102 protein-coding genes, 3 rRNA genes, 5 pseudogenes and 2 riboswitches (2 of these 112 cut by a window edge) are annotated in these 115,343 nt (G+C 56.7%); of the genes and pseudogenes, 80 read left to right on the plus strand and 30 right to left on the minus strand.

Annotated features, from left to right (window positions below):
- Nucleotides 1-225 carry the end of an MFS transporter gene (locus AXE86_RS09235; RefSeq protein ID WP_198145258.1) on the plus strand. The gene continues 939 nt to the left of window position 1, outside the view, so the window shows 225 of its 1,164 coding nt (coding positions 940-1,164); its start codon lies beyond the left edge, outside the window; its stop codon occupies nucleotides 223-225.
- A 48-nt stretch (nucleotides 226-273) separates the two neighbouring features.
- Here the strand turns inward: AXE86_RS09235 and rpsT are convergent, their stop codons facing one another.
- Both rpsT and AXE86_RS09245 read right to left on the minus strand, forming a co-directional pair.
- Nucleotides 274-540, minus strand: a complete 267-nt coding sequence (gene rpsT / locus AXE86_RS09240; RefSeq protein WP_040572641.1) for a 30S ribosomal protein S20 — start codon at nucleotides 538-540, stop codon at nucleotides 274-276.
- A gap of 141 nt (nucleotides 541-681) precedes the next feature.
- A pseudogene (locus AXE86_RS09245) lies at nucleotides 682-1,753 on the minus strand (IS30 family transposase).
- A gap of 478 nt (nucleotides 1,754-2,231) precedes the next feature.
- Here AXE86_RS09245 and AXE86_RS09250 point away from each other — a divergent pair.
- The 7 genes from AXE86_RS09250 (at nucleotide 2,232) to AXE86_RS09280 (ending at nucleotide 16,994) form a co-directional block, all read left to right on the plus strand.
- Nucleotides 2,232-3,386, plus strand: coding sequence for a glucose-1-phosphate adenylyltransferase (locus AXE86_RS09250; protein ID WP_061946455.1), 1,155 nt, complete (start codon nucleotides 2,232-2,234; stop codon nucleotides 3,384-3,386).
- A gap of 26 nt (nucleotides 3,387-3,412) precedes the next feature.
- The gene (glgD, locus tag AXE86_RS09255) at nucleotides 3,413-4,519 is read left to right on the plus strand and encodes a glucose-1-phosphate adenylyltransferase subunit GlgD (RefSeq protein WP_061946457.1); all 1,107 of its coding nucleotides are present in this window, start codon (nucleotides 3,413-3,415) and stop codon (nucleotides 4,517-4,519) included.
- Nucleotides 4,520-4,653: 134 nt separating this feature from the next.
- Nucleotides 4,654-7,098 (plus strand): glycogen/starch/alpha-glucan phosphorylase, encoded by a 2,445-nt coding sequence (locus AXE86_RS09260; protein WP_232294948.1) that lies wholly within the window; start codon nucleotides 4,654-4,656, stop codon nucleotides 7,096-7,098.
- Nucleotides 7,099-7,130: 32 nt separating this feature from the next.
- The gene (gene glgB / locus AXE86_RS09265; RefSeq protein WP_061946461.1) at nucleotides 7,131-9,578 is read left to right on the plus strand and encodes a 1,4-alpha-glucan branching protein GlgB; all 2,448 of its coding nucleotides are present in this window, start codon (nucleotides 7,131-7,133) and stop codon (nucleotides 9,576-9,578) included.
- Nucleotides 9,579-9,667: 89 nt separating this feature from the next.
- Complete coding sequence (glgA, locus tag AXE86_RS09270; protein ID WP_061946463.1) at nucleotides 9,668-11,113, plus strand: glycogen synthase GlgA; 1,446 nt, start codon at nucleotides 9,668-9,670, stop codon at nucleotides 11,111-11,113.
- A 117-nt stretch (nucleotides 11,114-11,230) separates the two neighbouring features.
- Nucleotides 11,231-14,680 (plus strand): 4-alpha-glucanotransferase, encoded by a 3,450-nt coding sequence (gene malQ / locus AXE86_RS09275; protein ID WP_061946465.1) that lies wholly within the window; start codon nucleotides 11,231-11,233, stop codon nucleotides 14,678-14,680.
- Nucleotides 14,681-14,743: 63 nt separating this feature from the next.
- A riboswitch (molybdenum cofactor riboswitch) is annotated at nucleotides 14,744-14,893 on the plus strand.
- An 88-nt stretch (nucleotides 14,894-14,981) separates the two neighbouring features.
- The gene (locus AXE86_RS09280; RefSeq protein ID WP_061946467.1) at nucleotides 14,982-16,994 is read left to right on the plus strand and encodes a TonB-dependent receptor; all 2,013 of its coding nucleotides are present in this window, start codon (nucleotides 14,982-14,984) and stop codon (nucleotides 16,992-16,994) included.
- 81 nt (nucleotides 16,995-17,075) lie between these two features.
- Here the strand turns inward: AXE86_RS09280 and AXE86_RS09285 are convergent, their stop codons facing one another.
- Nucleotides 17,076-17,861, minus strand: a complete 786-nt coding sequence (locus AXE86_RS09285; protein ID WP_061946469.1) for a Rossmann-like domain-containing protein — start codon at nucleotides 17,859-17,861, stop codon at nucleotides 17,076-17,078.
- A 79-nt stretch (nucleotides 17,862-17,940) separates the two neighbouring features.
- On the opposite strand from AXE86_RS09285, the gene AXE86_RS09290 reads away from it, so the two are divergent.
- The 10 genes and pseudogenes from AXE86_RS09290 to AXE86_RS09335 all read left to right on the plus strand — a co-directional run bounded on the left by AXE86_RS09290 (nucleotide 17,941) and on the right by AXE86_RS09335 (nucleotide 29,131).
- Nucleotides 17,941-19,002, plus strand: a complete 1,062-nt coding sequence (locus AXE86_RS09290; RefSeq protein ID WP_232294871.1) for an ABC transporter substrate-binding protein — start codon at nucleotides 17,941-17,943, stop codon at nucleotides 19,000-19,002.
- Nucleotides 18,999-20,012, plus strand: coding sequence for a FecCD family ABC transporter permease (locus AXE86_RS09295; RefSeq protein WP_061946473.1), 1,014 nt, complete (start codon nucleotides 18,999-19,001; stop codon nucleotides 20,010-20,012). The genes AXE86_RS09290 and AXE86_RS09295 overlap by 4 nt, the downstream gene beginning before the upstream one ends.
- Before the next feature lie 11 nt (nucleotides 20,013-20,023).
- Nucleotides 20,024-20,839, plus strand: a complete 816-nt coding sequence (locus AXE86_RS09300) for an ABC transporter ATP-binding protein (protein WP_061946475.1) — start codon at nucleotides 20,024-20,026, stop codon at nucleotides 20,837-20,839.
- 135 nt (nucleotides 20,840-20,974) lie between these two features.
- Nucleotides 20,975-21,670, plus strand: coding sequence for a DUF2225 domain-containing protein (locus tag AXE86_RS09305; RefSeq protein WP_061946477.1), 696 nt, complete (start codon nucleotides 20,975-20,977; stop codon nucleotides 21,668-21,670).
- Nucleotides 21,671-22,399, plus strand: coding sequence for a hypothetical protein (locus AXE86_RS09310; protein WP_009754148.1), 729 nt, complete (start codon nucleotides 21,671-21,673; stop codon nucleotides 22,397-22,399).
- A complete protein-coding gene (locus tag AXE86_RS09315) occupies nucleotides 22,399-24,036 on the plus strand; it encodes a DUF4127 family protein (RefSeq protein WP_061946479.1) in 1,638 nt (545 codons plus the stop codon). Before AXE86_RS09310 ends, AXE86_RS09315 begins: the two co-directional genes overlap by 1 nt.
- Nucleotide 24,037: 1 nt before the next feature.
- Nucleotides 24,038-24,526 carry a flavodoxin gene (locus AXE86_RS09320; RefSeq protein ID WP_061946481.1) on the plus strand — a complete coding sequence of 163 codons (489 nt, stop codon included), beginning with the start codon at nucleotides 24,038-24,040 and terminating at the stop codon, nucleotides 24,524-24,526.
- Between the two features lie 243 nt (nucleotides 24,527-24,769).
- A complete protein-coding gene (locus tag AXE86_RS09325) occupies nucleotides 24,770-27,568 on the plus strand; it encodes a DNA methyltransferase (RefSeq protein WP_061946484.1) in 2,799 nt (932 codons plus the stop codon).
- Nucleotides 27,565-28,196: pseudogene (locus AXE86_RS09330) on the plus strand (hypothetical protein). Before AXE86_RS09325 ends, AXE86_RS09330 begins: the two are co-directional and overlap by 4 nt.
- Before the next feature lie 284 nt (nucleotides 28,197-28,480).
- Nucleotides 28,481-29,131 carry a class I SAM-dependent methyltransferase gene (locus AXE86_RS09335; RefSeq protein ID WP_061946486.1) on the plus strand — a complete coding sequence of 217 codons (651 nt, stop codon included), beginning with the start codon at nucleotides 28,481-28,483 and terminating at the stop codon, nucleotides 29,129-29,131.
- A 60-nt stretch (nucleotides 29,132-29,191) separates the two neighbouring features.
- On the opposite strand, the gene AXE86_RS09340 is transcribed toward AXE86_RS09335, so the two are convergent.
- From AXE86_RS09340 to AXE86_RS09355, 4 genes are all read right to left on the minus strand, one after another.
- On the minus strand, nucleotides 29,192-29,434 hold the full coding sequence (locus tag AXE86_RS09340) for a DUF2442 domain-containing protein (protein WP_061946488.1): 243 nt from the start codon (nucleotides 29,432-29,434) through the stop codon (nucleotides 29,192-29,194).
- Nucleotides 29,435-29,500: 66 nt separating this feature from the next.
- Complete coding sequence (locus AXE86_RS09345) at nucleotides 29,501-30,283, minus strand: amino acid ABC transporter ATP-binding protein (protein ID WP_061946490.1); 783 nt, start codon at nucleotides 30,281-30,283, stop codon at nucleotides 29,501-29,503.
- Complete coding sequence (locus tag AXE86_RS09350; RefSeq protein ID WP_061946492.1) at nucleotides 30,264-30,908, minus strand: amino acid ABC transporter permease; 645 nt, start codon at nucleotides 30,906-30,908, stop codon at nucleotides 30,264-30,266. Before AXE86_RS09350 ends, AXE86_RS09345 begins: the two co-directional genes overlap by 20 nt.
- Nucleotides 30,909-31,011: 103 nt before the next feature.
- Nucleotides 31,012-31,818, minus strand: a complete 807-nt coding sequence (locus tag AXE86_RS09355) for an amino acid ABC transporter substrate-binding protein (RefSeq protein ID WP_061946494.1) — start codon at nucleotides 31,816-31,818, stop codon at nucleotides 31,012-31,014.
- Between the two features lie 225 nt (nucleotides 31,819-32,043).
- Here AXE86_RS09355 and AXE86_RS09360 point away from each other — a divergent pair, with 225 nt between their 5' ends.
- Nucleotides 32,044-33,063, plus strand: coding sequence for an HD-GYP domain-containing protein (locus AXE86_RS09360; RefSeq protein WP_009754159.1), 1,020 nt, complete (start codon nucleotides 32,044-32,046; stop codon nucleotides 33,061-33,063).
- A 57-nt stretch (nucleotides 33,064-33,120) separates the two neighbouring features.
- Here the strand turns inward: AXE86_RS09360 and AXE86_RS09365 are convergent, their stop codons facing one another.
- A complete protein-coding gene (locus AXE86_RS09365) occupies nucleotides 33,121-34,344 on the minus strand; it encodes an EAL and HDOD domain-containing protein (RefSeq protein ID WP_061946495.1) in 1,224 nt (407 codons plus the stop codon).
- Nucleotides 34,345-34,514: 170 nt separating this feature from the next.
- On the opposite strand from AXE86_RS09365, the gene AXE86_RS09370 reads away from it, so the two are divergent.
- The 5 genes from AXE86_RS09370 to AXE86_RS09390 are packed head-to-tail and all read left to right on the plus strand — an operon-like array spanning nucleotide 34,515 to nucleotide 39,571.
- The gene (locus AXE86_RS09370; protein ID WP_039981456.1) at nucleotides 34,515-35,330 is read left to right on the plus strand and encodes an energy-coupling factor transporter transmembrane component T family protein; all 816 of its coding nucleotides are present in this window, start codon (nucleotides 34,515-34,517) and stop codon (nucleotides 35,328-35,330) included.
- Between the two features lie 13 nt (nucleotides 35,331-35,343).
- A complete protein-coding gene (gene truA, locus AXE86_RS09375; RefSeq protein WP_061946983.1) occupies nucleotides 35,344-36,168 on the plus strand; it encodes a tRNA pseudouridine(38-40) synthase TruA in 825 nt (274 codons plus the stop codon).
- Nucleotides 36,122-37,363 (plus strand): GspE/PulE family protein, encoded by a 1,242-nt coding sequence (locus AXE86_RS09380; RefSeq protein WP_061946496.1) that lies wholly within the window; start codon nucleotides 36,122-36,124, stop codon nucleotides 37,361-37,363. The genes truA and AXE86_RS09380 overlap by 47 nt, the downstream gene beginning before the upstream one ends.
- Nucleotides 37,356-38,351: a type IV pilus twitching motility protein PilT gene (locus AXE86_RS09385; protein ID WP_061946497.1), complete on the plus strand. Its 996-nt coding sequence runs from the start codon at nucleotides 37,356-37,358 to the stop codon at nucleotides 38,349-38,351. The genes AXE86_RS09380 and AXE86_RS09385 overlap by 8 nt, the downstream gene beginning before the upstream one ends.
- The gene (locus AXE86_RS09390) at nucleotides 38,348-39,571 is read left to right on the plus strand and encodes a type II secretion system F family protein (RefSeq protein WP_061946498.1); all 1,224 of its coding nucleotides are present in this window, start codon (nucleotides 38,348-38,350) and stop codon (nucleotides 39,569-39,571) included. The genes AXE86_RS09385 and AXE86_RS09390 overlap by 4 nt, the downstream gene beginning before the upstream one ends.
- Before the next feature lie 131 nt (nucleotides 39,572-39,702).
- Here the strand turns inward: AXE86_RS09390 and AXE86_RS13400 are convergent.
- From AXE86_RS13400 to AXE86_RS09405, 4 genes and pseudogenes are all read right to left on the minus strand, one after another.
- A pseudogene (locus AXE86_RS13400) lies at nucleotides 39,703-39,792 on the minus strand (secretion protein HlyD); the annotation flags it as partial.
- Nucleotides 39,793-39,808: 16 nt separating this feature from the next.
- On the minus strand, nucleotides 39,809-40,447 hold the full coding sequence (locus AXE86_RS09395; protein ID WP_061946499.1) for a hypothetical protein: 639 nt from the start codon (nucleotides 40,445-40,447) through the stop codon (nucleotides 39,809-39,811).
- Complete coding sequence (locus AXE86_RS09400; RefSeq protein WP_061946500.1) at nucleotides 40,447-41,124, minus strand: flavodoxin; 678 nt, start codon at nucleotides 41,122-41,124, stop codon at nucleotides 40,447-40,449. Before AXE86_RS09400 ends, AXE86_RS09395 begins: the two co-directional genes overlap by 1 nt.
- A gap of 79 nt (nucleotides 41,125-41,203) precedes the next feature.
- Complete coding sequence (locus tag AXE86_RS09405; RefSeq protein ID WP_061946501.1) at nucleotides 41,204-41,566, minus strand: PTS glucitol/sorbitol transporter subunit IIA; 363 nt, start codon at nucleotides 41,564-41,566, stop codon at nucleotides 41,204-41,206.
- 220 nt (nucleotides 41,567-41,786) lie between these two features.
- Here AXE86_RS09405 and AXE86_RS09410 point away from each other — a divergent pair, with 220 nt between their 5' ends.
- Entirely contained in the window at nucleotides 41,787-43,652 is a 1,866-nt protein-coding gene (locus AXE86_RS09410; RefSeq protein ID WP_061946503.1) for a glucose PTS transporter subunit IIA, read from the plus strand.
- A 5-nt stretch (nucleotides 43,653-43,657) separates the two neighbouring features.
- Nucleotides 43,658-45,109 carry a sucrose-6-phosphate hydrolase gene (locus AXE86_RS09415; RefSeq protein WP_061946505.1) on the plus strand — a complete coding sequence of 484 codons (1,452 nt, stop codon included), beginning with the start codon at nucleotides 43,658-43,660 and terminating at the stop codon, nucleotides 45,107-45,109.
- Between the two features lie 71 nt (nucleotides 45,110-45,180).
- Here AXE86_RS09415 and AXE86_RS09420 read toward each other — a convergent pair whose 3' ends face one another.
- The 5 genes from AXE86_RS09420 to AXE86_RS09440 form a co-directional block, all read right to left on the minus strand.
- Entirely contained in the window at nucleotides 45,181-45,453 is a 273-nt protein-coding gene (locus AXE86_RS09420; RefSeq protein WP_083501181.1) for a CZB domain-containing protein, read from the minus strand.
- 6 nt (nucleotides 45,454-45,459) lie between these two features.
- Nucleotides 45,460-45,747: a hypothetical protein gene (locus AXE86_RS09425; RefSeq protein WP_061946509.1), complete on the minus strand. Its 288-nt coding sequence runs from the start codon at nucleotides 45,745-45,747 to the stop codon at nucleotides 45,460-45,462.
- A 39-nt stretch (nucleotides 45,748-45,786) separates the two neighbouring features.
- Entirely contained in the window at nucleotides 45,787-46,266 is a 480-nt protein-coding gene (locus AXE86_RS09430; RefSeq protein ID WP_061946511.1) for a hypothetical protein, read from the minus strand.
- A gap of 230 nt (nucleotides 46,267-46,496) precedes the next feature.
- On the minus strand, nucleotides 46,497-46,697 hold the full coding sequence (locus AXE86_RS09435) for a hypothetical protein (RefSeq protein ID WP_009754175.1): 201 nt from the start codon (nucleotides 46,695-46,697) through the stop codon (nucleotides 46,497-46,499).
- A 513-nt stretch (nucleotides 46,698-47,210) separates the two neighbouring features.
- Complete coding sequence (locus tag AXE86_RS09440; RefSeq protein ID WP_061946512.1) at nucleotides 47,211-48,050, minus strand: polysaccharide deacetylase family protein; 840 nt, start codon at nucleotides 48,048-48,050, stop codon at nucleotides 47,211-47,213.
- Between the two features lie 205 nt (nucleotides 48,051-48,255).
- Between AXE86_RS09440 and murI the strand changes: the two genes are divergently transcribed.
- The 12 genes from murI (at nucleotide 48,256) to sdhB (ending at nucleotide 57,969) form a co-directional block, all read left to right on the plus strand.
- Nucleotides 48,256-49,044 carry a glutamate racemase gene (gene murI, locus AXE86_RS09445; RefSeq protein WP_061946514.1) on the plus strand — a complete coding sequence of 263 codons (789 nt, stop codon included), beginning with the start codon at nucleotides 48,256-48,258 and terminating at the stop codon, nucleotides 49,042-49,044.
- Nucleotides 49,045-49,055: 11 nt separating this feature from the next.
- Nucleotides 49,056-49,490, plus strand: a complete 435-nt coding sequence (locus AXE86_RS09450) for an acyl-CoA thioesterase (RefSeq protein WP_006690900.1) — start codon at nucleotides 49,056-49,058, stop codon at nucleotides 49,488-49,490.
- 43 nt (nucleotides 49,491-49,533) lie between these two features.
- Nucleotides 49,534-50,052, plus strand: a complete 519-nt coding sequence (locus tag AXE86_RS09455) for a hypothetical protein (protein WP_232294951.1) — start codon at nucleotides 49,534-49,536, stop codon at nucleotides 50,050-50,052.
- Complete coding sequence (locus tag AXE86_RS09460; RefSeq protein ID WP_061946516.1) at nucleotides 50,045-50,707, plus strand: F420-0:Gamma-glutamyl ligase; 663 nt, start codon at nucleotides 50,045-50,047, stop codon at nucleotides 50,705-50,707. The genes AXE86_RS09455 and AXE86_RS09460 overlap by 8 nt, the downstream gene beginning before the upstream one ends.
- A 148-nt stretch (nucleotides 50,708-50,855) precedes the next feature.
- Complete coding sequence (rph, locus tag AXE86_RS09465) at nucleotides 50,856-51,602, plus strand: ribonuclease PH (protein ID WP_061946518.1); 747 nt, start codon at nucleotides 50,856-50,858, stop codon at nucleotides 51,600-51,602.
- Between the two features lies 1 nt (nucleotide 51,603).
- Nucleotides 51,604-52,230, plus strand: coding sequence for an RdgB/HAM1 family non-canonical purine NTP pyrophosphatase (gene rdgB, locus AXE86_RS09470; protein WP_061946520.1), 627 nt, complete (start codon nucleotides 51,604-51,606; stop codon nucleotides 52,228-52,230).
- Nucleotides 52,231-52,325: 95 nt separating this feature from the next.
- Nucleotides 52,326-52,814: a metallophosphoesterase family protein gene (locus AXE86_RS09475; RefSeq protein ID WP_061946522.1), complete on the plus strand. Its 489-nt coding sequence runs from the start codon at nucleotides 52,326-52,328 to the stop codon at nucleotides 52,812-52,814.
- A gap of 302 nt (nucleotides 52,815-53,116) precedes the next feature.
- Nucleotides 53,117-53,959, plus strand: coding sequence for a fumarate hydratase (locus tag AXE86_RS09480; protein ID WP_006690893.1), 843 nt, complete (start codon nucleotides 53,117-53,119; stop codon nucleotides 53,957-53,959).
- Between the two features lie 39 nt (nucleotides 53,960-53,998).
- Nucleotides 53,999-54,556 (plus strand): Fe-S-containing hydro-lyase, encoded by a 558-nt coding sequence (locus AXE86_RS09485; RefSeq protein WP_006690892.1) that lies wholly within the window; start codon nucleotides 53,999-54,001, stop codon nucleotides 54,554-54,556.
- Nucleotides 54,557-54,731: 175 nt separating this feature from the next.
- Nucleotides 54,732-55,364 carry a succinate dehydrogenase gene (locus tag AXE86_RS09490; RefSeq protein ID WP_006690890.1) on the plus strand — a complete coding sequence of 211 codons (633 nt, stop codon included), beginning with the start codon at nucleotides 54,732-54,734 and terminating at the stop codon, nucleotides 55,362-55,364.
- Nucleotides 55,365-55,389: 25 nt separating this feature from the next.
- Nucleotides 55,390-57,201, plus strand: a complete 1,812-nt coding sequence (sdhA, locus tag AXE86_RS09495) for a succinate dehydrogenase flavoprotein subunit (RefSeq protein ID WP_061946524.1) — start codon at nucleotides 55,390-55,392, stop codon at nucleotides 57,199-57,201.
- A gap of 15 nt (nucleotides 57,202-57,216) precedes the next feature.
- Complete coding sequence (gene sdhB / locus AXE86_RS09500) at nucleotides 57,217-57,969, plus strand: succinate dehydrogenase iron-sulfur subunit (RefSeq protein ID WP_061946526.1); 753 nt, start codon at nucleotides 57,217-57,219, stop codon at nucleotides 57,967-57,969.
- A gap of 169 nt (nucleotides 57,970-58,138) precedes the next feature.
- On the opposite strand, the gene AXE86_RS09505 is transcribed toward sdhB, so the two are convergent.
- The 3 genes from AXE86_RS09505 to trpD all read right to left on the minus strand — a co-directional run bounded on the left by AXE86_RS09505 (nucleotide 58,139) and on the right by trpD (nucleotide 62,239).
- Nucleotides 58,139-60,109: a methyl-accepting chemotaxis protein gene (locus tag AXE86_RS09505; protein WP_061946527.1), complete on the minus strand. Its 1,971-nt coding sequence runs from the start codon at nucleotides 60,107-60,109 to the stop codon at nucleotides 58,139-58,141.
- Nucleotides 60,110-60,255: 146 nt separating this feature from the next.
- The gene (locus AXE86_RS09510) at nucleotides 60,256-61,191 is read right to left on the minus strand and encodes a bile acid:sodium symporter family protein (RefSeq protein ID WP_061946528.1); all 936 of its coding nucleotides are present in this window, start codon (nucleotides 61,189-61,191) and stop codon (nucleotides 60,256-60,258) included.
- A gap of 31 nt (nucleotides 61,192-61,222) precedes the next feature.
- Nucleotides 61,223-62,239, minus strand: coding sequence for an anthranilate phosphoribosyltransferase (trpD, locus tag AXE86_RS09515; protein WP_061946529.1), 1,017 nt, complete (start codon nucleotides 62,237-62,239; stop codon nucleotides 61,223-61,225).
- A gap of 298 nt (nucleotides 62,240-62,537) precedes the next feature.
- Between trpD and AXE86_RS09520 the strand changes: the two genes are divergently transcribed.
- The 3 genes from AXE86_RS09520 to AXE86_RS09530 are packed head-to-tail and all read left to right on the plus strand — an operon-like array spanning nucleotide 62,538 to nucleotide 67,430.
- Nucleotides 62,538-63,224, plus strand: coding sequence for a vitamin B12 dependent-methionine synthase activation domain-containing protein (locus AXE86_RS09520; RefSeq protein ID WP_039981753.1), 687 nt, complete (start codon nucleotides 62,538-62,540; stop codon nucleotides 63,222-63,224).
- Between the two features lie 18 nt (nucleotides 63,225-63,242).
- Nucleotides 63,243-65,651 carry a homocysteine S-methyltransferase family protein gene (locus tag AXE86_RS09525; RefSeq protein WP_061946531.1) on the plus strand — a complete coding sequence of 803 codons (2,409 nt, stop codon included), beginning with the start codon at nucleotides 63,243-63,245 and terminating at the stop codon, nucleotides 65,649-65,651.
- Between the two features lie 12 nt (nucleotides 65,652-65,663).
- On the plus strand, nucleotides 65,664-67,430 hold the full coding sequence (locus AXE86_RS09530) for a bifunctional homocysteine S-methyltransferase/methylenetetrahydrofolate reductase (RefSeq protein ID WP_061946533.1): 1,767 nt from the start codon (nucleotides 65,664-65,666) through the stop codon (nucleotides 67,428-67,430).
- 109 nt (nucleotides 67,431-67,539) lie between these two features.
- Here the strand turns inward: AXE86_RS09530 and AXE86_RS09535 are convergent, their stop codons facing one another.
- Together AXE86_RS09535 and AXE86_RS09540 are read right to left on the minus strand one after the other, a co-directional pair.
- Entirely contained in the window at nucleotides 67,540-68,100 is a 561-nt protein-coding gene (locus AXE86_RS09535) for a hypothetical protein (RefSeq protein ID WP_061946535.1), read from the minus strand.
- 9 nt (nucleotides 68,101-68,109) lie between these two features.
- Nucleotides 68,110-69,198 carry a dipeptide epimerase gene (locus tag AXE86_RS09540; protein WP_050341130.1) on the minus strand — a complete coding sequence of 363 codons (1,089 nt, stop codon included), beginning with the start codon at nucleotides 69,196-69,198 and terminating at the stop codon, nucleotides 68,110-68,112.
- A 144-nt stretch (nucleotides 69,199-69,342) separates the two neighbouring features.
- On the opposite strand from AXE86_RS09540, the gene AXE86_RS09545 reads away from it, so the two are divergent.
- From AXE86_RS09545 to AXE86_RS09635, 19 genes are all read left to right on the plus strand, one after another.
- Entirely contained in the window at nucleotides 69,343-70,509 is a 1,167-nt protein-coding gene (locus AXE86_RS09545) for a DUF819 family protein (RefSeq protein ID WP_061946537.1), read from the plus strand.
- Nucleotides 70,510-70,633: 124 nt separating this feature from the next.
- Nucleotides 70,634-71,509 carry a glucose-1-phosphate thymidylyltransferase RfbA gene (gene rfbA / locus AXE86_RS09550; protein WP_061946540.1) on the plus strand — a complete coding sequence of 292 codons (876 nt, stop codon included), beginning with the start codon at nucleotides 70,634-70,636 and terminating at the stop codon, nucleotides 71,507-71,509.
- An 8-nt stretch (nucleotides 71,510-71,517) separates the two neighbouring features.
- Nucleotides 71,518-72,078, plus strand: coding sequence for a dTDP-4-dehydrorhamnose 3,5-epimerase (gene rfbC, locus AXE86_RS09555; RefSeq protein WP_061946542.1), 561 nt, complete (start codon nucleotides 71,518-71,520; stop codon nucleotides 72,076-72,078).
- Between the two features lie 45 nt (nucleotides 72,079-72,123).
- A riboswitch (TPP riboswitch) is annotated at nucleotides 72,124-72,222 on the plus strand.
- 129 nt (nucleotides 72,223-72,351) lie between these two features.
- Nucleotides 72,352-73,173, plus strand: coding sequence for a hydroxyethylthiazole kinase (thiM, locus tag AXE86_RS09560; protein ID WP_061946544.1), 822 nt, complete (start codon nucleotides 72,352-72,354; stop codon nucleotides 73,171-73,173).
- Nucleotides 73,174-73,233: 60 nt separating this feature from the next.
- Nucleotides 73,234-73,893, plus strand: coding sequence for a thiamine phosphate synthase (thiE, locus tag AXE86_RS09565; RefSeq protein WP_198145260.1), 660 nt, complete (start codon nucleotides 73,234-73,236; stop codon nucleotides 73,891-73,893).
- A gap of 13 nt (nucleotides 73,894-73,906) precedes the next feature.
- Nucleotides 73,907-74,710 (plus strand): bifunctional hydroxymethylpyrimidine kinase/phosphomethylpyrimidine kinase, encoded by an 804-nt coding sequence (gene thiD / locus AXE86_RS09570; protein WP_061946546.1) that lies wholly within the window; start codon nucleotides 73,907-73,909, stop codon nucleotides 74,708-74,710.
- Between the two features lie 3 nt (nucleotides 74,711-74,713).
- Nucleotides 74,714-75,901: a putative hydroxymethylpyrimidine transporter CytX gene (gene cytX / locus AXE86_RS09575; protein ID WP_009754198.1), complete on the plus strand. Its 1,188-nt coding sequence runs from the start codon at nucleotides 74,714-74,716 to the stop codon at nucleotides 75,899-75,901.
- 464 nt (nucleotides 75,902-76,365) lie between these two features.
- Nucleotides 76,366-78,003 (plus strand): 16S ribosomal RNA (locus AXE86_RS09580).
- 306 nt (nucleotides 78,004-78,309) lie between these two features.
- Nucleotides 78,310-81,407, plus strand: a 23S ribosomal RNA gene (locus AXE86_RS09585).
- A 63-nt stretch (nucleotides 81,408-81,470) separates the two neighbouring features.
- A 5S ribosomal RNA gene (gene rrf / locus AXE86_RS09590) occupies nucleotides 81,471-81,587 on the plus strand.
- The 16S, 23S and 5S rRNA genes sit together here, the layout of an rRNA operon.
- Before the next feature lie 213 nt (nucleotides 81,588-81,800).
- On the plus strand, nucleotides 81,801-82,559 hold the full coding sequence (sufC, locus tag AXE86_RS09595; RefSeq protein WP_061946548.1) for a Fe-S cluster assembly ATPase SufC: 759 nt from the start codon (nucleotides 81,801-81,803) through the stop codon (nucleotides 82,557-82,559).
- Between the two features lie 6 nt (nucleotides 82,560-82,565).
- Complete coding sequence (gene sufB, locus AXE86_RS09600; RefSeq protein WP_061946550.1) at nucleotides 82,566-83,984, plus strand: Fe-S cluster assembly protein SufB; 1,419 nt, start codon at nucleotides 82,566-82,568, stop codon at nucleotides 83,982-83,984.
- On the plus strand, nucleotides 83,981-84,832 hold the full coding sequence (locus tag AXE86_RS09605) for a SufD family Fe-S cluster assembly protein (RefSeq protein WP_061946552.1): 852 nt from the start codon (nucleotides 83,981-83,983) through the stop codon (nucleotides 84,830-84,832). The genes sufB and AXE86_RS09605 overlap by 4 nt, the downstream gene beginning before the upstream one ends.
- Nucleotides 84,813-86,051 carry a cysteine desulfurase gene (locus AXE86_RS09610; RefSeq protein ID WP_061946554.1) on the plus strand — a complete coding sequence of 413 codons (1,239 nt, stop codon included), beginning with the start codon at nucleotides 84,813-84,815 and terminating at the stop codon, nucleotides 86,049-86,051. The genes AXE86_RS09605 and AXE86_RS09610 overlap by 20 nt, the downstream gene beginning before the upstream one ends.
- On the plus strand, nucleotides 86,041-86,487 hold the full coding sequence (gene sufU, locus AXE86_RS09615; protein WP_061946556.1) for a Fe-S cluster assembly sulfur transfer protein SufU: 447 nt from the start codon (nucleotides 86,041-86,043) through the stop codon (nucleotides 86,485-86,487). The genes AXE86_RS09610 and sufU overlap by 11 nt, the downstream gene beginning before the upstream one ends.
- A 215-nt stretch (nucleotides 86,488-86,702) precedes the next feature.
- Nucleotides 86,703-86,996: a 30S ribosomal protein S6 gene (gene rpsF / locus AXE86_RS09620; RefSeq protein ID WP_050341109.1), complete on the plus strand. Its 294-nt coding sequence runs from the start codon at nucleotides 86,703-86,705 to the stop codon at nucleotides 86,994-86,996.
- A 65-nt stretch (nucleotides 86,997-87,061) separates the two neighbouring features.
- A complete protein-coding gene (locus AXE86_RS09625; RefSeq protein ID WP_061946559.1) occupies nucleotides 87,062-87,511 on the plus strand; it encodes a single-stranded DNA-binding protein in 450 nt (149 codons plus the stop codon).
- A gap of 46 nt (nucleotides 87,512-87,557) precedes the next feature.
- Nucleotides 87,558-87,791 carry a 30S ribosomal protein S18 gene (gene rpsR, locus AXE86_RS09630; RefSeq protein ID WP_006306231.1) on the plus strand — a complete coding sequence of 78 codons (234 nt, stop codon included), beginning with the start codon at nucleotides 87,558-87,560 and terminating at the stop codon, nucleotides 87,789-87,791.
- Nucleotides 87,792-88,065: 274 nt separating this feature from the next.
- Nucleotides 88,066-88,383, plus strand: coding sequence for a hypothetical protein (locus AXE86_RS09635; protein WP_061946561.1), 318 nt, complete (start codon nucleotides 88,066-88,068; stop codon nucleotides 88,381-88,383).
- Nucleotides 88,384-88,427: 44 nt separating this feature from the next.
- On the opposite strand, the gene AXE86_RS09640 is transcribed toward AXE86_RS09635, so the two are convergent.
- The 5 genes from AXE86_RS09640 to AXE86_RS09660 are packed head-to-tail and all read right to left on the minus strand — an operon-like array spanning nucleotide 88,428 to nucleotide 93,397.
- A complete protein-coding gene (locus AXE86_RS09640; RefSeq protein ID WP_061946563.1) occupies nucleotides 88,428-89,675 on the minus strand; it encodes a metallophosphoesterase family protein in 1,248 nt (415 codons plus the stop codon).
- Nucleotides 89,672-90,397: a TVP38/TMEM64 family protein gene (locus tag AXE86_RS09645; RefSeq protein WP_061946565.1), complete on the minus strand. Its 726-nt coding sequence runs from the start codon at nucleotides 90,395-90,397 to the stop codon at nucleotides 89,672-89,674. Before AXE86_RS09645 ends, AXE86_RS09640 begins: the two co-directional genes overlap by 4 nt.
- A 24-nt stretch (nucleotides 90,398-90,421) precedes the next feature.
- Entirely contained in the window at nucleotides 90,422-90,769 is a 348-nt protein-coding gene (locus AXE86_RS09650; RefSeq protein WP_061946567.1) for a hypothetical protein, read from the minus strand.
- Nucleotides 90,770-90,798: 29 nt separating this feature from the next.
- On the minus strand, nucleotides 90,799-91,644 hold the full coding sequence (locus AXE86_RS09655; RefSeq protein WP_061946569.1) for a peptidoglycan recognition protein family protein: 846 nt from the start codon (nucleotides 91,642-91,644) through the stop codon (nucleotides 90,799-90,801).
- Nucleotides 91,634-93,397 (minus strand): ABC transporter ATP-binding protein/permease, encoded by a 1,764-nt coding sequence (locus AXE86_RS09660; protein ID WP_442983623.1) that lies wholly within the window; start codon nucleotides 93,395-93,397, stop codon nucleotides 91,634-91,636. The genes AXE86_RS09655 and AXE86_RS09660 overlap by 11 nt, the downstream gene beginning before the upstream one ends.
- 116 nt (nucleotides 93,398-93,513) lie before the next feature.
- On the opposite strand from AXE86_RS09660, the gene AXE86_RS09665 reads away from it, so the two are divergent.
- Nucleotides 93,514-94,179 carry a MotA/TolQ/ExbB proton channel family protein gene (locus tag AXE86_RS09665; protein WP_061946573.1) on the plus strand — a complete coding sequence of 222 codons (666 nt, stop codon included), beginning with the start codon at nucleotides 93,514-93,516 and terminating at the stop codon, nucleotides 94,177-94,179.
- Nucleotides 94,176-94,577: an ExbD/TolR family protein gene (locus AXE86_RS09670; RefSeq protein WP_061946575.1), complete on the plus strand. Its 402-nt coding sequence runs from the start codon at nucleotides 94,176-94,178 to the stop codon at nucleotides 94,575-94,577. Before AXE86_RS09665 ends, AXE86_RS09670 begins: the two co-directional genes overlap by 4 nt.
- Before the next feature lie 57 nt (nucleotides 94,578-94,634).
- On the opposite strand, the pseudogene AXE86_RS09675 reads toward AXE86_RS09670, so the two are convergent.
- Nucleotides 94,635-96,328, minus strand: a pseudogene (locus AXE86_RS09675) (DUF4127 family protein).
- A gap of 127 nt (nucleotides 96,329-96,455) precedes the next feature.
- Nucleotides 96,456-96,578: pseudogene (locus AXE86_RS13405) on the minus strand (secretion protein HlyD); the annotation flags it as partial.
- Nucleotides 96,579-96,722: 144 nt separating this feature from the next.
- Here AXE86_RS13405 and AXE86_RS09680 point away from each other — a divergent pair.
- The 10 genes from AXE86_RS09680 to AXE86_RS09725 all read left to right on the plus strand — a co-directional run bounded on the left by AXE86_RS09680 (nucleotide 96,723) and on the right by AXE86_RS09725 (nucleotide 109,455).
- Nucleotides 96,723-98,573, plus strand: a complete 1,851-nt coding sequence (locus tag AXE86_RS09680) for a TM1812 family CRISPR-associated protein (RefSeq protein WP_061946577.1) — start codon at nucleotides 96,723-96,725, stop codon at nucleotides 98,571-98,573.
- Nucleotide 98,574: 1 nt separating this feature from the next.
- Nucleotides 98,575-100,311 carry a TM1812 family CRISPR-associated protein gene (locus AXE86_RS09685; RefSeq protein WP_061946579.1) on the plus strand — a complete coding sequence of 579 codons (1,737 nt, stop codon included), beginning with the start codon at nucleotides 98,575-98,577 and terminating at the stop codon, nucleotides 100,309-100,311.
- Nucleotides 100,312-100,313: 2 nt separating this feature from the next.
- A complete protein-coding gene (locus AXE86_RS09690) occupies nucleotides 100,314-100,679 on the plus strand; it encodes a hypothetical protein (RefSeq protein ID WP_061946581.1) in 366 nt (121 codons plus the stop codon).
- A gap of 49 nt (nucleotides 100,680-100,728) precedes the next feature.
- Nucleotides 100,729-101,550 (plus strand): CRISPR system precrRNA processing endoribonuclease RAMP protein Cas6, encoded by an 822-nt coding sequence (cas6, locus tag AXE86_RS09695; protein WP_061946583.1) that lies wholly within the window; start codon nucleotides 100,729-100,731, stop codon nucleotides 101,548-101,550.
- Between the two features lie 96 nt (nucleotides 101,551-101,646).
- On the plus strand, nucleotides 101,647-103,236 hold the full coding sequence (locus tag AXE86_RS09700; RefSeq protein WP_061946585.1) for a Cas10/Cmr2 second palm domain-containing protein: 1,590 nt from the start codon (nucleotides 101,647-101,649) through the stop codon (nucleotides 103,234-103,236).
- Nucleotides 103,237-103,238: 2 nt separating this feature from the next.
- Nucleotides 103,239-104,096, plus strand: a complete 858-nt coding sequence (locus tag AXE86_RS09705; RefSeq protein WP_061946993.1) for an RAMP superfamily CRISPR-associated protein — start codon at nucleotides 103,239-103,241, stop codon at nucleotides 104,094-104,096.
- Nucleotides 104,096-105,700 carry a hypothetical protein gene (locus AXE86_RS09710; protein ID WP_232294872.1) on the plus strand — a complete coding sequence of 535 codons (1,605 nt, stop codon included), beginning with the start codon at nucleotides 104,096-104,098 and terminating at the stop codon, nucleotides 105,698-105,700. The genes AXE86_RS09705 and AXE86_RS09710 overlap by 1 nt, the downstream gene beginning before the upstream one ends.
- Complete coding sequence (locus AXE86_RS09715; protein WP_061946587.1) at nucleotides 105,697-107,073, plus strand: RAMP superfamily CRISPR-associated protein; 1,377 nt, start codon at nucleotides 105,697-105,699, stop codon at nucleotides 107,071-107,073. Before AXE86_RS09710 ends, AXE86_RS09715 begins: the two co-directional genes overlap by 4 nt.
- Nucleotides 107,070-107,669, plus strand: a complete 600-nt coding sequence (gene csx19, locus AXE86_RS09720) for a type III-D CRISPR-associated protein Csx19 (RefSeq protein WP_061946589.1) — start codon at nucleotides 107,070-107,072, stop codon at nucleotides 107,667-107,669. The genes AXE86_RS09715 and csx19 overlap by 4 nt, the downstream gene beginning before the upstream one ends.
- Complete coding sequence (locus AXE86_RS09725; protein WP_061946591.1) at nucleotides 107,662-109,455, plus strand: TIGR03986 family type III CRISPR-associated RAMP protein; 1,794 nt, start codon at nucleotides 107,662-107,664, stop codon at nucleotides 109,453-109,455. Before csx19 ends, AXE86_RS09725 begins: the two co-directional genes overlap by 8 nt.
- 489 nt (nucleotides 109,456-109,944) lie before the next feature.
- Here AXE86_RS09725 and AXE86_RS13600 read toward each other — a convergent pair whose 3' ends face one another.
- The gene (locus AXE86_RS13600) at nucleotides 109,945-110,325 is read right to left on the minus strand and encodes a hypothetical protein (protein WP_442983624.1); all 381 of its coding nucleotides are present in this window, start codon (nucleotides 110,323-110,325) and stop codon (nucleotides 109,945-109,947) included.
- Here AXE86_RS13600 and rsmD point away from each other — a divergent pair.
- From rsmD to AXE86_RS09760, 8 genes are all read left to right on the plus strand, one after another.
- Entirely contained in the window at nucleotides 110,312-110,866 is a 555-nt protein-coding gene (gene rsmD / locus AXE86_RS09730) for a 16S rRNA (guanine(966)-N(2))-methyltransferase RsmD (protein WP_061946592.1), read from the plus strand. The two genes, AXE86_RS13600 and rsmD, sit on opposite strands and share 14 nt — an antisense overlap.
- Nucleotides 110,863-111,354, plus strand: coding sequence for a pantetheine-phosphate adenylyltransferase (gene coaD / locus AXE86_RS09735; RefSeq protein ID WP_061946593.1), 492 nt, complete (start codon nucleotides 110,863-110,865; stop codon nucleotides 111,352-111,354). Before rsmD ends, coaD begins: the two co-directional genes overlap by 4 nt.
- 36 nt (nucleotides 111,355-111,390) lie before the next feature.
- Nucleotides 111,391-111,930 (plus strand): hypothetical protein, encoded by a 540-nt coding sequence (locus AXE86_RS09740; protein WP_009442443.1) that lies wholly within the window; start codon nucleotides 111,391-111,393, stop codon nucleotides 111,928-111,930.
- A gap of 64 nt (nucleotides 111,931-111,994) precedes the next feature.
- Complete coding sequence (locus AXE86_RS09745; RefSeq protein ID WP_061946597.1) at nucleotides 111,995-112,495, plus strand: YceD family protein; 501 nt, start codon at nucleotides 111,995-111,997, stop codon at nucleotides 112,493-112,495.
- Nucleotides 112,496-112,510: 15 nt separating this feature from the next.
- Nucleotides 112,511-112,690: a 50S ribosomal protein L32 gene (rpmF, locus tag AXE86_RS12350; protein WP_006306287.1), complete on the plus strand. Its 180-nt coding sequence runs from the start codon at nucleotides 112,511-112,513 to the stop codon at nucleotides 112,688-112,690.
- Nucleotides 112,691-112,845: 155 nt separating this feature from the next.
- Nucleotides 112,846-113,400 carry a transcription factor FapR gene (fapR, locus tag AXE86_RS09750; protein ID WP_009442439.1) on the plus strand — a complete coding sequence of 185 codons (555 nt, stop codon included), beginning with the start codon at nucleotides 112,846-112,848 and terminating at the stop codon, nucleotides 113,398-113,400.
- Between the two features lie 27 nt (nucleotides 113,401-113,427).
- Nucleotides 113,428-114,444, plus strand: a complete 1,017-nt coding sequence (gene plsX / locus AXE86_RS09755) for a phosphate acyltransferase PlsX (protein ID WP_061946599.1) — start codon at nucleotides 113,428-113,430, stop codon at nucleotides 114,442-114,444.
- Nucleotides 114,437-115,343 carry the 5' portion of a beta-ketoacyl-ACP synthase III gene (locus AXE86_RS09760; protein ID WP_061946601.1) on the plus strand. The gene runs 98 nt beyond the window's last position, so the window shows 907 of its 1,005 coding nt (coding positions 1-907); the start codon lies at nucleotides 114,437-114,439; its stop codon lies off the right edge, out of view. The genes plsX and AXE86_RS09760 overlap by 8 nt, the downstream gene beginning before the upstream one ends.

Raw genomic sequence — 115,343 nt, forward strand, 5'->3', positions numbered from 1 at the left:
ATCGTGCCCGTCTTCTTCTCTCTAATGGGGCGGCAGAACGTCATGCCGGTCAGTGCGGCGGTCTCCGCCGTCAGCACCATGGGATATCTCGGCATCCTCGCTGGACCTGCCGCCATCGGATTCGTCTCCTCACTCACGACGCTGCAGACGGCATTTGCCATGCTCGCTGCGCTCAGTATTCTGCAGGCAGCGATCGGGTTCTATGTATTCAAACGCATCAAATAAATGGATACAAAAAAACGCCATTTCGCACGGAATGGCGTTTTTCTATCCTTACTGTGCCAGCGCGTTGACCTTCTTGGCAAGGCGTGACTTCTTGCGTGCTGCAGCGTTCTTGTGGTAGACGTTGTTTGCAGCAGCCTGGTCGATGGACTTGTATGCTGCGACGAGGAGGGTTTTCGCCTCATCTGCGTTGCCGGCAGCAACAGCATCGTTGACGCTGCGGATGGCACGGCGGACGCGCGTCTTTTCCGCAACATTGCGTGCATGGCGCTTGGCGTCAGATTTTACACTCAGAATGGATGCCTTAATGTTTGGCAAATTGTTCACCTCCTCAATGAAAAATGTACTGCGTCATTCTATCACACGGACAAATAAAATGCAATATTTTTTTGGGACGACTAGGAGGCGGGGCAAATTGCAAGTTTAATTGTCGCAAGGTCTCGTTAAACTTTTAGCGAGTTATATCATCGCAGCATACATATCATTTGCTGACTTATATCCGAAAATTTTGCGCGGATAGTTGTTAACCCAATCTTCGATCCGCTGCAGTTCCTTCGGCTTCAATTTGCTGAAGTCCGTTCCCTTGGGAAGAAACCTGCGCAGCATCCGATTTCCGTTTTCGTTGCTTCCACGCTCCCAGCTGCTGTACGGATGCGCGTAATATACCTCGCCGCATTTGGCGGCACGCTTCATTCCTTCGCCATCCAAAAACTCTGACCCGTTGTCCGCCGTGATACTCTTGAATACGTGCGTAAAGTCTCCTTTGACGCGCTGCTGCAACCGACGAAGTGCTTGCAGCACCTCTTTTGGGCTCTTGTTCTTTATCAGAACATAGAGTGATTTCCTCGTCTGCCGCTCGACCAATGTTAAAATTACCGGCTTTGTCCCTTTGCGACCGACAAACCAAGTCAATCTCCCAATATCCGAACTCCTCTCTCCGATTCACCGGCTCAGGGCGCTCGTCGATGCTTTTCCCGTCCCGGTTATTCCACGCAACGCCGTGCCTGCTGTTTTCTGTCTGTTTGTCTCGATTCTTTTTGTAGAGGAGGTCGTCGTTTGTGAGTTCGAGAAACAGCTGCTGATCGATATAGTTATACAGGGGCTTGACACAAATGCGGACATCATAGCTCCAGCCGCGTTGACAGAGCTCACCGATAACTGCCGCAGGAGACCATTTTTCTGTTTTGATCTTATGTTCAATGTGTCGAGCAAGCGCGTGGTCTTTATCGATTTTCAGCCCCCGCCCTTTACGAGCAGCGTTTTCCTCGTGTCGTCTTTGTGCTGCATCGGCAAGATACACCCACTGCACCTGCAGGTCTCCGCAGGTCTTGATATTCTTTGTCGCAGGTTTGAGCTGTGCTGTCATTCCAAGACGCCGCTCCCGCTCAATCGTACGCTTGGAGCAGCCAATGTACGCGGCGATTTCCTGCGGCTTCAACCCGGCCTGGAAATAGGCTTCGATTTTGTACCGATCCCGCTCCGTCAGCTGTTTCCATTTCCCTGTTTTTGTAGTACAATGATTCTGTTCCATTTTGCAGTCTCACTTTCAGTTTCTTTTTGTGTTGTGACTAAAAGTTTAACTGAACCGTTTGCAAAATGGAACTTTTTGCGTCAATTTATTTTACAACTTACGGGATGCTATAGGGAGGTTCGCCCTGAGCACTGTATTCAATTTATTATTGTTTCTGCGCTTGCCATTACGACAACCATATATTATAATCATGCTACGATAAATAATGTAGAGACGCACAATATCACAGATTTTCAAAAATTTTTTTGAAAATTGAAAGAAAAAGGCAGGAAAATTCTTTTCGTGTATCGAATACCTACCTAATGAAACAATAAGCAGGGGGAGAGAATACGAAAAGAAATGCGTGGAAAAGAAGCTGAAATGCGTTTCAAATCGGCAGAAACATGGCGTGTCGAACAAGTGCACCATAGACTTCGTCGATCAGCCATTGCATACATGGTGGGGATACCGCCCGGTATCCGTGAGGGGAGAATGTCCTATGAGAAAGATTGAATGCTTGGCAATGATTCTGGCAGGCGGGCAAGGCAGCCGCCTCGGCGCACTGACGAAGCGCGTCGCAAAGCCCGCCGTTCCGTTTGGCGGGAAGTACCGCATTATTGATTTTCCACTGAGCAACTGCGTGAATTCCGGCATTGAACGCGTCGGCGTGCTGACGCAGTACCGTCCGCTTGAGCTGAACCAGTACCTCGGCTCGGGCAGCGCATGGGACCTCGACAAGCGCGACGGAGGGCTCTTCGTCCTGCCGCCGTATGCACGCGAGAAGGGTGCGGACTGGTATCGCGGTACGGCGGATGCCATCTATCAGAACCTTAACTTCATTGATATGTCGGATCCCGACTACGTGCTCATCCTCTCGGGCGATCACATCTATACAATGGACTATGCGTGGATGCTCGAGCAGCACAAGAAGACGAAGGCCGAGGCAACCATCGGTGTCTTTGAGGTACCGTGGGATGAGGCGCCGCGCTTCGGTATCATGAACACGGACGAGACCGGGCGCATTATCGAGTTCGAGGAAAAGCCCGCGAAACCGAAGAGCAATCTTGCGTCGATGGGCATCTATGTCTTCAACCGTGACTATTTGGAGAAATATCTCACGGCGGATGCGAAGAGCGAGACATCCAGCCACGACTTTGGCAAGGACATCATTCCAAAGATGCTGACGGATGGCGGACGCCTGTATTCGTACGCATTCAACGGCTACTGGAAGGATGTCGGTACGATTGAGAGCCTCTGGCAGGCGAACATGGATCTCCTGCAGGACGAGCCTCCGTTTGAGCTGTCGGGCAAGTGGCGCATCTACTCGTTCAATCCGTCGATGCCGCCCCAGTTCGTCGGCAAGGAAGCACGGATCGTGCGCTCGATGATCAGTGAGGGCTCGATGATCCTCGGAACCGTCGAGAACTCTGTGATCTTCCCGGGTGTACGCGTTGCCAAGGGGGCCGTGGTACGCAACTCCGTTCTCCTGCCCTCGGCGCGCGTCGGTGCGGATGCTGTGGTGGACTACGCCATCCTGGCACAGAACGTCACGGTCGACGCAGGTGCACAGGTCGCTGGTGAGCAGTCACAGATCGCCGTGATCCCCGAGGGGGAGACGGTGACAGCTGCCGAGAGTGAACAACAGGTCGGCTGAACTGCGGGGAATGGAAAGGTGAAACGATGAATACTATCATGGGATTGATCAATCTGCAGGAGGACGGCTCGCTGATTCGTGAGCTTGCCGACCGCCGTGCGGTGGAATCCATTCCCTTTGCCGGACGATATCGCCTGATTGACTTTGCCCTGTCGAGCATGGTCAATTCCGGCATACACAAGGTGGGCGTGATGCTCCCCGATGAGCCGCGCTCTGTCCTCGATCATCTGCGTTCCGGCAAGGATTGGGATCTGGCACGCCGCCACGATGGGCTCTTCTACCTTCCTGCAGTGCCTGATGATACGCAGCAGCGCAAGGGCGATCTCAAGAATTTCTATCATAACCTCGACTTTATCGAGCATGCTTCGGCAGACTATATTCTGCTCGCAAACGGCAGTTTCGTCTACAATGTAGACTTTGACGAGGTGCTGCGCTTCCATCAGAACACGGGCGCGGACATCACACTCGTCTCGCATACGACTGAGGATGAGAACACGGGCAGCAATGTGGTCCTTGAGACGGCGGAGAACGGGCTCATTCTCGATATCACTGAAAAGCCCGTCGCCTACGAGGGGATGAAGGTTTCCATGGGTGTCTACCTGATGGAGAAGGATGTCTTCGTCGAGTGCGTCCGCTATGCCTACGAGCATGGCGGGCAGAGGTTCCTGCTCGACGGCATCATCCGCCGCGCTGCGAACTACACGATGTTTGCCTATGCGCACGACGGCTATATGGCGCATGTGGACTCGATGTCTACGTACTATCGTGCAAACATGGAGATCCTTGACCCGTCGGTCTGGGAGGAGCTCTTCATGGGCGAGCGCCCGATCTATACGAAGGTCAAGGACGGCGTCCCCGTCCAGTACAAGGACACGGCGAAGGTGGAGAACTCTCTCATCGCAAACGGCTGCATCATACGCGGCGAGGTGGAGAACAGCATCCTGTTTCGCGGTGTGACCGTCGGGCGCGGGGTGAAGATCCGCAACTCGATCATCATGCAGAAATGCGACATCCAGAATGGCGCGCTCGTCGAGAACGTCATCTGCGATAAGAATGTCGTCATCACGGCGGACAAGTGGTTGAAGGGAGCCATGGAATACCCGCTCGTGATACGCAAAAATGCGACGATATAGACGTATAGGACTTGTCAGAAGCCGCTTGCGGCTTCTGGTTTGCTTTTAGGGATGCCTGCCGCCGGCAGGAAGCGGAATAAGGGAACTCTCGGGGCTTTGGAAAAGGAGTGGACGTTTTGGCGCATAAGGAAAAGATGGTAAGACCCGCAGGGAAGTCTTACGAAACGATGAAGAAGATCCTGAAGAGCCGCTTTATCACAACGGCACACGTTCTCTTTGGGCGGGATCTCGATGAGCTGACCGAAGCCGAAATCTACAAGACGATTGCGGCGACGGCGAAGCAGTCCATCTCGGACAACTGGATCAAGACGAATCGGCAGTATACGCAGAAGCGCGTCAAGCAGATCTACTATTTTTCCATTGAGTTTCTGCTCGGCCGTCTCCTGCGCGCCAATCTCATCAATCTCGGCATTGAGGAGGCGATGAAGGAAGTCCTGCAGGAGTTCGATCTGAAGCTCTCGGATGCCTACGAGGAGGAGCCGGATGCAGGGCTCGGCAACGGCGGACTCGGACGCCTCGCCGCGTGCTTTATCGACTCGCTCGCCGCACACCGTCTGCCGGGGCATGGATGCACCATCCGTTATCAGTACGGGCTCTTTGAGCAGAAGATTGTCGGCGGCAATCAGGTCGAGCTGCCCGACAACTGGCTGCGCGACGGCTTTGCATGGGAGTACCGCAAACCCGACAAGTCCGTCGATGTGAAGTTCTACGGAAATGCCTACATGCGTGAGGTAGACGGCAAGCTGGAGCTTGTCCATGAGGATCCGATGATTGTCATGGCGGTTCCGTACGATATGCCGATCGTCGGCTACCACGATGCGACGGTGAACACGCTGCGCATGTGGAACGCCGAGGTCAACCGCGACTTCTCCGACTACGGGACGCTGACCCAGGAGCAGATTCAGCAGCGCAATCAGTACCGTGACTTTGTCGAGTCGATCACGCGCTACCTCTATCCCGATGACAGTACGTTTGAGGGGCGGCGGATGCGTCTTATTCAGGAGTACTTCTTTGTCTCGGCAGGTGTGCAGAGCATCGTCCGTCACTACAAGAAGACGGGCATGAGCATCTACGATTTCGGCAGGAAGATCGGCATCCACATCAATGATACGCATCCGGCACTCTGCGTGGCGGAGCTGATGCGCGTGCTGGTTGACGAAGAACAGCTGACATGGGAGGATGCATGGGCGATCACGCGCGATACCATCGCCTATACGAATCATACGATCATGCCGGAGGCCCTTGAAACGTGGAACGTCGATATGTTCCGTCCGCTGCTCCCGCGCATCTACATGATCATCGACGAGATCAACCGCCGCCACCTCGAGGAGGTGCGCCGACGCTATCCGGGCGACGAGGAGAAGGTACGTGCCCTCTCCATCATCCAGGACGGCGTTGTGCACATGGCGCGGCTCTCCATTGTTGGCGGGCACAGTGTCAACGGCGTGGCGAAGATCCATACGGAGATTCTCAAGTCGACGACACTGCATGACTTCTACGAGTACACACCGCGCAAGTTCAACAACAAGACAAACGGCATCACACACCGACGCTGGCTCATGGGGGCGAACCCGGAGCTGACTGCGCTGATCGACGAGTCGCTCGGCTCACGTGCATGGCACCGCTTCCCGGAGCAGATGGACGGGCTGCATCCCTTCGTCGAGGATGCGCATTTCCGCAAGCGTTTGATGGAGATCAAACGCCTGCGCCGCGAGGGGCTGGCACGCTACATCGAGGCGCACAACGGCGTGCGTCTGAACCCGGACTCCATGTTTGACATCCAGGTGAAGCGTATCCACTCCTACAAGCGGCAGCTGATGAACATCCTGCACATCATGTATCGCTACCAGCGTGCAAAGCAGGACAAGAACTATCTCACATTGCCTGTGACCTACTTCTTCGGAGGCAAGGCAGCACCGGGCTACTACATCGCGAAGGAGACGATCCGCCTCATCAATGCCGTTGCTGACCGCATCAATAAAGATCGTTCGGTCAATGACATGATGAAGGTGATCTTCATCGAGAACTTTGGCGTCTCCATCGGCGAACTGGTCTATCCTGCGGCGGATGTCAGCGAGCAGATCTCGACCGCCTCGAAGGAGGCATCGGGCACGGGCAACATGAAGTTCATGATGAATGGTGCCATTACGCTCGGTACGCTGGACGGTGCGAATGTCGAGATCCGTGAAGCAGTCGGCGATGAGCACTGCGTCATCTTCGGGCTGCGCGCCGAGGAGGTCATGGACTACTACGCGAATGGGACCTACTCGGCGTGGGATGAGTACAATACCAATGAAAAGGTGCGCAATGTGCTGGGGCAGCTCATCGACGGCACCTATGGAGATTTCCGTTCGCTGTATGATTATCTCCTGCACGCGAACGATGAATTCTTTATCTTGAAGGACTTCAATGCGTACGATGAAGCACGCGTTGAGGTGATGAAGCGGTTCCTTGACAAGGAGAGCTGGGCGCGTACGGCGGCGATGAACGTCGCGTACTCCGGCCGCTTCTCGTCTGACCGCACGATTGACGAATACGCACGGGATATCTGGGACATCAAGCCTTTGATCATCTCCTAACAGCGTATTCGGGGGCAAATAGGAGGGGTTTTATGAAGACGTCGGCACTCAGTGAGTTTGATCTTTATCTCTTTCATCAGGGGACGAATTATCACGCACAGGAAATGCTAGGCGCGCACTTCATCGAACGGGACGGCAAACGCGGCGTCCGTTTTACCGTGTGGGCGCCGAATGCAAAGTCCGTCAGTGTTGTCGGCGGATTCAACGACTGGGACGCCAATGCGCAGCCCATGCAGCGGATCAGAGACGGTGAGATCTGGGAGACCTTCGTCGAGGGACTCGGCGAGGGCGAGATCTACAAGTACGCCATCGAGCCGCAGTGGGGCGGACCGCGCATTATGAAGGCGGATCCCTACGGGTTCTATGCGGAGAAAAAACCGCAGACCGCATCCCGCACCTATGACATGAACCACTATGAGTGGAAGGACGCAGCGTGGCAGGAAAAGAAGGCACACGAGTCCTCCTACGAGCGCCCCATGCTCACGTACGAGGTGCACGCGGGCTCGTGGCGGCGCACACTGGACAGTGAGTATCTCTCCTACCGCGATATGGCGGATCAGCTCATCAGCTATGTCAAAGAGATGCACTATACCCACATCGAGTTCATGCCGCTCTGCGAGCACCCTTACGATGGGTCATGGGGGTATCAGGCGACGGGCTACTTCGCTGTGACGAGCCGCTACGGCACGCCTGACGATTTCCGCTACCTCGTCGATACCGCCCATGCGAATGGCATCGGCATCATCATGGACTGGGTGCCGGGGCATTTCTGCAAGGATGAGCAGGGACTGCGCCATTTCGACGGAAAGAATCTCTACGAGTCCGACAATGAGCAGCGCGCGGAAAACTGGGAGTGGGGCACGACCAACTTTGACTACGGGCGCACGGAGGTGCAGAGCTTCCTCATCTCGAACGCGCTGTTCTGGTTCGAGGAGTTCCACATCGACGGCCTGCGCATCGACGCGGTCGCGAATATGCTCTACCTCAACTACGGGCGCAAGGATGGCGAGTGGCAGCCGAACAAATACGGCGACACGGGCAACCTCGAGGCAATGGAGTTCCTGAAGAAACTCAACGAGACGATCTTCAAGTATCATCCGCAGGCACTCATGATCGCCGAGGAGTCCACCTCGTGGCCGCTGATCTCCAAGCCCGTCTACATGGGCGGCATGGGGTTCAACTACAAGTGGAACATGGGCTGGATGAACGACATGCTCGACTACGTGAGCCTCGACCCGATCTACCGTAAGTGGAATCAGGACAAACTCACCTTCTCGCTCATGTACGCATTTTCCGAGAACTTCGTCCTGCCGCTCTCGCATGATGAGGTCGTGCACGGCAAGTGCTCGCTCATCAGCAAAATGCCGGGCGACTACTGGCAGAAATTCGCGGGGCTGCGCGGCTTCTTCGGCTACTGGATGGCACATCCCGGCAAGAAGCTGCTCTTCATGGGCGGTGAGTACGGGCAGTTCATCGAGTGGAACTTCGACGACAGCCTTGACTGGCATCTTGTCGAGCAGTACCCGATGCACACGAAGATGCTCGCATACTCCAAAGCACTGAACAAATTCTACGTCGATAACAAGGCACTCTGGCAGGTCGATTTCGACTGGAACGGTTTCCAGTGGATCGACTGCAACGACAATGAGAACAGCGTCGTCGCCCTTGTGCGGCGCGCCGAGGAGCGCAGCGATTTCCTCGTCTGCGTCCATAACTTTACCCCTGAGGTGCGCCACGGCTACCGCATCGGTGTGCCGACGAAGGGCACCTACGTCGAGGTGTTCAACTCCGATCTGGAGGAGTTTGGTGGGAGCGGCGTTGTCAATGCGGGCGATATCGCCAGCGAGGACTATCCGTTCCACGGGCGCGACCAGTCCATCGTCATCACTGTTCCACCTCTTGCGACGGTGTTCTATCGTCTGAAGGGGCAGAGCGGGGCAGGAACGCCGATCAGTGAGACGGTCAAGACCGATGTCGTTGCCGAGCGTCGGCGTGCCGGCGGACGTGGCACGGAGACGGTGGACAAGAAAAAGGTGGCCGTGAAGAAGGCCGCGCCGAAAAAAGCTGCCGCCAAGAAGGACGCCTCTGAGGCTGAGGCAAAGGCAGCACCGAAGCGGCGCACGGCGACGAAGACCACATCTGCCGCGACGAAGAAGCGCGCGACGAAGAGTGTTGCCTCCGACGCTGCGGCGGAGACCCCGAAGAAACGCACGCCTGCCGCCAAGACGGCAACTGCTACGGCGGAGACCGCGGCTGCGCCTAAGAAGTGCACCGCAACAAAGCGTACGGCGGCGAAGAAGGATGAGGACGCGGTGCAGACCGTGAAGAAGACCGCATCCGCACGCGGCGTAAAAACGGCGGTGAAGGACACCGAAACGGTCAAGAAGAAAACGGGCATGACCGCCGCTAAAAAGACCGCGCGCAAGACAGTGCAGGATACGGAGTCCGCGCCCAAGAAGGCACGCGCCGCTAAGGTATAACCTGCATACCTCTGCACCGAACACAGGCGGGAATAGAAGAAACGGTCGGATGATTCCGGCACCGACCACATGAGAAGGAGGATATTGGGATGAAGGTACTATACGCAGCATCGGAAGCAGTACCCTTTGTAAAGACCGGCGGACTCGCTGATGTGGCAGGATCGCTTCCTGCTGCCCTCGTCAAGGCGGGCGTGGACTGCCGCGTCATCCTGCCGAAGTACGGGTCGATCGACCCCGCAATCCGCAGTAAAATGAAGCATATCTATGACGGCACACTCCATGTCGCATGGCGTGAGAAATTTGTCGGCATTGACTCCTACGAGTACGAAGGCGTGACCTACTACTTCGTGGACAACGAGGAGTACTTTAACCGCGAGGGTTATTATGGCTACCCTGACGATGCGGAGCGGTTCTCCTTCTTCAGCCGCGCTGTGCTCAACTGCATTCCCGCATTGGACTTTCAGCCTGACATCATCCACGCCAACGACTGGCACACGGCGCTCATCCCCGTCCTCCTCAAGCTGGAGCATCCGGATGATCCGCGCTATACGAAGATCAAGACGCTCTTTACCATCCACAATCTGCGGTATCAGGGCATCTTCCCGAAAAATGTCATGTCAGATGTGCTCGGGCTTGACTGGAAGTACTTCAACAATGGGGACTTTGAGTTCTACGATGCTGTGAATTTCATGAAAGCAGGGCTCATCTATACCGACTATATCTCAACCGTCAGCAAGACCTACGCCGAGGAGATCCAGTACGAGTACTACGGCGAGCATCTCGACGGACTCCTGCGCCAGCGGAGGAAGGATCTCTTCGGGATTGTCAACGGCATCAACAACACGATCTACGACCCGAAGACGGACAAGGAGATCTACGTCAACTACGATGTGAAGAGCGCCGCCGAGGGCAAGGTCGACAACAAGGTACGCCTGCAGCGAGAGCTCGGACTTACCGAGTCACGCCGCACGCCGCTCGTGGCGATGATCACGCGACTTGTGCCGAACAAGGGCATCGATCTCATCACGCGCATCATCGACGAGATGCTCGAGCACGAGAATATGCAGTTCGTCCTGCTCGGGACGGGCGAACACGACTATGAGGAGTGGTTTAAGGAGCTTGCGTGGCGGCATCCGACGAAGGCATCGGTCAATATTCGCTTCTCGAATCAGCTGGCACAGCGTATCTATGCTGGCTCGAACATCTTCCTTATGCCGTCAACCTTCGAGCCGTGCGGGCTCGGACAGCTCATCGCCATGCGCTATGGCTCGATCCCTGTCGTGCGTGAGACGGGCGGTCTGAAGGACACCGTCGTCCAGTTCGACCGTTCCGACCCTGACAAGGGCAACGGCTTCCTCTTCTACGAGTACAATGCGCATGAGATGATGTACGCGGTGAAACGCGCGCTTGCCGTCTACGAGAACCTGCGTGAGTGGCGTCAGCTCGTCTATACGGCGATGAAGAGCGACTATAGCTGGACGCGTTCGGCAGGGGAGTACAAGCAGCTCTATGAGCGCCTTCAGAAAAAGAAATAACAGATTTTAGCTTATTTGTAAGAGCTTTTCCACAAAACCGCTGGTGAATTCGTTTGAACGATAATGAACGATTCGCCGGTGGTTTCTGTGTATAAACGATAGGAAAGGAGAGGCACTATGCTGGAATCCTATCAGGTAGAACATAATTCGCAGAACATCTACTTCCGCTCCATCGTCGGCGCGGCAGAGGCGGGGAGCCGGATGCGTCTTGGCCTGCAGCTCCGCACGGATGAGCCGGTGCGGCAGGTACTCCTGCGCCTTTGGCAAGATCAGGCGGGGGAGCAGCTCGTCACGCTCGTGCCGCATGATGCGAATGCCGCACAGCGGTTCTACACTGCGTGGATCGAGCTGCCGGATCATGGATGCCTTCTCTGGTACTACTTCATCATCACGATGGAGAGCGGCACGTATTTCTACGGGAACAACGCGGAGATGCTTGGCGGCGTCGGCGCGCTCTATCGCGAGCAGCCCCCCTCCTATCAGGTGACGATCTACAATCGCGGAGCGCACACGCCGGACTGGTTCAAGAACAGTGTCATGTATCAGATCTTCCCCGACCGCTTTGCGCGTGCGGGGGATACCATCGTGCGCAAGAAGGGCGCTGTCATCCGCACGGACTGGACGGACGACCCGATGTATCTCAAGGATCCCGACACGAAGGAAATCATCGCCTATGACTTCTTCGGCGGGAATCTGCGCGGGGTTATGGAAAAACTCGACTACCTCGAAAAACTTGGCATCTCGTGCATCTACTTCAACCCCGTGTTTGAGTCCGAGAGCAATCATCACTACGATACGGGTGATTATCATCGCATCGATCCCATGCTGGGCGATATCGAGGATTTCCGCCGTCTCGTCGCGGCAGCACGCGAGCGCGGCATCCGCATCATCCTCGACGGCGTATTCAGCCATACGGGGAGCAACAGCATCTACTTCAATCGACGGAAGCAGTATGATTCGATTGGCGCATATCAGTCGAAGGAATCGCCGTACTACTCGTGGTATCGTTTTCGCAATTTCCCGAATGAGTATGACTGCTGGTGGAATTTTGACACCCTGCCGAACGTCAACGAGACGGATCCGTCCTACATGGACTTCATCATCACAGGGGAGGACAGCGTCCTCCATCACTGGATGAACGAGGGGATCGCAGGCTGGCGTCTGGACGTCATCGACGAGCTGCCGCCGACCTTCTCCAAGACCTTCTTTGCCGAGCTCAAGAAGCGCAGCCCCGATGCGGTCATGATCGGTGAGGTCTGGGAGGACGCGTCGAACAAGGTCGCCTACGGCACGCCGCGCGAGTATCTCTCGGGTAACGAGATGGACTCGGCGATGAACTACCCGCTGCGCAGTACAATGCTGGACTTCCTGACGGGGGCGGCAGACGGTGCGCTGACGGTGCGGCGCATGGCGAGCCAGATCGAAAACTACCCGAAGGAAAATCTCTACGCCATGATGAACCTCATCAGCAGTCATGACGTGCAGCGTGCCATCACCATCCTCGGTGATGTCCCATACTACGAGGGCATGCCCGCAATCGAGCAGTCGCGCGTGCGCATGACGCTCGATCAGGCGATGCTCGGTATCCGCCGCCTCATCATGGCGACGCTCTGGCAGATGACCTATCCCGGCGTGCCGAGTGTCTACTACGGCGACGAGATCGGGATGCAGGGGTTCAAGGATCCGTTCAATCGCCGCCCCTACGACTGGGAGCATGGCAATCTCGAGATCCGTGACTGGGTAACACGCTTCATTGCTGTGCGCAACGGGAACGATGCACTGCGCACGGGCGACATCCTGCCTATCTACGGGGCGGGCGACGTCATCGCCTACGCGCGCACGATCCGTTCGGGCTACGACGTGTTCAATGAGGAGAAGGAGCCCGGCATCTTTGTCGTGGCGTTCAACCGCAGCCGGACGGAGACGCTGACCGTCGATCTCGACGTGAGCGACTTTGCCTGCGGTGTGTTTGAGGACGTCTTTAAGCCCTCGCGCACCTACGAGGTCGAGCGCGGACATCTGCGCGTCCGCATCCCACCGCTCTTCGGACTGCTCCTGCGCGAGCGACAGGAGGAGCAGAGATACGAGCGCAAGGCGGGCATCCTCCTGCATCCGACCTCCCTGCCCTCGAAGTACGGTGTGGGCGACTTCGGCAAGGAGGCGTACCGCTTTGTTGACTTCCTTGCAGATGCGGGGCAAAAGGTTTGGCAGATCCTCCCGCTCAGCCCCGTCGGAAGCAGCTACTCCCCCTATCAGTCCATCTCCGCCTTTGCGGGGAACTTTATGCTCATCGACCCCGAGCCACTGGCTGCGCGCGGCTGGCTGAAGGAGAAAGACCTTTTCCTGCCATACGAGGCGAACTCGGGCTTCATCAACTTTGATCGCGTACGCACGTTCAAGAAGGAGATTCTGGAAAAGGCATTCCGCGCCTTCCGCGCACAGGGGGCGGCAGATGCGGATTACCGTGCGTTCTGTGAGAAGGAAGCATACTGGCTTGAGGACTATGCGCTCTTTCACGCGGCGAAGAAGGAGTACGGCGGCGCGGCGTGGACGGAGTGGGATGCAGCGATCAAACGCCGTGACCCTGACGCACTCCGCTCGCTCCGTGAGCGGCAGCGCGATGCGATGGAGCTTGACTACTTCAAGCAGTACGTCTTCCATACACAGTGGAACCGCCTGCACGACTACGCACGCGCGAAGGGAATCGAGATTCTCGGCGATATGCCGATCTTTATCGCGCAGGACAGCGCGGACGTCTGGGCGCATCAGCACCTCTTTGACCTGAACGAGGACGGCACGCCGCACACCGTCGCGGGCGTACCGCCCGACTACTTTGCCGTGAACGGGCAGCTGTGGGGGAACCCGCAGTACAACTGGGACGCCATGGCGGCGGAGAAGTACGCATGGTGGAAACGCCGTTTCCGTAAACTGCGCGAGCAGGTGGACATCATCCGCATCGACCACTTCCGCGGATTCGAGTCCTATTGGTCGGTGGACGGCAAGGCGGAGACCGCGCTTAACGGCACGTGGCTCAAGGGCCCCGGCAAGGCATTCTTCGACGCGATCGAGAGCGACCTCGGCAAACTCAACGTCGTTGCGGAGGATCTCGGCATCATCACGCCCGACGTGGAGCGCCTGCGTGACGACTGCGGCTTCCCCGGGATGCGGATCGTCCAGTTCCTCATCGCAGGCAGCAGCTCGGGGCGCATCGGCTTCACCGCGCCCGAGAACAGCATCGTCTACACAGGGACGCACGACAACAACACCACCGTCGGCTGGTACAGCCGCGACATCGACGAGGTGCTGCGCGAATCGCTCGCCAACCTCGTGGGGACGACTTCCGACCGCCCGCGGACCATCTGTCAGCGTCTCATCAAGGCGGCGTATGCCTCACGTGCCCGCATGGCGATCATCCCCATGCAGGACATCCTCGGGCTCGACGAGCGCGCACGCATGAACACCCCGGGCACCGTCGGGCTCAACTGGCGCTGGTGTCTCAAGAAGGACTACCTCCTCGAGATCGACCCGCAGAAGTTCAAGGCACTCTGCGTGCGCTATCGGCGGTGAGAATAGGGGACTGTTAGAAATGGATTGACAGGATAAAAGAATTTTAGTAGAATTAAACAGAAAATTACATACGTTTTCCGAGCAAAAATATCCTAAGGGCTTATGCCTATGGTATTGCGCCTGAGCAGATACATGGCTGTGTGTCTGTTCACAGGGCCGTCGCAGAAATGCGGCGACCTTCCCGTATTGAAAAGGAGAACGATGAAACAGGATGACTCTGAGTGTGTTCTTGCAGAGACTGTTTTTCGTGCGGTCAGTACGGGGAACAGTCTTTTTTTGTGCAGGAATAGGAGAGGTATTCATGAAGCACAGCAGAAAACATTCAGCGGTATTTGCCGCGGCGGTCGCGGCAGGATTTGTCTTCCTCCCGCATGCGTATGCAGCGGATGCGGACTACACGACGGATACGGTCAATGTCGACGCGGACGGCGTCGACAAGTATCTCGTGACGACGAACACAATCACGGAGCAGGAGATCAAGGAGCGCGGCTACCGCGACCTCTCCGACATCCTCTCGCAGGTACCGGGGATCTATATGGCACCTGCGTCAAAGGACAGCAAGATGGTGCGCGTCCGCGGTGCAAGTTCTGACCAGACAAAGGTCTATATCGACGGCATTCCCGCATTCCCACTCAACGGTATTGTATCGAATGCCGCATCCGATCTCTCGACCATCTCCGCAGACAGCATCGCGAAGGTTGAGATCATCAAAGGACCGGGACCGGTGCAGTACGGCACGGACTATAAGGGCGGCGTCATCCTCGTTACGACGAAGGACGGCAGGGGGCCCGGAAAGTTCCGTGTGAGTGTTGCGGGCGGCTCGAATCACACCTTCGACACGAAGCTCGGCTACAGCGGCAGCGATAAGAACATCAGTTATGCCGTCAATCTGTCAAGGCATTATTCTGCAGGCTATCTGGAGAATCAGACAGATAAGAAACTATATTTTGACGGCAAGATTCGGTTCAAGACGAGCAATAAATCCTCATTGACATTGAACGGCTACTACTCCGATATGGACAGAGAAGTTCCGGAGTCTGTTGATCCAGCGACAGGCCAGTATGTTGCGCCACGTGGACCCAGATGGTCGGTGCAGGCAGGAAATCATATAACCACTAATCATGTAAAGAATAACAATGCGACGGATTGGCACTTTAAGGGGTTCCGTCAATCCAATATTGCCCTGCGGTATGAAAGCAGACCGAATGATATATGGCAGTATGATGTTAAGTATTACCACATGATCGATGAGAACAATCTTTGGGTGCGTAATCTGCTCGCGACGGAGGGCGGTTCTCTTCCGTTCTTTACGCATGGGGCACCGCAGTGGTATCGCAGTGGATGGTTCTCGCGCGGCAACGGCGTCGAGGCGAACGCATCTGTTGCGTATAACAGCAGAAACGTACTGAGTTTTGGTGCGAAGTATATAAAGCTCAGTTGGAATACGGATGAAAACAATACCTCCTACCGCCGTGATGGCAATGATGCACGTAAAAGCTTCTATGTTGAGAATGCATGGAGCCCGAGCAGCAGGACGCGCCTGACACTTGGCGTTCGCTATGAGGGGGTAAGGCAGGATTATATGGACAATAAATCGACGCCGAAGACAAGCTCCTATGCACATGCGACAGACCCCGTCTTTAACATCACACATGATGCAACGAAACGCGATACGGTTCGTTTCTCGGCAGGGCGCTCGCATGTGTTCGTCGGTTCCAAAGATGCGGCAGGCAATATCCGTAATGGTTATCCCGTTCCAAAGCCGGAGCGCAACAGCAGCTATGAACTTGGCTGGAAGCATAAATTTAGTCCAAAATCTGACCTCGATGTTTCCTATTTCCGTACAGAGGTGAGGGATCGCCTTACTTTTGTGACTTTTGGGAATGATCGTGTCTTAGGAAATGTCGATAAGACCCATATCCGTGGACTGGAACTTGCCTACCGGCAGACATTCAGCCCGAAGTTCTCGGGATTTGCCAACTATTCGTGGATTCGTGCCGAGGATGAGAGCAAGGAGAAGACAACGATTGCTTCGGGACTCCCGACGCAGATGTTCAACTTTGGTGTAACCTACCGCGAGGGAAAGCTGCGCTCGACGCTCCTTGGACGTGCGATGCGTGCACGTCTGGATACGCTCGGCAGACCGACTAGTGCCGGATACTTTGCAGCGGATCTTGATCTGCGCTATGAGCCTATCGCGGATATGGGTGTATTCCTGCGCGTCAATAATCTCTTTGACACGGATTACCAGTATAGCTGGGGAAGCCCTGCCGATGGAACGAACTTCCTGCTTGGCATGGATATGACCTTCTGATTGTTCAATGAAAAACAGAGTTGCCATACGGATAGCGTACGGCAACTCTGTTGTGTTGTTTGGGATCGCTGATCGGTCTGTTTATCGTCCGCCCGAATGCGGCAGAACGTCCGCCATTTTCCCGCAGCATGCGATGTCGGTCTCATAGCCGAAGTGGACGAGGTCGGCAGCGAGTGCGGCATCTGTCACGGTGAACCCCGAAAGCCCGTCTGCTCCGTAGTCAAAGAGGCATGGGTGCATCGGCACGGACGGGCCGACGATGACGGTCACAGCGTTCGCTGAGAGCTCCAACAGGCGCGGCATGGTCTTGTTCGCGAACGTCGCCCCCGTCATAAAGACGTAGTCCTGCTGCGGCAGGAGGAACTCTGCCGCCTCGGCGGGGTAGTCGCCCCACTCAGGCTGCATCTCGAGGATGGAGAGGTCGCAGATGGACTCCCATCTCTTTTGAAAGTTCGGGAAGTGTCCGATGACGGCGACCTTCTTCCCGCGAATCTGCTCCGTATAGAGGGTGAACGCCTCGAGCTTCTTGCGCTCCTCCGGTGTCGCAGCAGATGCGTCGTCACCGTGAAATCCTTGCATCGCCGCCACCTTTGACGGCTGATTGTAGTAGGCGTTGATGGCAGCGGCGGCGATGGCTGCCTCCTGCCCCTGCCACGAGCGGACGTATTCGCCCGCCTCGCGCAGGGAGCAGCCGAGAAAGCTCTCCTTGCGCAGGCGCGGGCGGCTGTAGGCGGGGATCGTCATGCAGACGCCGACCAGATCGCCCGCGCGCACGAATGTCCACGGACGGCTGACGGCGTAGTCCTCGATGTAGATATCGTCAGGCAGACCGTTGATGATCTCATCGTACAGATTCCAATAGTTCAAAAAAATACCTCCATTCGATGTCTCTGTGTTCATAGGATAGCACAGGGATGCGGAGGTTTCAATGCGAAAGGAGATGCTGATGAAGAAAAGAAATATGCTGCTCGCCCTACTGCTCCTGCTCCTCGTCCTGCTCGTCGGCTGCGGACAGGAGGCAAAGGAGGAGAGTGCACCGGTTGCAGATACATACGCGTTCACGGACTCGGCGGGGCGCACGGTTGAGATTCCAAAGAAAATTGACCGCATCGCCCCGTCGGGCGGGCTCGCGCAGATGGCACTCTTTGCGATTGCCCCCGATAGGCTCGTCGGTGTCTCGGGGCAGTGGAAGGACACCGTCCTCCCCTTTGTGGGAGATCAGTATCGTGACCTGCCCGTCCTCGGCCAGTTCTACGGGATGAAGAATTTTAACAAGGAGGCTGTGCTCTCAGTCAATCCGCAGATCATCATCGACATCGGCGAGAAGAAGTCGACCATCGTTGAGGATATGGATCAGATTCAGGAGTTGCTCGGCATCCCCGTGATCTTTATCGAGGCGCGTCTCGACAATACTGATGAGGCGTACCGTACGCTCGGCAAAATCCTCGGCCGCGAGGCAGAGGGGAATGCCATTGCCGACTACTGTCAGAAAACGTATGCGCGCAGTGCAGAGCTCGCTGAGAAGATAAAAGACAAGCCCCGCGTACTCTATCTCGGCGGACCGCTCGGGAACATGGCGGTCGCGTACGGTTCGTTCCATGCGCAGGTTCTTGATCTGCTCGCGGACAATGTTGCTGTTGTCCCCACGCCTGCTGAGGGCGCAATGACACAGGTGTCGATGGAGCAGGTGCTCACGTGGAACCCCGATGTGCTGATTCTCGGCGCGGAGTCGGAGCCGGATCTTACGATGCTTCCGTGGCGGGAGATGCGCGCCGTTCAGGAAAAACGCGTCCTGCGCGTGCCGGCAAAACCCTACGACTGGATGGGGCGGCCGCCCTCGGTCAACCGCTTTATGGGACTGTCGTGGCTCGCTGCGCGTCTCTATCCACAGGAGTCCGGCATCAATCTGCATGAGGAGATGAAGATGTACTATCATCTGTTCTATCACTATGACCTCAGTGACGCCGAGTGCGATGCACTGCTGGCACAGGATCGTGTCGTACCATGAGCCGCATTTCACCGCAGTATAAGCTCACCGTCCTGCTGCTCCTGCTCGTCGCGCTCATCTGCGTGTCCTTTCTCCTCGGGCGTTACGCCGTCCGTGCCTCCGATGTGTTCGCGGCGTGCCTAGGTTGGCTGGGGCTCGCGCCGACGGTGCACGGCGGTGCTCAGGTCGTGATGGAGCTGCGACTGCCGCGCATTGTCGGCGCGGTTCTCGTCGGGGCGGCGCTCTCTGTCTCGGGGGCGGCATATCAGGTCATGTTCCGCAACCCAATGGTCTCGCCGACCATCCTCGGGGTCTCGGCAGGCGCGGCGTTCGGCGCGGCGATTGCCATTCTGCTGAGCCTGCCCGTCCTTGTCGTGCACCTTACGACGTTTGGCGGCGGACTGCTCGCCGTAGCAATCACCTATGTGGTCGGGGTGAAATTCTGCCGCGGCGGGAACACGACGCTCGCGATCATCCTCTCGGGCATCATCGTGAGCACACTCTTCACGTCGCTGCTCTCGATGATCAAATACGTCGCCGACCCCTATGACAAGCTGCCCGTCATTGTCTACTGGCTGATGGGGAGCCTCGCGTCGATCACACGCGACAATCTCATCCTGCCGCTCCTCCTGATGGCAGCGGCGTTCCTGCCGCTTTATTTCCTGCGGTGGAAGATCAACCTGCTCTCGTTCGGCGATGAGGAGGCGAAGTCACTCGGCATTCCCGTCGAGCGGCTCCGCCTGACGGTGATCATCTGTGCGACGCTCATGACAGCGGCAGCGGTGTCGATCTCGGGGATCATCGGGCTCGTCGGGTTTGTCGTACCGCATCTCGTGCGGTTTATCGTTGGACCCGATTTTCGCTTTCTCCTGCCGGGCTCGGCACTGATGGGCGGACTGTTCCTGCTCGCCTCGGATAACCTCGCACGGACGCTGTGGACGATGGAGATCCCGCTCGGGATCCTCACCTCACTCTTTGGCGTGCCGTTCTTTCTCTATCTGCTGATCAAATATCATCATAGCTGGGACTGAGGAGGGATGCGATGTTACTCGAACTGAAATCCGTGTCCTGCGGCTATGGGGAAAAGGCGATTTTTCAGGACATCTCCTTCTCCGTCGCACGCGGAGAGACGCTCTGTCTCCTCGGTCCGAACGGTGTCGGCAAGACGACGCTCTTTAAGACCATCCTCGGCCTTTTGCCACCGATGGCAGGAGAGATTCTCCTGTCGGGCGAGAACATCTCCGCATGGACGGTGGAGGAGCGTGCGCGGCGGATCGCGTATGTCCCGCAGATGCATACGCCGCCGTTTCCCTTCACCGTGCACGATGTCGTCGTGATGGGGCGGGCTGCCCACATCAGCAGTTTCGGCATTCCGGGGAAAAAGGATCGCAGGATTGCAGACGATGCGATCGAGATGCTCGGCATCGGACATCTTGCCCAAAAGATCTACACGAAGATCAGCGGCGGTGAGCGTCAGATCGTCCTCCTCGCGCGTGCCATCGCACAGCAGCCACAGCTCCTGTGCATGGATGAGCCGACAGCGAGTCTCGACTTTGGCAATCAGGTGCTCGTGATGAACCGTATCCGTGCTCTCGGCGCAGCGGGCATCACAGTGATGATGACGACACACGCGCCGAGTCATGCCTTCTACTGTGCCGACCACACGGCGGTCATGGGGCGGGATGGCGTGTTCTTTGTCGGGCGGACAAACAATGTGATCACGGAGGAGCGCCTTGAAAGACTGTACGGGGTCACGGCAAAGATTGTCGGCTATGAGAACATTCCCGAAACACGCACCTGTGTCCCGCTCCCGCCCATGGGATCGACGGAGCACTGTGCGGGTCGAGGGAATCGTTGATCATACTAGTGATCCCTCAGGGGCAGCGGCATGTGACCGACATGGTCTTCGTGCCGCTGCCCTTTCTTTCTTTTTTCTGCATTTTATGGTATCCTAGAGAGGAAGCAATCACTGTTTTCAGGGGAGGAAGCAATCATGGCAGAGTACACGTACACCGTGGAGAAAGTTTGTCCGGTCTGTGGGGAAAAGACGCACGTGACAAAGATGAAGGCGCGCCTCATCACGCTCAGCACGGATGAGGATTTCTGCGTTCACTACAAGGACATTAACCCGTACCTCTATCGTGTCTGGCTGTGCGAGCACTGCGGCTTTGCGGCGGATGAAAAGCAGTTCGCCGAGGGCGCGATTAACCCACATGATAAGGCAAAGATCAAGGATCTGCTCGCGGGACGAAAGATCAACCTTCCATATACGGAGGAGCGCACGGCGGATGAGGCGATCCGCGCCTATAAGCTTGGACTTTACTTTGCTGAACAGCTGGGCTGGCCGCTGCAGAAGCAGGCAGGCTACCGCATGGGTATGGCATGGGTCTACCGCGATACAGAGGAGCACGAGAAGGAGGAGGAGTCCCTGCGCCGTGCCGCCGAGCTATATGAGAAGTCCGTCATGAAAGAGCACTATCCCATCAACGGCATGACCGACAACATGGCGATGTATATTGCGGGGGCGGCGTACTACCGCATCGGCGACTTTGAGAAGGCGACACAGATGCTCTCACGCCTCATGGGCGATCAGGAACTGAGAAAATCCGATGCGAAGCTCTTTGAGCGTGCGCAGAATCTCTGGCTGGATCTGCGCGAGAAGAAAGCAGAAGCGGAGAAGGAAAACTAAATGGCGATTGATATTCCTCCGCAGTGGGTGGAGCAGGTACAGCGCATCGACTGGGGAAGTGTCCGTGCCGCAGTGGCGGACTATGGTCCCGTGCTCACAGTGCTGCGCGATACGTGGGATCGCGAGACGATCAGCGAGATCGCGGACGGGCATCTCTTCGTCCGCGACGCGGTGCTGAACGAGGCGATAGCGCATAACCTCGGTACGGACAGCACGATCCGCTCCGTAGAGCTCACCTCGCATGAGGATGGACATCTCGGCATCGTCTGCACGACCGATAAGAAATACAAGCGGATCGAGCTCTCGGGAACGATCAAGGAGTTTGTCCATACGGGGGAGAAGTCCTATGCAGTCTACCATGTGGACAAGAAGAAACTGCCCAATCACGGACTCGTCTCATGGCTCTTTTCACGGCTGTCGCTGTCGATGGTCGAGCGCATGGTCGGACGGCTCGATGTGTCAGATCGCATCCCCGTGGATATCAAGGGAAACAATGTCACGGTGGACTTTCACGATGTCCTCGCGGCGTCGCGTCTCGGCACGACAGAGTTCCGCGGGCATTCGCTGCTGAGCATGGTGGAGATCGAGGGCGCGACGGTGAAGGAAGGCGGCATCATGTTTGATACACATCTGAACGTGCCCGACGATGTGAAGGATGCGCTGCGCGCAATTTTGAAGGAAAAATCGGCTGCGCTGCAAAGCAGCACAGGAGAAGGAGACGGACATTGATGAGGCGATTGATTCAGCTGCTCTGTATCGCGATGCTCACCGTATGGATCCAGCCGCAGGCGGCGGACGCGGCAAAGGCGGAACCCGTGACGGAGAAGATCATCTTCATCCCGCATGACAGCCGCCCGATCTCGAGTACGCAGACGGCGGATGTCGTAACCAAGGCAGGCTACGAGGTCGTCGTTCCGCCGACCGAGCTGCTCGGCAGCCGTGAGGATCTGGGACATCCCGATCAGCTCTGGACATGGGTGCACGAGAATATCGCACAGCCCGGTGTCAAGGCAGCGGTTATCTCCTCGGATGCGATGGTCTACGGCAGCCTCGTCGGCTCGCGCAAGCACAACGAGTCGCGTGCACAGATCCTCGCACGCGCGTCGCGCTTTACGGAGCTGCACCGTGCGAATCCCAAGGTGCCGCTCTACGTCTTTGGCTCGATCATGCGCACGCCGCGTACGGGCGAGGCATCGGGACATGAGGAGCCGGAGTACTACCGCCGCTACGGGGCGGATATCTTCCGCTACACCCTCCTGCGTGACAAGGAGGAGGTCGAGGGGCTCTCGCGCCGTGAGCGCAAGGAGTATGAGTTCCTCACGCGCCTCATCCCGAAGGAAGCCCTCACGGACTGGATGGGACGACGCGAGAAGAACTATGCGGTCAACGAGTTCCTCATCAATCTCATGCGCAAGAATGGGACGTTCCACTACCTCGCGCTCGGGCGTGATGATAATGCGCCGTTCTCCCAGACCCATCTTGAGAGCCGGCATCTCGCGGCAGTAGGCGCAGAGCTCGGCAAGACTCGGTTTCAGACGATGGCAGGCATCGACGAGATCGCCCTCCTCATGCTGACGCGCGCAGTGAACGAGCAGCGTCATGAGGTGCCGTTTGTCTTCGTCCGCTACAACTGGGGACGCGGCGCGGACACTGTGCCTGCGTACTCGGATGAGAAGATCGACACTTCGATCAACGATGCGATTCTCGCCGCCGGTGGGATGAATGTGCGCGCGCCGGAGAAGGCGGATGTCGTCCTCACGGTGAATACGAACCCCGACGGGCGCACCTACGAGGCGAATATGCCCGTCAATGACGGAACGCTGCGCGAGGGGACGGCGTATTTTGCCGATATCGTGTCGGACTATGTGGCACGAGGCTATCCCGTCTCGATTGCCGACGTTGCCTTTGCCAACGGCGCGGACAACGCGCTCATGGCGGAGCTGCAGCGGCGCGGTCTGCTCTACAAGATTCGTGCCTACGCAGGGTGGAACACCCCGACGAACAGCTCGGGCTATGCGCTCGGCGAGGGGATGCTCGTCCGTCACATGAATGCGGACGCCGTCGACCAGCTGCTGACGACGCGCTACCTCGACGACTGGGCGTATCAGGCGAATGTGCGCAATACGATTGCACGGCAGCTCACGTGGCTGCGCGGTGACGGATTCTACGGCAGTCTCGGCTCAAAGATGGATGCCGTCTCCGTGCGCTCCACGCGCATGATGAACCGCTTCATCGAGAACAATCTGCCGCCCATGGCGGAGATGAACAGTGTCGTCGTGACATTCCCGTGGAACCGTATGTTTGAGGCGGACATTCAGCCCGAGCAGCAGGGCTTTGCCCATGATTATTTGGAAGGAAGGAAATAATATGTACGGAAAACGGATGATCGCCTTCTTTTCTGCATCACCTTCGCGGCGCACGGCAACGGTTGCCCATAAGATCGCCGACGTCATCAGCGCAGACCTTTACGAGATCCGCCCGGTCATCCCCTATACCGAGGACGATCTCGACTGGGACGATAAGACGAGCCGCGTCAACGTTGAGATGCACGACCCAGCCTGCCGCCCCCAGATCGAGGGAGAGCTTCCCGATCTCGCGCCGTATGAGACCATCTTCGTCGGGTTCCCGCTCTGGTGGTTCGCTGCGCCGCACATCATCAATACATTTCTCGAAAGCTACGACCTTACGGGGAAAACCATTGTGCCGTTTGCTACCTCGGGCGGCAGCTCTCTCGGACAGACGGTGACGCATCTGCGCCCCTCAGTGCAGGGCGCACTCGTCAAGGAAGGCCGCCGCTTTGAGATGGGCGAGACCCCGATGGCGATCAACTCATGGGTCGCGGCGCTTGGGATCTGACATAGAAAAACACGATTGTCGTCGTTGCACGGCAGTCGTGTTTTTACGTGGCTTCATTAACATGAGGCGATCTTTTGAAGTTGTGCGTATAGTGCCGAGATATCATTTGGGATCGTTTCCCATAGCAAGTCCTTATCTGCGGACTCGTACTCTATTTTCAAATCAATATGAAAAATTTTCTTTAGACAGCACAGTGCTTTGTACGATACAATAATGTAGGAATCAAAGAGAGGAGGCGGCGCGATGAATGCGGAGGCACAGGCACAGGCGGCGCGGGAATTTGCCGCGAAGTGGAAGGGGCGGGGCTACGAGAAGGGCGAGAGCCAGAAATTCTGGATGGAGCTCCTCCACAGCGTCTACGGCGTAGAAAACCCTGCCGACCTGCTCGTCTTTGAGCAGCAGGTACAGCTCGACCACACGAGCTTTATTGACGTTATGATCCCTACGACACACGTCATGATCGAGCAGAAAAGCCTCGGAAAGAAACTGACCGACCCGATCCGCCAGAGCGACGGCATTCTCCTCAAACCCATCGAGCAGGCGCGCCGCTATGCGGCGGCACTGCCGTACTCCGCGCGCCCGCGCTGGATCGTCAGCTGCAACTTCGCACAGTTCCTCGTCTACGACATGGAGACGCCGAATGCCGAGCCGCAGGAAATCCTCCTCGCCGACCTTGAGCGTGAGGCATATCGCCTGAACTTCCTCGTTGATGCGGGCGATGCGCACATCCAAAAGGAAATGGAGGTCTCCATCCAGGCGGGCGAGCTCGTCGGCAGACTCTACGACGCCCTCGCAAAAGAGTACCGCGACATGAGCGACCCACACAGCCAGAAGAGCCTCAACATCCTCTGTGTCCGTCTCGTCTTTGCCCTCTACGCCGAGGACGCAGGACTCTTCGGCAAGCACGCCATGTTCCATGACTACCTGCGTGACGTGCCGCTCGCGTACTTTCGCCAGACCCTCATCCAGCTCTTTCGCGTGCTCGATACACCGATCGAGAGCCGCGACCCGTACCTCTCGGATGCCCTTGCCGCATTCCCCTACGTCAACGGGGGACTCTTCGCAGAGGAGAACATCGAGATCCCGCAGTTCACACAGGAGATCGTTGATGTCCTGCTCGATGATGCAAGCGCGGGCTTCGACTGGAGCGCGATCAGCCCGACCATCTTCGGCGCGGTTTTTGAGTCTACACTCAACCCTGCAACGCGTCGTGCGGGCGGGATGCACTACACGAGCATTGAGAACATCCACAAGGTCATCGACCCGCTCTTCCTTGATGCCCTGCGCGACGAGCTAGCGGCGGCAAAGGCACTAAAGACCGAGACTGCGCGCCGCAGGGCGCTCCTCGCCTTTCAGGATAAACTGGCGGCGGGGCGGTACTTCGACCCCGCGGCGGGCAGCGGCAACTTCCTCACGGAGACCTACATCTCCCTGCGCCGTCTCGAGAACGAGGTACTGCGTGAGCTCTACGGACAGGAGATCGTCCTCGGGGCACTCGACAATCCGATCAAGGTGAATATCGGGCAGTTCTACGGCATTGAGATCAATGACTTTGCCGTGACCGTCGCGCGGACGGCGCTCTGGATCGCTGAGAGCCAGATGATGAAGGAGACGGAGAGCATTGTCCACATTGCACTCGACTTCCTTCCCCTGCGGACGTACGACAACATCCACGAGGGGAATGCCCTGCGCATGGACTGGCGCGCGATATTGCCGCCGACGGACACGGTGCGCGTGATGGGGAATCCGCCGTTTGTGGGGTATAGTCTTCAGACCAAGGAACAAAAAGATGAGCTTCTTACCGTCTATGTCGATGAGCAGAACAAACCCTATAAGACGGCGGGTAAAATCGACTATGTAGCGGGGTGGTATTTCAAGGCGGCAGAATACATGGCAGGGACGAAGATACACGCCGCATTTGTCTCGACCAATAGTATTACGCAAGGAGAGCAAGTCGCAGGTGTCTGGAAGCCTCTTTATGAACGCTTTCATATCACGCTACAATTTGCTTACCGTACGTTCCGTTGGGACAGTGAAAGCACACAAAAAGCGGCGGTGCATTGCGTTATTGTTGGATTCTGCGCAGGCAATATGGCAGAGAACAAGCGACTCTACCTCAACGGTCAGGTAAAAGAGGTGCAAGATATCTCGCCTTACTTATTGGAATCAAAACCAATTTTTATTATACCACGCAAAACAACGATTTCTGCTGTTCCGGAAACAATAGAAGGAAGTAAAGCAGCGGATGGCGGCTTTTTGTCTAAGGTAAGTGAATCGGACTATGAATCTGTCTGTTTGCAATATCCTGAAGCAAAATCCTTGTTCCGTCCGTTTCTGGGCGCAAAGGAGTATTTGCACGGCGAAACACGATACTGTCTATGGCTTGTTGATGCTTCTCCTGCACTTATTCAGCGTGTTCCATTTGTTCGTGAGCGGGTTCGCATGGTGCGTGACTTCCGCGTCGCCAGCACCAAAGCGGCAACACGAAAATGGGCAGATTATCCGACACTATTTATGGAGAATCGTCAGCCAACAGGCGACTACATCCTGATCCCGCGGCACTCTTCAGAGAACCGCAAATACATCCCCATGGGGTTTCTCCACGCAACGACGATATGCGGTGATGCAAATATTGCTGTTCCAAATACGACACTTTACCATTTCGGCGTGTTGATGAGTAATGTCCACATGGCATGGATGCGTGTTACGTGTGGACGAATCAAAAGTGACTATCGCTATTCCAATGTCATCGTGTATAATAATTTCCCGTGGTGCACGCCGACCGACGAGCAGCGAGCAACGATTGAGAAAACGGCACAGGGGATACTGGATGCGCGCGCACGCTATCCCGAGAGCGGTCTCGCCGATCTCTATGATGACGTGGCGATGCCGCCCGATCTGCGCGAGGCGCACCGCGCAAATGACCGCGCCGTGATGCGCGCATACGGCTTCTCGACGAAGCTCACGGAGTCGGCGTGCGTGGCGGAGCTGATGAAGCGATATGAGGAACTGGTACAGAAAGGAATAGAGGAGAAAAAGTGATTTCATCCAAGATACGATTCCCCGTCATCTTCGTGGGGATCTTTGTCGCCGCGATTCTTGCGGCACTCTATTTTGCGACCTTTGGGCGCATGGCGAAGGCAGACCCTGCCGAGAGCATCCAGCTCTACTGTGATGCTTTTGTACGGCAGGATGAGGAGGCGCAGAAGAAACTTACGTCCTACGGTGCACCGACGGATGCGTTCAACATGAAGGCGGCGTTTGCGAATGCCCTCCAGACGGCGGGAGCAAACCTTTTGCCCGAGGAGGCAGCGGAGATCGGTGATGCCTATATGGAGTCGCTGAAAAACGCATCGGTCGAGACCTCTGTCTCGAGTCAGGGGAAGGACAGGCGACGGTCGAGGTGACGGTGACGCGGTTCAACATGATGGCGGCACGCGAGAAGGCAACCTCTCTCATGCGTTCCCGTATGAAGCTGAACGGGACACCCGAGGAGCTGCGTAGGACAGCCGTCGATGCGACGGCAGATGCCTATCGGGAACTCCAGCCGATGGGGATGGCGACGTTCTACGTCCCTGTCCGCTACAACGAAAAGACGCGTATCTGGGATCCCGCCGACCCTGTGCAGTTCGGTTTTGACCTGTCGAAGCAGACCATGGGCGTAGAGTAGTTGCCCCAACAGCTGCGACAAAAAGCCTCCCCCGTCGATATGGGGGAGCGGTCAGCGTCATCCGCGCGTCTGCATCCTATGGATTTGACTTGCGGGACGCTTTCCCATACGACCTGTTACCCAATCAGCTGCGCCCACAGGGCTTGCTTCTTGGACAGGTCAGCAGGGGGAGCGCGAAGCGGTGGAAGGGGCGCTTGTTGCGATAGAGTCGAAAATGAGCGATAATTCTTGTCCGATTCGCGGTATTTGAAATGAGACTTTATTGATCGATGGAGGAAAATCGAATGGCAGAGATAGATTGGCAGCATACCGATCAGGTAACGGCAGAGGGGAATCCACGTCGTCCTGAGGGGGATGCGGGGCGTGCGATGCTCGCACGGATGAACGAAAGCCATGCGCATCTCGTGGACTGGGGTCTGGGGTATCTTGCACTGCACTCAGCGGATACGGTACTTGACATCGGCTGCGGCGGCGGCAATACACTCGCGCGCATGGCAGAGCGTGTGACGGAGGGGCACCTCGTCGGCATCGACTACGCCGAGACCTCGGTGGAGGCGTCGCGCGCCTTCAATGCGGCATTGGTCGAGCGTGGACGGATGGAGATCCTCCATGGCTCGGTTGAGGCACTCCCGTTTGCGGACGGACATTTTGATGCCGTCGTAACGGTGGAGAGTTTTTACTTCTGGCCGTCTCCTGAGGAGAGCCTGCGAGAGGTTGCACGCGTTGTGCGTGAGGGCGGATCGTTCCTCCTGCTCGCGGAGATCTGCGGGCGGGACGACCTGCCGGAGAGCACGCGTGCCAAGGTCGCGGAGTATCAGCTGACGAACCCGACGCCCGCAGAGTTCGAGCATCTTTTCCGCACAGCGGGATTCCGCGAGGTACAGATTCACCTCAAGGAAGGTGAGTACTGGATCGCAGTCGTGGGGGTGCGATAAAAGTTTTTACCGCTGCACAGTGTCCTAAGGATACAAGGGTATTTCCCTTGGAATTTTCCATCAAACAGCGGGTACAGAATCGTCATAGAGCTCGTGTGGGGCAATGTCCTGCCCATCTGCCCATACAACCGTAGAACCTGATACATGGACTGTTTGAAAAACAGTGGGAACTTTCAGCTTTTCGTACCATGATCCTTTGATGTACGGCATCACATCAAAAATTTTCTTCTCACCTGTATCAAAGAGCAGCAGTAATTTATAATCAGGAAGCGGCTTTACATCGAGTACTTTAGGCCGTAGCATGATATGTACTCCTTTATTGCAGAGGAGGGCCACATATCTCTCCTGTCATCTCTATTATACCAAGTATCATAGCATATTCCGCAGGAACTCTCGTGTGCGTTCTTCCTTCGGCGCACGGAAAAATGTCTGCGGTGCGCCTTGCTCGACGATGACACCGTTCTCCATAAAGACGACGTTGGTGGCGGCCTCGCGTGCGAATGCCATTTCGTGTGTGACGACGATCATGGTCATGTGCTCGGCAGCGAGGTCACGCATGGTGTGCAGCACCTCGCCGGTGAGCTCAGGGTCGAGGGCGGAGGTCGGCTCGTCAAAGAGCATGATGTCCGGCTTCATGGCGAGGGCGCGCGCGATGGCGACGCGCTGCTGCTGTCCGCCCGAGAGTTGGCTCGGGTAGTAATTCTCGCGGTCGGAGAGCCCAACTTTGGCAAGGAGTTCACGCGCATAGGGGAGAATTTCATCGCGTGACATTCCCTTGACATGAATGGGTGCCTCGATCAGGTTCTCGATGACGGTCATGTGCGGAAAGAGGTTGAACTGCTGAAAGACCATGCCCGTGGACATGAGGATGCGTCGTACGTCGGCAGTGCTTGCATACGTCGCGGTACTTTCTCCGTCCTTCGTCCAACAGAGCTTTTCCCCGCGAATTGTGATGCCCCCACGGTCAATCGTCTCAAGTTTGTTGATGCAGCGCAGGAGCGTTGACTTGCCGGAGCCGGAGGAGCCGATGATGGCGAGCACCTCGCCGCGCGCGAGGGTGAGGTCGATCCCGCGGAGAACGCTGAGCTCACCAAAGGATTTGTGGATGCCGCGCATCCTGAGCATCGTGTCTTTAGTTTCCGTATCTGCCATAGTGCGCCTCCAGTTTTTTGAATCCATAGGTGAGTACAGCGGTCATGGCAAGGTAGAAGATGCCTGCGATGAGGAAGGGGGTCATGTCAAACTCGCGCTGTACGATGGTGCGCGCGACGCGCAGGAGGTCGTTCATGGCGAGGATGTAGACGAGGGATGTGTCCTTGACGAGGTTGATGGTCTCGTTGCTGACGGGCGGCAGGGTGATGCGCAGTACCTGCGGCAGGATGATGCGGCGCATGGTGAGCGGGCCGCTCATGCCGAGGACGCGCGCCGCCTCGAATTGACCGCGCGGCACCGCCTGTATGCCCGCACGGAAGATCTCGGCGAAGTAGGCGGCGTAGTTGAGGACGAAGGCGAGCAGTGCCGCTGCAATGTCGGGGAGCAGGATGCCGACCATCGGCAGGGCGAAGTAGACGAAGAGCAGCTGCAGCATGAGCGGCGTACCGCGCATAATCCAGATGTAGATTTCGAGGATGCGGCTGAGCGGCCGAAAGCGAGAGAGTCGTCCGAGCGCGACAAAGAGCCCCAGCGGCAGCGAAAGCGCGAGCGTGACACAGAAAATCTCGAGGGTGATGCCTGAGCCCTCGAGCATGAGACGGATGGTATCCAGTGTTTTGTCCATGAATGATATTCCTTACAGAAAAAGGGGCTGCCGCACGATGATTCGACATCGTACAGCAGCTCTTTCTTTGTGCCTCTGCCACGTGCGGCAGAAGGGCAACCATTTACTTCGTGATGTCCTTGGCGAACCACTTCGTCGAGATCTTGGCGATCGTGCCGTCTGCCTTCATCTCGTCGAGGACCTTCTGCACCTCGTCGCGCAGCTTCGTGTTGTCCTTCGCGAATGCGATGCCGAACTCGCTCACAGGACCGACGACCACGTCGAGCGCATCCAGTGTGTCGGGATGCTTGCTCATGTAGTAGCGGCCGACGATCTCGTCGCCGATGACGGCATCGAGACGGCCATTCTCAAGATCCATGAATGCCGCAACGTAGTCGGGGTACTTCTTGACCTCCTTGACTTCCTTTTTATAGAAATCCGAGGCGTCCATGTACTCCTCCGCCGTGCCCGCACTCTGCGTGCCGACGGTCTTGCCCGCGAGGCTCTTCTCATCCGTAACGGCGGTGTTGCCCTTCTTCACGAAGATGATCTGGTGGTTGTCCATATAGGGCTTCGAGAAGAGCATGCTCTCCTTGCGCTTTTCGGTGATGTCGAGACCGTTCCAGAGCACCTGCACGCGGCCGCTCTTGAGCTCGGCTTCCTTACTCGACCAGTCGATTGCCTTGAACTCAACCTCACGACCGAGACGTTTTGCTGCTTCCTCTGCGAGATCAACGTCGAAACCGACGATCTTGTTGTTCTCGTCCTTAAAGCCCATCGGCGGGAAATTGTCGTCAAGTCCGACGATGATCTTTCCCATCTCTGCCGCATTATCCGTCGAGGGGGCTTTCTCAGTGCTGCCGCACCCTGCGAGGAGTGCTGCCGAGCAGGCGAGTACCGTTGCTCCGGTCAGAATCGCTTTCCAGTTCATCTTCGTTTCTCCTTATCCTTCTACTGCTTTAATACAATAAAGTACTGATGTGTGTGTATTATACGATAGGTGAAGAAAATATGTCAAGTTTTTTTTAATTAAGCAGGTTTTTTCCTTTTCAGGTCGAAATATTTATAGACATGAGAATTTCGTAAGGAAGAATGACGTAAACCGAGGGAGGGGCTTGCTTTGCGTGCAATATCCGTAGACGATCTTGAGAATGGGATGATCCTAGCGCGGACGATCGTCAACGCCAAGCGCGTGGTGGTGGTGTCGGAGAATACGGAGCTGACGAAGGCGCACATCACGCGCCTGAAGTTTCTGAAGATCCCCGTTGTCTACATCAAGGACGAATCGGAGCTGAAGGAGGAGCGTTCGCCGATCTTCTCGCGCAGCAATCTCTTCATCAAGCAGTATGAGAATGTCATCGGTACGGCGAAGTCGATCTTTGAGGAGACAAAGAAGACGGGCACGGTTCCCGTGGAAGAGACGAATGAGATGGTGCAGGAGGATCTGCTGCCGCTCTCACGCCGCAGCGGAACGATTGACTATCTCAATGAGGTCAACCATCTCGCGAGCGACATCTATAACCACTCGTTGCGTGTGTCGATCCTCGCGGGGGTCATTGCCAAGTGGATGAAGCTCGACCGTGAGACGGCAAAGGATGTTGTTCTCGCGGGATTCCTCCACGATGTCGGCAAGTCGCGTTTTGATCAGCGTCTGCTCGAAAAGAATGTAGAAACGCTTGAGGGCGAGGACTATGAGAACTACATCCAGCATACGGTAGATGGAGCGCATATCCTCAACAATGTGGCGGGACTGACGGAGGGCGTGCGCCTTGCGGCGATGCAGCATCATGAGCGCATGGACGGCAGCGGCTTCCCGTTCAACAGCAAGGGCGACGACATTCATCTCTATGCTCGCATCATCGCTGTGGCGGATCTCTATGACAATATCACGGTCGAACGCGAGGGCTACCCGCGCCGCACGCCGTTCGATGCGGTGACGGAGATTGCGCGGCAGATGTATACGACGCTCGATCCGCAGGTTTGCCTGCCCGTCCTGATGAATATCAAGAATGCCTTCCTCGGCTCGCGTGTGCTCCTCAGCAATCATCGCGAGGGAACGATCACGGCATATCCGCACGGTGTTGTGCCGCTCCCGATCGTGACGATTTCGGAGGATGAGGTCATCGATCTCAATGAGGAGAAGAAGATTAAGATTCTGGAGTACAACCCGAAATAATAAAGAACATAGAAAAGCCCATCGGCGTGAACCAATGGGCTTTTTTGGTGTCCGCTGTCAGCAGACAGCCTGGAGTTTGTTATACCATTCGAGAACCTCGTCATAGATCGTGCTGATCTCCTCCAATGGGATGTGTTCATGCGCACAGCACGCAACAACTGACGACCAGTTGCCCTGTTCGTAGGAGATGACGAGGTCGAGCAGACGGCGCAGAGCGTTGTCCTCACCAAGCAGAGCAGCATTCAACTCGTCGGAGAGAGTGAGCTCCTTGAGTATCTCCGCCATCGGCTGGTTGAGCAGTACGTCAATTAGGGAGAACATGCCAAGCAGGAAGCCCGTGTCCGGCGTGAGGTCATGCCGGTTCAGACTGCGGGCAATCAGCTCGCAGAATTTTGCACGCAGGAGCGAGAGGGTGAAGAGTTCGCTCGGTTTGTCCTCGGAGAAGGTTTGGAGACTGATGAGTGTCACCCAGCTGCGGATCCCGCTGAAGCCAAGGAGCACAGCAGCCTGCCGTAGGTTGGAGACGTGGTTGGTCAGTCCGATGCCGACCGAGTTGATATAGGTGAGGAGTTTGTACACGAGATTCGTATCCGCCCCGATCACTTCCGTGATGGCGTTAAAGTCAACGTTCGGACGGTTGACCTCCTTGAGAAGGCGAATACGCGACAGCTCGTTGTTGGTGAGTCTCTTTTGGTGCAGGACGACGGGTTTGCAGAAAAAATAGCCCTGGAAGAGGACATAGCCATCCTCCACTGCCTGACGGAATTCGTCCTCTGTCTCAATCTTCTCGGCGAGAAGCCGCACCTGCGGGGGGAGTACCTTGCGCAGGTTGGCACGCTCCTCGGGAGCTGTCGTGATGCGAAAGTCCACCTTGATGATGTCCGCCATGTTGATGAGCGGCTCGTAGCCCGGGAGCAGGACAAAGTCGTCGAGAGCGATCTTGTAGCCTGCATCCTTTAGATCACGTACGGCTTCGAGAATTTCAGGAGTCGGCTGCACCGTCTCGAGTACCTCCACGACGATGCTGTCGGAGGGCAGGAGTTTCGGTGCACGCGACAGGAGATTCTTCTCTGTGAAGTTGATGAAAGCCTTTCGGTTGGAGACGAGTTTTTTCATGCCAAAATTGAGCATGGCGTTGACCATGACGCTCTGTGTTGCCACATTTCCGTCGAGATTGGGGTCAAAGGCGTTTTTCAGACCACTGCGGAAAAGAATCTCGTATGCGTAGACATTCTTTTGCAGATCGAGAATCGCCTGACGCCCGATGAATGCATCTTCCATAAGGGAACCTTCCTTCATCTTGTATACGATCGCGGTAAATTATCATTCTCGTATACATATTATATCGACATTTTATGAAATTATATCATGGCTTTCTCGAAAAATAAATGAAAAACAGTAGACCAGATGGTATAATATAATAGGAAGAATGAAAAAATGGATGTGGTAATTTGTTGAATGACATACAAATCGGACGCTATATGCCCGGAGATTCCTTCCTGCACCGCATGGATCCACGCGTCAAGATTGTTCTCCTGTTCTTCTACCTGCTGCTCGTTTTCTTCGTCGAGAACGTGGCAGGCTTTCTTGCGCTTGGCATCAGCATTGCGCTGCTCATGATCGTTTCTCAGGTTCCGCTTGGAATGCAGCTGCGCTCGATTCGGCCGATTCTCTGGATCGTGCTCTTTACGTTCGGCGTGCACCTCTTTATGACGCCGGGGACGGAACTGTTTGCCGTCGGCCCCCTGTCGGCGACGTGGGAGGGGCTGACACGCGGCGTGTATATCGGGCTGCGCCTAATCCTGCTCATCCTGTTGAGTACGCTGCTGACACTAACGACGAGTCCGCTGCGCCTGACCGACGGGCTGGAGGCACTTCTCTCTCCGCTGCGCCATGTGGGGGTTCCCGTGCATGAGCTGTCGATGATGATGACGATCGCCTTACGCTTTATCCCAACGCTGCTGGAGGAGCTGGATCGCATCATGAAGGCGCAGAAGGCACGTGGGGCGGATTTTGAGCATGGCAGTATCGTGCGGCGGATGCGTGCCATTGTACCCGTGCTCGTGCCGCTCTTTCTCTCTGCGTTTCGCCGTGCCGATGAGCTTGCAATGGCGATGGAGGCGCGCTGCTACCGCGGCGGTGAAGGACGTACGCAGATGAAGGAGCTGTACATCGGGCGTGTCGACTATGCGGCTGTCGCCGTCTTTATCCTCGGTGCGGCGGGCATCTGTGCCGTGAGTGTGGGAGGGCTGAGCTTTGCGCCCTGAGCATGTGGCGATGATGAAGGCGCGTGCGCGAAATATCGCGCTGAAGGTCGCCTACGATGGGACGAGCTATCACGGCTTTCAGCGGCAGACGCCGCCCATCCGTGCCGTGCAGAATGTCCTTGAGGCGGCTCTCGCCCAGGTCTGCGGTGAGACGGTGGAGCTTGCGTCGGCGGGGCGCACGGATGCGGGGGTTCATGCCTATGGTCAGGTGGTGAATTTCTTCACGGACGGACGCATCCCGACGGAGCGCCTGCCGCGTGCGGTGAACGGCCTCCTGCCGCCGGATATTGTCGTGTCGGAGGCGTGGGAGGCAGCGCGGGATTTCAGCGCACGGCACAGTGCAACGGGCAAGGCATACGTCTATCGCATGAAGGAGTGCCGCGTGCCGGATCCCTTCACACGCAGCTATGCATGGCAGATTTTTCAGCCGCTCGATTACGATGCGATGCGGGCGGCGCTGCATCTCCTTGAGGGGACGCATGACTACTCCTCATTTCGTGCGGCGGGTGGTGCGCCGATGTCGCCCGTCCGTACGCTCGATACGATCCGTCTGACGGCGGAGGGGGAGGGGCGTCTCTCGCTCTATATCCACGGCACGGGCTTTCTCTATCACATGGTGCGCAATATCGTCAGTACGGCTGTGGCGGTCGGTACGGGGCGTATCTCCAAGGATCGCTTTGCGGAGATCTTTGCGGCACGGGATCGTCGGCTCGCGCCGCCCACGGCTCCGGCCGGCGGGCTGTATCTACTCGCGGTGGATTATGACGGCACATCGGAAAGGAGCCATACCGATGGAGCAGGAAATGCTGCAGCGTCTTGTGACAAATGCCGTACGTGAAATGCGCTTGCCGTCTCGTCCGGAGGGACGCGGCAGTCATGTACTGACGCTCGTGGACGCCGTCCTCGATGCAGCACTGGATGAAGAGGCAACGGACATCCATCTTGAGCCGATGGAGGAAGGACTGCGCATCCGCGTCCGCGTCGATGGGCTGCTGCGCGCGTATCCGATCCTGCTGCCGGCGGCAATCGCTCCGGTAGTTATTGCACGTCTAAAGGTGATGGCGGGCATCGACACGGCGAAGCGCAACCGTCCGCAGGATGGGCAGATTCGCTATCCACACAGGGGGCGCAGCGTCGATATGCGCGTGGCGGTTCTTCCTGTCGTGGGCGGTGAGCGCATGGTTGTGCGCATTATGGACGGGACGGAGCGATTCCTTCACTGCAGGGAGCTCGGTTTCACGCCGGAAAACGAAGCGATTTTTGAACGACTCATCCATCGACCGACGGGGCTCCTCCTCGTCTGTGGACCGATGAACTCGGGCAAGACGACGACGCTCTATGCGGCACTCGCTGAGCTCAATGACCCAAACTGTCACATTATGACGCTCGAAGATCCCGTGGAGCGGCGTATTGACGGAATCAGTCAGTTTGCCGTATGTCCAGAGGCGGGGCTGACCTTTGTCGCGGGACTGCGGGCAGCACTGCGGCAGGATGTCCAGAAGATCCTCTTGGGCGAGATCCGCGACCGTGAGACGGCGGAGATGGCGGTGCGTATTGCCCTCACGGGACACGCGCTGTTCTCGACGCTCCATACGGAGGACTGTGTCGCCGCGATTTTTCGCATGATCGAGATGGGGACGCCGCCCTATCTGCTCGCAGCGACGCTCTCGGGGGTCGTAGCCCAGCGGCTTGTGCGCCGTGTTTGCGTTCATTGTCGTGAGACGTACACCGTCGCTGCAGGCTCAGATGAGGCTCTTCTCCTCGGATCGCTCTATCATGAAGGGATGACGCTCGTGCGCGGGCGCGGCTGCCCGCACTGTCGCGGGAGCGGTTATCATGGACGCATGGCGATACATGAGATGCTGCCCATCTCCGAGCATATCCGCACGGCGATCCTCGGAGCGAGATCGCGGGATGATCTGCGGTGCGCGGCAGGGGCGGAGGGGATGCGCTCTCTCTGGCAGGACGGCGCGGCAAAGGCTATCGAAGGGGAGACGACGTTAGGGGAGGTGGAGCGTGCACTCTATGGATGAAACGGACGCGTGGCAGGAACTGCTGCGCCGCATGATGACAGTGAATGCCTCGGATCTCCATGCGGCACCGCATCAGCAGATACAGCTGCGCCGTGACGGCATGCTGATGGCGGAGGATCTCATTCCCACAGCGGCACTGATGGAGGCGTGTGCCTGTCAAATGCTCTCGGATGCGCAGCGCGCTCTTCTTTCTGTGCAGGATGTCGATGCCGCGTGGAACTGGGAGGGACGGCGGTTTCGAGGAAACTTTTATCGGACGCAGGAGGGGATGGCTCTTTCCCTGCGTCTCCTGCCTGAGCGCATCATGACGCCCGATGAGATCGGTATGCCGTCTGCCGTGCGTACGGCTCTTGAGATGAGGGATGGACTCGTGCTGCTCTGCGGAGCGACGGGGGCAGGCAAGACGACAACGCTTGCCGCGCTCATTGATGCGGTCAACCATACGCGTTCCCTCCATATCATCACACTTGAGGATCCCGTCGAATATGTTTTTGCCGCAGATCGTGCCTTTTTCAGTCAGCGGGAAGAGGGGCGGGATTTTGCTTCCTTTCCCGATGCTGTGCGCAGTGCGCTGCGTGAGGATCCCGACCTCCTGCTCGTGGGTGAGATCCGTGACCGTGCAACCATTGAGGCGACACTCCTCGCGGCGGCGACGGGCGTGCTCGTCGTGGGGACAATCCACGCGGGGACGGCCGCGCAGGCGGCGCGCCGCGTGGAGAGTTTCTTTCCGGCGGATGCGCGGGATGCGGTGCGCGCACAGTTTGCCGATGTCATCCGCGGCATCTTTGCTCAGCGCCTTCTGCCGCGGCGGGGCGGCGGCCGTATTGCCGCGTTTGAGACGCTGGTTGGTACCTCCGCCGTGCGAAATGTCCTGCGGCAGGGACGCTATGATCAGCTTGAGACGCTCATGATGAGCGGTGCTGCGCAGGGGATGCAGACAGCGGAGATGGCAGAGGCCGAGCTTCGTGCACGGGGCGTCCTCGCATGACGATATTTTCTTATACGGCGTGCACGGCAGAGGGGCGAAAGATACACGGCATCATTGAAGCCGAGAGCGCGCCGGCAGCGGCACGGATGCTCATGGAGCGCGGTGAGACGGCCGTGCGCATCGAGGAGCGACGGACGCTGCGCCTGCCGCAGCATACACAGCAGTGGCTGTCGCGCCGTGGCGGTGTGACCGACGAGGAGAGGATCGCCTTCTTTCAGGAGCTATCTGCCCTTCTCGCCGTGGGACTTCCCCTGCACCGCGCACTGGAACGCCTGCGCGACGGCGTGGGAGAAACATCATCGTCGGGACGGCTGCTCCATGCTCTGCATCATGCGGCCATGCAGGGGATGCCGCTTTCACAGGCGATGGAGACGAAGAGGCAGATCTTTTCCCCCGTTCTCATCGGCATGGTACGCGCGGGGGAGGAGAGCGGCTCGCTCGATGTCGTGCTCGGAGCGGCAGCGTCGTTTCTCACAGAGGAGTACCGTATGCGCGAGGCACTGTGGAGCGCGCTCCTCTATCCGCTTTTTTTACTGGCGGCAGTCGTGCTCTCCATCGTCCTCATGACCGTCTTTATTCTGCCCATCTTCGCGGCACTCCTCGCGGATCTGCATGCCGATCTTCCACTGCCGACACAGCTGCTCCTCACGGTGTCGGCACAGATCGCCGATGCGCCTGTGGCGACGGTATGTCTCCTTTTCGCCGTGCCCCTCGGTATCGGGCTGCTCCTGCGCATTCCGACGGCGCGCTTTCTCTGTGACCGCTGCATCCTGCGGCTGCCCGTTGTGGGCGTATTCATCCGCTGTCGTGCGTGGCAGATGATCCTATGCGTTCTCGCCGTTCTCCTGCGCAGTGGGATTCGCCTCGACCGCGCCATTGCACTGGCATGCACGGTAACGGGAAATCGTGCGCTTCGCCGTCAGCTGAGCAGCATAGAACAGCGACTTACCGAGGGACGCAGCCTCACACAGATCATGGCAGATGACCCCTATCTGCCGTCTCTCGTGCGTGGTATGCTAGCCGCAGGCGAGGAGGCGGGGGAATTGGAACGCATTCTTCCGCAGGCAGCCGAGTATTGCGCACGCCGGGCGGAAACCATTGGACAACGTGTGACGGCACTCGCCGAGCCGATGATGATCGTCGTTGTCGCGGGGCTCATCTTCTTTGCCGTACTCTCCTTTCTCCTACCGATCTTCGACGCGATGGATGCGATGATGTAATGGCGATGGGATAAACGCAATACTTACGAAAAAGACGCTTCTCACAGTATAGTGAAAAGCGTCTTTTTATTTTTAGGAAGCACTGATAAATTCAGCACCGCCGTCTTAGTACATCTTTTTCGCCCTGTCTATGTCGACAAATCCTCCACATAGCTTTGGCTATGCGTCCGGTTTGTCTCCTTGACAGGACAAAAAATCTGTACCAATCCGACGGACTTCATTTTATCAGCGATTCCTTTATTTCCGCATGCGCCATGACTGATAGAAGATGGCGAGGCATGCGCAGGCAAGGAACATGAGGAGCAGGTCGCACTGGTATGTCCATGTTCCCGTAAGTCCGCCAAATGATAGATGTTCAAAGAGGATCTTGTCGTAGATGCGCGTCGTGATAAAGCGGTGAATGCCTGCTGCCGTCAAAAGAATACCGACGACATATAGAACGCGTGGCATCGTCCGTGGGATACGCAGCGGGATACGGCGCAGCAGAGCTCTCCACAGCATGCGGGCATGCTGACCGACATGCACGCCAACGACGAGAAAGAGCAGCACACCGGCAGAGAGGTGGACTGCGTGGACGTAGATGGATGCGAGCCCGCGCAGACGCACAATGGGAAGAGCGTAGAGGGAGATGAGTATGCCCGATACCAAGGTCACGGCAAGGAGCAGGAGCATGATGATGTTCACCGTGTTGAGTGCCGTCATCGGCAGGCGCCGCCAAAAGAGCGCGCGAAGATAAGCGCGCTCGAGCCACAGGTGGATGCTGCCGAGGATGAGAAGGGCACAGCCCAGATACTCATGCACGGGCTCCGTCGTCAGCAAACGGTTTGGCAGAAAGAACATGAGGAGCGTGATGAGGACAAAGAGCAGGGGGCGCATCAGTTGTGGTACCCCAATCCCTCCAGCCAGACGGCAATGTGCTTATTTGTCTCTGTCGCATTGTCACGCACCGTCTTGCCGCGGATGCACATCCCCGGAAACGCCGCCGCGCCCTTGGCATAGTTCGGGATATCCGCCTCTTTGCCGCTCATTGCATTGCCCGATCCGGTGGAGAATGGGATGATGACCTTATCTGCGAAGTCATAGCTCTCAAGGAAGGTGTAGATCGGCATCGGTAGATCCTGGTACCAGATCGGATAGCCGAGGAAGATGATGTCGTACTGCGCCATATCATCGAATTTTGATGCGAGCAGCGGGCGTGCCTGTTTGGCTTGCTCCTCTTTTGCCACCTCTGTCATCTCCTTGAGGTCGATCGGGTAGGGGATGACAGTCTGTATCTCGAACGTGGCATCCGCATGGATAAGCTCTGCAAGCTGCTCAGCAAGGAGCGCCGTGTTTCCCTTTTCAACGTAGCCAACTTCGTGGTTTTCCCCTGCGCGCGAGAAGAATGCGACGAGCACGCGTTTTCCTTCAAAGGAAGCAGGGGGCTTCAGCGGTTGAGAGAGGTCGAGGGCAGCATGATCTTCCTCTGCGTCGTCGGCTGCCGTATTTTTACTCCCGCAGCCCAGCGTGAGAAGAAGCAGCGCGGCAAGCAATACGGCGAGAATTTTTTTCATGGATATTCTCCTTCATTGTGCGTACAGAAAAGAGCCAGAGTACATTACAGTTGATCTGGCTCTCACAGTTTCTTTGGTTTTATTTCCCGGAGAAGGAAAACTTCAGTCCCACTGAGATCGGAGGTACGGGACCGCCCTCCAGTTCGATCTGCCCTGGCATAGAGCCTGTTGTGTTAAAGAGCAGCGTGCAGTGCCCGCTGTCGCGGATCGTGTCATTTGCGTTCTCACCGACGCGTGTGACCTTATATTTCTGCTTTCCAAACGTCAGCGTATCTCCGACGGAGATGTCGCTCTTCAGATCGCCTGATGTGTGCTCAATGACCATCTCGGCGAGATTGGGGTGTGCTCCCTCGTCCAGCAGGATAATGCTGCTGTTGGTCTCGAGGAATTTGCGCGCCAGTTTGCCGATGGCAGTCACACTGACTTCATACTTTACAGCCATCTCTTATGCCCTCCCCATGGTATACAATAAAACTTTCCACAGTTATTCTATCACATGGGCTTTGGGTTGTAAAATGATTTTGCCGATTATGCCGTGATATAGGCGGTCTCCGTTGACAATGAAAAGAAAAATTAGTAAAATTTTAGAAGGATATGCGCATGGGGCGCGGGGTTCTAAGGAAGTGCCGAATGTATCGGCGTTTCCATAAGGGGGAATTTACATGAAGGACATTCGTTTGGACAGTCCTCTGCAGGGGCGGCTGATCCCGCTGTCGGAGGTGTCGGATCCCGCCTTTGCGAGCGGGGCAATGGGGCGCGGTGCGGCGGTAGCCGACCCGGAGGGCCGTGTGGTCTCTCCCGTGGATGGCGAGGTAACTGTGCTCTTTGAGACGAAGCACGCCATTGGGATTCACGGGACAGATGGCGTGGATATCCTCATCCACGTCGGCGTGGATACGGTGAAGCTCGGGGGGATGCATTTTACTGCGCATGTGGCGCAGGGCGATACGGTGAAGAAGGGGCAGCTGCTGATCGAGTTCGATCCCGCCGCCATCCGCGCGGCCGGCTATGAGACGACGACGCCCATCCTTGTGACCAATGCGGCAGACTATGGGACGATCACGCTGGTGTCGGATGGGGCAGAAATTTCCTCTCACAATGCAGAAGCCACGGCGGAGACGCAGGCTGCGGCAGAGGAGGCGGCAGAGGACGACATTGACCCGAATCTGACAAAGGAAGAGCGCGTCGCCAAGCTGATCTGGAAGTATGTCGGCGGAGCGGGGAATGTTCGTAGTGCCGAGCACTGCGCGACGCGTCTGCGACTGATCGTCAACGACAAGACGATCATCGACGAGAAGGCGATCGAGAACATCGACGGCGTGAAGGGACAGTTCTTTGCCGCCGCCCAGTATCAGATCATCCTCGGGACGGGATTTGTCGACAAGGTCTATGACGCCTTCGTCGCGGGGACGAATCTTGGCTCGACTGCGGGCAGCGGAAAGCAGGAGGCATACGAGCAGATGTCGCCGCTGCAGAAGGTCTCACGCACCCTCGGCGACGTCTTTGTCCCCGTCATTCCCGTGCTTGTTGCGACAGGACTCTTCATGGGGCTGCGCGGGATGGCACAGAGTCTAGGCATCGAGATGAACGAAAATCTCCTGCGCATGAGTCAGATCCTGACGGATACGGCCTTTGCCTTCCTGCCCGCGCTCGTCTGCTGGTCAACGATGAACCGCTTCGGCGGAACGCCCGTCATCGGCATTGTGCTTGGTCTGATGCTTGTCGCTCCGCAGCTGCCGAACGCCTATGCGATCGCGGCGGGGGATGCCGTTCCTCTCTCAATGGAGATCTTCGGGATTCCAATTCCCGTGGTCGGCTATCAGGGCTCGGTTCTGCCCGCACTCGTACTTGGTATCTTTGCGGCGCGTTTGCAGAAATGGTTCAAGACCTTTGTGCCCGATATCATTGACCTCATTGTCACGCCGTTCCTTACGTTGTTTGTCTCTATGCTGCTCGGGCTCCTCATCATCGGACCGATCATGCACACACTCGAGATCGGTGTTTTCGGCGCAGTACGTGCCTTTTTGGAGCTGCCGTACGGCATCGGCGGTTTTGTCGTCGGCGGTCTGCATCAGGTGATCGTCGTGTTCGGCGTGCATCATGTGTTCAACGCGCTTGAGGTGCAGCTTCTCGCGTCGACAGGCGTTGACCCGTTCAACGCCATCATTACCGGTGCGATTGTGGCACAGGGCGGTGCCGCCGTTGCGGTCGCAGCGCGTACGCGTGATGCAAAAAAGCGTGCCCTCTATATTTCCTCGGCTGTTCCTGCTTTCCTCGGCATCACAGAGCCTGCGATCTTCGGCATTAACCTGCGCTTTATGCGCCCGTTTATCTGCGGCCTGGTCGGCGGGGCGTGCGCGGGCGCAGTGGCGGGCTTCCTGCATCTCGCGGGGACGGGCATGGGTATCACCGTTCTGCCCGGGACGCTGCTCTATCTTGATCATCTGCCCGCTTACATCCTCGTCAACGTGATCGGCTTTGCCGTCGCCTTTGGTCTGACCTTTGTCGTCTTTCGCCCGGAGGAGTGAGCGCTGTGGAGAATTTTGACAAGCGGGACATTGACACACGGTTGGCGGAGGGCTTTCCCTTCACCGATCGCCCTCACAATTGCTTTCATCTCGAAATGCCATTTGGACTGATCAACGATCCGAACGGGCTCGCCTACCACAATGGCTGGCATATTTTCTATCAGTGGAATCCCTTCGGCTGTGCGCATAAAAATAAATCGTGGGCACACACGAAGACGCGCGACTTCTGTACCTACAGCGTGCCCCAGCTCGCCCTGTGGCCGAGCGACGCACATGATAAGGACGGATGTTACTCGGGGTGCGCTGCGGAGGAGGACGGGCGGCTGCGCGTCCTCTACACCTGCAACGCGAAGGATGCGGAGGGCAATCGCAGTTCCGTACAGCGCTTCGGCACGTATACGAAGGCGACGGGGATGGTGAAAAAAGAGGAGATCATCATCGATGGGCCGCCGCCCGGCTTTACGGCGCATTTTCGTGATCCCTATCTGTTTGAGCGCGACGGCGTACGCTATCTCATCATCGGGGCGCAGACGGAGGAAGAGCGCGGCTGTGTCCTCATCTACCGCGAGACGGCAGATGGCTGGGTCTACCGCGGCGAGCTGAAGACACAGCTGAAGGATTTTGGCTATATGTGGGAGTGTCCGAACCTCCTCTCCTTCGGGGATTACGACGTCCTGCTCTTCTGCCCGCAGGGGGTGCCCGCGCGTGCCTACGACCGCCAGAATCTCTATCAGTCTGGCTATATCGCAGGGCATGCGTCCATGGACGCGATGGAGATGCTCATGCACGGGCGGTTCAAGGAACTCGACCACGGATTTGACTTCTATGCACCGCAGGTCGTGACGCATGAGGGGAGGCATATTCTCATCGGCTGGATGGGGATGCCCGACCGTGAGGACGACTACCCGACGCGCGCGGAGGGCTGGATGCACAGCCTCACGCTGCCGCGCGTGCTGACACTGCGTCAGGGGCATATCTTTTCTGAGCCGGTACATGAACTGAAGGCGCTGCGCCACCGTGAGACAGAGCGCACACTGGAGGCGGAGCAAACGAGCCATTTCGAGACAGCGCTCTTTGACCTCACAGAGTTGCTGCTCGACATCGAGGTAGGGGATGCCTACACCGTTGCGCTTGAGTTGGTCTATGGGGCGGAGAAATTGGTGTTCCGCTACAATCGTCTGGAACAGGTCATGACCATCGACCGCACGAAAATGCGCCAGGGAGGACGCGGTACGCGCAGCTTTAAGCTCTACGTCGATCGTACTCTTTCGCTGCGCATCTACGTTGACCACAGTGCCGTCGAGGCATTCTTCCAGTACGGCGAGGAGGCAGCGACCGTTGCGATCTTCCCCGAGGAGGATGTGCGTCCAATGCTGCGTGTCTTCTCCGATGTGGATGTGGAGCAGCTGACAGGCGTCCTATGGGAGCTTGAGCCGTTCCACTACGAGCAGGGCTGACAATACAAAAGGGAGCAGCAATGCGAGGATTCTATCTTCGCATTACTGCTCCATTTTTATCCAAACTTATGTTATGCAGACTTATATTTTTTCTTGATCGCGTCGAGATAGCCGATTACCTCGTCGGAGATGCGCTGGATCTCAGGCAGGTTCTGATCCTCAGCCGTCTTGTGATTGTAATACACCGTAATTGTTGCGGCGCAAAGCTTGTGGAACTTCTCATGCGCGATGCCGAGTTTCTCAAACTCGGACATGTGACCGTATTTCTCCTTGCCCTCGGAGAAGTACCACTTTCCGAGACGGCAGATCGCATGGTTCTCTACGTTAGCTGCCTTGAGATCGATATTGCTCTAAATGAGCTGGTGGATCTTCATCCCCCAGACACTGTGGTCGGTCTTGGCAAAATCGATCATCTCCTTTGGCCCGAAGCCGAGCCTCAGACCGCCGATCTTCATGCGTGCGTCGTTGACCTTACGCGTCGAGTCGTAGATATTGTAGTTGCAGGCGCGTGAGCCCTCGGTTATCTTTACCACGTCGCCGACGGTGGACCGGAGTGCCTCGTTCATCTCTTGGAATGACGCTGACTGCCGCTGCTGGGCGAGCGGTGCGAGGTCGTCGATGCTCGCTGTGCGCTTCATGGAGTGACTCTACATCCTGTGTCATCTCCGTGATCCCCTCTATGCCGCATCCGTGTCCTTGGCGACCTCATGGATGCGTGTCTGCGTGAGATCCATTGATTCCTTGCCGACGCCTGTTTGATCTGCAGTTTCGGAGACGACCTCTGCGAGGTGAACGATGTCATTTGCCATCGAGGATACGACATCGACCAGCTCCTTGACGTTCGTTTCGACGGTGCGGTTTTCGCGCGCCAGCTCGTTGAGCTGAACAGAGGCGTGTACCGTCTCGGCGACCGACTTGTTGATGTCGAGGGAGAGCTCCGTCAGCGTCTCCCGTTGTTTTTGGGCGAACTGTGCGATGAGCCGCGTGATGTTCTGCAGCTCCGGACTGCGGATGGTCGGGGCGGGGGGGGGGGGGGTCAGTCCGCCGTCGATCAGATCATATAGGTGCTTTTCCAGCGCCTTGGCGCCGCCATGCCCGGAGGAAGAAGTGGAAATTTGCCCCTCTGCATCCTTGTGTGATGGAAAGACATAGTGCATCCTCCCACTGAAACACAAAAAGAATACGGCGTATATAATAGCCTGATAAATATAACGGCAAATGCATCTTTTTCCATTCATCCTCAGTATGAATAGGAAAAATCACCTGTTTTCGGGCATCGTACCATAATTGGATGGAGATGAAAAGGGGGAGAGAATTTATAATTCGCAGGAATGGCAACAGAAAAACCGCCGCACTGAGCTGTGCAGTGGTCACGTTTTCTCATCTTTTAGTGATTGTGATGACTGTCCTTCAGGATACCTACAACAGCGCGCTGAACGACATCGAGCACATCGTGGAGCAGAGCGTTGTACATATCACCGCCGTCGACAACACCACGACCGTTCTCCGTGAGGAAGAATTTCTTCGGATGCTCCGTCGCCGCATAAGCCTCGTCAAACTTCGCTTTCACCAGTGCTTCAAAATCCATGAAAAGCCCTCCTTAAACACAATAACTAATACGGGAATTATAGCATATTTTTTGAACTCTGTCTCAATCTTTTACAGATTTTCGCAAAAATATTCTGCTTAGCAGAATCTCCTTGAGAACAAAGAGATTGAGTGGCGTCACAAAAAAAGTCTTGTCTACCATTTGTCGACAGCGCTTATTTGTCTATAAGTCCGCCACTATCTTTGCAAATGTCTTGACGGATGAGACGAAAGCAACAAGCCTAGGCACTAGTCCCTGCCTGCACAATGGGATCAGGAAAGCCCTCGAGATGTTTGTTATATCGAGGGCTTTTCGTGTACTTAAGGAAGCACTGATAAATTCAGCACTGTCATCTTGGCACATCCTTTTTGCCCTGCTTGTGTCAATAAATCCTCCACATAGCGGGCGGCTATGCATTTGGTTTGTTTCCTTGGCAGGACAAAAATTCTACACCAAACTGACAGACTTCATTTTATCAGCGCCTCCTTAAGTGCTATCGCGTTTGCCGCGTTCTTAGGGGATCGGTAGATAGTTTCCAATCAGTGCAAGTCCTCGTGCGCGCAGGGTCAGACGCAGATCCTCGAACGGAGCGATGAGCGGAGCGAATGTCAGCCGCAGCTTAAAGCGTGTCATTGTATGTGTGTTACAGCCGAAGATGGGGATGCGGTCCATCTGGTAGACCCCCTCTGTGGGGGTGGATAGTCCGTAGTGGACAGTGAATGCGCCGCGATAGCCCGCATCACGTGTGACCTCTTCCACCGCGTCCGTGACGCGTCCGCCCGGATAGGCGATGTAGTTGACCTCTTTGCCGAGTTTCTTGGAGAGCGCCTCGCGGGAGTCCGCGATCTCATGGTGCAGCTCGTCGCGCGAGGTCAGCTCCGAGAGATTCGCGTGCGTCATCGTGTGGCTCTCAAAGTCGATCAGTCCGGAATCCTGCATCTCGTGAATCTGTTCCCATGTCAGATAGTTCGGGTAGACGCCCGTGAAATCGTTGATGAGAAAGATCGTCGCCTTGAATCCATATTTTTTCAGGATCGGATAGGCATACTCGTAGTTGTCGACGTAGCCGTCGTCGAGGGTAATGATGACAGGCTTTTCGGGGAGCGGCGTGCCGTTTTCCGCCGCGTCCATCATCTCATCCAGCGTGATCGTATGGTAGCCCTCTTCCGCGAGGTATGCCATCTGCTGATCGAACTGGTCGCAGTATAGCGTGAGTGGGTTGCCGTCTTTGTCCTCGACCTGATGGTAGTTGAGTACGGGCACGCCGGGCGATGTGCACATGAGTAGTGCCGCCGCAGCGAAACACAGAAGAATAAGAACAATCAGGATGCGCAACCAACATGGGAATTTCACTGAAATACCTTCTTTTTAATGAAAATTAACAACGCGCTCAGTGTAGCGTATCCTATCTGTTCTGTCAAGGCAGACAGTTCTGTCACTCGCATCTATGTGCATCGCCGTTGCCTTATTATGGCTTTTTTGTGACAAATATGGCAAAAGAAGGAAGAAGTTGCTATAATAGAGCCGTCGGTTTCGATCAGGAAGAGGAGATGGACAGATGCGCATTGCGCTGTTTGATTCAGGCTATGGCGGTCTGACGGTGCTTAGTCATGCTCGCCGTGTGCTGCCGTCGGAGGAGTTTATCTTCTATGCTGACCGCGATCATGTGCCGTATGGGACGAAATCTGTTCCCGCCGTGCGCGGCTTTGTTCGTACCGCGTTTCGCTTTCTCATTGAGCAGCAGCGCGCCGATGCTGTGGTCGTCGCATGCAATACGGCGACCTCCGTGGCCGTAGATGAGATGCGCCGTCTCTACGATGTGCCGATCATTGGAATGGAGCCTGCGGTCAAGAAGGCGCTCACGCGCGATGGGGAACATCGTGTGCTCGTCACGGCGACGCCGATCACGGTGCATGGGGAGAAGCTGAAACGGCTGATTTCTTCCTGCGACCCGAACGGATTGGTGGATCTCCTGGCACTGCCGCAGCTGGTGGAGTTCGCCGAGCGGCAGGAGTTCGTCTCATCGGCGGTGGAGGCGTACCTGCGGGATGCGTTTGCACCGTATCGTTTTACGGATTATTCTGCGATCGTGCTCGGCTGTACGCATTTCAACTATTTCAAGGATACGATGCGGCAGCTTTTGCCGCAGAATGTGCGCCTCGTGGATGGGAATGAGGGAACGGTGGAGGAGCTCGCGCGGCGAACGGGGCTGCGAACGCAGCCGATCGGTGCGCAGACCGCACACTGCACGTTTTTTGAGTCGGGGCGTTCTGTTGTGCGTGCAAAGGAGCTGGCGCACATGGAGGCGGATCTCGCGCGTGCCGCGCGAATGGAAGAGATTGTTTGAAAGGAGTTTTCATGCCGGTTGAGGTAACACATCGGGTGAATTTTTACGATACGGATGCGATGGCGGTCGTGCATCATGCGAACTACATCCGCTGGTTTGAGATCGGACGCGTCGCGTATCTGCGGCGCATCGGCATCACGTTGGGCGCATTGATGGAGGCGGGGTACGTATTCCCAATCACGAAGGTCGGTGCGGAGTACCATGCACCAGGTCATTTTGATGATGAACTGGTGATTGAGACCACGGCGACGGCGCTCACAAAGGCCAAGATGGTGTTCTCCTACCGCATTCTCAATCAGGCGGGAACACTGCTGGTGAGCGGCTTCTCAGAAAATGTATTTACGCATCGCGATACGGGACATATAACGCGCCTGCCCAAGGAGTTCTATGTGCCGATGGAAGCGGCGATGACGGCGGAGAAAGAAGGACGGGACATTGGGATCTGAATTTTCGTGGTGGCTGCATCTGCTGATCGCAGTCGTTTTTATTGTGTATGCGGGCGTGAAGATACTCTTTGCTTATCTTGGTACGGAGGTGATCGTGCCGAAGACGGAGGAGATGACGCCCTTTTCTGTCGTGGAACGGACGCCCGAGCGTCTGGTGATCGGTGCGACGATTCCCTTTGCCAATGAGGGGAAGCAGTGCGGGACAATCATGGATGCGATCCTGCGTGTTCAGCTGCCCTATGAGCAGTACGACGGCGCATTGGTGCACGGCCAGGTGGAGTGTGAGGGGACACCGCGCGAGGATGACTACTTCGAGGCGGCACTGATAGAGAAGAAGCAGCGCATAAATCTTGCCCTCAAGCTCTCCATTGAGGGGCGAAACGGACATACACTCGATGATGCGATTGCCCACATGGTGGATTTTCGCATGGATCTGATCTATCTGGAGACGGGGCGGACGCCGGCGCATTATTCCAAGGTACTGATGAAGATGACAGCGGCGGAGATTGCCGCGCTCGCCGGGGTTGCGCTTGTACGGGAAGGGAAGGTGCAGAATGGCTGAACTGAAGATTCTTCCTGTGCCGACACGTATTCTGACAGATGCGGATGACATTGTGGATGCGATTGAGTACTATGCAGGAGAGCAGGTGACGGAAGACGATCTGGTCTGCTGCGCTGAGAGTGTGGTGGCGATTACACAGGGACGGTTTGTCTTCCCGGAGCAGCTGCACATTTCCCGCGCGGCACGTTTTGCCTGCCGCTTTATCCCGGACTACGGCAGCCTTGCCAGCCCGCATGGGATGCAGTCCCTGATGGATGTAGAGGGAACGGGGCGTGTTCTCTTTGCCCTCTTTGCCGGTTTTCTCGCAAAGCTCGTCGGCAAAGGCGGCATGTTCTATCGCTGGGGCGGCAGAGAAACGGCGCTGATTGACGATGTGACCGGAACGATGCCGCCGTTTGACAAGGCGATTGTCTATGGTCCTGCGGATGCAGACCAGGTGGCAGACCGTATACGGACGCGTGTGGGGGCATTCGGCGCGATGGTGGCGGATGTCAACGATCTCAAGCGTTCACGTGTGGTCGGCGTATCGGATGGATTAAATGGGGAACTTGCCGCTAAGCTGCTGCTCGACAATCCGTTCGGCAACGCATCACAGAAGACCCCGATCTGCGTCATCAAGAATTATCGTCAATATCAGGAGAGCCATACGGCATAAATGATACGGTACCCTTTCCCGCTTGTGCAGTTCCCCTCCCCCGCATGACGGGGGAGGCTTTGTGTTGCGGATTTTGCCTTGCTGCGGCACGGTGCGACGGACAGCGCGAGCCGGAGGGGAGAATTACTTCCAAAGGAGATATTATTTCATGCCAAGAAGAGATCTGCGGCGTGCCGACCAGCTGCGCCCCGTTCGGATCGAACGCGGCTATCAGCGCTATGCGGATGGTTCCGCACTCATTGAAACCGGTCATACGCGCGTCGTCTGTGCGGCGACGGTGGAGGAGCGCGTGCCGTTCTTTTTGAAGGGAACGGGCACGGGCTGGGTGACGGCCGAGTACTCCATGCTTCCGGGGGCAGGGGCGGAACGTACGGCGCGCGAGGCGGTGCGCGGCCATCAGTCGGGGCGGACACAGGAGATCCAGCGTCTTATCGGACGTGCTCTGCGTGCGGTAGTGGATACGAAGGCACTCGGTGAGCGTACGATTCACATTGACTGCGATGTTCTCCAAGCGGACGGCGGGACGCGGACGGCATCAGTGACGGGAGCATTTGTTGCCCTTGTCGAGGCGTGTGCGTCGTTTTATGCGAAGCACGGTATTTTCCCCGTACGTGACTATGTGGCGGCAGTCAGCGTCGGCATCAATGCGGAAAATGAGCCGCTTCTTGACTTGTGCTATGAGGAGGACTCTGCGGCAATGGTCGATATGAACATCGTCATGACGGGCGCAGGTGCCTTTGTCGAGGTGCAGGGGACAGGCGAAGGCCGTGCTTTTGCACGGAAGGAGCTGAATGCTCTGCTGGATCTCGGTGAGCAAGGCATTCGCACGCTGATCGATCAGCAGAAGGTCGCCCTCGGTGATGTGCTCTCGTGGCTGCCGGGACGGGAGGGATAATATGAAGGAAAAGACGATACTGATTGCCACATCAAACGCAGGGAAGGTGCGGGAGATGGAGACGGCATTTCTCGGGCTGCCCGTGCGCCTTGTTCCACTGTCACGTCTTTATGAGCTGAAGCCGGAGCTCGGTGCGATCGAAGAGCCGGTCGAAGATGGTGCGACATTCATGGAGAATGCGCGCATCAAGGCTCAGTACTATCGTGAAAAGACGGGGCTTTCGGCGCTTGCCGACGATTCGGGGCTCTCGGTGGAGGCACTGGACGGTGCCCCCGGTGTCTGCTCCGCGCGCTATGCGGGGGTGCATGGCGACGATGCGGCGAACAATCGGAAGCTGATCGCGGAACTTCGCTCACGCGGGGAGGAGAATGCCCGCGCCGCCTATCACTGCGCCCTCGTGCTCTCACTTCGGGACGGACGGGAACTGTCGGCAGAGGGAACGTGTACGGGCTTTATTCGCCACGAAGCACGCGGCACACAGGGCTTTGGCTACGACCCCTATTTTTATCGTGCGGATGGGCGGACGATGGCAGAGCTCTCACGTGAGGAAAAACACGCCATCAGTCATCGCGGTGCGGCGCTCGATCAGATGAGGGAGGAGCTGCGTGCACTCCTTGGCCGCGCATGACGCATGTTGATCGATCATCGAGCTGTCTGTGCCGCAGCGGAAGATATCGTCATAGGGCGCCTTTTGCCCAATCTTTCCTAGGCGTGAGGTGAAGCATGAATATTGGAATTGTCAGCGACAGTCATGGAGATATTGAGAGCCTGAAAGCGATGCTGCAGTATCCTGAGGCGGCACAGGCAGAGATGTGGCTTCATGCAGGAGACTTTGCCGCCGATGCAGATGCACTGGAACAGCTGACGGGGAAGAGCGTTGTGCGCGTCCTCGGCAACTGCGATCTGCCTCTGGATGGAACGTATGACGAGACCGTCGTCGAGGCCGGCGGACATCGTATCTTTCTCACGCATGGACATCTCTTCCATGTGCGGTTTGATACAGCGATACTCGCCGCGGCTGCGCGTGAGGCAGGGGCAGATATTGCTGTTTATGGACATACGCACATCGCCCTCTATGAGCAGCAGGGGGATGTGACCGTATTCAACCCCGGGAGTGTGGCTCGTCCGCGTGATGCGGTGCAGGGCTCCTTTATGATGATAAATCTCACAGCAGGGGAAGAACCAAAGATGAATCTCATTCGCCTTAAATAAAAATCTTTCAAAAATTTTATCATATAAATCCCATATCGTACGATATGGGATTTATATATGCGATAAAAATATTGTTAATAATAATATATTGGTTGAAATTAGACAATAAAACAATAAAGAAAAACAATGATATAAAATAAGAAAATACGCTCTTATTCTACCTGAAAATCAACAACTTGAAATTGAATGAGATTCACTTTTTTCAAGGGGTTACAAGAAGTCTGAAAGACTTGAAAGCAAGAAAAAAATATGATATAGTTTAATTAACCTGTGTATAAGTTATATTTATAGGAGGGATTATTTTGCGAGAGCTAACCGCAAAAGAAATCACGGAGAACGTCGCCGAGATGTGCAAAGAAGCGGCGTACTATCTCCCCGACGACGTCTATGAAGGCCTCAAGAAGGGCCGGGAGACAGAGGAGTCGCCTGTCGGTCAGGTCGTTTTGGATCAGATCATCCGCAATGCTGAGATTGCGCGCGAGGAGGATCGTCCGTATTGCCAGGATACGGGGATGACCATCGTGTTTGTCGAAGTCGGACAGGATCTTCACATCACGGGAGGACTTCTGGAGGATGCGATTAACGAGGGGATCGCAAAGGGCTACACGGAAGGCTATCTGCGCAAGTCCGTTGTTGCGGAGCCCCTTTTTAATCGTAAGAACACACAGAATAATACGCCGGGTGTCATCTACACGAGGATCGTCCCCGGTGACCGTCTCAGCATTACGATTGCGCCGAAGGGCTTTGGCTCGGAGAATAAGTCCGGCGTGAAAATGCTCGTTCCGGCCGATGGTGTCGAGGGCGTGAAGAAGGCCGTTATGGAGATCATCCAGCACGCCGGTCCGAATCCATGTCCGCCGGAGGTCGTCGGCATCGGTATCGGCGGCACGATGGACCGCGCGGCGCTGCTCTCGAAAAAGGCACTCACGCGCCCAATCAACCAGCGTCATCCCATGCCTGAGTATGCGAAGCTCGAGGAGGAGCTTCTCGAAATGATCAACAAGACCGGCATCGGCCCTCAGCTTGGCGGGACGACGACGGCACTTGCCGTAAACATTGAGTGGGGTGCGACGCACATTGCAGGTCTGCCGGTTGCGGTGACGATCTGCTGCCATGCCCTCCGGCATGCGCACCGCATTCTCTAGGAGCGGTTCTTGTGTATTATCATTAGGGAGGAATACTCAATGGCGGAAAGTATCCGTATTACGACTCCGTTTACGGAGGAGATGTCCCGTAAGCTTAAGGCCGGCGACAGCGTCCTGATTACGGGGACGATCATCAGTGCCCGCGATGCGGCGCACAAGGCGATGACGGAAGCCCTCGCGAAGGGCGAGCCGCTGCCCGTGGACTGGCATGACCAGATTGTTTACTACCTTGGACCAACGCCGGCAAAACCGGGCGATCCGATCGGCTCGGCGGGGCCGACGACGAGCGGCCGTATGGACGCCTACACGCCGACGATGCTCGCGCAGGGCATCAAGGGCATGGTCGGCAAGGGCTCGCGTTCGCCCGAGGTCGTCGAGGCGATGAAGAAGTACGGCGTGACCTACTTTGCTGCTGTCGGCGGTGCCGCAGCTCTCATCGCAAAGTCCGTCAAGAAGTATGAAGTTGTGGGCTACCCAGAGCTTGGTCCCGAGGCCGTTGCAAAGCTGACGGTTGAGGATTTCCCCTGTATCGTTGTCATCGACTCCGAGGGGAATAACTTCTATGAAATGGGACAGAAGCCCTATCGCAGACTCTAATGTAGGTGTTCATGCCGATGGTTTGGCGCATGACAAATCATTCGGGGGCGCGGCTCCTGCACACGGTGTTGGAGCTGCGGCTCCTAAGGAATCACGAATCAAAAGAAGTTTGTCAATCTGAAGTGCTGAAGTGATTCATGTTTCCTTAAGGTCAACATATTTCAGGAGGTATGAAATGTTCCACACAACCTTTTACATGCGGCGCCTTCATTCACTGGTCGGACTCGTCGTTATCGGCGTGTTCCTCTTCGAGCATGTCTTTACGAACTCGACGGTGCTCCATGGAGCAAAGGCCTTTAATGATGCGCTGGCTATGATGGATCTCATCCCGCGCCCCGTGTTCTATGGGCTTGAGGTGTTCGCCATCGCTGTTCCGATCCTCTTCCACGCGATTTACGGTATTTACATCGCTGCGCAGGCGAAGAACAACCCCGGCAATTATGGCTATGTCCGCAACTGGCAGTTTGCGCTGCAGCGCTATACGGCTTGGCTGCTCATTCCGTTCCTCATCTGGCATGTTGGCTTTATGCGCGTGTGGGAGAAGGGAGTCATGGGATCGCACATCAACTATGACCTGCTCTACACCTACTTCGTTACCGGCGATTATGCGATTCTGCACACGGTGCTTTACACGATCGGCATGATTGCGGCGATCTTCCACTTCTGCAACGGTATTTCGACGTTCTGCATGACGTGGGGCATCGCAAAGGGACCGCGCGCACAGTCGGTGATCAACGCGCTGTCCATGGCACTCTGCGTGCTGATGTCGCTTGTTACGCTTGCCTTCATGGGCAGCTACTTCATGTGAGAACTGCAGCAAAGGAGAGCTAAGAATGGCTAAAGTACCACAGAATAAGGTTATCATCGTCGGCGGCGGTTTGGCGGGCCTTCTCGCAACGATGAAGGTTTGCGAGGGCGGCGGTACGGTCGACCTCTTTTCCTATTGCCCGGTGAAGCGCTCGCATTCGCTCTGCGCACAGGGCGGCATGAACGCCTGCATGGACACCAAGGGCGAGCATGACAGTGTCTACGAGCACTTTGACGATACGGTCTACGGCGGCGACTTCCTCGCTGACCAGCTTGCCGTTAAGGGCATGGTTGAGGCAGCGCCGAAGCTCGTCAAGATGTTTGACCGCATGGGCGTTCCGTTTACGCGTACGGCGGAGGGCGTGCTTGATCTGCGCAATTTCGGCGGACAGAAGAATAAGCGCACTGTGTTCGCAGGCTCGACAACGGGCCAGCAGCTCCTCTACGCGCTGGATGAGCAGGTGCGCCGCTGGGAAGTCAAGGGCAAGGTCACGAAGTATGAGTTCTGGGAATACATCCGTGCGATCAAAAACAAGGACGGCATCGTCCGCGGCATTGTTGCGCAGAACATGAACTCGAATGAGATCAAGGCATTCCCGGCTGATGTGGTCATGCTCGCTACGGGCGGCCCCGGTCAGGTGTTCGGCCGCTGCACGGCATCGACGATCTGCAACGGCTCGGCTGTTTCCTCCGCCTATCAGCAGGGCGCTCACATCGGCAATCCTGAGTTCATTCAGATTCATCCGACGGCGATTCCGGGGTCGGATAAGAACCGCCTGATGTCCGAGGCCTGCCGCGGTGAGGGCGGACGCGTCTGGACGTACAAGGACGGCAAGCCCTGGTACTTCCTCGAGGAGATGTATCCCGCCTACGGCAACCTCGTCCCGCGCGACGTCGCATCGCGTGCGATCTTCAAGGTCTGCGTCCACATGGGGCTTGGTATCAACAATGAGCGTCGTGTTTACCTCGACCTCTCCCATATCCCTGCGGCTTACCTCGAGCGCAAGCTCGGCGGCATCCTTGAGATGTATTCAGAGTTCGTCGGTCAGGATCCGCGCAAGGTGCCGATGGAGATCTTCCCGTCCGTGCATTACTCGATGGGCGGTATCTGGGTCGATCGCAACCACCACACGAACATTCCGGGACTTATGGCTGCGGGCGAGTGCGATCATCAGTACCACGGTGCAAACCGTCTCGGTGCAAACTCGCTCCTCTCGGCTGCCTACTCCGGCTTTATCGCTGGTCCCGAGGCACTGCGCTGGGCGCGCAGCGGCGAGCTCGGCACGGCACTCACCGAGGAAGAGCTCGAGAGTGCACGCAAGGAGGCCGTGGCGGAGTTCGATAAGATCCGCAACATGACAGGCTCTGAGAATGCCCACAAGCTCCATCAGGAGATGGGCGAGATCATGTATGACTACGTCTCGATCGAGCGTGACAACAAGGGACTCGACATCTGCCTTGAGAAGCTCAAGGGGATTCTGAAGCGTTGGGATGACATCGGCGTGACGGATCACGGCACATGGGCAAACCAGGAAGCTATGTTTGTCCGTCAGCTCCGCAACATGATCCTCTATGCAATGGCCGTGACAAAGGCAGCACGCTGCCGTGATGAGAGCCGCGGTGCACATGCCAAGATCCTTCTTGATGACAAGGGCGAGCGCATGACGGATGCCGACGGTGAGCTCATGTTCTACGGCCGTGATGATGAGCGCTTCATGAAGACCTCCATTGTGGACTATGATCCGAATACGGAAGAGCCGCAGGTCAGCTACATGGAGTTCGAGCATTCGCTCATCAAAGCACGTGCGCGTAACTACGCCGTTGCCAAGAAAGAGTAAGGGAGGATAGAAGTCATGGCAGAACAGAAAAAAGTTCGTTTTATCATCGAGCGTCAGGATGGACCGAACGAGAATCCCTACACGCAGGAGTTCGAAGTTGACTATCGTCCCGGCCTCAACGTTGTCGCATCTCTCATGGAGATTCAGAAGAACCCCGTGACGGTTGACGGCAAGCGCGTTCCACCCCCCGTCTGGGAGTGCAACTGCTTGGAGAAGGTTTGCGGTGCGTGCATGATGGTCATCAATGGCCGTGCACAGCAGGCATGCTGTGCTCTGGTCGACAACCTCTCGCAACCGATCCGTGTGCAGCCGGCTCGTACGTTCCCCGTTATCCGCGATCTCCTTATCGATCGCTCGGTTATGTTCGAGAGTCTCAAGCGCATTCATGGCTGGATCGAGGTTGATGGTACGTGGGATGTCAAGGACGCTCCAATTCAGAACCCATACACGGCTGAGACCTGCTATGAGCTGTCGCACTGCATGACCTGCGGCTGCTGCCTCGAGGCGTGCCCTAACGTCGGCCCGCAGTCCGACTTCATCGGACCTGCGCCGACAGCACAGACGCTGCTCTTCAATATGCACCCGCTTGGAAAGTTCGATGCACCGAAGCGCCTCAACGCGTTGATGGAAAAGGGCGGCATCACGAGCTGCGGCAACAGCCAGAACTGCGAGCGCGTCTGCCCAAAGAGCATCAAGCTTACGCAGCATCTTGCCCAGCTGAACCGCGAGGTCAACAAGCAGGCACTGCGCAATATGTTCAACCATTAATCCGATACCCCCAAAGGGATCGGAACATAGAAGGGGCTGCCCCATTTCCGGGCAGCCCCTTTTGTGTGGGAATGTATCGTGCCGGCGCGGCAGGAGGACAAAGAAGGGGCTGTTGTACGAAATACTGCATTGTATCGTACAACAGCCCCTGAAGTGTATTCTGATGGCCTTAGAGCTTAAAACCTCCGACAATTCGCTGCAGATCCTGTGCAAGCTGTGCCAGCGTCTGGCTGGATGCCGCAATTTCCTGCATGGAGGCTGCCTGCTCCTCAGAGACGGCAGAGACATTCTCTGCTTCCGTGTGGACAGCATTCGAGACCTTCTGAACAGCTTCGACCGAGCTCATCATGTGCTCGCTGCCCACTTTGATTCCCTCGGTACTCTTCAGGATTGCATCCACCTTTTCGGTGAGTTCGCTCACAACCCCCGCGATGCGGTCAAACTGTTCGCCTGCCTGATTGACATGCTTGACGCCTTCGCCAACGTGTTCTCTCTGCTCCTGCATGACCTTGAACGTGTCCTCAATGCGGTTTGCGTTCTCGGTGATGAGCTCTGTGATCTCCTGCGCTGCTGTCTCGGACTGCTCAGCGAGCTTGCGCACCTCCTCGGCGACGACGGCAAAGCCGCGTCCCTGTTCGCCTGCGCGTGCCGCTTCGATGGCGGCGTTGAGAGCAAGCAGGTTTGTTTGTCCGGCGATCTCGGTGATCATCTCGACGATCTCGGAGATGCGCTTGGAACTTTCATAGAGTGCAGTGACGGCATCGGAGACATCCTGTGCACTCTGATTGAGCACATCCATCCCCTTGACGGCGACACCGAGTCCCTGCTGTCCCTCAACGGTTGCTGTTTCAGCGCGATGGGTTGCGGCAGAGACATCCGAGATTCCCGTTGTGATCTCATTGATCGCGTGGGTGATGCCGTCTACTGTCTTAAAGGACTGATCGACAACCTCATTCTGCTCGATGGTGCTGCCCGTGATTTTCACGATCGCTTCGGCCGCGCTCTGTGCGCCTTGTGCCGACTGGTCTGCCGAGGCAGTCAACTCCTCAGAGGAGGCGGCGAGCTGTTCGGAGGTCTGCGCCGTTTTCTGAATCAGTTCACGCAGATTCTTGACCATCGTGAGCAGGGAGTTGTGGAGCTGTCCGATCTCATCGTCGCGATCCATCTGGGGCGGGACGATGGCGAGATTGCCCTTTGCCACCTCCTGTGCCGCATCTGCCATATTCTCAAGGGGACCTGCAATCGAGTCAGCAATCTTATAGAGCAGACCGCCGATGAGGGCGAGGGAGATGAGAAGCCCCACAATCATCGTCCACTTGAGATTGTTTACATCGGCGAGCACCTCATCCTTCGGTACAAAGAGAACAAGGGACCAGCCCGTTGTGCCGACCGGATGGACAGCGTAGTAGTTCTCAACACCTGCGTATGTGTTGGTAAAGAAAATAGGCTCCTTTGAGAGGAGGCGGCGTGCGTCTTCCTCGCCCTGTGCGTGCACATTGTCGTCGAGTCCGAGCGCAGAGTGGTAGATGAAGTGTCCCTGTTCATCGAGAAGGAATGCGGCGCCATGCTCCCGGATCTTGATCTTTGCGACGATATTCTGAATGTCGGAGAAATTGGTCTCGAGCCCCATCACGGCGAGCAGCTGTCCTTCGTGACGAATGGCGCGGCTCATGGCAAGCGTTGGCTTTCCGGTGCGCTCGTTCGTGGAAACCTCGTTGAGCTGTACGCCCTCCTTGGATTCTGCGAGTTTATACCACGGACGGCTCGTTGCGTCGAACTCATTCAGCGGTACGACACCCTCCTCGCTGTAGAGGAAGGGGCGGTTTGTTTCGCGTGGGAAACCCATATAGATGGAATCGATGTCCGGGCGTGCAGTGAAGTCCCTGGCTGTTTCAAGGAAACGCTCATCCGTCGGTATATTTGTCGACCATACGCGACCAATACCCTCGAGGATCCCCTTCGGTGCCTCGACTACGCGGTTGACCTCCTCGGCATGGAACTCCGAGAGCGCGCGCATCTCGCGTTCCGTCGCCTCTTCGATCATGTTGCTCGCTTCCCAGTAGGAAAACACTGCCATCGCAGTAAAAATCACGACAAGCGGCGCTCCAATCCACAGCAGCATCTTTGACTTTAGTTTCATCCGACCACCTCTTTAGCAATAATCCTGGGAAGCGCAGAACGCTTCTTTCAGATAAATATAATCTAACAAAAGTAAAATTCAACACAAATAAAATAAATCCTCCAAGAGTCCTAAGCTTTTGGAGGATTTATTTGAAAAAATTTTCGTTAGTCGGTTTTTTTCATTCGACTGGATAGGTAGTTTGCGGCCAGTGATCCTGAGATATTATGCCAGACGCTGAAGAGTGCACCGGGAATGGCAGCAGCTGCACCGAAATGGAGCAGGGCAAGCGATGTGGCAAGCCCGGAGTTCTGCATGCCGACCTCGATGGAAACCGCCTTGACCTTTGCCATATCCATGTGGAGTGCCTTTGCAACGAGGAAGCCGAGAGCATAACCAAAGAGGTTGTGGCACATAACGACGACCATGATGAGAGCACCTGTCTCGATGATGCGGCTTGCGTTCGCCGATACAACACCGCCGACGATGAGGACAATCGCGGTTACGGAGATGAGCGGGAGAACCTTGACCGTCTTTTGGACGGGACGCTCAAAGAAGTGGTTGATGACGAGACCGAGGAGAATCGGGGCAATGACGACCTGTGCGATGGAGATCATCATCTTTCCCGCAGGAATGTCGATCCACTGTCCTGCGAGCCAGAGTGTGAGGAGCGGCGTCATGATCGGTGCGAGGATGGTGGACGCCATGGTCATGCTGACGGAAAGAGCGACATCACCGCGCGCGAGGTAGGTCATGACGTTCGAGGACGTTCCGCCGGGGCAGGTGCCGACGAGAATGACGCCGGCGGCAAGCTCCGGCGGAAGGGAGAATGCCTGTGCCAAGACCCATGCAAGGAAGGGCATGATGCCGAACTGGGCAACCGTTCCGATAAAGACGTCGCGCGGACGCTGCAGAACAAGCTTAAAGTCGGCAAACCGCAGCGTCATTCCCATACCGAACATGACGATGCCGAGCAGGATGGTGATCCATGGAACGCTCCAGAGGAACGTCCACGGCTGAAAGAGAGCAACGCCTGCGATGACGACAACAAAGACCGCCATATAGCGTGAGACAAAATTACTGAGTTGTTCAAGTGCGTTCATTTACTTCAAGTCCTTCCATTTCCCCTGTGCATCACTGAGAGATGCGAATAAAGTCCTCCAGCTTCTGCAGAGCACTGCCGTCGGCAATGACACGGCGTGCTGTATCGATGCCCTCCGCAATCGAGTCTGCTTTTCCCCCAATATAGATCGCAGCCCCCGCGTTCATCAGGCAGATATCCGCCCGTGCATCGGTGATCTCTCCCGCAAGAATCCCGCGCGTCACGGCAGCATTCTCGGCAGGTGTGCCGCCGCGGATTGCTTCCTTTGAGGCAGGCGTGATCCCGAAATCCTCAGGACGGATCTCATAGGCACGCTCTGCTGCATTCTCAATCTCATACACCTTGGTCAGTGCACCGACGGAGATCTCATCCATCCCGTCTGTTCCGTGGACAATGAGTGCGCGCTTGACGCCGAGTCCCGGCAGCACACGTGCGAGCGGGCGGAGGAGATGCTCTCCGTAGACACCGAGCAGCATGTATGCGGGTCGGGCGGGATTCGTCAGCGGGCCCAGAATGTTGAATACCGTACGGATGCCGAGCTCACGGCGGATCGCACCGACGTGCTTCATCGACTGATGATAACGCTGGGCAAAGAGAAAGGCAAGCCCGATGCTCCCCAGTTCCTCACGCACCTTCTCGGGCGGCTGGTCGATGTTGACCCCGAGTGCCTCTAGACAGTCCGCCGTACCGCTCTTCGAGGACGCGGCACGGTTGCCGTGCTTGCAGACCTTGAGCCCTGCCGCCGCTGCGAGAAACGAGGCGGTGGTGGACACGTTAATACTGCCCGAGTGGTCTCCGCCCGTGCCGACGATGTCGATGACATCCATCTCGTGCGTGACGGGCTGTGCGTGTTCACGCATTGCCGCCGCCGATCCCGAGATCTCGTCAATCGTCTCCATGCCGCTGCTCTTCGTGGAGAGCGCAGCGAGGTAGGCGGCGTTTTCGACCGCAGAGGTCTCGCCCGACATGATCTCGTTCATGACCGTATATGCTTCGTCGTAGGTCAGATCCTGCTTATCGACAATTTTCTTGATCGCCTCTTTTATCATTCCATTTCCTCCTTGAGAAATTATGGGTACGGTGATAAGGCAGTATTATAACACAAAATACATGGGACTGCCATAGAGCTTTTTTGATGGTTCCTTGCCAAGTGCTGCGGACAGGGAAACCCTTGCCACGTCAATTTGTCATTTACAAATCAAAATAATATTATAGAAATATATACTATTAGAAGAAAGGAATCCATGTCATTGTACGGATATGATGGATGTGGTATAATCGGGGACACTTGACGACGCGTGAATCATTGATAGCAGGGAGTGGTGACGGAAGAGAATGGGAGCGACGATGATTGAACCGCGGTTTACCGCGCTGAATGACAATGAAATTTTGAAATATCTCGGCTTTCGCGGGCAGGAGCTGACGGAGGAGATTGCGGCGCAGATTCATCGCTGCAGTGATGAGGTGCTGGCGGCGTCGACGCCGCGCCTGACCTATCGACAGCTCCCCATCGAGGATGGTGCGGTGCTCGGCGTTTCCTTTGCTGGCAAGGATATTCCGCAGATGCTCGCGCCGTGCGAGGAGGCAGTGCTCTTTGGAGCGACGCTCGGTCCCGGTGTAGAGCGGCTGATGATGCGCAGCGAGGTGACGAATGCAGCGGATGCCGTCATCATGGATGCGTGTGCGAGCACGGCGATCGAGAATATCTGCAACAATTTTGAGGCGGATATGCGCGCGGTTGTAGAGGCAGAGGGGCGCTATCTGACGGATCGCTTCAGCCCCGGCTACGGCGATCTGCCGATCACGGAGCAGCCGAAGTTCTTTTCACTGCTCGATATGACACGGCGCATCGGCGTATCACTGACGCCGACGACGATCATGGTGCCGCGCAAATCCGTGACGGCGATCATGGGGATTGCGCGCACACCGCAGCCGCACCGCCCACCGGACTGTGAGCACTGTCTCATGTTCCGCACCTGCCCGTTCCGTAAGGCGGGGCGCAGGTGCCGCGAAGGGGCAAAGACGGGGAAATAGATGGGAGTAAATAGGAAAATGAACGATATTATTATTTTGGACGGAGGTATGGGGACGGAGCTGCAGGCGCGCGGCCTTGCCCCGGGGGAGCGCCCCGAGCTCTTCGGGATGGAGCATCCCGATGTGGTTGAGGAGGTGCACTGCAACTATATTGCGGCGGGCAGCCGAGTAATCTACAGCAATACGTTCGGTGCCAATGGACATAAGCTGATTGGTACGGGGAAGAGCGTTGCCGAGGTGATCGCGGCAAATGTCGCGACGGCACGGCGTGCGGCGGAGCATTCCGGCGTAGAAGGGGTACGTGTCGCTCTCGATGTCGGTCCGATCGGCGAACTCGTTGAGCCGCTGGGAACACTCTCCTTTGAGGAGGCGTATGAACTCTTTCGCGAGATGGTCACGGCAGGCGAGGCGGCAGGTGCCGACCTCGTCGTCTTTGAGACGCTGACGGATCTCTATGAGGTAAAGGCAGCCGTGCTCGCAGCGAAGGAGCATACGAAGCTGCCCATCTGGGTGACGATGACCTTCGAGGAGAACGGCCGCACCTTCCTCGGTGCTGCGGTGTCCTCCGTGGCTGTGACGCTGGATGCGCTCGGCATCGCTGCACTCGGTGTCAACTGCTCGCTCGGTCCTGCGGAGCTTCGCCCCATCGTCGCAGAGATGATGGAGTGGACGGACTTGCCGATCATCGTCAAACCGAATGCAGGTCTCCCCGACCCGCGCACGGGTGCCTACGAGATGACGGCGGAGCTGTTCGGGGCGGAGATGCTGCACTTTGCCCAAAGCGGGGCACTCATTCTCGGCGGCTGCTGCGGCACCAATCCTGACTTTATCCGCTGCCTTGCAGAGACGGTGGCGGGCGGGGCAGCAGACCGTCCCGCACGAAAGAAACGCAAGGGGCTCGCATCGCCTGGACGCGTCGCGGAGTATGGCAAGGTCAATGTCATCGGAGAGCGCATCAATCCGACGGGCAAGAAGCGGCTGCAGCAGGCGCTTCTTGAAGAGGATATGGGCTACATCAAGAAACTCGCCATTGCACAGCAGGAGGCGGGCGCGCAGGTACTCGACATCAATGTCGGTGCGCAGGGCGTCGATGAGGCTGCGATCATCCCGCAGGTAGTCAAGGCCGTCCAGAGCGTCGTTGATCTGCCGCTGCAGATCGACTCGGCGAATCCGAAGGTGCTCGAGGCGGCTCTGCGCGTGACGAATGGCCGAGCCATTATCAACTCGGTCAGCGGGGAGCGCGCACGCATGGACGCGATCTTCCCACTTGCGAAACATTATGGGGCGGCAGTGCTCGGGCTCGCGATGGATGAGAGCGGTCTGCCCGAAACAGCGGCGCAGCGTGTTGCCGTCGCTGAGCGCATCGTGGCAGAGGCGGAGACCTATGGGATCGACCGCGAGGATATCGTGATCGACTGCCTGACGCTGACCGTCTCGGCACAGCAGGAGCAGGCGATGGAGACGCTGCGTGCCGTGCGCGAGGTGCATGAGCGTTTGGGACTGCACTGTGCACTCGGAGTCAGCAACATTTCGTTTGGCCTTCCCGCACGCGTGCACATGACGGTGAACTTCCTCATTCAGGCGATGCACGTCGGTCTGGATTTTCCGATCATCAATCCGAATACGAAGGAGGTCATGGACGCTGTTGTCTCCTTCCGTGCCGTCAGCGGAGAGGATGCGGACTGTGCTGCCTATATTGAGCGGTTTGCTGCCGAGCAGGCAGAGATTCGCCGCCGTAAGGAGCTCGGTATTACGGATGCTGCGGCAGACGTGAAGTCGGATACACCTACTGCGGAGGGGGATGCAGAAATCGATCCGCTGATGGATGCCATCATGCGTGGTCTCAGCGATGATGCAGAGCAGATTGCGCGTCGGCTGCTGGCGAACACGGCTCCGATGGACATCATTCAGGATAAAGTCATTCCTGCGCTCGACATTGTCGGCGACCGCTATGAAAAGGAGATCATCTTCCTGCCGCAGCTGATCAATGCGGCAAATGCAGCGACGTCGGCACTTGAACTCATCAAGGCAAAGCTGGCCGAAAATGGACAGGGAATCTCAAAGGGGAAGGTCATCCTCGCGACCGTCGAGGGCGACATCCACGACATCGGCAAGAACATCGTCAAGGTCGTTCTCGAGAACTACGGCTATCAGATCATCGATCTCGGACGCGATGTACCCGTACAGCGCGTGGTCGAAGTCGCCATCGAGAAGAAGGTCGGACTGATCGGTCTCTCTGCGCTGATGACGACGACCGTCACGGCGATGAAGCGGACGATTGACGCGCTGCACGAGGCAGGCCATGAGTGTCAGACGGTGGTTGGCGGTGCTGTCCTGACGGAGGACTATGCGCGCGAGATCGGCGCAGACTACTATGCCGCTGATGCGCGCAGTGCTGTCGAAATCGCACGCAGTGTTCTCGGCTGAGGGAGGGACAGGATGGCGGATATACGCGAACATCTAAAGCATGAGCCGCTCGTCTTTGACGGCGGTATGGGCACGTACTACGCACAGAAAACCAATACGCGCGGCAAGGGCGTAGAGCTTGCCAACCTCCAATCACCCGACGTGGTTGCAGGAATTCATGCAGAGTACCTGCACGCCGGCGCGCAGGCGATCAAGACGAATACATTTGCTGCAAACCGCATTGTCTACCAAGGCGATGACGAACTCGTTGCGCAGATCATCCGTGCCGGCTGGGCGCTCGCCGCTCGCGCGGCAGAGCCATTTGGCGCATACGTCTTTGCTGACATCGGTCCGGTGATCGGACTGCCGCCGCGCGACATTGCTGCAGAGTATCGCTTTCTGGCGGATACATTCCTTTCCTGCGGCGCCACGCATTTCCTCTTTGAGACGAATTCCTCGGCTGAGGGATTGACGGAGACGGCCGCCTATATCAAGGCGGCATGCCCTCATGCCTTTGTGCAGATTTCCTTTACGGCACTTCCGGGGGGCTATACGCGCGACGGCTTCTTTGCGGAGGATCTCGTCCGCGCCGTGGCAGAGAGCGGACAGGTTGATGCTGTCGGCTTCAACTGTGTGAACGGCGTACGTCAGATGAAGGAATTGCTGCATCATCTCAAGTCGGTGTCGCTGCCGCTCGCGCTGATGCCGAACGCGGGACATCCGATGGTCGTCGATGGGCGCACCTTCTATGAGAGTGCACCGGAGTATTTTGCTGAGACACTGGCGGCACTCGTGCAGGACGGTGTCTCCATCCTCGGCGGCTGCTGCGGCACGACGCCGGTGCATATCCGCGCCCTGTGCACGGCTCTCGGAACGCAGGGCACAGTGACCGCTGATGTGCAGGCAGCCGCTGAGCAGGAGCCTGTCATACAGGCGGAGAGCCCCTTTTTCGCCGCCCTGCGGGATGGCAGGAAAGTCATTGCTGTAGAGCTTGACCCACCTGAGACCGGTCACGCGGAGAAATTTCTCCGTGGGGCGCGTGAGCTGCGCGAGGCGGGCGTCGATGCCATTACGATTGCGGATAACCCCGTCGCGCGGGCGCGTATGGATGCGGCGATGCTTGCGGCGCGTGTCCATCGTGAGCTCGGGATCGAGCCGATTCCGCACATGACCTGCCGCGACCGCAACCTCAACGCGATCAAGTCCATCCTTCTCGGGCTCAGCGCAGAGGGCATTCACAATATGATTGCCATTACCGGCGACCCGATTCCAACGGCGGAACGCGATGAGGTAAAGAGTGTCTATCAGTTCAACTCGCGCAAGTTGTCCGCATTCATCAAGAGCCTCGGTGAGCATGGCGACGTTCTGCCGTTTCATGTGTTCGGTGCACTCAACATCAATGCGAAACATTTTCCCTCGCAGATTGGACTTGCCAAGAAAAAGCTGGAAGCGGGGATGACGGGATTCTTTACCCAGCCCGTGCTGAGCGAACGCGCGAAGGAGAACCTGCGCACGGCGCGTGAGGAGCTGGGAGACGCCCTGATTATGGGCGGACTGATGCCCGTGGTCAGCGAGCGCAACGCACGGTTTATGGAAAGCGAGATTGCGGGCATCCACGTCGAGGAACGCATCATCAATGCATACCACGGGCTCGATCGGGAGGCGGCGGAGGAACTCGCCGTCAGGCTTTCGCTGGAGATTGCACATGATATTGAGCCGTATATTGACGGTTACTACATCATCACGCCATTTTCGCGAACGCCGCTGGTCGCCCGCATCGTTGCAGAGCTTTTGAAATGATAACAAAAAATCCTCCTTTTGCCGTATTATCTGCGGCAAAAGGGGGATTTTTTAGCTATGGATAGAGCAGTCCCACGAACGAATGAAAAGAGTATCTATCAGCGATTCTCTAGTGAACAGTACCGCCCAGTGTCATTGGCAGCGTATGCGACGCCGATGCTGCGGCACGAAGATCCGCGGGGGACTTCTTCGCCCATACGGCAGCGACTTTCTTTTGGAAGGCAAGCATCGAGAGCGGTGCACTTTTTTGTGCGCGTACGTTTTGTCGGATGATGTCCGCGAACGCTTCGGGCACACGCGCCGTCCGCTGTGCGAGGAGCAGCTTGAGCTTCGTATCGATGAGATAGAGATGGATGGTCGGATCGGCGAGACTCTCCTCGTCCGGCATCAGTTCCTCTTTGACGAGGGCAAGGGAGAGCGGTGCGTCGCCCCAGCCGTCCTTGAAGATGCCGCCGATACGATAGAGGAAAAAGAGTATGCCGTCCGCCTCGGTGAGCGCCAGCTCGATCTCGCCCGTGCGAAATGCCTCCACAGCAATGGCGTCCGTGCGCGAGAGCTGCAGCAGAAACATCATCCCGTTTTTATCCGCTTGAAACATACCGCCGTCTGCTTCGGCGCGGATGGGCAGGGGGAACGGTTCGCCGACGGCGAAGTTGGTCGATGTACTCATGCGATCTCCTTACAGCATCTTCAGTCCGGCCACACCCTTGATGCCAAGCCCCGGTGCGGTGGAGGCAGTGATGTCCTTCTCGTTGAACTGTGCACCGCCCTCAATCGGATCCTCGCGGCAGAGCACGGGACCGTCGAGGTCGATGCGCGTGACAATTTTTTTTGCGCAGGCGAGTGCCACAGCGGCATTGACGGAGATCTTTGCCTCGAGCATACAGCCGAGCATACACTCCATGCCGTAGATCTCTGCGGCAGCGATGATCTGCTGGGCGGGGTAGAGTCCGCCGCATTTCATCAGCTTGATGTTGACCATGTCAGCGGCGTGGAGCTGCATGATGCGCAGCGCATCAGCGGGGGAGAAGACAGCCTCGTCGGCGAGGACGGGAACGTCGCTCTCTCTCGTGACGTAGGCGAGTCCGTCAATGTCGGCGGCAGCGACAGGCTGCTCCACCAGCTCGATATCGAGCCCCTTCTCTGCCATCTGGGCGAGGATGCGGACGGCCTCGCGCGGACGCCATGCCTGATTGGCGTCAATGCGGATGCGCACGTCTTTGCCGACCGCGTCGCGGACGGCGACGAGACGGGCGACATCGAGCGAGGGATCAATTCCTACCTTGATCTTGAGCGTGTCGTAGCCGCGACGGATGGCATCGCGTGCGTCGCGCGCCATCTCCTCGGGCGCATTGACGCTGATCGTGATGTCGGTCACGATGCCGTCCCTTGCTCCGCCGAGCAGTTTGTGTACGGGGATGTTCCAGAGCTGCCCGTAGAGATCGTAGAGCGCCATATCGACAGCGGCCTTTGCCGAGGTATTGTGGATGAGTGCGGTCTGCACATTACGGATGAGATCCTCGAACTCGTTCACGTCCCGTCCGATCAGCAGCGGGGCAAGGTGCGTGCGGATCGCGTCGATGATGCCGCCCGTCGTGTCACCCGTCACGACGCCCGTCGGCGGTGCCTCGCCATAGCCTGTTGCACCCGTATCGGTACGGATGAGAACGATGACATCCTCGACGCTGTCCACGCGGCGGCGTGCTGTTTTGAACGGAACACGCAGGGGGACAGAAAGCATGCCCAGTTCGACGTTCGTAATTTTCATGGGAATCCTCCTTTTGTATACAGAATTCTTTCATAAAAGAGAGCGCTATAGGAAAGAAGTCCATTGTATCTCTTTATTGGTTTATTATATAATCGAGACTATAATTCTTCAAGGAATTATATATCATCGAAGGAGTGTATTGTCATGATTACGGATGGATTCACCTATGTTGCTGTGCTCATCCTCCTCGCAGGCGGGCTGGTAACGCTTGAGAAGGGAACCGGCTGGGCACTGTTCCGCTATCTTCCCGCTGTCGTCCTCGTCTACCTCATTTCTATGCTGCTCTGCACGTTCGGTACATGGGATATGGCGGCGACAAAGCCCGCCTACGGCGCACTGAAGAACTCGCTGACGTACGCGATGGTCTTTACCATGCTGCTGCGCTGCGACATCCGCAAGGTACTGAAGCTTGGCCCACGGATGTTGCTTGGCTTTTTCTCCGCGTCACTCACGATCATGATCGGCTTCGTCGTCGCCTATCTGGTGATGAAGGGGCTGATCGGCGTCGACTCGTGGATGGCACTCGGCGCGCTCTGCGGCTCATGGCTTGGCGGCTCGGGCAATATGGTCGCCGTGCAGGCGGCGCTCGGCGTGTCAGAGGCGGATATGGGCTATGCCCTCGTGGTGGACTCCATCGACTACTCCATCTGGGTTATGTTCCTGCTCTGGCTCATTACGCTCGCCGCGCGATTCAACGTGTGGAACAAGGCAGATACAACACAGCTCGATGCTGTCTCGCGCAGCCTTGAGGAGGATGCCAAGCTGAACACGGGGAAGATCACATTCCAGAGCATCATCCTCCTGCTCGGCGTCGCTCTCGTTGTCTCGGCACTCGGTGCGAACGTCGGAAAGACGCTCAATGCAGCCGTACCGTTCTTTGACAAGGCAACGTGGACGATTCTCTTTATCACGGTGCTCGGTCTGATCGGCGCTGTCTCGCCGCTCGGACGCGTGGCGGGCTCGGCGGAGATCTCGAATGTACTCCTCTACTCCGTGATTGCCCTCCTCGCATCGCGCGCCTCCCTGCTGGAACTGGGCGATGCACCGTACTGGATTTTGACGGGGTTCATCATCCTCGGTGTTCACTTTGTCCTCATGTTCTTCCTCGCACGGCTTTTCCACCTCGATATGTTCACGGCGTGCGTGGCTTCACTCGCCAATATCGGCGGGACGGCATCCGCGCCTGTACTTGCCGGCACCTACTCGGGCTCACTGGTTCCCGTCGGCATCCTCATGGCGCTGATGGGCTACGTGATTGGTACACCGTTCGGCATTCTCGTTGCGCATATTATGGAAATGTTTGCGGGGTAAATCTCGTATCATTGATCAAAGGCATGCAGAAGGATTCGCTTTCTGCGTGCCTTATTTTTTATGAAGGAAATCTGCCTGCATTGTCGAATTAGAGCATCATGAATCTTTTTGAAGAGGTGACGGAATGATCAAAAAGGGAATTATCCTGGCAGGCGGCTCAGGGACGCGCCTTTATCCGCTGACGAAGGTCGTATCGAAGCAGCTCATGCCAATCTACGACAAGCCGATGATCTACTATCCGTTGAGCACGCTCATGCTTGCGGGCATACGGGACATCCTCATCATCACGACGCCGAGCGACAGTGAGCTCTATCAGAGCCTCCTCGGTGACGGAAGTCAGCTCGGTATTGCCATCTCGTATGCTGTACAGCCGAGTCCCGACGGACTGGCACAGGCATTTCTCATCGGTGCAGACTTTATCGGCGGCGAAGGATGTGCGCTCGTGCTGGGGGACAATATCTTCTACGGCTCGGATTTTGCGCAGGTGCTGCAGCAGGTGGTACAGCACGACACGGGGGCGACCGTGTTTGCCTACTACGTGTCCGATCCCGAGCGGTACGGCGTCGTCTCCTTTGATGCGGACGGCAGCGCACTCTCACTTGAGGAAAAACCAAAGCAGCCGAAGTCCAACTACGCTGTGACAGGACTTTACTTCTATGACCATGACATTGTCGACATTGCGCGCGCAGTACGCCCGTCGGCACGCGGGGAACTCGAGATCACCGATGTGAATATCGCCTATCTTACGGCAAAGAAACTCCGTGTGGAGCGGCTGCGGCGCGGTTATGCATGGCTGGATACGGGTACTCATGAGTCTCTCCTGTCGGCAGCGGCCTTTGTCCAGACCATCCAGGCGCGGCAGGGACTGAAGATCGCCTGCATCGAGGAGATCGCCTACCGCATGGGCTATATCGATGCCGAGCAGGTGCTCCGCCTTGCAGAACCGCTGGCAAAGAACGAATACGGCGTGTATCTGAAACGCATCGTGGATGAAATGTAGGGGATAGCATGAATGTCATTGAAACAGCACTGCCCGGGGTTATGATCATAGAGCCGCAGGTGTTTGGCGACGCACGCGGCTGGTTTATGGAGAGCTGGTCGGAAAAAAAAATGGAGGATGCGGGGATTCACGCCGCATTCGTACAGGACAATCACTCCTTTTCGGCACAGAAGGGGACGCTGCGCGGCCTGCACTATCAGCTGAACCCCATGGCACAAGCGAAACTCCTGCGCGCCTCGCGCGGTGCGATCTTCGACGTTGCCGTTGACATCCGCCGCAATTCGCCGACCTATGCGCAGTGGGTAGGAGCAGAACTCTCTGCGGAGAACTATCGGCAGCTCTTCATTCCGCGCGGCTTTGCCCATGGCTTTATCACGCTGACCGACGATGTGGAGGTGCAGTATAAGGCAGATAATCTCTATGCACCGGACTGTGATGGCAACATTCGATGGGACGATCCCACGATCGGTATTGCATGGCCGCTCACACCGACCGTCCTTTCGGAGAAGGACGCCGCCGCGCCGCTCCTCGCGGAGCGCAGTGAATTGAATTTCGTCTATGAGGCATAGAACAATGATTTCCTAGGTTGACACCTCATAGGAGAAGAACTATAATAAAAATACAAGGGGAGCCGAAAGGCTGAGAGTGGATTCGATCCTGACCCATAACCTGATTTGGATAATGCCAACGTAGGGAAATAGGCCTTTACTTTTAAGCGCATTCGAGCGTCATCCATTTCATTTTGGGTGGCGCTCTTTTTGTGCAGGCAAGTTGCATGAGGCGGCTTGTGTGTGATTCGGACGGAACGGGTTGGGAAAATGATGCAGCAGGAGGAAGCAGTCATGCTGGAAAGCTATTTGGACAACGTAAGAGAGAATGCACCGCTCGTGCATAACATCACCAACTATGTGACCGCAAATGATGTGGCGAATGCCATTCTGGCGGTTGGTGCAAGCCCCATCATGTCGGATGAGCCGGAGGAAGCCGCCGATATCACACGAATTTGTGACGGGCTGAACATCAATATCGGCACACTGCACAAGCAGTCCATCCGCGCGATGCATCTGGCCGGAAAACGCGCCATGGAGCTGGGTCATACGCTGCTTTTGGATCCGGTAGGCGCAGGCGCATCGAAGCTGCGCACTGAGACGGCGGCTGCCCTTATAGAGGAGCTGCACTTTACGGCAATTCGCGGCAACATATCGGAGATCAAGGCACTATGTCTTGGCAGCACGACGACAAAGGGAGTGGACGCAGATGCTGCGGATGCGGTTACTGAAGCGAATCTTGTAGATATGATTGCGTTTGCAAAGATGTGTGCGCAATCATGCGGAAGTGTTATCGCCATTACCGGTGCCATTGATTTGGTCGCTGATGCAGAGGCATGCTATGTCATCCGCAATGGGCGCAAAGAAATGAGCAGCATTACGGGAACGGGTTGTCAGCTCTCCGGCGTGATGACTGCCTTTTTGGCGGCAAACCCCGGCCATGCCTTAGCGGCTGCGGCTGCCGCTGTTGCTGCAATGGGACTCGCCGGCGAGATTGCGATGGAGTATATGACAGACGGTGATGGAAACGCCACATATCGGAATCGGATCATCGACGCGCTCTATCATATAACAGCGGAGCGTATGAATCAAGGAGAAAGGATCGAAATCCGATGATACGGCAGCGAGTGCAGACGAAGGCTCCATGCGAAACGAGCGGGGGCGACAGGAAAGAAGATGAATGAAATGCTTGTGAGGAAAGAAGACCTTCTCCTGTACGCGGTGACCGATCGTCGCTGGCTGCATGGGGGAAGACTGTATGATGCGGCAGAACGTGCGCTGCAAGGAGGTGCGACATTCCTTCAGCTGCGTGAGAAAAGCGCAGGGACAATGCCGCGCGCTTCCTTGCTGGAAGAAGCACGGGCGCTTCGCTTGCTTTGCCGGCGTTATCGTGTACCATTTGTGATTGATGATGATGTGGAGCTGGCCATGGCAATCGGCGCCGATGGCGTCCACGTGGGACAGAGCGATATGGAGGCAGGTGCAGCCAGACAACGCATAGGGAAGGACAAAATTCTCGGCGTCTCGGTACAGACGGTAAAGGAGGCGCGGATTGCCGCTGGGTGCGCTGCCGATTACTTGGGGGTGGGGGCTGTATTTCCTACCAACTCCAAGGAGGATGCCGAGGCTGTTCACTATGAAACGCTGAAAGAAATATGTTCAGCGACAGCAGTTCCCGTTGTCGCAATCGGCGGCATCAACGATGAAAACGTCATGCAGCTTGCCGGCAGTGGTATTGCGGGCGTCGCCGTTATTTCAGCGATCTTTGCCAAGGAGGATATCCGCCTTGCAGCGCAGCGCCTGCTGCACAAGGTAAAAGAAGCAAAGGGAAGATAGGGAGGAAAACGGGATGAAAACTGTACTGACCATCGCTGGAAGTGATTCCAGTGGGGGAGCCGGCATTCAGGCCGACCTCAAAACAATGACGATGAATGGTGTGTTTGGCATGAGTGCCGTGACAGCACTCACCGCCCAGAACACATGCGGTGTGAGCAGTATTTTGAATGTTTCCCCGGAGTTTCTGGGGCAGGAGCTGGATGCCGTTTTTTCGGATATTCGGCCGGATGCGGTGAAAATCGGCATGGTATCCGACGGAGCGCTGATCCGCATCATCGCAGATCGCCTAACCCGTTATGCGGCGGAGCACATCGTGCTGGATCCGGTCATGGTTGCCACCAGCGGGGCAAGACTGATTGAGGAGAAGGCGGTGGAGACATTGACGGATCTTTTGATTCCGCTTGCCGAGGTGATTACACCGAACATTCCGGAGGCAGAGGTTCTTAGCGGACTTGCGATCACAACGGAAGCGGATATGCGTGAGGCTGCCGCATCCATAGCAAAGACCTTTGGCTGCAGTGTTCTCGTAAAGGGAGGGCACAGTCACAATGATGCCAACGACCTCCTTTATGAGCGAGGGACGGTTACGTGGTTTCAGGGAAAAAGAATCGACACACACAACACGCACGGTACGGGCTGCACACTATCCAGCGCGATTGCCGCAAACCTCGCCAAGGGCTTTGACTTGCATGAATCTGTAGGCAGGGCAAAGGAATATGTTTCCGGAGCCTTGGCAGCTATGCTTGACCTCGGAAGGGGCTCTGGCCCCATGAATCACGCATTTGACTTGCAAGGCAGGTTTGCAGAGGGGATGTAAAGGATGAATGAGAAAGCAAAAAGGAGCAATTTGTTTGGACATGGCTTGCTCTGGTTCGGTGCGGGCGTCTCTATTGCGGAAATTTTGACAGGAACGTATCTGGCGCCACTTGGATGGGAAGCAGGCATGACGGCCATTGTGCTGGGGCATCTCATTGGTGGTGTCCTATTTTTCCTGACTGGGCTGGTCAGTGCCAGAAGTGGAAAAAGCGCTATGGAAGCGGTGAAGATGGCCTATGGCCGCTATGGCGGCGCATTTTTTGCGATGCTGAACGTGTTGCAGCTCGTTGGCTGGACAGGCATTATGATTTATGACGGAGCTTTGTCCGCCACGGCCATCTGGCCGATAGGAAACTGGGGCTGGTGCGTGGTGATTGGCGCACTGATTGTACTGTGGATTGTCGTGGGAGTCAGAAATTTTGGCCGGATGAATACCATCACGATGACGGCACTCTTCATCCTGACGGTAATCATGTGCATTGTTATTATGGAGGAGACCGGTACAGCACCTTTCTCGTCCGAGATGATTTCCTTTGGAGCCGCACTGGAACTGTCGGTTTCCATGCCGCTTTCGTGGCTGCCTGTGGTCGGCGATTACACAAAGGACACCGAAGAGCCGGTCAGGGCAGCTCTTGTCAGCACGCTTGTATACGGCCTCGTAAGCAGCTGGATGTTTTTGATTGGCATGGGCGCGGCAATTTTGGCGGGAACCGGTGACATCGCCCAGATCATGCTTCGCGCAGGGCTTGGCACGGTGGGACTCCTTATTATTGTGTTTTCCACGGTCACCACAGCATTCTTGGATGCCTTCTCCGCCGGGATTTCTGCGGAAGCTGTGCGGACAGCTATGGGACAAGACGGTGAGGGAAAAGGGAAGAAGATGGCCGTATTTGCGGCGACAATTGGAACAGTGGCGGCAATTCTCTTTCCTATGGATGACATTACTGGTCTTTTGTATATGATTGGATCTGTTTTTGCCCCCATGGTTGCTGTTCTGCTCGGAGCGTTCTTCGTTCTGAAAACGGATGCTCAGAACAAGGCGTGTGATTGGCGAAACATGTTCGCGTGGTTGGTTGGATTCCTCATCTATCGGATGCTTATGGATGTTGATTTGCCCATTGGATACACACTGCCGACGGTCCTCATCACGTTCGCGATATCCGTTGGGCTGAATAAGTGTGTAAAAGTGTAGACATATCTTTTTTGACGAAAAGCGAAAAAACGAAAAAGAGGGGTTGACGGGAGTTGTGACGTGTGTTATATTATGACAGTCGCGCCGATGAGAGCGGCGGGCGAGCGCAAGCAAGCCCCAGCACTAGAGCGGCGCAGGATGTACCCTGAAAACTACACAATGCAAAACAAGTTAGATTAAGGAAGCACTGATAAATTCAGCACTGCCATCTTGGTGCATCCTTTTCGCCCTGCCTGTGTCAACAAATCCTCCACATAGCTTTTGCTATGCGTCCGGTTTGTTTCCTTGTCAGGACAAAAATTCTGCACCAATCTGACAGACTTCATTTTATCAGCGATTCCTTCAACTCTAACAGCCAGATGCAACATCGTTGTGAAGGTGGAAACACCTTCGGTCAACGAAACAACAATTCTTTTACAAGAATGACATTTTGAGCCAACAGGCTCTCAGATAGACTACGGTCTTTTATGGAGAGTTTGATCCTGGCTCAGGACGAACGCTGGCGGCGTGCTTAACACATGCAAGTCGAACGAAATTAAAAAATTATCATTGAGCTCTCCGATGAGATGGGAGCCAAGCGTCGTGACCGCGGAGCGGGCACCACGCGTTCAACAAGTGCAACACCAAGTCGAAGGGTTGAATGGTAATTTTTTAATTTAGTGGCAAACGGGTGAGTAACACGTAGACAACCTGCCGACAGGATGGGGACAACATTCCGAAAGGAATGCTAATACCGAATGAAGTCAGAGGAGGGCATCCTTCTCTGATGAAAGATGGCCTCTTTTTATGCTATCACCTGTTGATGGGTCTGCGTCTGATTAGCTGGTTGGTGAGGTAACAGCTCACCAAGGCGACGATCAGTAGCCGGTCTGAGAGGATGAACGGCCACATTGGGACTGAGACACGGCCCAGACTCCTACGGGAGGCAGCAGTGGGGAATCTTCCGCAATGGGCGCAAGCCTGACGGAGCAACGCCGCGTGAGTGAAGAAGGTCTTCGGATCGTAAAGCTCTGTTGACGGGGACGAACGTGCGGGGTGCGAATAGCACTTTGTAATGACGGTACCTGTCGAGGAAGCCACGGCTAACTACGTGCCAGCAGCCGCGGTAATACGTAGGTGGCGAGCGTTGTCCGGAATCATTGGGCGTAAAGGGAGCGCAGGCGGGCCGGTAAGTCTTACTTAAAAGTGCGGGGCTCAACCCCGTGATGGGAGAGAAACTATCGGTCTTGAGTACAGGAGAGGAAAGCGGAATTCCCAGTGTAGCGGTGAAATGCGTAGATATTGGGAAGAACACCAGTGGCGAAGGCGGCTTTCTGGACTGCAACTGACGCTGAGGCTCGAAAGCCAGGGGAGCGAACGGGATTAGATACCCCGGTAGTCCTGGCCGTAAACGATGGATACTAGGTGTGGGAGGTATCGACCCCTACCGTGCCGGAGTTAACGCAATAAGTATCCCGCCTGGGGAGTACGGCCGCAAGGCTGAAACTCAAAGGAATTGACGGGGACCCGCACAAGCGGTGGAGTATGTGGTTTAATTCGAAGCAACGCGAAGAACCTTACCAGGCCTTGACATTGACTGAAAGAGTTAGAGATAACTCCCTCTCTTCGGAGACAGGAAAACAGGTGGTGCATGGCTGTCGTCAGCTCGTGTCGTGAGATGTTGGGTTAAGTCCCGCAACGAGCGCAACCCCTGTTCTTTGTTGCCATCAGGTAAAGCTGGGCACTCAAAGGAGACTGCCGCGGAGAACGCGGAGGAAGGCGGGGATGACGTCAAGTCATCATGCCCCTTATGGCCTGGGCTACACACGTACTACAATGGAACGGACAGAGAGCAGCGAACCCGCGAGGGCAAGCGAACCTCAAAAACCGTTTCCCAGTTCGGATTGCAGGCTGCAACCCGCCTGCATGAAGTCGGAATCGCTAGTAATCGCAGGTCAGCATACTGCGGTGAATACGTTCCCGGGTCTTGTACACACCGCCCGTCACACCACGGAAGTCATTCACACCCGAAGCCGGCGCAGCCGTCTAAGGTGGGGAAGGTGACTGGGGTGAAGTCGTAACAAGGTAGCCGTATCGGAAGGTGCGGCTGGATCACCTCCTTTCTAAGGATAAGACTGAGCGCAAAGCTCATGAATCTTAGGTCGGTACATCTGAGCTTATGTTTTGCATTGTCTAGTTTTGAGGGCACATCGAACGCAAGAGATTGCGTAGTTGTGACCTTATTGTTCCCTGAAAACTGCACAGAAGAAACAAGAAAATCTAAAAGGGAGATTTCATGTACTCATGCATGAAGTTTTCCTCACTGAGGTCTTCTGCCGCAAGGCAGAAAGTAACAGAATAGATTTTCCCAAGCAAATTAGGATAAAGCGAAAATACCTTTAAACTGATGACAAAAGTCGTAAGACGTAAGTCAAGTTTATAAGGGCATACGGCGGATGCCTAGGCGTTTCGAAACGAAGAAGGACGCGATAAGCTGCGATAAGCTGCGGCGAGCTGCAAGTAAGCTATGACCCGCAGATTTCCGAATGGGGCAACCCGGCAAGAGTAACGTCTTGTCACCCTACCTTCGAGGTAGGGAGAAAACACCCGATGAACTGAAACATCTAAGTAGTCGGAGGAAAAGAAATCAACTGTGTTCCGCTCATGAATAAGCTGGATTGCAGATGCGCAGGATGATTCATCCAGATGCGAGGAAGAGGAGTGCGTCATAGCGGTGGCTATGGCAAGCGACGATGACAAAGCAGATGGAGAATCAGACAAGCATATGCGCCAGAGTATTCATGAGTGGAGCACCGAGATTCCCTGAGTAGCGGCGAGCGAAACGGGAAGAGCCCAAACCTGAGGACTTCGGTTCTTGGGGGTTGCGGACCTGCAACAAGACATAAACTTTAGTGGAAGCATCTGGGAAGGTGCGGCAAAGAGAGTGAGACCCTCGTACACGAAAGAGTGAAAGGCGGGCAGGGATCCAGAGTACCACAGGGCACGAGGAACCCGGTGGGAAGCAGGGTGGACCACCATCCAAGGCTAAATACATCGAAGCGACCGATAGCGAAAAGTACCGTGAGGGAAAGGTGAAAAGAACCCCGGGAGGGGAGTGCAAGAGAACCTGAAACCGTATGTCTACAAACAGTCGGAGCACTTTACATGTGCGACGGCGTGCCTATTGAAGAATGAACCGGCGAGTTAATTTATGCTGCGAGGTTAAGCGGGAGACGCGGAGCCGAAGCGAAAGCGAGTCTTAAGAGGGCGCAAGTAGCATGGATTAGACCCGAAACCACAGTGATCTATGCATGTCCAGGTTGAAGCTCAGGTAAAAATGAGTGGAGGACCGAACCCGTGCGTGTTGAAAAACGTTGGGATGAGGTGTGCATAGGGGTGAAATGCCAATCGAACGTGGAGATAGCTGGTTCTCCCCGAAATAGCTTTAGGGCTAGCCTCAGGCGAATAACCATAGAGACGGTAGAGCACTGATCGGGCAAGGGGGCGTAAAGCCTACCGACCCCAGTCAAACTACGAATGGCTCATATGGGCAGTCTGGGAGTCAGAATGCGAGTGATAAGACCCGTATTCAAGAGGGAAACAGCCCAGACCGCCGGCTAAGGTCCCAAATGCTGTGCTAAGTGGAGAAGGATGTAGGACTTCGAAAACAACCAGGATGTTGGCTCAGAAGCAGCCACCATTAAAAGAGTGCGTAATAGCTCACTGGTCGAGAGGCCCTGCGCCGAAAATATCCGGGGCTCAAGCACAGAACCGAAGCCGCGGCAGGGTGTACTAAGGTACACACTGGGTAGGGGAGCGTTCTTATCTGGACGAAGGCAGACCGGAAGGACTGCTGGACGGATAAGAAGTGAGAATGCCGGTATGAGTAGCGAAACGACAGGTGAGAATCCTGTCCACCGAAAGCCTAAGGAATCCCGGGCAACGCTCGTCGTCCCGGGGTAAGTCGGGACCTAAGCCGAGGCGAAAAGCATAGGCGATGGACAACTGGCGAAAATTCCAGTACCGGGCGTCTTCGTTTGAGGATGGAGTGACGCAGGAAGGAAGCTGAGCACGCGATTGGATGTGCGTGTCGAAGGCGGTAGGGTTGTATGGAGGCAAATCCCCATACTATAAGGCCGAGAACCGATAGATAGGAAAGACTACGGTCAATCTGAATTCAGCTGCACTACACTGCCAAGAAAAGCTTCTAACGAGAAGACGTCTGCCCGTACCAAAACCGACACAGGTAGGCGGGGAGAGAATCCTAAGGTGCGCGGGAAAACCCTCGTTAAGGAACTCGGCAAAATGCATCCGTAACTTCGGGAAAAGGATGGCCGCTGATGGTGAAGACATTTACTGTTGGAGCTGTTGGTGGCGGCAGAAAAGAGGCCCAAGCGACTGTTTACCACAAACACAGGTGCCTGCGAAAGCGCAAGCTGAAGTATAGGTGCTGACGCCTGCCCGGTGCAGGAAGGTTAAGGAGAGTTGTTAGTCCTTGAGATGAAGCAGCGAACTGAAGCCCCTGTAAACGGCGGCCGTAACTATAACGGTCCTAAGGTAGCGAAATTCCTTGTCGGGTAAGTTCCGACCCGCACGAAAGGCGTAACGATTTGGGCACTGTCTCAACGAGGGACCCGGTGAAATTGAAATACCTGTGAAGATGCAGGTTACCCGCGACTGGACAGAAAGACCCCATGGAGCTTTACTGCAGCTTGGCATTGGTCTTTGGCATATAACGTACAGGATAGCCGGGAGACTGGGAAGTCATATCGCTAGATGTGATGGAGTCACCGTTGGGATACCGGCCTTTATATGCTAAGGATCTAACTAGTACATTAACAGTGTATAGGACAGTACCAGGCGGGCAGTTTGACTGGGGCGGTCGCCTCCGAAAGAGCAACGGAGGCGTCCAAAGGTTCCCTCAGCGCGGACAGAAATCGCGCGAAGAGCATAAAGGCAGAAGGGAGCTTGACTGCGAGACTGACGGGTCGAGCAGGTACGAAAGTAGGGCTTAGTGATCCGGTGGAAAGAGAGTGGAATTGCCATCGCTCAACGGATAAAAGCTACCCTGGGGATAACAGGCTAATCTCTCCCAAGAGTCCATATCGACGGGGAGGTTTGGCACCTCGATGTCGGCTCATCACATCCTGGGGCTGAAGCAGGTCCCAAGGGTTGGGCTGTTCGCCCATTAAAGTGGTACGTGAGCTGGGTTCAGAACGTCGTGAGACAGTTCGGTCCATATCCATCGCGGGCGCAAGATACATGAGGGAGGCTGCTCCTAGTACGAGAGGACCGGAGTGGACGGACCAACGGTGTACCGGTTGTCCTGCCAAGGGCACGGCCGGGTAGCTGCGTCCGGAAGGGATAAACGCTGAAAGCATCTAAGCGTGAAGCCTGTCCCGAGATGAAGTATCTCATTCCTATAAGGAAGTAAGACCCCTTGAAGAAGACGAGGTAGATAGGCTGGGTGTGGAAGCACAGCAATGTGTGGAGCTGACCAGCACTAATCGGTCGAGGGCTTGACTTACAAGCCTAACAATTTGCTTACAGTTTCTTCTGTGAAGTTTTGAGTGGACAACACTCAAGAAGATGCGGTGATGATGCCTGAACGGTTCCACCTGTTCCCATTCCGAACACAGTAGTTAAGCGTTCAAAGGCCGAGGGTACTTCGTTGGAGACGACGTGGGAGAGTAGGTAGTTGCCGCAAAAACATGAAGCTGTTGTACGATGACAATATGGTCTGCGTACAGCAGCTTTTTCTTATTTTATCAATGAAAGACAATCTCAATTATAGGCTTTGTTTATCGTTCGTACTGGAAGTTATTGACTTTTTATATGAAAGCACCTACAATGTGAAATGTTAATCCCGAGTATTTTTGTAAGGATTCAATACAGATGTAAACCTAAGGGAGTTTTTATTATGTCAGATACATTGCTGCAGATCACCGATCTTCATGCCGGTGTTGAGGGCAAGGAGATTCTAAAGGGTGTCAACCTCACGGTACGTAAAGGGGAGGTTCATGTTATTCTTGGCCCGAATGGGTCAGGCAAGTCTACGTTGATGAACGTGATGATGGGGCACCCAAAGTATGAGATGACGCATGGGCGTATTGTCTTTGATGGGAAGGATATTTCGGAGCAGCCGTCCTATGAGCGTGCACGTGACGGGCTTTTTCTCGCCTTCCAGACACCGGAGGAGATTCCGGGGATCACGGTCGAGAATATGATCCGTACGGCGCGCCAGATGGCTACAGGTAAGAAGGAGAAGCTGCTCGCCTTCCGCAAGGAACTGAATGCGATGATGGCAGAGCTGAAGATTGATCCGAGCTATGCACAGCGTTATCTGAACGTCGGCTTCTCCGGCGGGGAGAAAAAGCGCAGCGAAGTCCTGCAGCTGCTCATGCTCCAGCCGAAATTGGCCCTCCTCGATGAGACGGACTCCGGGCTCGATGTCGATGCGGTGCAGATCGTCTCTGAGGGCGTTGCAAAGTTCCATACAGCTGAGAATGCCTGTCTGATTATCACGCATAACGCACGCATCCTCGATAAGCTGAAGGTGGATTTTGTCCATGTGCTTGCCAAAGGCGAGATCATTCGTGAGGGCGGCGCAGAGCTCGTGGAACAGATCAATGCGGAAGGCTTTGCCCATATTCTTGCAGAGCACGATAGAGTGGGGTGAGCAGGAATGGGGGATTTTGTACCAAAGAAGAAAACCCAGATCGACGATATTGAGCGCACAATCTACGATATCACGAACGAGGATCGCTCTGCGTATAAGTCTGCGTCGGGACTGACGGAGGAGATCATCCGCGATATTTCTGCACGCAAGCACGATCCCGCATGGATGCTTGATTTTCGCCTGAAATCACTCAAGGTCTACCATGAAACACCGATGCCGGCATGGGGGCCGGATCTGTCGGCGCTGAACATGGATGAGATCGTGACTTATGTTCGCCCCGATGCGAAGATGGTCGGCGACTGGAATGAGGTTCCTGAGGATATCAAGGATACGTTTGACCGTCTGGGGATTCCCGCGGCAGAGAAGTCCTCGCTCGCGGGCGTCGGAGCACAGTACGACTCTGAGGTGGTCTATCACTCGATTCAGGAGTCGCTCGTAAAGCAGGGGGTCGTCTACACGGATATGGAGACGGCACTGCAGGAGTACGGCGATATTGTTCAGCAGTACTTCATGACACTCGTACCGCCGAAGGCGCATAAATTTGCTGCACTGCACGGTGCGGTCTGGTCGGGCGGCTCTTTCGTCTACGTGCCCGAGGGCATTAAGGTGGACATTCCGCTGCAGTCCTATTTCCGTCTCAATGCAGCAGGGGCAGGGCAGTTTGAACATACGCTCATCATCGTGGAGAAGGGCGCCAGCCTGCATTTCATCGAGGGATGTTCTGCGCCAAAGTACAATGTGACGAATCTCCATGCGGGCTGTGTCGAGCTGTTCGTCAAGGAGGGGGCGCGTCTGCGCTACTCGACGATCGAAAACTGGTCGCGCAACATGATGAATCTCAATACGAAGCGCGTGAAGGTGGAGAAGAACGGTGCCGTGGAGTGGGTCTCCGGCTCGTTCGGCTCACACGTCTCGATGCTCTATCCGACGAGTATCCTGCAGGGGGAGAATGCGACCTGTGAGTTCACGGGGATCACCTTTGCCTCGAAGGGGCAGGAACTCGATACGGGAGCGACGGTCATCCTCGATGCGCCCAATACGTCAGCAAATATCAGCACGCGCTCGATCTCAAAGTCGGGCGGTGCCGCGATCTATCGCAGTGGGGTCAAGGTGACACCGCGTGCTGTCGGGGCAAAGTGCTCCGTCAACTGTGAGTCGCTGATGCTCGACTCCGCGTCACGGAGTGACACGCTTCCCGTGATGGATGTTGCCTGCGATACGGTGGACATCGGACATGAGGCAAAGATCGGACGCATCAGTGATGAGGCGATCTTCTATCTGATGAGCCGCGGCATCGACGAGGAGGAGGCGCGCGCGATGATCGTGCGCGGATTCGTTGAGCCGATTGCGAAGGAACTCCCGCTTGAGTATGCGGTTGAGATGAATAATCTGGTCAATATTGAATTGGAAGGGGCGATGGGATGATGGCAGCAGCCAATGGATTCAGCCGCATCCCTATGCCGACATGGCGTTGGCTGGGGGTCAACGACCTGCCTGTGCCCGATGGGCTCACACTGCCTGCTGCACCAATACAGCTCTCCGCAGCGGCAGGAGAATGCGTGCATCATGTGGTGGAGCTGCGTGAAAGCGGTGCACAGGAGATTGAGGTAACGGTTGCCGACGGTGCAGAGCTGTCGCTGACCTATATCCAGCTGGCTCCGACAGATGCGCCTGCCGCTAGCCGGATCCATGCGGCGGTGGGAAAGGGAGGCCGCTTTTCCTGTACCCTCGTCGAGGCGGGCGCACAGCATACCGCCTCGGAACTGCAGGTGACACTCGTAGGCGATCAGGCGTGTACGGATGTATGGGGGCTCTATTTCGGTGATGATGAGCGCAAAATTGATCTCAACTATATCATCCGTCAGGAGGGGCAGCACACGGATGCCAATATGCAGGTGCGCGGCGCGCTTCTCGGGCACTGTGTCAAGAACTTTCGCGGAACGCTTGACTTTATCCAAGGCGCGCGCGGTTCGGTCGGCAAGGAAGATGAGGAAGTAACGATTCTTTCCCCACATGCACGGAACCGCAGTGTCCCGCTGATGCTTTCCCATGAGGGAGATGTAGACGGACACCATGCCGTCAGCATCGGGCGGATGGATGCTGACAAGCTGTTTTATCTGATGAGCAGGGGGCCCGACGAGCGCGCGGCACAGCAGCTCATCGTCGAGGCATCCTTTGCCCCCGTGCTGGAGCGCATCACGGATGAGAAACTGCGTACGGAGATTGGAGACTATTTGGAGAGGAGACTGTTGGGTGGAACGCAAGGTGAATGAGTATCTGCGGGATTTTCCCATCCTGCAGACGAAGATGAACGGCCGTCCCATTGTTTATCTTGACAATGGCGCAACGACACAGAAACCGGAGACGGTCATCCGTGCAGTCGCTGACTACTGTACGTACTGTAATGCGAACCCGCATCGCGGTGCGTATGAGCTCTCGGTCAAGGCGACGGATATCTATGAACGGGCACGCGTGCGCACGCAGCAGTTCATCGGTGCGGCGCGTCCGGAGGAGGTCGTATTCACAAAGAATGCGACGGAGGCACTGAACCTCGTAGCGTACAGCTATGGCCTTGCGAACGTTCGTGAGGGGGATGAGATCGTCATTACGATCTCGGAGCATCACAGCAATATCGTTCCGTGGCAGTTCGTAGCAAAGTCACGCGGTGCTGTGCTGAAGTATATCTATCTGGGCGAGGACGGAAATCTCTCTGAGGCAGATATTGCAGAAAAGATTACGGAGCGAACGAAGATCGTTGCAGTGACGCAGGTATCCAACGTGCTCGGTCTCGTCAACGATGTGCGCGCCGTTGCCGACCGTGCTCATGCGGTCGGTGCGGTCGTCGTTGTCGACGGCTCGCAGAGCGTACCGCACATCAAGGTGGATGTGCAGGCGATGGATGCGGATTTCTTTGCGTTCTCGGGGCATAAGATGCTTTCCCCGATGGGTATCGGCGTCCTTTATGGAAAGTACGATATACTCGATGCGATGCCGCCGTTCCTCTTTGGCGGGGACATGATCGACTATGTCGGCGAGCAGGAGACGACGTTTGCCGAATTGCCGGCAAAGTTCGAGGCGGGGACGCAGAACGTCAGCGGTGCATCAGGACTGATTGCGGCGATCGACTATCTGGACAAGATCGGCTTTGACCGCATCGAGGCGATTGAGCGCGATCTTCTCAGCTATGCACTGCCGCAGCTGCGGGAACTGCCCTTTGTGGAGCTCTATGGATGCGATTCGACCCGTGGAAATAAGACGGGCATCATCACATTCAACGTCAAGGATGTCCATCCGCATGATGTATCGACGATTCTTGACAGCTACGGCGTTGCGATTCGCGCGGGACACCACTGTGCGCAGCCGCTCATGCGCTATCTCGGACAGAACGCTACCTGCCGCGCGAGTTTCTACCTCTACAATACGCATGAGGACATAGATCAGTTTATCGCGGCGCTGAAAAAGGTACGGGGGGTGCTCGGCTATGCCGACTGAAAACGCAGCTCTCGGCGATCTCTATACAGAGGTCATCGGCGAGCACAGCCGCTCGCCCGAGAACAAGGGCGAGCTCGCAGCGGCGACCGTGCGTGAGCGCGGACATAATCCGAGCTGCGGCGATGAGATCACACTCGAACTCCAGATTGAGAACGGCATCATCAAGGATGCCGCATTTACTGGAGTCGGCTGCGCTATCTCACAGGCGAGCACGGACATCATGATCGACCTCATGCGCGGTAAGACCGTGGAGGAGGCACAGCGCCTCGCCCAACTCTTCACGTCGATGATCAAACGCGAGGTGACAGACGATGCCGCATTGGAGGAGCTCGATGAGGCAATCGCGCTCAAGAACATCTCCAACATGCCCGCGCGCGTCAAGTGCGCGGTGCTGGCATGGCATACGCTGGAAGACGTGCTGAAGAAGGATCAGTGAGATTGAAAGAGGACTGTTTTGAAATAATGCGTTCGAAGCGGTCCTCTTTCTGTTGATTGGATTCCTTTACAATAATGCGCATCGAGTACTTGCGGACTGCATAAAAACATGGTATACTATCTCTTGTCGCGTGAGTGCGTATTTCGTGCGCGCTCGCAGAAGAATAACTCTGCCGCTGCAAAACGGCGGCCATAGACCAAAGAGGAGGTGATTTCGTGAGATTGTACGAAGTCATATTTATTGTGAAGCCGATGGAGGAAGATGCGACAAACGCCGTCATCGAGAAGTTCACAAAGCTCATTCAGGCAAACGGCGGTAAGATCGAGAAGGAAGACCGCTGGGGCAAGAAGCGTCTCGCCTATGAGATCAAGGACATGACCGAAGGATACTACGTTCTGCTGTACGTCAATGCAGAGCCTGCCTGTGTTGCTGAGTGCGACCGTGTGATGAAGATCACCGACGATCTGCTCAAGCACATGATCGTCCGCGCAGACGGCATCGAGGAGTAAGGGGCGTACGGAGTCATCCGTACGTTCTGTATGCGTGACGGGATTCATTCAGGAGAGAGAAACCCATGAACAGAGTCATACTGATCGGTCGCCTTGCGCGCGACCCTGAGATTCGCTACACACAGAGCGGCAAAGCATTTTGCCGTTTTACGGTGGCGGTTGACCGCCGCTTCTCGCGTGCAACACAGCAGGAAGGCCAGCAGACGGCTGATTTCATCCCCGTGACATGCTGGGAGAAACTCGCCGAGATCTGCGGCAACAATCTCACCAAGGGACGCCGTATCGGCGTCGAGGGGCGCATCCAGGTGCGCAGCTACGACGGCAGCGACGGACAGCGCAAGTATGCGACGGATGTGGTGGCAGACAATGTGGAGTTCCTTGATTCCAAGAATGCCGGCAGCTCGCAGGGCGGCTATGACGCATCTGCGCCGCGTTCTGCCGCACCCGCTGCGGGCGGCGGAGCTGCACCGGATATGATGGGACCCGTCATTCCCGATGACGACATTCCATTCTGAGCATGAAGATGATCGAAATATCCTGAAATGAGGAGGGACAGCGAACATGATGAAACGAGATCGGGGCCGCAAGCCTCGTCGCAAGGTCTGCTCGTTCTGCGTGGACAAGGTAGACCATATCGACTATAAGGATGCCGCAAAGCTGCGTCGCTTTACGACGGAGCGTGGCAAGATCCTGCCGCGTCGCATTTCCGGCAACTGCGCAAAGCATCAGCGTCAGGTGACGCTTGCCATCAAGCGCGCGCGTAATATTGCGCTTCTTCCGTTTACGGCGGAGTAAACGGATCGCATGACCGCACCTTCGGGTGCGGTTTTTTGTTGGCATCTAAGGAATCCCCGATAAATTTAGCCATGCCATCTTGACGCATCTTTTTCGCCCGCACTTCGGCAAAAAATCCTCCACAGAGCACCACTCTGCGTCCGGTTTTCCACCTCGTTCGGACGAAAAATCTACGCCGATCTGACGGACTTCATTTTATCAGTGATTTCCTAAAGCGTTCTTAACGCGGCTATGTTACTGTATAGGCAGTGCAATAGTAAGAAAGGAGCAACGTATGAAGAACAAGAAGTATGTCGCCGGAGTGCTGGCTCTTGCCCTGGGACTCGGTATTGCGGCAGTACCAAGTGCAGAGGCCGCGCCGACAGTTCAGTCGCTCGATTACATCGACGGAGCGACAAATGAATATAGCTTCCGCATGAAGGAAGAGGATCGTGTCCATGAGCAGAACGTGCGCAAGATCCGCTTTGAGTTCCGTCGGGACGGCGATCAGGAGAAGTATGATCGTGCGATGAAGGAAGAGCAGCGGCGTCACGATCGCGCGGTGAAGCAGATCAAGCGGGACTACGATCAGCGTACGCCCTGGCGGCGCTAAAAAAGACCTTATCCTATGCCATTTGACGTAGGATAAGGCTTTTTTTATTTTTGTTGTTCAACCGTGTCAATCACCGTTCCATCCAGCGCCTCACAGGTGATGCGGAGATGGTGTGCATCCGCCTCCAGATAGAGGTAGTTCGACGGTGCGGGATTCGCGGAGGCGGCGAGGTCGTAGGACTCGGGCGGGACATCGAAGTACTCGTTGCCACCCGGCCCGCCGAGGAGATAGAGCGTTCCCTGTGTGTCCGTCTGCCCTGCGCGGATCTGACGCCGCCGATAGGCGTGGACGTGTCCCGTGACAACGAGGTCGATGCCGCACGCATCGAATGTATCCATAAAGACACGCCCCATGTCACTGATGCCGTGCTGCGTCTCCTGTACGGTCTGATACTCTCCGTAGGCGAGAATATCCTTGTGCATGAGGACGATTTTCCATGGGGCGGAGGATGTCGCTGTATCGCGTTTCAGCCAGGCGAGCTGCTCCTCATTCAGCGCCGCACCGCGTGCGCCGCACTCAAGGAACTGTGTATCGAGGACGATCACGTGCACGGCACCGAGATCGAAGGAATAATAGTGCCCGCGAAATGCCGTGCTGCCGTTTTCGGGCAGGGCAAAGGTCCTGAGATAGCGCAGCGGCAGGGTGTCTGTCCACGCGAGGCTGTAATACTCGTGATTGCCGAGCACGGGGACATGAGGAGCGCGTGCGAGCGGCGATGGATTCCCCTCCATCGCCGTGAAGCAGCTGTCCCAATGCCACGTGGATTCGCCGTTGTCTGTGAGGTCACCGACGAGTGCGGCAAAATCTGCATCGCTGTGACGCCGCCATGCTGCCTGATAGAGGCTGTTCCAGACGCTGTAATCCTCCCCACATTGGCTGTCCGAAAAGAGCAGAGCGTGCACGGGTGTACGGACTGCATGTGGAGCAGATAGGGGAATCCAATCGGATGTCCCTGCCGTATGCGTGACACGGTAGGCACCACCGCCAGCGGGCAGAGGGATCTCTGCGTGGTAGACGAACTGCTCTGTGTCGTCTATGGTGAAATGCGTGTAAGAGGGGACGAATGCCGTGCTATGTCCGTCTCTTCCGCTGCGCAGCTCGACATGTGCGCCGCGCAGGAGAGTGGACGCGTCCCACTGGATCATGCGCGTGCTGCTTGGCTGTGCCGTAATGATCTGGCGCAGGTGGCGGATGCTGTCTGCTGCAGCTGCGGTACGGGATGAAAACAGACCACCGAGCCCCATTGTGAGGATGGACTGAAGGGTGGTCTGAAGAAAGTGGCGTCGTGTCATGATTTTTTCTCTACATCCTGCACGGCGGCCTCTGTGCGCATCATGTGTCGTTCAAAACGAATGGCGGTGTAGATGAGGATGGCCGCACAGATCACGACAATGACCAGACGCGTCTTGTCCTCCTGCTGCATGATGAGGTCATGCCCGATGATTGCCTCGATGCCTGTCGAAGGGAATTTTCCGACGAGAGAGGCGAGGACATAGTCGCGCAAGCGGATCGAGGAGAGGGCACCGACGGCATTCATGATAGCGGAGGGCAGGTATGGCACCATGCGTCCGATGAGCATGATGATGAAGCCCTTGCTGCCGCTGTAGTGATCGACCTTTGCGAGAAAGGGGCTCTTCGCGATCGCCTTTTCTGCCGCATCGCGGAAGTAGAAGCGCATCAGCACGAAGGCGACCGTTACGCCGACGGTCTCTGCGACACAGGACAGAATGATGCCGGGGACAATGCCGAATAGGATGACGTTTGCCGTCGAGAAAATGACGGCGGGCGGAAAGCCAAGTGCATTGGTAAAGAGGGTGAGCAAAAAGGCGAAGAGGACTGCTCCATCGCCGAAGGTGTGAATGTACTCCACCGTCGCCGGAATATCACCGCTGGCAAGCAGCGTGAAGAGTGAGGGGAGGAACTGCGGTGCAATGAGATGGATGATGACAAAGACAAGGATGATGGCGAGTGCCGCACCGAGTTTGAGGATGCCCATACCCTGTGGTCGTTTCATGTGAGTACCTCCTCCTGACGGGGGTCAGTTCATAAACAGCATGGCGAATGCACCGAGAAGCAGGGCGAGACTAAAGCCCTGCATGGCGTTCGCAATGCTCTTTCCGTAGGCGGCAGAAAAATGTGCTGCAATTTTGCGCAGCTCGAAGATGAGGAAGGACAGACAGAAGAAGACGAGAGCCGTGTCGTCCTGTGTCCACCCATAGGCGAAGATCAGTGCCGTGAGGACGATGCCGGTCTGCTCCCCGCGGGAGAAGAGACGCTGCGGCTCTTGTGCCCGCTCGCGCTCGTCGATCTGCGCGCGGGTCAGCGGAATGCCCATCTCGTCCATTTTTTCCTGATCGCGGTCAAACCACCGGTAGTGGAACCCCATGGATCTTCACCTCCATCGTTTTGTTCGGGCTAATTGGATGCGATGCGCCGCTGCGTCGGCAGATTGCCAGGTTTTGGTAGGTCAGGACGCTTGTTTGGACGCAACGACGGCTTCTCAGGCGCAGGCTGTACGGGCGGATTGGGTGCGCTCGGCGTGGGATGTGACGGGCGGCCGTTCTTATTCTGCGCCGCCTCCATACGCGTGCGCATGCGTGCCCGCTGTTGTTCCTGCTCCGCACGCTCCTGCTGCATGATGCGCAGGCGCTCCGTCTGCAGCTCATCCGAGCCGTAGTAGACGCGTGCCTCCTCCACGATCTCCGGCAGCTCTGCATAGAGATAGCGGCCGGGACAGGCTGTCGCGTTAAAGTCGCGGTGCCCCTTTACCGTGACGCCCCAGATGGGATCCAGCTGATAGACGGTGCAGAGGGCGGCGATCAGATGCGCGGCGCTGTGTTTCTGTGCCTCGGTCGGGACAGCGTCCTCGAAATTTCCGACGATGTTGATGCCGACGGTATGCCGATTCTCACCGTAGACATGTGCACCGACGGTGCCCATGGGGCGTCCCTCCTCGATCGTGCCGTCCTTGCGGACGAGAAAGTGGTAGCCGATGCCCGCCCAGCCATTGTGCAGATGCCACTCATGGACGGTCGCGGCGGAGACATCTGCGTTCGTGTTGCCGATGTGATGAATGACGATGCAGTCCGTGACAAAGCGGTTTTCGAGTGCGCCAAAGGAGAGATACGTCGGCTTTATCGTCACGCCCGGAAGGGCGGAGGGAATGTACCATGATGCCTCTGCCGCATCGGGGAAGAAGGGGAAAAGGGCCGCGCCGATGCCGACGAGGGTCATGCGGCGCAGAAAGTCTCTACGGTTCATGTGGAATCTCCCGGGAAATGATTGTGTGGTCGTGGATGCGCAGCTCTGTCTCATGCAGCGCATAGAGGGTCGAGCGATGCCCGACGCTGATGATGCCCGACGCAGGAAGTTCCTGTCGGAGCAGCCCGTACAGGGCGCGTTCGCGTGGCTCGTCGAGGGCGGATGTTGCCTCGTCGAGAAAGATCCAGTCAGGACGGATGAGCAGGATGCGTGCAAAGGCAAGACGCTGCTGCTCACCGAGCGACAGGATACGGCTCCAGTCGTCCGTGTCGGATAGGCGTGGCGCGAGGTGGGGGAGTCCGACCTGCGCGAGCACGTGCGCCATCTCCGTATCAGAGACGGCCGCCGTGCACGGGTAGGAGAGTGCGCGGCGGAGTGTGCCGAGCGGCAGATAGGGATGCTGCGGGAGGAAGAGGCGTGACGAGCCCTCAGGCATCGTCACAGTGCCGCTGCCCGCAAACCAAATCCCTGCGACAGCGCGCAGGAGCGTGCTCTTGCCGACGCCCGACTCCCCCGTAACGAGCACGCGACTGCCCTCTGGCAGGGTCAGTGCGGAGACGGCAAAGAGCTCCGCACCGTGCGGGAGCGCGACGTGCAGATCACTGAGACGCAATGCGTCCTCCGCATCGTCCTCGTGGACGATCATGGGCGGAACGGCAGCGGCCTCGTTGATATGCGCAGTAAAGCCCGACAGTCGCTGGATGACGGCGGACAGCTCGGCGATGGAGCTGTAGGAGTCAACGAAGAAGGACAGCGCATCCTGCACACGGCCGAATGCTGAGATGGTCTGCATCAGACCGCCGAGGGCGATCTCGCCCGCATAGTAGCGCGGTGCCGCCATGATGAGTGGAAAGATGATGGCGAGCTGTCCGTAGCCGTTTACGTAGAAGTTCAGCAGCTTCGTCCGCCGCATCAGCCCCCAGTAGTTTTTAATGACATTGGCAAAGCGTTCCTTGAACCCCTGTTTCTCTGCCATCTCGCCGCGATAGAACGCGATGCTCTCACTGTTCTCCCGCACGCGCATCATGCTGAAACGGAAATCCGCCTCATAGCGCTGCTGATCGAAATTCAGTCGGATGAGTTTTCGCCCGACCAGGTGGACGAGGACACTGCCAACGCACGCATAGAGGAGGGATAGCCAGAACATATAGCCGTAGATGGTGAATGTCTCACTCCCGATGGGGACGGTGAGCGCCCCTGACAGATTCCACAGCACGACGGCGAATGCGCCAAGCGTTGCGAGCTGCTTCAGTGCGCCAGCGAGGAGCGTCAGCATCAGCGTGACGAACTGGTTGATGTCCTCGCTGATGCGCTGGTCGGGGTTGTCTGTATCGCTGCGCAGTACCTGCAGGCGGTAGTAGACCTGCCCGCGCATCCAGCGTGTGAGATACTCCTCCGTCATCCATGTGCGCCAGTGGATCGTCAGCATCTGCCGCAGATAGACGGCATAGACGGCAATGACGATGTAGAAGAAGGCAAGCCCCGTAAACGTGCCGATGAGCGGCCAAAAGGAAGTCCAGTCATACGCCTGGAGTGCATCGTAGAAGTTGCGATACCAGTCGTTGATGCGGACGAGCAGATAGACCATGACGATATTGAGCACGATCACGGATGCAAGCAGTCCGCGTGCTTTCCACTTTTCCGCAGAGCTCCAATATCCCTTGAACAGCTGCCAAAAGCCACGGATGATGGGCAGTTTCACGCCGTATCCTCCTTTTTTGAACGAACGATACTTATTATAGTATTTTTTCATCAGAACCGCAAGGGAGCGCATCGGGAAATGAAAGATGCTATCATTGACGAACACATCAATATATAGTAGAATATAGCCGTATCAACTATATGGGTATCGAGCGGAAAGGACTTGCCATGGATTCTATCGCGCAGGGCATCACTTTTTTTAAGCAGGGCGGTATCGTCATGTATTTCTTGGCGATTGCGTCCATTTTTGTTGTCTTTATTGGGATTGAACGCGCCTTTTACTTTGCGCGCGCGGATGCAGGACGTGCGTTTGCACACGCCTTCATGCTCCATATTGCCAATGCTCGCTATGCGGAGGCACTTGCCCTTGCGCGCGACCAACGCGGCGCGATTGCCGACATTCTGTTCAGTGCGATCACCAAGAACAGCAGTCGCGCCGATCGGATGAGTGCCTACATGGAGATCCAGTCCGGCATTGCCCTCTCCAAGATGCGGCGGCGCATCTACTACCTGAGCGTGATCGTGACGATGGCGCCGCTCCTCGGCCTCCTAGGGACGATCAGCGGCATGATTACGACGTTCAGCGTGTTCAACATCCAGGCGGGCGAGCCGGCGGCGATCACGGGCGGCATCGGTGAGGCACTGATTGCGACGGCGATGGGACTCTGCGTTGCTCTCGTTGCCCTGATGGTGCATGCGTATTTCTCCCAGCGGATCGAGAACATCGTCACGGATATGGAGATGTGCTTTTCTGCTGCTGAGAGCAGCCGTCTCGCTCTCGCCGACGCTGCCGGCGTCGCAGCAGACGATCCGGCGGAGGGGGCGGCACAATGAGACTGCGTGACCGCAGGGCATTCGGAAAGCCGGAGGTCGTCATCATTCCGATGATCGATATCATGTTCTTCCTGCTCGTCTTCTTCATCATGAGTACACTCTACATGGTCAACGTCAAGACCGTGGACGTCAATCTCCCCAAGGCGCAGTCGGCACAGACCCAGCTGAACGTGACCTATCTCGTCACGGTGCGCAAGGATGGCTCGCTCTGGCTCGAGGATCAGCCGATTGATGCGGATACCCTCGTGCAGCAGGCACGCATGGAGTCACAAAAAAATCCGCGCTTTGCCGTCGTTGTGCGTGCAGATGGGGATATGAACTACAGCGGCGTCATGGAGCTGCTGGATCGCTTCCGCCAAGCGGGGATTACGCGCTTTGGACTAGCAGCGGCGCAGTAAGAGAATATGAACAGGGGCTGCTCTGTACGATTTCGCTTCGTGCAGCAGCCCCTATCTTTATGGCATCTTTCGTTCCACCACGGGCGCAGCCTCCAGTCGCACCTCGAACGTGCGCGGCCACGGGTAGTACGCGGTGATATTGCTCCGCACGACCCGCAGCATCATGCCGTTTTGGATCACGGGCATGCGGAATGCGGCGGTTGATTCATAGCTCCTCATGCACCGGCTCAGATCGTTCATCAGGAGATCGTTCGCCCAGCGCCAGTTTCGCGTAAGATCGAGATCGGCACTGTTCGCATAGCCCGCACGGCGGAGCGCGTCGTTCACGCGGTCAATCGTCTCCTTGAGGTAGAACTCGTCCTCTGCCATGCGCCCTGTGAGAAAGGCGAGATTTGCAGCGGCGGCGCGTTCCCGCTCCTCTGCTGTCGCGGCATTTTTCATGGCGCAGTGGTAGAGAACGGCCTCCGCGACTGCCGTACCGATGGCGTTGCTCGCCGTATTCCACCCCGCGTATGCTGTCAGGGCATTCACGGGGACATTTTTTTCGGTCAGAATGGGGAGCAGTGTCTCCTCCGCACGAAAATGGCGCGATAGATCGACGAGTGCGACGGATTTTTCTGCGGAAAGCAGCCGATGGATCGCGGCGGCAGAGGGTGTGCGTGTGCCAAGCGTATCCGCGTCATTGTCGCCCGCCGCGATGAAGAGGGTCAGGTCGCTGTCCGCGTCATCCGCCGCAAGCGTGCCGCCGAGCATGGTGATCTTCTCCCGCGCTGTCACATCGTTCGAGACCGCCATAAAGGGAAAGACGGTATCTGCCATATTGTCACGCGCATAGCGGAGTGAAATGCGTGGAGGAGTGCCGCCACGCGCACGCAGGTCATCGACGGCCATCCGCGCGAGCATCGAGAGCGCAATCTCATCCGCTCCGTGCACAATCATCGCCCGCTCCGGAGCGATGTTTTTTTGTGCCAGCAGGGCGGCGAGCTCCGCCTTTTTCAGATTGCCGACGGAGAACTCCTCGCCGTCGTCCTGCCCGAGCATAAGGCGTGTGAGCGTGCCCTCCTCGGTGAGCGTAATGAGCATGGCGGCGAGCGCCGTACTCTCATCGAAGTGCGCAAGATACTTTTGCAGATCCGCATCGGGGATCTTGGCGCGCAGACGTGCCATTTCCTCCGCATCGACCGACAGCCCTGCGCCCGCGCGCCCTAGGAGACGGGCATAGGCGAGGAGCGCGCGCCGCTCGCGCCAGCCTTCGATGCCGTCCTGCGGGATCGCGCGCGGCAGAATATAGAACGCGTGCAGGGGGACATCGGGATGCGCTGCGTGTAGGTCACGGAGATACGCGGTGAGCGCGTCGATGTCCTCCGCCGAGATATGCGCCTCGCGTGCGGCGAGCAGACCACCCGAGAGCAGCTGATCGACCGAGAGAATGGCGGCATCCGCCTCATGGATATGCGCAGCCACCCAGCTTCGCATCGCTGCCGTGTCGCCTGCCATGGAGTAGTAGTCCATCAGCTCGGATGGGGGGGCATGACCTCCCGTCCGATGATTTTGCCGCCGTTTATCACAAAGGCTCCGCACGGCGGGCGCGAGTCGAGCGGAACAAGCAGAATGGGGCGCCGCACCGCAGCATCCTCCATAGCGATGGAGAGCGGCCGCCACTGTCCCGCGTATGTGGGGTGGAAGACAAAATGAAAAAGGAGGAGAGTGAGTGCGAGAAAAGCGGTGACCATCCCGAAACTTTGCTTCATGCAGAATCTCCCTTCGTTTGCTTCATCAGAAGTATTTTACTGGATACCACCCTGTTCTGCAATCCGTTGATTGCTGTAGAAGCAAAAAGCCGCCCGAAAAGGTGCAGGGGAAATGGGACAAATGTATGGGAAGCACTGATAAATTCGGCACGACCATCTTGACGCATCTTTTTCGCCCGCTTATCGTTAGCAAATCCTCCACATAGCCTCTGCTATGCGTCCGGTTTGCTGCCTCAATCGGACAAAAAATCTACGCCAATCTGGCATACCTCATTTTATCAGCGATTCCTATGCACTGCGACCGCTAGGGCATAGCAGATAACATGAGAAGCTATTCCTTGCCTATTGCGTTAATTTTAGATAAAATAAGAGATAACTTAGGAGGTGCGCGTTCATGAATCAGAATATTGCAATCAATTTTTTCAGCCCGGTACGATGCAAAACAGATCCGGATACGGGACGACGAATTTGTATTGTCACAGAAGGTAATTTTATTCTGGAGGTGGGAAGTGAACCGTTCCCGGGATTCCAGACGAACGAAGCACCGCTTGCGGATGTGGTCGATCTGCTGGCACAGAAGGGGGAGCGTCTACACCGTGTCTATTGCCTCGTAACGCCGCAGTGCCTGTCGGCGGAGATGGGCGGCGAGGATAGAGGACTTGTGGTCGAGGAACACGGAGAGCGCAGCAAATACCCCAGTCAGTTCGAGTTCTGGTGCAGTCGGATGAAACGACTGCGTCCTGCGCTCGTGGAGACGGACTTCATACCGATACTACTCCACTATCATGAGGATACACTGATCGAGGACATCGAGAGTCAGGTCGCATCTCTGACCGAACGCATCAAGGCAGATGCCGGTGGATTCGCCGAATGGCATGCCTGTCACATCTATGCGGATATTACAGGCGGGGCACGCTATGTTACCATGATGATGACATCCGTCATGCAGTTTCTGCAGTATGACGGAATGCGGGTCGAGAAGATGATCTATGCGGATTTCAAGACATTGTCGCTCGAAAACCGCATATTTGATGTGCATGGCACCCTTGATGTCTACAAATTGGTTGCGGGAGCGGACGCATTCGTTTCCTATGGTATTTCCCGAACGATTGAGGAGTATTTTGACTACGATGCAGAGAGCGGAACCTCCGGCAAGCCGATTAGCGATGCTCTCAAGGGCGTGCTTCGTGCCATGCACACGTTTTCGGATGCCATCCAGATCTGTCAGACGGGCAATATCCCACCGGCGCTTTCCGCACTGAGTACAGCGATTACGATATTTTTGGATGTGCCCGAGGAAGACCGTACGGTTGACGATCGTATGTTCATGCAGCTCATTGATACGATCACCGAGGGCTATGGCGAATTGCTCGGAGAGACAGAGGATGAAGCGGAGCGCTACGTGCCGATTATCCGCTGGTGCATAGAGAAGGGGCTGCTCCAACAGGCAATGACACTTGCGACCGAGTGGCTTCCCGTATGCTTCGTTCGGCAGGGGATCGTCTATCCTGTGTCGGCGTACATGCCTTGCGCGGAACGGTCAGTGGATCGGATGCACCCCGGCTGGATGCAAAATTTTATCATAAATTCGACACAGTATTGGAATGCGATACAGACCATGTGCGTCGATACCTACAAGCCTATACTTACGGATGCGTTGGAACATGGGATTGTTCCGGAGAGAGCACCGTCGCTTGTCCTCTCTTATTGCAAGTTGGGGCAAACCTTTCAGCATTTGCGCGAAAATCCAGCGGAGATACGGACTCTTCCGGAGGACGTATTGTGGCTGTATGAGCTTGTCTGCACGCAAATTGAGAAGGAGAAGGATGGGCAGAGGTGGACGGTTCCAAAACTTTTACAGGACGGTGCAGCATGGGCTCGGATCAAATCGAAGCTGCTTAACAAAATCTTAGAAAAGAAAAACAATCCACTTGTATTCCGATTGCTGGGGATTCAAAAGTGCAAATTCCCATCCGGAAGTTCTGACGACCTAGATCGGCGCTGGGCAGCGTGGGAGGATACATGGACAAAGATGCTGGAGACCATGGGGATTGTGCAGACGGACTGCGGCAGGAAACACATGATGTCCTGTCTGCGTGCGTACTTCTACCTGCGTGAACAGCGCAATCAGGTCAACCATGCGACCGCAGAAAACACACTGGGGCGCAGGGAGATCGTAGGCTTGCTGGACAATGTACTGGCAGAACTTTCTGCGGCAGCATCAAATTCACAGGAGGAGCGGTAATATGCGGACGAACATCATGCTATGCTTCTTGAGCGACGTCAAACTCGTTCGGGAGACGGGTGCAATATCCGTTGCAGACTACCAGAACATCGGCGAAAAAAAGAAATGCCATACGACAAATGAATCTGCCGTTCGCTATCTTCTTAGCGGAGCGCATGAGCCCGCAGACCGGTTGTCACGCCTCTTTCTCGTGCGGACGAACAAGGTGGCGGGGGCTATTCAAGGCTATAACGCCACGCATGACTGGGAGCAGACGCATTATGACTACTTCCTTCACCGGATATCGGATATCGTGCCGCACGCGGAGCAGATCGCTGAGGCGATTGACTTTGACGAGAATGAGCCGATAGAGGAAAATACGAACGTGCTCATCGACGTCGCCTCCCATGTGCGCCGCTATGCAAAGGCCGTCAGAAAGGATCATCCTGACACAGAGATTATCCTCCACGTTGACGTTACGGGTGGGCTGCGCAATGCCTCCATGATCCTCGTCGCGCTCATGCGGCTGCTCCAATATGAGAACATCCGCATCGGCAAAGTCCTCTACTCCGATTACAACAAAAAACGAGTTGAGGAGGTCAACCCGCTCTATTCCTTCTTCGACCTCGTCGCAGGGGCGGAGGAGTTCGTCCGCCACGGAGAAGTCACAGTGATGAACCGCTTCTTTGAGCAGCGTGAAAAAAGTCAGGCACTCAGAGCACTGCTCGCGTCGATGCGTAAATTCGCCGAGGAGCTGAAACTCTGCCACTATGGCGATCTGCGCGATGCGATTGTGGAACTTCAGCGGTCGATCACGGCGTTTTCATCCGCTGCGACGGGCAATGCAACGGCGGAAGCAAAACAGAGTGATGAACTCATGCGTCAGATGCTCGGGCGCATCGAGGAGGACTATGCGAAGATCCTGAAGGAGGAACTTAACGACATCGCACTCATCCGCTGGTGTATTGCACATGACCTCCTCCAGCAGGCGATGACGCTCGTTACCGAACGTATCCCGGAGGCACTCGTAGACTCCGGCTTTCTATCACTATCGTCCGAGGAGGTGCAGGCGCTATTTGAATGCAAGCTGGAAGAGGACTCCATGCATCGGAACAGAGGGGTCTTTCTGGTCACTGAGTTCAAGTACAAAAATATGAAGAACTTTCAAAAAGCGAGAAATGAATGGCGAGAAAAACGACAACGGTTCTTTAAGGAATTTCGGCAGGAAGTGACGGAGGATAAAATTAACGAGTTTGTTGATGGGAGACTCTCGGATCGTTTCGAGGTTCGTCTGAAAGATGCGGAGACGCTGCGCGCCTTCCTCCTGTGGCTGAATCGTATGCGCAGCCCGGAGAAGTGCAGTTTACAGCATACAGAACATGGCCGTACGTATCTGGAACAGATCAAACCGATATACATAGACGCCACGAAGGGAGACTGGGATGCTTTGCTTGCCAATAAAGATAATTTCGTTGTAGCAAAGCTCATTAGAATCTTGGGCAGCCAAGACAGTAAATGTCCATTCCTTGACATTGAGTGGAAACCGGGGGCATGTCGGCTGTATGAGGCAGGAATCGAGCCGAAGGATAAAAATCTCGCAGAGGATATTCTCGACAAGTATTTTGTCATCAAAGATGAGCGCAACCATACCAATCACGCGCGCGCGGAGAAGGGGCGTATGGCGGTGGACAGCCTCAAGAACAGCATGGAGCAGATCCTCAAAGACACCGAGATCGCGTGCCGCATGGCAAAGGAGTAGGCATGACGGAATTTATCAACCATACCAACCACCCCTCCTCGCGTTGGGAGGAGGGGCAGAGACAGGCCGCAGAGGCGTATGGAATCATTGTCGATCTTCCCTTCCCGCGCATCCCCGCCGACTGGGACGCGCAGGCGGTACACCGTCTGGCAGAGGAAAACGCGCAGGAGATTCTCGCGCGAAAACCGATGGCGGTGCTTGTGCAGGGCGAGTTTACCTATACCTTTGCACTCGTATCCCTGCTGAAAGCGGCAGGAATTGCCGTCCTCTCCGCGTGCAGTGAGCGCCTTGTGAATGAGCGTGTTGATGAAAATGGTGAGACCATACGCGAGTCACGCTTTGTATTTCGCCGTTTCCGCGCCTACTGATTGCAGGTACCCATCTGCATAGAGTACCTGTGCCCCCTAGGAGGAAAATATGTTAGGCATCCTTGTCCTCCGCCTGCGCACGGAGCGCGGCGGACACTACTCCATGTTCCCCGGCAAGCTGCTGCACGGAGCGCTCTTTCGCTGCATTGCCGCATACGATGCGACGTTCGCGGCCGAGCTCCATGCACGGAAGATGAAACCCTTCACCATCGGATTTTTTCGGCGCACCGGCAAAAACAACGCAGCCGTTCTCCGCGCACAGGAGCTCAACGAACCGCACTATGCGGAGGGGGAGGAACTGCTGCTGCGGCTGACGGCACTCGACGAGAACGTACTTGCGGCACTCCTTCGGATTCCGCTCGGAACAGTGCTGGCGGTGGGGCAGCTCTCCTTCATCGTCGAGGAAATCCTTGCCGACGGACGGGAAAATACGGGTGTCATCGCGGAGGAGGAACTGATCGCTGCGGCACTTTCGGCGGAGGATGCGCAGAAAATACGCATTTCATTCCGCTCGCCGACCGTCTTTCGTGTGGACAAAGACGACTGTGCCGTCCCACGTCCCGCGCTCATCTTCGCCTCCCTCGCGGACAAGTGGACATGGCAGGAGCTTCCCTTTGCCGTGGACAAAGACATCGTACGTGCGATCGCGGCGAAACTCATACCGCTGGACTGGCTGGGCGCGGGTGTCAGGATTCGTCAGAGTGAGCGCAAAACGATGCCGGGGTTCACAGGGACGTTTGCGTTCAGCATAGGACGACTCTCCCCAGAGGAACGGGAAATCATCCTCCTGCTCGCGCAGTTCGCCCCGTTCTGTGGCGTAGGTCGCCTGACCGCACAGGGCTTTGGGGAGACCATCGTGGCACTCGGATAAAAATAAGGATTGTCTTATAGAATTGCTATCAAAGATGAAGGGAAAAAGAGTAGAAATGCCGAAATAGAATGTATTCTATATTGAGGAGGTCGAGCTATGCAGTACAAGGCAATACTCTTTGATACGCGATCCATACAGAAGTACATCTTCTCGAGCAATCAGCTCAAGACAAACATCGGTGCGTCCTATCTTGTGGAGGCTGTCTTCGAGGAGATACTTCTGCCGGCAGTGCGTGAAATCCTAGGGGCGGATACACTGGATGACATGTCGTGGAAGCGGCCGGAGGACACCGATTGGTCGTCCATGACGGCAGCGGCGCGTGTGGGCTACATCGGCGGCGGCAAGGCACTGCTTCTCTTTGCGGAGCATGTGGACGACGACATCCTGAGCGCCGTCATCGCTGCGTTCACGAAAAAGCTCCTGATCCATGCACCCGGGCTTCATACCGGTGCGGCGACCGGCACCCTCGAACTCGCGGCGGACGGACGCTACATTGGAGCGGAGCGGCTGAACCCTCTCTTCGACCGACTCAAGGAGGGGCAGAACACCGTATTTCCGGCAGTCAACGTACCCTACACCGGGCTGACTCTTGCGTGCAGCGAGACCGGGGAGACGGCAAACGCATGGGTAGACGGTCGCTTCTGCTCGTGGGAAGTCGCCGCCAAACTGCATCCCACATTCCCGTCGGGAAGTGGAGAGGCGGATGTGCAGCAGGCACTCATGGACAAACTCATGACCGCCTTCACGCCCGAAGAGCAGGAACACTTTATCGGACGCTATGACTTCCCCGTCGAGTTCGCCCGCCTTGGACAGAAAACGCCGAAGAATGATATTGCCGTCGTGCATATCGATGGCAACAACATGGGGCGGAAATTTCAAGGCTGCGAAACACTGACCGCATACATCCGACGTTCGCGTGGCATCCGTCACGATACCCTTGCCGTCTTTGCCGCACTCGTCAAACACATCGTGGAGCATATTGACCGGTACAAGGACAGTCTCGATCTCAGAGACGAGCATGGGCTCTGCACCCTTCCCGTTCGTCCTATCGTTCTGGGCGGCGACGATATGACCTTCGTCTGCGCGGGCAAGGCTGCCGTGGAGTTTTCGGCATTTCTGATGCAGCACCTGATGGAGAAAAACATTGCCTCCTGCGCTGGCATCACCATCATGAACACCTCATACCCGTTCTTTCGTGCCTACGAGATGGCAGAGGAGCTATGCGGCGCAGCGAAGAACGAGATGCGTGCGCTGGAACGTGCGGCAGGACACGAGGTGGACTCCTGCTGGCTCGACTTTGCCATCCTGCACGGCGAGCAGCCGCCGACACTGGAACAGTTCCGGGCACGGGAGTATCGTGGTGCGCGCGGCGATCTGCACTTTGGCCCGTACCGCGTTGATACGGACGGAGCGGGTGCGACGGATGAGCGGCACATCACCGCACTCCTTGCGGGCGTACGGGGGCTGCGTAGGCTTCCGCGGAACAAGGTCAAGGAACTGCGGCGCGTCCTTGCCTATGGAAAACACGAGCAGCAGCAGTTTATGACACAACTAGGTCATCTGAACCTGCAGCTGCCCGATGTACCTGCGTGGCGTGCCTACGCGGAGAACCTGTGGGAACAGGAGCGCACACCCTATATGGATGCGATTGAACTCATGGACTATGTCATGGATGGGGAGGTGTAGTGATGGCAAAGAACCGGAATAAAGACGGCAAAACAGGGCAGAAAAAAATCAAGTATGGAAAGAAAGAACCAGTTGTCCGCCAGAGCACCCGAGAACCAGATGAACCGCAGATACGGCAGGCCGACACCGTAGATCCGTTTGCCATGATGCAGACACAGCCTGCTGGCCTCGGAGATATCGACCCCGCTGCCCCGATTCGCATCCACATCCGAACATTCTCCCCGCTCCATCTCGGCACAGGCTACGCAGATATCCACGTCGATGCGGACGTGGTACAGGATGATGTCGGACTGCCGTATTTCCCCGCCAAGCGGCTCAAAGGACTGCTCTATGAGAGTGGCTGCGAGGTTGCAGAGATGGCAGAGACCGCGGAACTCGACCTCTTTGACAGGGCGGCGCTCGATACACTCTTTCAGCGCGGACGGATGGGGCAGGTGCAGCTCATCCTACACAACCTCTATATGGAACAGTACGAGGAGATCCATGCAGATCTCAAGCACCTGGAGGAAAAATATCCCTCCATCTTTCGTCCGGAAGACGTCCTCGGCGTCTACGCGAACCTGCGCTGGCAAACACGGATCAACCGTGAGACGGGCATAGCGGAGCAGACCACACTGCACAACATGCGTGTCATCGAAAAGGGCGCAGCGTTCAGCGGAGAAATCCGTCTGGTCGACGCGGGCATAAAGCATCTGTGCATCCTCGCCCTTGCCGTACGTAACCTCTCGCAGTGCGGCGGAAAACGGACACGCGGATTTGGCAGGATCGGATGCACCCTGCGGCAGAACGGCAAAGACATCGTACCTGCGCTCATAACGAAGGCAATCGGGCGTCAGGGGCGGAAAGGGGGCAGACGCTGATGCAGATGATGAAGGTTCGTATCCGAACAAAAGCACCGATGATCCTCTCCGCGCCGGGACATACATCCGTCATGACCGCGACGCAGGACAGCTTCAGCGGCTCTGTACTGCGCGGCATCTTTGCCGCACGCTTCATCAAGGCTGCTGCGCTTGGGAATGCGGCGCATGAGAATGACGACTTCATGCGCCTCTTTTATGGCGGCCTGCGCTTCGTTAATGCCTATCCCGTCGAGCCTCTGACACAGACGCGCGCAATCCCGTTGCCGCTCTCCGTGCAGCGTTCGAAGGACGGCAGTTCGATCTGTGACCTCATGTACGGAGAGGCTCCGCGCGATGGGGGCTTCAAGAGCATGCGGGGCTTTGCCGCCGTCTGCGACAAAGGACTGCATCCCGTCGCCGTGCAGAAGGAGATCCGTCTCCACATCAGCCGCAGTGATCTGAATGGCGGCAGCGGCAAGGAACGTCTCGCCGGCAGGAGCATGGACGGCGGCGTATACAACTACGAAGCGATTGCGCAGGGGCAGAGCTTTGAGGGACTGATCTGCGGCGCAGAGGAAGAGCTACGCCTTCTCTGCGGCACCATCGGCACAGAGACGTTCTCCTGCTGTGCGGGACGCTCCAAATATACACAGTACGGACAATGCGAGATCACCGTGATGCCGGCAGAGGACATCTCACTGCCGCCCATCCCGACCGAGGAACGCTTCTGTCTCCGATGCGAGACACCCTTCCTGCCGCACAGAGCCGTGCTGGGGGATGCACGCTCCATGCTCGACGAAGTCGTCGACGCGCTCAATGCAGGGACAGATGGCGGCTTCCTACTGGCAGAGGAACAGCGCAGCATCTATGCGCAGGCGGAGGACATTGACAACTTTGTCGGCGTATGGGGAATGCGCCGCCCACGCGAGACGGCGCTCAGCGCGGGAACCGTGTTTGCCGTCCGAAAAACAGGCGGCTGGCAGCCCTGTGACATGGAGGCGGTGAACGCCATCCTGTGCAGCGGCGTTGGGCGCCGCACAGAGGAGGGGTTCGGACAGCTGCGCATCTGGGACGGCAGGGGGCTCTGCTGCATCGCGCAGGACCCGCCCACACCCGAAGCACGCGAGCTCTGCACAGAGAGCAGACGCATCGCAGAGCAGATCATCCTCGCCCACATCATCGAACAGATCCGCGTGCTGGCGGCAGAGGATGCAGGGCGCGCCCGCAGGACATTCCCGCCCGATGCATCTCACGCATTTGCACGACTAGACAGTGCTCTCGGCATACGCCCGCAGGGCGCATGTGAGCGTATACGGCAGATCGTATTGGACACAAAAAAAGAGATGCCGCTCGGCAAAATGCTGGAGAACGTCAAGGTCGAAGGGCGTCCCCTCCGATCCTACCTCGGAGAGATCATACACGAGGAAATGCCCTATGCTGCACGGGAGCGACAGAACGTCACCGCAGAGCAAGACCTCATCGACGCAGGAAAAGAAATCGGCGTATGGGGCGGCACGGCGGCACTCCTGAAGCAGGAAGAAGTGTTTTACGCATACTGGCACACATTCTTCCGCTTTGCAAGAAAAACGGCAGGAAAGCCGGAGAAGGGGGGCGAAAGCGCATGAATACGAACGTGAACCCAGCGCAAATACTGGGACGCATTACCGTGCGGGGTAGACTGCACCTTGCGGCGCCGCTGCTCATCGGCGAAGGAGAAAGCGGGGAGGACCGGAACGATCGAGACATCCACGTCCTGCGCAGCAAGGACGGCGTACCGTTCATCCCCGGCACATCGCTGGCAGGAGCGCTGCGCAGCTTCATCGAAGCAGACACCCCATGTGCGGCAGACATCCTGTTCGGTACAATGCACCGCACCGGTGGGGAGAGCGTATGCGACGAGCGTCAGAGCGCTGTCTCCCTCTATGACGTAGAGCTCAACGATGCAGTGATCGGATCCCGTGACGGCGTCCACATCGACGACGTGACAGGGACGGCAATCGACGCACATAAATACGACTACGAAATCGTCGAGAGCGGGGCAGGCGGCCCGTTCTATGCCGAGATCTTCCTGCGCCGCGTCCATCAGAAAGACGAGCACATGCTGAAAGAAACTCTTCTCCGCCTGAGTGAACTCCTGCGCGGTGGCTTTCATGTCGGTGCGCTCACCACCAAGGGATTTGGACGCATGCAGCTGCGGGATATGGTCGTGGACTGCTATGACTTCCGCAGGACAGAAGACGCCATCGCGTGGCTCTCGCCCCAGCGGGGCAATGCTGCTTGGCACATGGCGTATGACGATACGGCGCAGGCAGAACCGCCGCCTGCAAAGGGGGACTTCGTCATCACAGCGGACTTTGCACTCACCGGCGCACTGATCGTGCGTGACAGTGTGGATCCACTAGCGGCGGACGGTGAGAAAAGCCCTGCCGCCCGCATGAAGACGAATGCTGCAGGGCAGAACATCATCCCCGGAACAACCCTCAAGGGCGTCCTGCGCCATCGCGCCGCATACATCCTACACGCCTTGGGAAAAGAACAGACACAGGCAGAGGCCTTCATCGACCGCCTCATGGGGACGACGGCCGCCCGCGGCCGCTTCATCGTCGAGGAAGCCGTCGTCGACGCCGAGATGCACACACAGACGCGCAGCCGCATCGACCGCTTTACAGGCGGGACGATCCCCTCCGCACTCTTTTCTACCGCGCCGGTATGGCGGAAGAAAGACGAGGGTCGCTCCGTCACCCTCCGCTTCGGCGTGCGGCAGGCAAGTGAGCAGGAGGCAGGGCTTTGCGTCCTCCTCCTCAAGGATCTCTGGCTGGGGCGTGCGGCAATCGGCGGGGAGAAATCCATCGGCCGTGGCACACTGGAGGGGCTGCACGCCGTCATCCATTACCATGGGCGCTGTTACGAGCTCGCGCAGGGACAAAACTTTGCTGCGGATACGGTGCAGAGCCTGCAGGGATATGTGACCGCACTGTGCGAGGAGGATGCGACATGAGCAAGGAGAAGAAACAGAAAATGCGCTGCATTTGTGCGGGAAAAAGCGCAGTAGAGACCGTCGACATCCCTGCCTCAGCGGAAGAACTTTCCCGCGAACTTACGCGACGGAACGTGCAGAAAGCGACCGCCATACTCTGGCAGGTGAACAAAATACACTGCGGGACGTGGCAACAGGGCACATTCTCCTTTCCCGATGAGGCGCCACTGAACACGAAACTGCTCATCGAACTCCGCATCTTCAACGAAACGAGCGAACTCCATCTGCAGCGCAAGAATGACCGGCTCATCGGACGCTTTCGCACCGACGGGGAGGGAGAGGCGGCGGAGTACGTCGACACCCTCGCACGCTTCTGGGGAAGCAGGAGCGACGCCACGCGGGAAGAGGAGCAACACAGCGCGTGGATGACCCTGCGCGACCCCGAGCGCAAACTGAAGCTGACCCTGCCCAAAATAGAGGACAGCGCAGAGAACCCCGTATATGTCGGACTCGTGACGCGCAGCTACATCGGCATCCATACCACAGGACAGGCGGGGTATGTCGATCATCGGTATTGCCGCATCGCAGCGGCGGATATGGAGGAGAGCAATGGCTAAGGACTACGATACGGCAACAGCACCGTACAACTTCGTATCCCTGCCGCAGGGCGTACTCACCTCGCCCATCGAAGGGGATGCCATGAGCGATGCAGAGCGCGTCGAGAACTATCGCGCCCATGTTCTTGCAAAGGGACGCCTGAGTGGCCGAATCGACCTAGAGATCAAGACACTGACACCCGTCTTTATTGGCACAGGCGTCGATGCGGGGGACGCCGTCGAGAACTTTTTCGCGCCGACGGGCATCCCCATCCTCCCGGGCAGCTCACTGCGCGGCATGATCAAAAACCTCTTTAAGATCGTCACCTGCAGCGCCATGCGGGCGGGCGAGGACTATCACGATCAGGTGCTCTACTTCCGTACACTGGCAGATAGAGAAAAAAATATGCAGAGACTCTACACAACGGAGATGGCGACGACCGTTCGGAAAGGAACGAACACCATATCCGAAACCAAGGCAGAGGCGGGCTATCTCGTGCAGCAGACCGGCGACGACGGCTACTATATCTGTCCGGCGGAATTTGACATCATGACCTACGGAGTGGGCAGACAGCCGGAGAATGAAGTCCGCTGGGGCGAACCGGGGAGTGGACGGGCGGACTGTCACACGGGACGGATGCACAAGAAAGGCACCTATACCCGCCATCGTGACCCGGACTGGACGCAGCGCATCCCCGTCTCCAATCACGTCGTGCAGGCATATCGTGAGGACAGCAGCCGCAAGGGCGTCGAACTGCTGGACAAAGAGAAGGGGCATTTTTGTGCAAAAAAGGGGGACGCCGCAGCGTCCTTTACAGGATGGGACGACATCCGATTTGTTGCCCCCTGCTTCTACAAGACAGATGCGCAGGGGGAGATTGCACATTTTGGCTTTGGCAGATTTTATCGCATTGCCTACCACATGAGCATCGGGGATCACGTCCTACGCATGGAGAGTGAACGGATCGACTACACCGATGCCCTCTTCGGACGCCGGGAAGAGCGGGAATGTGCGCGAGTAGGCAGGGAGCAGACGAATCGCCGCAGCGGGTGTAAAGAACTCTGGGCGAGCCGCCTTGCCTTTGCCGACGCCGTGCCAAAAGAGACCCCGCGGACCGAAGCCCCGCACTTCCCGCAGATCCTCAGCGCACCGAAACCCACCGCCGTACAGCTCTACCTCGAACAGAAAAACGGGGCGAATCGGCTCGCCCATTGGGACTCTGCAGGTGTCCCCATTCGCGGCTACAAACTCTACTGGCATCAGAAAAATGGGACAGCTTGGATGAACAGAGAACAGGATGAGCCGAACACACAAACCCAGCGCAAGATCCAACCCGTGGCCGCCGGAAACACATTCTACGGCAGCATCCGCTTTGAGCGCCTGTCCGAGGATGAACTCGGTGCACTGCTCAAGGTGCTCTGCCTGTGCGACGGATGCCTCCTCTGCAAGATCGGCAAGGGGAAACCCATCGGACTTGGCAGCATAGAGATCACGCCGCGGCTGTTCCTCACCGATACGGAGGACTCCTACCACAGTGCCTTTGATGGAGAGGGCGGATGGAATACCGCAGAGCGGGAAACCGAGATGAACGCCTACATACAGGTGTTCGAGAGAGAACTGGATCGTCTCGGTAAAGACGTACGCGCACGCTATGACAAAGCGCAAAAGGAACTCGTCCACCTCCTCCGATGGGATCACACGAAAGACCCGAAATGGGAGGAGAAAATCGCACAGATGACCATTGGACAAGGGGACAGACGGTTCCAAGGACGCGCGATACTGCCAACAGCACTGGATGTAAAGTAAAGGACGCGGTGGAAGGGGTGCTTGCAGCGACACCGCCGACATAATGCCAAGGGGGTGCTGTACGAAGGTTTTCGCTTTGTGCAGCACCCTCTTTGCATGGGCAAACACTTGTCATTTGGCGTAGTCTCTGCTATGATATAGACGGTGCAGAGAACGAAATGGAAAGTCGTGGAGATGTGCCGCAAAGCCGCATAACACCGTCGAGACTTTCCAATTTGCTCATGGGCGTGCTAGGTGCTGATCGCGCAAGGGATTGCGCCGGAGAGAGAAGCTGAATAGGAACGGATATTTTACATATTTTTCGTCAGAACTCTCAAATTTCCGGAGACTTTCCAAAAGGGCTTTTTCCCCCCGGGGGACAAGGGCTGCGAGCGATGAGGCTGCACCACCAACAAAGCCGCGTGCGGCATTGAAACTAGCCGTAAAGAGGGCGTGCCTCCCACCATGCAGGGCTGCACCACACACAAAGCCGCGTGCGGCATTGAAACTTCAGAATTGTTCTTCATAAAGAATCCCTCCTAAAAGCTGCACCACCAACAAAGCCGCGTGCGGCATTGAAACGAAACAAGTCCGGCTTTTGTCGCCATGTACATCTTGGCTGCACCACCCACAAAGCCGCGTGCCTACATTGATTCCTATGTAGAGGCGTTTGCACAGAAGCTTCAACATGATCTGTGAGATATCGTTGTCAATAGAGCTGGAATGAGCTGCATCGTTCCGGCTTTTTTGCTGCGCAAAATTCTTTCCCGCAGAGCGGCAGCTGCTTTTTCGTTGCGTGTGATACGGGAAGCAGGTTGAAATGCGAATGCGAATTGTGGTAAAATAGGAAAGTCTAATGACTGGCAGGAGGAATGCGATGCGGATCATCACGGGGAGCGCACGCGGTACGCGCCTGAAATCTCCTGCGGGGGATGGGACGCGCCCGACTGCCGATCGCACACGTGAGGCACTTTTCAGTATGCTCGGCAGCCGTGTGGTCGATGCGCGCGTGCTCGATCTCTTTGCTGGGACGGGGGCGCTCGCGCTGGAGGCACTCTCGCGCGGAGCGGCGTCCGCCGTGCTCGTCGACCGCACGACGCAGGCCATTCTCGCGGAGAATGCGACACGCACGAAGCTCACGGGGCGGGTGGAGATCCGCCGCGGCGATGTCTATGCCGCCGCCGCAGAGCTCGCGCGTGAGGGGCGTACGTTCGACCTCATCTTTGCCGACCCGCCCTATGCGCACGGCGATAATGACCGCGTGTTGGAGGCGGCGGCTCGCGGCGCGCTGCTCGCTGCGGGAGGTCTCCTCGTCCTCGAACAGGGGGCGGGAGAGGAGATCGTTCTGCAGGCGGGGGCACTCCGCCTGATGCGCGAGCGACGCTACGGTGCGGCGCGGATCTGTTTTTATGCAGAGGAGGAGCAGGGATGAGACGGGCGGTTTTTGCCGGGAGTTTCGATCCCGTGACGACGGGGCACATTGATATTGTGGAGCGCGCAGCGTCCATGTTCGATGAGCTCATTGTCTGCATTTTCCACAATGTCGCCAAGGAGGGATGTTTCCCTCTGGAGCAGCGCGTCGAGTTTCTCCGCACGGCGACGGCGCATGTGCCGAATGTGCGGGTGGATGTGTCCTCCGGCCTGCTGACCGACTATATGAGGCGGGAGAGGGCACACGTCGTGGTGCGCGGCCTGCGCTCGGTGAAGGATTTCGAGTATGAGGAGAATCATGCGGCGATGGTGCGCCATCTCATGCCCGAGAGCGATACGATTTTTTTGCTCACGCGCCCGGATCTGACGTTCATCAGTTCCTCGGGGGTGCGCGAGCTGATCCGCTTCCGTGGACCGGTGCAGGGGATTGTTCCGCCGCCTGTGGAGCAGGCGATTCTGAAACTGTATGAAAAACCCCGACGGGGATAACGTGCCGTATGGTGCGCAGGAAAAGGAGCTAGATTTATGGCAGTAACGGATACGCTGAAGAAACTGGAAGACCTCGTTGCGGATGCCTCGCATCTTCCCTTTAGCGATAAGGCACTGGTGAATGATGATGAGATTGTGCATCTCGTGGAGGAGCTGCGCATGGATCTCCCCAAGGAGCTGAACCGTGCGGCGGAGATCATGCAGGAGCAGGAGGGGATCATCGCCCGCGCCAATGAGCAGGCGAAGAATATCGTCAGTGCCGCTGAGGCGCGCGCCAATCAGCTCCTCGAGGAGAGCGAGATCGTCATCCAGGCGAAGGAGCGTGCGCGGGCGATCATGCAGCAGTCGCAGGATCAGGCGCGCGAGCTGATGGAGCAGTCGCAGGCGAATGCCACGCGTTTGCAGAGCGATGCGGATGCCTATGCAAATCAGGTGTTCGAGCAGCTGATCGCCCACGTCGGCAGTACGTTCAAGGGCGTCCAGCAGGCGGAGGCCGGGCTGAATCAGGCGCTCAATGTCCTGCGCACGGCCAAGGCCCAGATGAATGCGCCGCAGGGCGACGGACAGGAACTCTGAGCAACATGAAAACCAGCCTTGACAATGGGGAAAACCACCGCTATAATGTGAAAGGTCATGCGTCATGATGAAGCTGGATGTCGCCGCTTTGGCATCTGCTCCGGGGGAAAGCCGCGAATTCACATTTTCGGTGACGCCGGAATCTCTGGATCTCGGGGACAGCACCACTGCCTATCGTGGGGCGGTGCATGTTGAAGGAACGGTGATGGATACCGGAACGTCCTTCCGTATTGTGGGGACGGTGCGGGCTGTCCGTGCGTTTGTCTGTGACCGCTGTCTTGCCGAAGGCGAGCGGGAAAATACGTATGATTTTTCTGAGGACTATGCGAAGACTCCGGGAGAAGTGGATGAGACGGAGGGCTGCGATGGTGAGACCATCGTGCTTGACCCGCTCGTGCGCGATACCCTCCTTGTGGCTGAGCCGCTGCGTGAGCTGTGTAAGTCTGACTGTAAGGGGCTCTGTCCGGTTTGCGGACAGAACCTGAATGAGGGGACATGTACGTGCAATACGTTCGTCCCCGATCCCCGACTGGCGGCTTTAGAGAGCCTGCTCAAGAACGATTAAGGAGGTGTATCCAAAGTGGCAGTACCAAAGAGAAAGACCTCGAAGGCACGTCGCGACCGTCGCCGTGCCAACTGGAAGCTCGAAGCACCGCACTATGTATCGTGCCCGCAGTGTCATGAGCCGAAGCTCCCGCATCACGTGTGCATGGAGTGCGGTTACTATGACGGAAAACCTGTGGCCGAGGCGGCTGAATGAGGACGAAGCGAACAGCTGCAAGAAGTCGAAAGGCTTTTTGCAGCTGTTTTTTTGCGATTTTCTCTTGCTTTTCTTTTTAGTACCTAGTATAATGCTTTCATACTGATAGCAGTAGGTGCTAAAGTGATAGTGAAGCGAGAGGAGGGAACGGCGCGATGACGGAGAAGAAACGACGGCGTCAGGAGTCGTTGGTGCTTGCCGTGCGCAAGGAGCCGTTCCTGACCGATGAGGCACTGGCGCGACGGCTCTCTGTGAGCGTGCAGACGGTACGGCTCGACCGCACAGAGCTGGGGATCCCAGAGCTGCGTGCCCGTGTGCGGACGCTCGCCGAGAATGCGCGTGAGAAGGTGCGCGCCATCCCGCATGCGGAGGTGGTCGGCGATCTGCTGTCCCTTGAGCTGGGAGTGCGTGGGACGTCGGCGCTGAAGGTGACGGACGATCACCTCTTTGCCGACTCGGAGATCGCACGCGGGACGGCGCTCTTTTCACAGGCAAACTCACTGGCACTTGCGATTGTCGATGCGCCGCTCGCGGTCACGGGGGTCGCGAACGTCAAATATAAAACCCCTATCTACAAGGGGGATACGGTCATCGCACAGGCGGAGATCGTGAAGATACGCGGCAATAAAATTTTTGTCTGGGTCAAGACCTACCGTGATGGGCGGGAGGTCTTCCGCGCCAAATTTATCGTGGTTTCACTCGGAAAATGAGGACGACAGGGGAGAAGGGAGTGCAGGATGCGTATAGCAGTTGATGCGATGGGCGGCGATTTTGCGCCGAAGGAGATTGTCCGTGGGGCGATTGATGCGGCGAAGAAATACGACTGCGAGATCGTACTGGTCGGCGATGAGGCAAAGATTCGCGCGGAGCTGGGCGGAGCGGATACGGATGCCCTGCATATCTCCATCGTCCATGCGGCGGATGTGATCGGCATGGACGAGGCTCCGGCGGAGGCAGTGCGCTCCAAGAAGGACGCCTCGATTGTCGTCGCTACGTGCATGGTGAAGGATGGAGAGTGCGACGCCGTGTTTTCCGCGGGCTCGACGGGAGCTGCGGTCACGGCGGCACAGCTCATCCTCCATCGCATCCGTGGGGTCAGCCGCCCCACGATCGCAACACCGATGCCGACCCCGGACGGTGTGACGCTAATGCTGGACTCGGGCGCCAACGTAGACTCGAAGCCCGAGCATCTGGTGCAGAGCGCGGTGATGGGCTCGCTCTACGCCCAGTATGTCTTCGGCGTCGAGCGTCCGCGCGTCGGCCTGCTCAACATCGGCGAGGAGGAGACGAAGGGGAATGAACAGGCAAAGGAGACGTACCCGCTCCTGAAGACCGATCCGAATATATACTTTTGCGGGAATGCTGAGGGGCGCGATGTACCCAAGGGGAATTTCGATGTGGTCGTCTGCGACGGCTTTGTCGGAAATGTCGTGTTGAAGTTCGCCGAGGGGCTTGCCAAGACGATTCTGGGACTGATCCGCGAGGAGATTCGCGGGGCAGGCCTGATGGCAAAACTCGGCGCGCTGCTCCTCATGCCGACCCTGCGGCATCTGGGCAAGCGCCTCGATGTCCGTGAGTACGGCGGCGCGCCGCTCCTCGGCGTGAACGGCTGCTGTGTGATCGGGCATGGCTCTTCGGACGCAAAGTCCATCGCGAGTGCGATCGGTGTGGCCGTCAGCTATGTCAACGGCAAGGTGCTCGATCAGATTCGCGATGCACTCGCAAAGGATGAGGAGGAAACAGGCCGTGTCTAAGATTAGTGCAGGCATCCTCGGAACGGGGTACTATGTCCCCAAACGGGTGCTGACGAACTTTGATCTGGAGAAGATGGTGCAGACGAACGATGCTTGGATCGTTGAGCGGACGGGCATTCACGAGCGACGTATTGCTGCACCGGATGAGCCTGTCTCGGCGCTGGCACAGCGCGCTGCCGAGATGGCGCTTGCCGATGCCGGTGTTGCGGCAGCGGATCTCGATCTCATCATCATGGCGACGCTCACCTCCGACCGCATCATTCCCGCGACGGCGTGCGTTTTGCAGGATCGCCTCGGCGCGAAGCACGCGGCAGCGTTTGATCTCTCGGCGGCGTGCTCCGGATTCGTCTATGCTGCGTCGATCGCGGCGCAGTTCATCGAGAGCGGCGTCTATCGTCACGTCCTCGTGATCGGCGGCGAGACCCTCTCGAAGGTCATTGACTGGACGGATCGCAACACCTGTATCCTCTTTGGTGATGGGGCAGGGGCAGCGGTCTTCGGTGCCGTCGAGGACGGCTACGGCATGCGCGCGTTCGATCTCGGCAGCGACGGCTCGGGGGCGGATGCTCTCGATATCCCGTCGAGCGGCAGCCTTTGTCCCGTTACGCCGGAGACGATTGAGCAGCGGCTCAACTTCGTTCACATGGACGGCAAGGCGGTGTTCCGCTTTGCCGCCAAGGTCATGGGAAAGACCGTTGAGACATCCCTCCATCGTGCAGGGATGGAGAGGGAGGAGCTGGACTATCTCGTTCCGCATCAGGCGAATATCCGTATTATCCAGGCGGCAGCCAAGCGATTGGCGATGCCGATGGAAAAAGTTATTATAAATATTCATCATTACGGCAATATGTCTGCCGCGTCCATCCCTGTCGCCCTCGCGGAGGCGGCGCACGCACATC

The sequence above is a fragment of the Selenomonas sp. oral taxon 136 genome (genome assembly GCF_001554015.1).
Lineage (GTDB): Bacteria > Bacillota > Negativicutes > Selenomonadales > Selenomonadaceae > Centipeda > Centipeda felix.

Excerpts from the sequence above, each read along its gene's own strand:
- AXE86_RS09670 (WP_061946575.1), top strand. The coding sequence starts at position 94,176 with ATGAGACTGCGTGACCGCAGGGCATTCGGAAAGCCGGAGGTCGTCATC.
- rfbA (WP_061946540.1), top strand. The coding sequence starts at position 70,634 with ATGATCAAAAAGGGAATTATCCTGGCAGGCGGCTCAGGGACGCGCCTT.
- AXE86_RS09530 (WP_061946533.1), top strand. The coding sequence starts at position 65,664 with ATGGCGGATATACGCGAACATCTAAAGCATGAGCCGCTCGTCTTTGAC.
- AXE86_RS09290 (WP_232294871.1), top strand. The coding sequence starts at position 17,941 with ATGAAGAAAAGAAATATGCTGCTCGCCCTACTGCTCCTGCTCCTCGTC.
- thiE (WP_198145260.1), top strand. The coding sequence starts at position 73,234 with ATGAATGAAATGCTTGTGAGGAAAGAAGACCTTCTCCTGTACGCGGTG.
- AXE86_RS09645 (WP_061946565.1), bottom strand. The coding sequence starts at position 90,397 with ATGAAACGACCACAGGGTATGGGCATCCTCAAACTCGGTGCGGCACTC.
- AXE86_RS09685 (WP_061946579.1), top strand. The coding sequence starts at position 98,575 with ATGCGGACGAACATCATGCTATGCTTCTTGAGCGACGTCAAACTCGTT.
- AXE86_RS09745 (WP_061946597.1), top strand. The coding sequence starts at position 111,995 with ATGATGAAGCTGGATGTCGCCGCTTTGGCATCTGCTCCGGGGGAAAGC.
- AXE86_RS09380 (WP_061946496.1), top strand. The coding sequence starts at position 36,122 with ATGGAGCAGGAAATGCTGCAGCGTCTTGTGACAAATGCCGTACGTGAA.
- AXE86_RS09525 (WP_061946531.1), top strand. The coding sequence starts at position 63,243 with ATGAACGATATTATTATTTTGGACGGAGGTATGGGGACGGAGCTGCAG.
- AXE86_RS09410 (WP_061946503.1), top strand. The coding sequence starts at position 41,787 with ATGAAGGACATTCGTTTGGACAGTCCTCTGCAGGGGCGGCTGATCCCG.
- rph (WP_061946518.1), top strand. The coding sequence starts at position 50,856 with ATGCCAAGAAGAGATCTGCGGCGTGCCGACCAGCTGCGCCCCGTTCGG.
- AXE86_RS09475 (WP_061946522.1), top strand. The coding sequence starts at position 52,326 with ATGAATATTGGAATTGTCAGCGACAGTCATGGAGATATTGAGAGCCTG.
- AXE86_RS09450 (WP_006690900.1), top strand. The coding sequence starts at position 49,056 with ATGCCGGTTGAGGTAACACATCGGGTGAATTTTTACGATACGGATGCG.
- AXE86_RS09395 (WP_061946499.1), bottom strand. The coding sequence starts at position 40,447 with ATGCGCCCCCTGCTCTTTGTCCTCATCACGCTCCTCATGTTCTTTCTG.
- AXE86_RS09715 (WP_061946587.1), top strand. The coding sequence starts at position 105,697 with ATGAATACGAACGTGAACCCAGCGCAAATACTGGGACGCATTACCGTG.
- AXE86_RS09640 (WP_061946563.1), bottom strand. The coding sequence starts at position 89,675 with ATGACACGACGCCACTTTCTTCAGACCACCCTTCAGTCCATCCTCACA.
- AXE86_RS09405 (WP_061946501.1), bottom strand. The coding sequence starts at position 41,566 with ATGGCTGTAAAGTATGAAGTCAGTGTGACTGCCATCGGCAAACTGGCG.
- AXE86_RS09365 (WP_061946495.1), bottom strand. The coding sequence starts at position 34,344 with ATGGAAGATGCATTCATCGGGCGTCAGGCGATTCTCGATCTGCAAAAG.
- AXE86_RS09295 (WP_061946473.1), top strand. The coding sequence starts at position 18,999 with ATGAGCCGCATTTCACCGCAGTATAAGCTCACCGTCCTGCTGCTCCTG.
- AXE86_RS09300 (WP_061946475.1), top strand. The coding sequence starts at position 20,024 with ATGTTACTCGAACTGAAATCCGTGTCCTGCGGCTATGGGGAAAAGGCG.
- rsmD (WP_061946592.1), top strand. The coding sequence starts at position 110,312 with ATGCGGATCATCACGGGGAGCGCACGCGGTACGCGCCTGAAATCTCCT.
- rdgB (WP_061946520.1), top strand. The coding sequence starts at position 51,604 with ATGAAGGAAAAGACGATACTGATTGCCACATCAAACGCAGGGAAGGTG.
- AXE86_RS09625 (WP_061946559.1), top strand. The coding sequence starts at position 87,062 with ATGAACAGAGTCATACTGATCGGTCGCCTTGCGCGCGACCCTGAGATT.
- AXE86_RS09400 (WP_061946500.1), bottom strand. The coding sequence starts at position 41,124 with ATGAAAAAAATTCTCGCCGTATTGCTTGCCGCGCTGCTTCTTCTCACG.
- AXE86_RS09430 (WP_061946511.1), bottom strand. The coding sequence starts at position 46,266 with ATGCACTATGTCTTTCCATCACACAAGGATGCAGAGGGGCAAATTTCC.
- AXE86_RS09345 (WP_061946490.1), bottom strand. The coding sequence starts at position 30,283 with ATGGCAGATACGGAAACTAAAGACACGATGCTCAGGATGCGCGGCATC.
- AXE86_RS09310 (WP_009754148.1), top strand. The coding sequence starts at position 21,671 with ATGGCGATTGATATTCCTCCGCAGTGGGTGGAGCAGGTACAGCGCATC.
- AXE86_RS09360 (WP_009754159.1), top strand. The coding sequence starts at position 32,044 with ATGATCCTAGCGCGGACGATCGTCAACGCCAAGCGCGTGGTGGTGGTG.
- csx19 (WP_061946589.1), top strand. The coding sequence starts at position 107,070 with ATGAGCAAGGAGAAGAAACAGAAAATGCGCTGCATTTGTGCGGGAAAA.
- AXE86_RS09665 (WP_061946573.1), top strand. The coding sequence starts at position 93,514 with ATGGATTCTATCGCGCAGGGCATCACTTTTTTTAAGCAGGGCGGTATC.
- glgB (WP_061946461.1), top strand. The coding sequence starts at position 7,131 with ATGAAGACGTCGGCACTCAGTGAGTTTGATCTTTATCTCTTTCATCAG.
- murI (WP_061946514.1), top strand. The coding sequence starts at position 48,256 with ATGCGCATTGCGCTGTTTGATTCAGGCTATGGCGGTCTGACGGTGCTT.
- sufU (WP_061946556.1), top strand. The coding sequence starts at position 86,041 with ATGCCGACTGAAAACGCAGCTCTCGGCGATCTCTATACAGAGGTCATC.
- AXE86_RS09315 (WP_061946479.1), top strand. The coding sequence starts at position 22,399 with ATGAGGCGATTGATTCAGCTGCTCTGTATCGCGATGCTCACCGTATGG.
- AXE86_RS09325 (WP_061946484.1), top strand. The coding sequence starts at position 24,770 with ATGAATGCGGAGGCACAGGCACAGGCGGCGCGGGAATTTGCCGCGAAG.
- thiM (WP_061946544.1), top strand. The coding sequence starts at position 72,352 with ATGCTGGAAAGCTATTTGGACAACGTAAGAGAGAATGCACCGCTCGTG.
- rfbC (WP_061946542.1), top strand. The coding sequence starts at position 71,518 with ATGAATGTCATTGAAACAGCACTGCCCGGGGTTATGATCATAGAGCCG.
- AXE86_RS09485 (WP_006690892.1), top strand. The coding sequence starts at position 53,999 with ATGGCGGAAAGTATCCGTATTACGACTCCGTTTACGGAGGAGATGTCC.
- AXE86_RS09280 (WP_061946467.1), top strand. The coding sequence starts at position 14,982 with ATGAAGCACAGCAGAAAACATTCAGCGGTATTTGCCGCGGCGGTCGCG.
- truA (WP_061946983.1), top strand. The coding sequence starts at position 35,344 with ATGAAGGCGCGTGCGCGAAATATCGCGCTGAAGGTCGCCTACGATGGG.
- fapR (WP_009442439.1), top strand. The coding sequence starts at position 112,846 with ATGACGGAGAAGAAACGACGGCGTCAGGAGTCGTTGGTGCTTGCCGTG.
- cytX (WP_009754198.1), top strand. The coding sequence starts at position 74,714 with ATGAATGAGAAAGCAAAAAGGAGCAATTTGTTTGGACATGGCTTGCTC.
- AXE86_RS09510 (WP_061946528.1), bottom strand. The coding sequence starts at position 61,191 with ATGAACGCACTTGAACAACTCAGTAATTTTGTCTCACGCTATATGGCG.
- plsX (WP_061946599.1), top strand. The coding sequence starts at position 113,428 with ATGCGTATAGCAGTTGATGCGATGGGCGGCGATTTTGCGCCGAAGGAG.
- AXE86_RS09690 (WP_061946581.1), top strand. The coding sequence starts at position 100,314 with ATGACGGAATTTATCAACCATACCAACCACCCCTCCTCGCGTTGGGAG.
- AXE86_RS09680 (WP_061946577.1), top strand. The coding sequence starts at position 96,723 with ATGAATCAGAATATTGCAATCAATTTTTTCAGCCCGGTACGATGCAAA.
- malQ (WP_061946465.1), top strand. The coding sequence starts at position 11,231 with ATGCTGGAATCCTATCAGGTAGAACATAATTCGCAGAACATCTACTTC.
- sufB (WP_061946550.1), top strand. The coding sequence starts at position 82,566 with ATGGGGGATTTTGTACCAAAGAAGAAAACCCAGATCGACGATATTGAG.
- AXE86_RS09725 (WP_061946591.1), top strand. The coding sequence starts at position 107,662 with ATGGCTAAGGACTACGATACGGCAACAGCACCGTACAACTTCGTATCC.
- trpD (WP_061946529.1), bottom strand. The coding sequence starts at position 62,239 with ATGATAAAAGAGGCGATCAAGAAAATTGTCGATAAGCAGGATCTGACC.
- AXE86_RS09650 (WP_061946567.1), bottom strand. The coding sequence starts at position 90,769 with ATGGGGTTCCACTACCGGTGGTTTGACCGCGATCAGGAAAAAATGGAC.
- AXE86_RS09250 (WP_061946455.1), top strand. The coding sequence starts at position 2,232 with ATGAGAAAGATTGAATGCTTGGCAATGATTCTGGCAGGCGGGCAAGGC.
- coaD (WP_061946593.1), top strand. The coding sequence starts at position 110,863 with ATGAGACGGGCGGTTTTTGCCGGGAGTTTCGATCCCGTGACGACGGGG.
- AXE86_RS09705 (WP_061946993.1), top strand. The coding sequence starts at position 103,239 with ATGGCAAAGAACCGGAATAAAGACGGCAAAACAGGGCAGAAAAAAATC.
- glgA (WP_061946463.1), top strand. The coding sequence starts at position 9,668 with ATGAAGGTACTATACGCAGCATCGGAAGCAGTACCCTTTGTAAAGACC.
- AXE86_RS09390 (WP_061946498.1), top strand. The coding sequence starts at position 38,348 with ATGACGATATTTTCTTATACGGCGTGCACGGCAGAGGGGCGAAAGATA.
- AXE86_RS09350 (WP_061946492.1), bottom strand. The coding sequence starts at position 30,908 with ATGGACAAAACACTGGATACCATCCGTCTCATGCTCGAGGGCTCAGGC.
- AXE86_RS09700 (WP_061946585.1), top strand. The coding sequence starts at position 101,647 with ATGCAGTACAAGGCAATACTCTTTGATACGCGATCCATACAGAAGTAC.
- cas6 (WP_061946583.1), top strand. The coding sequence starts at position 100,729 with ATGTTAGGCATCCTTGTCCTCCGCCTGCGCACGGAGCGCGGCGGACAC.
- AXE86_RS09305 (WP_061946477.1), top strand. The coding sequence starts at position 20,975 with ATGGCAGAGTACACGTACACCGTGGAGAAAGTTTGTCCGGTCTGTGGG.
- AXE86_RS09605 (WP_061946552.1), top strand. The coding sequence starts at position 83,981 with ATGATGGCAGCAGCCAATGGATTCAGCCGCATCCCTATGCCGACATGG.
- AXE86_RS09260 (WP_232294948.1), top strand. The coding sequence starts at position 4,654 with ATGGTAAGACCCGCAGGGAAGTCTTACGAAACGATGAAGAAGATCCTG.
- AXE86_RS09545 (WP_061946537.1), top strand. The coding sequence starts at position 69,343 with ATGATTACGGATGGATTCACCTATGTTGCTGTGCTCATCCTCCTCGCA.
- rpsR (WP_006306231.1), top strand. The coding sequence starts at position 87,558 with ATGATGAAACGAGATCGGGGCCGCAAGCCTCGTCGCAAGGTCTGCTCG.
- sdhB (WP_061946526.1), top strand. The coding sequence starts at position 57,217 with ATGGCAGAACAGAAAAAAGTTCGTTTTATCATCGAGCGTCAGGATGGA.
- glgD (WP_061946457.1), top strand. The coding sequence starts at position 3,413 with ATGAATACTATCATGGGATTGATCAATCTGCAGGAGGACGGCTCGCTG.
- sufC (WP_061946548.1), top strand. The coding sequence starts at position 81,801 with ATGTCAGATACATTGCTGCAGATCACCGATCTTCATGCCGGTGTTGAG.
- AXE86_RS09540 (WP_050341130.1), bottom strand. The coding sequence starts at position 69,198 with ATGAAAATTACGAACGTCGAACTGGGCATGCTTTCTGTCCCCCTGCGT.
- AXE86_RS09490 (WP_006690890.1), top strand. The coding sequence starts at position 54,732 with ATGTTCCACACAACCTTTTACATGCGGCGCCTTCATTCACTGGTCGGA.
- AXE86_RS09340 (WP_061946488.1), bottom strand. The coding sequence starts at position 29,434 with ATGCTACGGCCTAAAGTACTCGATGTAAAGCCGCTTCCTGATTATAAA.
- AXE86_RS09355 (WP_061946494.1), bottom strand. The coding sequence starts at position 31,818 with ATGAACTGGAAAGCGATTCTGACCGGAGCAACGGTACTCGCCTGCTCG.
- AXE86_RS09505 (WP_061946527.1), bottom strand. The coding sequence starts at position 60,109 with ATGAAACTAAAGTCAAAGATGCTGCTGTGGATTGGAGCGCCGCTTGTC.
- AXE86_RS09460 (WP_061946516.1), top strand. The coding sequence starts at position 50,045 with ATGGCTGAACTGAAGATTCTTCCTGTGCCGACACGTATTCTGACAGAT.
- AXE86_RS09520 (WP_039981753.1), top strand. The coding sequence starts at position 62,538 with ATGATTGAACCGCGGTTTACCGCGCTGAATGACAATGAAATTTTGAAA.
- AXE86_RS09535 (WP_061946535.1), bottom strand. The coding sequence starts at position 68,100 with ATGAGTACATCGACCAACTTCGCCGTCGGCGAACCGTTCCCCCTGCCC.
- AXE86_RS09435 (WP_009754175.1), bottom strand. The coding sequence starts at position 46,697 with ATGGATTTTGAAGCACTGGTGAAAGCGAAGTTTGACGAGGCTTATGCG.
- sdhA (WP_061946524.1), top strand. The coding sequence starts at position 55,390 with ATGGCTAAAGTACCACAGAATAAGGTTATCATCGTCGGCGGCGGTTTG.
- AXE86_RS09740 (WP_009442443.1), top strand. The coding sequence starts at position 111,391 with ATGGCAGTAACGGATACGCTGAAGAAACTGGAAGACCTCGTTGCGGAT.
- AXE86_RS09425 (WP_061946509.1), bottom strand. The coding sequence starts at position 45,747 with ATGAAGCGCACAGCGAGCATCGACGACCTCGCACCGCTCGCCCAGCAG.
- AXE86_RS09710 (WP_232294872.1), top strand. The coding sequence starts at position 104,096 with ATGCAGATGATGAAGGTTCGTATCCGAACAAAAGCACCGATGATCCTC.
- AXE86_RS09320 (WP_061946481.1), top strand. The coding sequence starts at position 24,038 with ATGTACGGAAAACGGATGATCGCCTTCTTTTCTGCATCACCTTCGCGG.
- AXE86_RS09635 (WP_061946561.1), top strand. The coding sequence starts at position 88,066 with ATGAAGAACAAGAAGTATGTCGCCGGAGTGCTGGCTCTTGCCCTGGGA.
- AXE86_RS09655 (WP_061946569.1), bottom strand. The coding sequence starts at position 91,644 with ATGAACCGTAGAGACTTTCTGCGCCGCATGACCCTCGTCGGCATCGGC.
- AXE86_RS09335 (WP_061946486.1), top strand. The coding sequence starts at position 28,481 with ATGGCAGAGATAGATTGGCAGCATACCGATCAGGTAACGGCAGAGGGG.
- AXE86_RS09385 (WP_061946497.1), top strand. The coding sequence starts at position 37,356 with ATGGATGAAACGGACGCGTGGCAGGAACTGCTGCGCCGCATGATGACA.
- thiD (WP_061946546.1), top strand. The coding sequence starts at position 73,907 with ATGAAAACTGTACTGACCATCGCTGGAAGTGATTCCAGTGGGGGAGCC.
- AXE86_RS09660 (WP_442983623.1), bottom strand. The coding sequence starts at position 93,397 with ATGAAAAAATACTATAATAAGTATCGTTCGTTCAAAAAAGGAGGATAC.